The following is a 108,785-nucleotide window of genomic DNA, read 5'->3' as shown; positions in this document are numbered from 1 at the left end:
TACTTTACAAATTTGGCAAGGTTGATGCTCGCGAGGTTGCACGATTCGTATTCGTAAAGTGGTTCCTCTCCGCAGTTGTGGCTCAGGAAGCCGTTGCTTATGTAGCTGTGCTTCTCTGGAACGGTGAAGTCGTAAACGAGCTCTTCTCCAAGTACTTCGACACTCTCCACGGTAACGATAGGCTCGTCCCTCTTGGTCTTCTTGAGGCTGAGCTTCTCCATCTTGTAGCCTTCAAAGCCAATCTTCTCCGAGAAGAGCTTCCTGCTGTAGTTGGCTATGACGAGCTCGTGGTAACCCTCGCCTTTGTAAGTTCTCTCCTCGCCGTCTTTGGTGGTGTACCTGAACTCACTCGGGTACGGCCTTTCGTAGAGCTTGGACAGTATTCCGAAGAGCAACAGGAGGTCCTGGACTTCCCTGAGTAGCTCGCGGTCCTTAGAGGTTAGCCTTATCGCCTTGTCGTTATCAACGTAGCCATCGGCACTGAAGAGGCCACGGAGGAAAGCCGCTATCTCCCTCGGCTTTAGCCTGAAGACGATTTCGGGAACGCGCTTGTCGTTGGTTTTGACGATGCTCTCAATCCACTCGTAAGCTTTTCCTCTAACGCCGAGCTTAATCTGATTGCCGTAGCGGTGGGGCTCGGCTTTGATTCCGAAGTGTTTGACAAGTATTTCCCTGACTTTCCAGGCTGTTTCCTCTTCCTTTTCGGCATTGAAGTAGAACCATGCCCTCCTGTCGTTTGTGTTGAGGTATCCGTCTCCAATGAACCAGCCGAGAACGAAGGCTAAGTCCTCCCCTATGCTCTCGCTTCCGAAGTCATCTTCGACTTCAAAGCGCGGGAGGAGTATTTTGTCACCCGGAGTTATATCCTTAACTTCCTTCCAGCCCTCAGGGGTCATGAGTTTGTGGTCAAGTGTTGCGGTTATTTCGTATCCTTCTTTTGTCTTCACCCTCGCGACGGTCTTCCTGCCGACCTTCCAGACGTAGGCGGGAACCGCTACCGGGTCAGCAATCGTCAGCTCAGCTCCGTGAACCGTTTTGTACTCCACTCTCTCTTCTCCCGGAAGGAGAACCTCAACCGCGTAGGCGTAGGGTTCCCCTCCGTCGGTTATGCCCTCTACCGCAACAGCCTCCTTCTTTCCGCGCTCCTTCGCGAGCGTGAAGAGTTCTTCTGCTTTGATGTATCCTTCTGGGGTAAGAATCCTCGTCTCCCCGACCACACACGGGTTAGTAGCCCGTATCGGCCCTCCCTTCGCTTCCGCTAAAACGTTCCTCCTGTTGATGACGTCGAAGAATATAACTCCGGGGTCGGCCTTGCTCCAGGCCATGAACGCTAACTCCTCGAAGAGGCTCTTGGGGTCTATCTCCTTGACCTTCTCGCCGGTCCTCGGGTTCACGAGCGGGTAGCGCTTGCCCTCCTTCAGGGCTTCCCAGAAGTCCTCCCAGATGCCGACGCTGATGTTGAAGTTGCTGAGCACGTTGGTTCCAGTGTTTCTCTCCTTCGCGTGAATGAACTTCTCTATGTCGGGATGCCAGACCTCGAGGATTCCCATGTTTGCTCCGCGCCTTACGCCTCCCTGCTTGATGACGTCGCTGACTGCATCTATGAGGTGCATGAAGGAAACTGGCCCGCTGTTGGAGGTGTAAACTCCGTTTCCCGTGAGGAGGTGAACTTCCTCAACCTGGAGGTCATAGACATGGCGCTTTCCAAGGGGCTCTATCTTAGTTATCCTCGTTGGATACAGTTTTGAAAGCATTTCAAAGTACTTGACTTCCTCTTCATCGAGACCGAGTTCATCTTTAAGCTCAAGCACCTTCCTTATAAAGGCCCTGTGTGTTACCTTCGAGTTGTAAGCTAAGAGCTTGTAGTCCCTCTGTATCTTTGCCCTCATCTCCGGGTTCTTTATGCGGTATATCACGTTGAACGGGAAGGAATACTTCTTGTTCTTCCCGTTCTCTTCGAGGTTATTAATCGCTTCATTGGCTATTTCTGACAGTTTGACCGACTCTTTTAGGGTTTCAAATGCCTTGAGCTTCATGTCCCTCGTCTGAACTCTGAGTGTGTAGACGGTTCTGTGGCCGGGAGCGTTTGGGCTGTACTCCTGTATGCTTGTGACGATTCCAAGGGCCATGAAGAGGAGCTGGGCGTCCTTTATGAACTCCTTTGAAACGGACTTGAAGGCTATTCTGTAGTGCTGGTCGAGCGCGCCATCCCCATCAAAGAATCCCGCAAGGAAAGCGGCCATAACCGACGGCGGGCTCCTGAAGATGGCCTCCGGGACGCGTATGTTTTCAGATTTGTCTTTTGAAAGACTGTTTGCTTCGAGGAACCTGACTATCTTCGTTGAGGGAATGACGAGTGTTATCTTGTGGCTCTCTTCCCTCAGGAACTCCTTTGGCTCGATGCCAAAGAGCTCTTTAAAGTACCTTTTGACCTTCTCCTTTATCCCCGTTTCACTCTGGTTCAGGTAGATTTCTATCTTTGAGTTCTTCCTCTTCCCGTTCTCAAAATAGTGTCTCACGTGTCCGTCTGCGTGTATGATTCCGAGGAGATATGCGAGTTTCTCGTTGAGTATTGATGGCAGGTTCACTTCGTAGCCTTTACTCTTAAGCTCGATGTCCGTCTTCAGCTTGACGTATTCTCCACCTTTCCACTCTGGGGCAAGGATGTAGATGTAATCGCCGACGTTCAGCTCCCTCAGGGGCTTAAGGAGGGGTTTCCCGTTTTCATCAAAGACGAGGAACTTGTGGTCGTTCGTAACCTTGAGCTCGTAGCCATCCTCTGTGACGACCCTAAATACCTCCATTTCTCCGTTGTCATAGGCCTCTACAATGCTCCTAAGTCCCGCGTGGGTGATGATTTTTGGTTTCTCACCATGCACTATTTCCTCTATTGGGATGAAGCCCCTGTCTGTGAGAATCCTAGTGTCTCCCGTGAAACACGCCGCTCCAGCGGTGGAACCGACGAAATCCCCCTCCGGACGGAGTTTTGAGAAATTAACTCCGGTGCCTCCCCCTGCCTTTTGTATCATGGCCACGTCGTGCGCGGCCTTCATTATGCTCTCCATGTCGTCCTCTATCGGGACAACGAAGCACGCTGAAAGCATTCCCAACGGCCGGCCGGAGTTGATGAGGGCCGGAGTGTTGGGCATGAAAACCTGACCTGCCATCAGCCTGTAGTACTCCTCCACCTCGCTCTCGTAATCGTCGAAGGCCCCGTTCTCGAGCATGCTTAGGAACTCGTCTATCGAGACCTTCATCTTGCCCTTCTCCGCCAGCTCGCGGTAGAGGTTCACGAGCCTCTCGAAGTGGTACTTGTTAAGCTTGAAGCGCCCTATTGAGTACTTCCCGTCGAACTCCTCGAAGTGCTCTAAGTAGTACTTGACCCGGCTTAAATCCTGCTCGTGCTTTCCGTTCTTGTCGTAAACGCGCTCGTCGTAGAGTAAATCGGGGATGACCGCGAGGGTGGCGACCCTCTCAAAGAGCTCCTTCGGGCTCTCAACAATCTCCCCCTTCTCGTTCCTTATGAGGTATCTGCTCGCTAAAACGCGGAGGGCGTTGAGGGAGAAGCGCTTGTCTATTTCATCGAGCCTGTCCTTGTTGAGGATTTTCTTCTTCTCCTCGCGGATTTCTGCCTTCTTCTTGCGGTAGAGGATGTAGGCCTTGGCGACGTCGAAGAGGCCAGCTCTCATGAGCTCAAGCTCGACGATGTCTTGAATGTTCTCAATGTTTGGAATCTGCCCGTCGTAGAGCTCGTTCACCCTTCTGACGACTCTCCTGACGACCCTGTTGAGGAGCTTCTCATCGTGGATTCCAACCTCAAGCATTGCCCTCTGGATGGCCCACCTTATACGCTCCCTATCAAATGGCACGATTCTACCGTCTCTTTTCATCACTTTTTCAACAGCCATATAAACACCCCTGACATATCATTATACATAATTTTGTCAATTAGTAAAATCATCAGTGCCCCATTTTCGGCCTAGTCTCCTAATATACCTTACCCTGGTTAACGTTGCCACCATGACGAATTCTGGGTTATCACATTGGATGGTATGGAATGAAGTAGAAAAAGCGGTGGATGATTAGAGGGTCTCGTACAGGAGCTTCAGCCTGTACGCGTGGGTAAGCTCTTCCCTCGCGAGGTGGAGAAAGAGGTCGTTGAAGGGCTCTCCGAGGAGCTTTGAGAGTCTCATGTACATCTCGTAGGCGTGTCGCTCCCTCACCACCGCTTCAACCACTAGCTCTTCGAGGCTCTGGGGTTCTGCCCTCTCGTCGCTGAGGACTGGCTCTATCGAGAGCTCCTCGGTGTAGTCCACTATCAGATTTTCGAGTGTTCCCTCGCCCAGGAGCCCCTTCAGGGTCTCCCTGTGCCTCAGCTCCTCCTCCGCTATGAGCATGAATGTGTCCCTCATCTCGGGCCTCTCGAAGAGGGCAAAGGTCTCCCCGAGCTTGTAGAGGTTGTAGAGCTCGTTCTCCTGCCATATGAGCCTCTCGATGAGCTCCCTGGCCTTCATTCTACCACCGCTTTGAGGTAGTCGAGGAGCCCCTTTATGCTCGGCAGGACGAGGTCGGGCTTGACTTCACTCTTCTCGACGTCATTCAGGGTGCTGACGCCCGTGAGAACCATCAATGCCTTCATGCCGAAGCGCTTTGCAAATGCTATGTCCGTGTCAAGCCTGTCGCCGACCATCCAGATTTCGTCAACGTTGCCGAGCTTTGTTTTTACAACCTCACAGGCCGGCTCGTTCGGCTTTCCGATTATGAGGGGTTCCCTGTCAGTTGATGCCTTCAGCGACGCTATTATTGCCCCGGCGCCGGGGTAGAGGCCCTCCTCTGCCGGGTAAGTGGTGTCGGGGTTCGTCCCTATGAAGCTCGCCCCGTTCCTGATGGCGAGCGTCCCGTACTTGAGCTTCTCGTAGGTCAGCTCCGGGTCGAGGCCGACGACTACGTGCCTGATTTCCTTCCACTTTCCTTCCCTGCACTCTTCAAGGCTCACCGTCCCCCAGCCGAGGTTTTCCATCTCCTCGTGGAGCCCCTTGCCGCCTATGACAAAGACCTTCCCGGGCTCCATGTGTTCCTTTATGTAGAGCCTCGCCGCCAGTCCGGAGGTGACTATTCTCTCCTCTGGGACGTCTATGCCCATGGAGAGGAGCTTTTCTCGATACATTTTGGGTGTTCTGGTGGAGTTGTTGGTGAGGAAGACAAAGGGGATTCCCTTCTCCTTGAGGTACTCGATTGCCTCCTTTGCCCCCTCGATGCGCTGGTTACCCCTGTAAACGACACCGTCCATATCGAATATTATTCCAATCATGCTTCCACCGGGAAAAATTGGAGGGAGGTATTAAAAGTTCACTGGCCGGCGTCCACTCTTATTGTCAGCTTTACTCCATCAGTCTGGCACTCGTTGCCGGCTTCTTTAGGCAGTTCGAAGGTCATCTCGACCTGTGCGCTCTCATCTGGCTTGAGCATCTGTGGGAGCGTTATTGCCTTTCCGCTGAGTGAGTTGAGGGTTTCGTTGACTTTAATTTTCCTTCCGTTGACTGTGATTGCCCTCAGTGTCAGCCACTTTCCGAGTTCACCCTCTTCGGGTGTTGAGTCTACCTCCTTCTCCGCCGGCGACATCTTAACTTCGTAGTTCCTGACGTTTAGAGTCAGCGTGAGCCTTCCCATATCAACAGTGCCCCTGTTCTTGACGTAGAACGTTACAGTCCTGTTTTCTCCAGGGAGCAGGTTTTCTACCTCAAAGAGCTTCAGCTCGTTGTAGAAGCGTTTTCCGTCTTTGCTGATGGCAACGTCGAGCTCTCCGGTGGTTATGGTGTTGCCTTCGGAGAGCGCCGTGTCCGTGAAGTAAGACCTGGCCACGCCCGATAACGCCAGCATGGCCAGGATTGCGGACACGATGGCCAGGTGTTTCATATTAACTGCACTCATTAGTAACACCGTAGACTATTGAAGAGATCGTTTATATACTTTTCGATATTTTGAGGTAACTCCTGACTTTGATGCTGTTATAATTAAATTAAGGCTTTTAAATGGTCATGTCGTTGGTTCTGACGGGCTTCAGCGTGTTTGTTATCGCGGCACCAACACGATGACTGTGGCGATTAAGCTATCTGCAAAAGCCGGGAATGGAGCTGTCCTGTGATGATGGTCAAACAACGAAGTGGTGTATCTTGCCGCGCAGCCCTCTGATGAGGACATGCATTTGAGTTTGCACTTTGCTGTCCTGTATTTTCACATTCCCAACTTTTTCATTTTTGTGGGCTTTTGCTTTGCATTTCCCTAATGTTTTGCGTTTTCCGTATGATCTGTGAGTTATTGACACAGCGGATATAAAATTGCAAACTGAAGAGGCAAATAAAAAAGAAAATACAAAACATTTTGCAAAGGAGTGGCTGGTAAGTTTATCCTTGTGTGGAAGTGCAAAGTGAAAAGCAATATAAAGCTTAAACTAATCTGGGGGTTCATTATGATTTTCACTCAAGTCCCTTTGTTTCGCCAACTTTTGCATAGCGTGTTCAACACTCATGACTCACTGGAGCATAAGGTCTATGAAGGCATCAACTTCCCAGAGCTCAAGAGGGATTACATCTTCATCTCTTACTCTCAGGACGTACACTTTGTCTTTCTCCCTCTATGCGAACCAGATTTTCAGCTCTGAGAATGTGATGTCCGTAATTTCTTCTTCTATTCATGGGTATAAAGCCCGGCGATATACTGGAGGTACTCCTGCCTGCTCACTACAAGGCTAATGAAAAGTAAGTTTAAACTTTAAGCACCTTTTTGCATTTTTTATGTCTGTGGGACACTTCCGGTTTGAGCCTCAAACCTGTGTCTGGTTTTGACACAGATGCTTCGAACATCTTCTGCATTACATAATGGGCTTCTCAGGAGGAGGAAGGTTAAGCGGGAGTGCTGGAACAAGCGAGGAAAGCGCTACAACTGCTGCTACAAATACATGTACTAGATAAACAACCAGGGCTGGAAGTATATTGAGTTCCCGAAGGCGAGCATGAAAGCGAAAAAGAACGACGATATCTTAATCTTAAGGGAGTTGATTAAAGAACTCCCCAATGAAGCCAAGATTGCACGACTCGGGTTTGAGAAGCTCCAGGCCGTTAGACTGGCCGACAATGATCGGGATTTAGCGGCCAAGGCGGTTTTAAGAGAAGTACAATAGGAAATAGACAAACAGTTTCGTAGTAAGGGCTACCGTAGGTCCAGGTTGAGTCGCATAATATTTGAGGAACGTGTGAATTGCTGGGTGACAATAACTGAGCTCCTGTACAAAATTAAGAATCTAGAAAATGAGCTCGAAGCCAAGGAGATGCTCCTAATGGCACTGAGAAGGGAGTTAGAAGAGTGCCAACAGTGCCGAACTAGCCGTTAAATCTACTTGCTCATATTTTCCTAAAGGAAAACCCATTTGAAGGATTACACCAAAAGCTGTTACAGATAAAAGTGTAATGAAACAGCGATTTATATGGTCGAAGAGTTGGGGGAGAAGACTTATACGGACCCAAATGGGGCGTAATGGGGACAAAGGCGCCTATCTCCAAATCAAAACATTCTATCAGCGAGTATCAAAGCTCCAATAACTAGAATCACGATGTTGATGACCTTTTTTAGCACATCTCTGTTGGCCCTTGAGTTGGCATTGGTCCCCAAGTAGACTCAGGGGAGGGTTCCAAGAATAAGGGCCCCAGCGAGGTGGTAGTCCACAACTCCAATTCCCGCGTAGTTGGCGAAGCTAAGCGAGGCCAGAGCAAGGCCATAGGCTATCCTGACCTCCTCCCCGCCCTGAAGGGCGAGGATTCCAACGGGTTAACCCCTCGCCAGTGACGGGGAGGTTTGAGGGGCTTCATTCAAGCCCAATTCAAACCGGACTTTCAGCCCCTCGGGGAGGGTCTTCCCCCCGTTACCCCTCCTCTGAGCATAAAGCCCGCCCAGATTCGGGGTTATGGTTTTCACAACCTTTTTTAAAATATTAAACGCTCCAACCAAGTCTGCATTAAAAACAAGCCCCGTTGCGGGACACTTAAACAAACCTCTGACAAAGCGAGCCCCCTCGTGGGGCCTCCCGCAAACGGGGCAAACCTTAGAAGTGAAAGCCTCATCAACAACCAAAACCTCAATACCATACTCCTCAGCAACTTCCCTAAGACGCTTAATAACCGTATTGAACCGCCAAACGTGAGAAAGGAGAAAATTCTGCCTTTTGCCCCTATCAGAGTTCCGAGCTATGCCCTTAGGATAACCCACCACAATCTTGGAAACGCCAAGCTCATAAAGCTTCCTGACAGTTCCTCTTACGGTAGTGTTTATGTAGTGCTTGGCTTGAAGTTTCGCTTTATCGTGCATTCTTTTAAGCCTTCTACTCGTTTTAACTCCGCTCTTGTTGAGTTTTGACTGGTAGTCAGCAATTTTTCTCCTCCAGTAAAAAGCAATGCGCTTCAGCGGCCTTCCATTCACGAGGAAGCTTTCCCCGTTTTCCACATAAACAGCCATTAGATTGTTTACTCCAAGGTCAATTCCCGCCGAGAGGCTTCCTCTTGGCGTTCTTGGAACGCTTACCCATTCCCCACCCTCAAGTTTTTCCTCGACAGTAAGGCTAACGTGAGCATACCATTTCCGCTTAACGGGGTCGTAGGTTATCTCTAACCGCCCCTGCTTGCCCTTCAGGTGAATTCTTCCCTTAAACTGGACTTCAAGGCGTTTAAACTTGCCAAGGCCTTTGAAGATTAGTTTGTTCCCTTCAACCTTGTACTGGTCATTTCTCAGGACGATTAAGGGTTTCCTCCTCCCATCTTCTTTGAGGTAGAGTGGAGGTTTTGGTTTAAGCCAGTTGGGGAGTTCACCATTCCGCTTTTTCCTTAATAGGGAGAAGAATGAGCGCCAGGCTTCGGCGTTCTTTCTCGCTATTTGCTGGACTGTGGCGGAGCCGATTTCTCGTTTAAACTCTTCATAAACGGTTTTTTCAGTTGAATTGAAGTCCACGATTTTGTGTTGGAAGAATTCTTGTCGCCTCAAGTAGTTTACTCGGTTCCAGGCTTTGGCTCCTGAATCGGCTAACTGGTGGAGGATTTTTGCTTGTTCTTTAGAGGGCTGGAGTTTTACTGTTACTGAGCGCTTCATATCAAGGCATGGTATAAATTTTAGGCTTTAAAATAGTTTTGCCTTCCTGTTTAAAGGCCGGTTGGGTGGTTTACTGCATCCCCGCCGTGAACGGCAAGACTTGAGAAAGAAAAATGTAAAGCCGGTGCCCTCTATCCTCTTCTTTATCTTGTCGTAGAGGGGCTTTGGAATAGAAACAGTTGTGTATTTCCTCTCTTCATCCATCACGAGCACCTCCGATTTTTAATGATATTTAATTGCATTTAATTAAGCTTAATTAAGGCTTATACAAGTTTGCATTTTCCTTTTGAAAGCCTCGTCCTTTAGGACGGGAGGAGGTCAGAAAGAATTGGGTATAATTTCAAACTAAAACCGGATTTAATTAAACATTATCAAACAATAACCTTTATATACCTCAAAGTCTATTATATGTTGAGGGGCACTGTGCGGGAAGGGACCGAAGCGAAAGCTTCACCCTGATCCAGAGTCCATGCCTAACCATAGGTCTCACGGCTTACCCAGAGTCGTGAGGTTTGTGGGTGGAGGTATGGGCCCTGCCTCAGAGCGAAACTTCACTGAGGCCTCTGATCACGCGGTGCCCCTCACTCTCGTTATACGGCCTTAAAAGTTTGTGTTCAGTTAGTGAATTATTAAAACGGAACTTTTTGCACTCTCTAAGGCACTTATCGCGACCTTAAGCGCATGCAACCCCTCTTCCCCAGGGGCAAGGGGCTTGTCATAAAGACTGTAACGGGGAAAAGGGCCTCCGCAGTCACTTTTTCTTTTGAAAGCCTCACCCTTCAGGGCGGGGATGCGGTAAAATCATCCAAAAGCCTTTGTTCTGAATTGGGAAGCAACCTCTTTGGCTCGCTCAAAATTGACATCGGCCACTCCAACGAGCTCAACCTTCTTCTTTCGCTAATTCCGAATAAATCCTCGCATGGTGGAAGCCCATGTTCCAACGCCAACAACGCCAACGCGAAGCATCTTGACCACCTTTCATATCCCACTGAATGTCCTTTTTTGAGAAGTTGGAGTATATAAGGATTTGAGCTTTTTAAATGATTAGGGCTCAGCAAAACTTTTTTATGTAATTTCGACTCAAGATTATATTATGAAGATTCGAAAATTTGTAAACCGGAAAGAAGAACTCAAAACCCTTGAGAAACTTTACAATAGGAAAGGCTTCACTCTTGTGCTTGTTACCGGTAGAAGGAGGATAGGTAAAAGCAGGCTCGTGAGGGAGTTCTTAACAAACAAGAACGCAATAGCAGTCCAATTTGAGAAGAGGGTCTGGGAATATAACCTTACAAAGCTCAACAGGGCGATAGGAAGGTACTTTGGCATCCCTGTGCCAAACTTTTCAACCTTTTCAGATGCTTTTCGCTTTATAAGTTCGCAGGCAAGAGAGAGGCTTATAGTCTTCCTCGACGAATTTTCCTACCTGCTCCGGTATTCTGAAGTCGAGGCCGAATTCCAGAGTATAGTGGATGAAATTTTGGCCGACAGTAATATAATGCTCGTCCTATCAGCTTCATCCGTTGGCCTTCTGAAGAGGAGCTTCTTCGATTACTCAAGTCCACTCTATGGGAGAAGTGATGCGACACTTAACCTCCAGCCCTTAAAGTTTAAACACCTCTTTGAGTGGTTTGAGGGTATAAATCCAGAGGAAGCCGTGAAGATTTATGCAGTAACTTCTGGCGTTCCAAGATACCTTGAGCTCTTTGAAGGTAAAAGTGCTGAAAAGGAAATTGAAAAGAACTTCTTTGATCCAAATGCATTTCTATTCAGAGAGGCCAAAGAGCTCTTAGAGGAGGAGTTCAGGGAGCCGGAGACGTACTACACAATACTTGAGGCGGTAGCTGAAGGGAAAACACGCGTCAATGAGATAGCCCAGCACTCTTTTCTCGAGCCTAAAAACACAGCCCGCTATCTGAGGATACTAGAGGATCTGGGAATACTGAAGAGGGAACTCCCTGTGGCAAGAAAGGCAAAGAGAGGGATTTACCGCTTCAGAGACCTCTACTTTGCTTTCTGGTTCCGTTTTGTGGCACCCTATTTCGAGGAAATCGAGAGTGGTTTTCCAGATGGGGCCATTGAGGAGTTCAGGCGGGACTTCAACCAGTATGTAGGCTTTGCTTTCGAAGAAATAGCAAAGCAGTTTTTAATAGGGCTCAATCGCGAAGGGAGGTTACCGTTCAATTTCACAAAGATCGGCCGCTGGTGGCACAAGGGGGAGGAGATCGACATTGTTGCACTGAGCAAGAGAGAAAAGAAGGCCCTTTTTGTTGAAGCCAAGTGGAAGGAACTGAGTGAGAAAAAAGCCCTAGAAATCTTGGAAAACTTGGAGGGCAAGGCTGAAGCTGTGGGGCTAGATGGGTGGGAGAAAAACTATGGATTGGTGGCAAAAAGAGTCGAGAATAAAGAAGAATTAGAAGAGAAGGGTTTTTTGGTGTGGGATTTGAAGGACTTTGAAATATCTAACTTAACAGAAGGAATGAACTCTAAAAGGAGCTCCCAAAATCAACCTAGAGAAAAACATATCTTGCTTTTTTCCTTTAAGGTTTTATAAAACAAAGAAAAGGTGTCACAGAACCTCCAGTTCCCTGAGAGCATTAATTATATAAGCTATGTCCTCATCGCTAACAGCCGGGTGCACCGGTAAGCTCAGCACTTTCTTTGAGGCTTCGATTGCGTTTGGACAGATGTCCTTTGGATAGCCGAGCTTCTGGTAGAGAGGTTGCCAATGAACGGGCATCGGGTAATGCACCGCAGTTCCGATTCCTTTCTCCCTCAATTTTACCATAAGCTCATCTCTGCCTAGCGGAAACTCATCTTCAACTCTAATCACGTACTGGTGGAAGACGTGTTTTACGCGAGGATCAACATAGGGTGGGGTTAATCCCTTGATTTTCTCTATGCCCTCGCTTAGCAGTTTGGCATTCTCAATTCTCTTTTCGTTCCAAGCATCGAGCTTTTTGAGCTGGGCCCTGCTGATTGCAGCAGCAATGTTGGTCATCCTTAGATTGTAACCGAGCTCCACATGCAGGTACTTCTCAACTTGGCCATGGTTTCTAATTAAATCTGCCCTCCTGGCTAACTCGTCATTATTGGTTACGACCATACCCCCTCGCCAGTGGTCATGTTCTTTGTGGGATAGAAGCTGAAGGCTGCAATATCTCCAAAGGTTCCAACTTTCTGCCCTTCAAACTCTGCACCGTGGGCTTGGGCGCAGTCCTCAATTAGATAAAGCCTGTAGTCCTCGGCAATCTCTTTGAAGGCCTTCATATCGGCCGGCTGGCCGTAGAGGTGAACGACAACTATGGCTTTGTTTTATCCGTTATTTTCTCAAGAACGTCGTTTGGGTCAAGGTTGAACGTCTTTGGATCTATGTCTGCAAAAACGGGCTTTGCTCCTTGGAAGAGGATTGCGTTTGCAGATGCTATGAATGTGAGGGGCGTTGTGATGACCTCACCGCCGGGGCCGATTTTGAGGGCTTTTAAGGCCAACATCCAAAGCCGCGGTACCGTTGGTCACTGCAATAGCATGTTTTGCCCCCAAGTATTGGGCGAACTCTTTTTCAAAAGCCTCAACTTCCTTTCCGCTTGCAAGCATTCCGCTCTTCAAAACCTCAATAACAGCGTTTATTTCTTCATCTCCAATCAAAGGTCTGGCAATTGGGATCATTTTTCTTCCTCCTTAATTGCTTTAAATATCATTGAGAGTCCTTTTCATTTCGGGGTCTTTAACTTTCCTGTAACATTCCCCATACTTTTCATCTGGAATTTCCTCTATTTCTTAAACTCGTCTCCAAGTAGATTTAATAGCTCCTCACTAGAAATCTCCAACTTTTCACCTCTATCCATTGTTCAGCATTCCCACAAATCTTTCTCCCTGAGATATCTTTCATAATCCTCCTTTCTGATTTTCACTTCTCTCCCACAGTGAGAGCATTTGAATGTTATCCCTTCTTCATCCTCACTCACCTTTTCCTTGAGGGGCCTCCCGCAGTAGCAGACGAAGCCCTTCAAACGGGCAGGGTTTCCAAATACCAGCCCGAATGGTGGAACATCCTTTGTAACCACTGCTCCAGCGCCGACCATTGCGTACTCGCCTATTGTAACGCCGCAGACTATTGTCGCGTGGGCCCCTATGCTCGCCCCCTTCTTTACAAGCGTGGGCACAACTTCCCAGTCTTCGTTGAACGCCCTAGGATAGAGGTCGTTTGTGAAGGTCATGCGCGGGCCGAGGAAAACGTCATCCTCAACCTTGACGCCATGATAAACACTTACCCCATTCTGGATTTTAACGTTGTTTCCTATCTCAACTCCAACGTCAATGTAAACGTCCTTCCCGATGTTGCAGTTCTTCCCGATTTTAGCCCCCTTTCTTATGTGAGCGAAGTGCCATATTCTGGTTCCTTCGCCAATTTCAACGTCCTCTTCAACAACGGCAAGGGGATGAACGAAATACTTTTGAGCCATTTCAAACACCACAGACTATTGAAGCCCCAAATTATAAAAGCATTGTTGAGATAAGCGATGTGGGGTATGCCCTGGATACAACCACGGATCTCATAATATTTTCTCAAGCATTTCCACCGGAAAAGGGAGGTAATGCATTTAGAATGGGGGGACTTGTACAATTGAGTTTAAGAAGACCATTTCTATATCTCATAGCCGACCAATGAATTTGAGGATGTATATCTTAGTCCTTACGTCGAGGAGGGACCTTATGATGTCAAGAATGTTTCCTCTCATTGTCGGATTGAGGCGAAACGCCCTCAAGATATCCACTGCACCGCTTCTGTCGCCCCTAAAGAGCTTGAGAATCCCTATCTGGAGAAGGTGATAACTCAGAACCTGTGGATCATGCCTTATATCCCCGTGCTCCTCTATCATTCTGTATCTTCCAGCAAGGTACTTGGCGAAGGAGAACTGGCCGGAGTGAATTGAGTAATCCACAAGTGGTTCATCTATCGCACCAAAGTAGCATATCTTTGACATTCTCAGCCACATGTCCCAGTCCTCGCAGGTCGGAAAGCTCTCCCTGAACGGCCCCACCCTCTTGAAGCACTCCCGTCTCACCATTATCGTGGACGTCCCAGTTATGTTGTCCTTGAGCATGTGCCTGTAAACGTCTCCGCTCGCCAGGGGATGCTTTATTCCGAGAACCTTCTCCTTTTCCAGATAATAGTAAGTGAAGGCTGTGTAAATCAGCCCATAATTCTTTGGAAGTTCTCTGAAGGCCTCCACCTGAAGTTCGAGCTTGTCCTTCCGCCAGCAGTCATCATCATCCAAAAACGCAATGAATTCTCCCCTGGCCTTCAGAACCCCGAGGTTCCGGGCGTTGGCTATCCCTTTTCCCCGCTGAGGGATGTATCTCAGGCGTCCATCTCTGTGGGATTTCACGATGTCTTTTGTTTCTTCACTTCGAGTACCATCAATTATCAGTATTTCAAAGTCATCGAAAGTTTGATTGAGGACACTTTCGAGGGCTCTTCTAAGCATGTTGGGACGGTTGTAAGTAGGGATAATTACTGAAACCCTTGGCTTCAAATCCCTTCCTCCAATATTTTTATCAACGCTTTCGCTATTTTTATATCTTCTCTGAATGTGATTTTGAGGTTGAAGCAATTGCAGTAAAGTATGTCAACTTCGAAACCAGCCTTCATTGCGAGGAGTATGTCATGAGGTATTTTATTTAAATAATTCTTCTTAACGGCTTTTTCGAGAGTTTCTTTGAGAGCACTATATTGATAACCTGTTGGGGCTTCTCCCATAGCGTATTTTGAGCGATCATGAATTTTTAGTGCTTTTCCCTCCTGCACTTCAATCAAGTTCCCGGTTATGGGGTTCACGGTTGTTACTACACCCTTCTCATCGAGCATTTCAACGATTTTTTCAAACACCCACCGTGGGGTAAACGGTCTCACGGCGTCATGGACAAGAACTTTTGTCTCATTCTCCGGAACTTTAAGGAAGCCGTTGTATATGGATTCGTTTCTTGTTTTTCCTCCTTCGGCAATACTTGAAATCTTAGAAAAGCTTTCCATGAGCTCTTCTCCTGTTTTCATAAATTCGGGGTTAGAAACTAAGATAATTTTGTCTATAGCTTTGACATTAGATACGTTCTCAAGTGTATACTCGATTATCATCTTTTCTTCTATCTTAAAGTACTGCTTCGGAAGTCCAAGGTTAGCTCTCTTCCCTATGCCTCCTGCAAGGAGTATAAGCGTCGTCATGAGTCTTTCACCTTAATCAGGGCATTATACACTCTTTCCGATGACTTTGAGTCATCTCCCACTTCGTAAAGAAGACTTTTAACAGTTTCTCTCCACTCCCTGTCTTTATGTGGGTTCTCTATGTATGTCCTTAGCGAGTCCATGAGTTCGTTCACGGTTTCAGGTTTGTCCCCAGGAGCAAAGAACTTATAAGGTAATAAAAACCCGCTTTTTTCTTCGAGATCTTTTCTGTCCGGCAAGTAAAACACCATGGGCCTATTGAGGAGAATGTAGTCCTCGAAAATGCTGGAGTAGTCGGTTATCAGAATGTCAAACGCTCCCATTACGTCGTTTATTGTTAGCAACCTTGTCTGAAGAGGCTCGTCAGTTAAAATGACTATGTTGCTCTTGCTTTTGATTGATCCTTGTATTGCATCGGCCACAAGCTTGTGAGGTTTTATCACGAGAAGAGCGTTAACTTTTTTCAAGAAATCCTGGAACTCCTTTCTGAGTAAGCTTTTAACGACTTTCACACTAGCCTCAAAGTCTTTTAGATAGCTCGTGTACCTATACGTTGGAGCGTAGAGAATGATATGTTCGTATTTGTCTAAATCACGACCTAAGATTTCAGAAAGCATATACCTCGAATTTTTAAGGTTCTTTAGCATGCCATCATTTCGGGGTTGGCCGAGTAACCTGAACTTTCGCGGATTAATCATGAACTGCCTCACAAAAGCCCCTACAACGAGCTCTGAGGTTGTTACAAAGTCCGTCGTCCACCTGTTCATGTAAAGGTAGAGATCCTTCACTCCCAGGGGATGCTCGTAGCCGGTCTTTTTCCCGGGCAATCCATGCCAGAGCTGAATAATCCCCTGCCCGAAGTGAGGGGTTAAAGGCAAGACATCCGTTGTCACTACAAACTTTGAGCGGAGGAGCTCTTTGATGCCATTTGATGAATACAAATAAGCCGTCTTGACGTCTGGACATTCTTTTTTTAGGATCTCCAGTGCAGGAGGTTCTTTTTTGTTTAAAACCCATACGAGGTCGTAGCCCTCGTCAAGAGAATACACATATTTGAAGAATGCCAGCGCGTTATCGCTTATGTCTGGGGTGGAATAGAAGGCTATCCTGTTTTCGTCCTTTGGAACTCTGTTGACCAGTGAGAGGAGCCTTGAAAGGAGGAGCTGTTTTTGAAGGCGGTTCATCTTATTATCCCCCATGTCGTCTCAGGAAAATCTTTTATAAGTGATTTGTCAGCTATTGTTGTGGGGGAAATATGGTTAAGGTCTCCATAATAATGCCCAACAAGAATAATGCAAAATGGTTGCCAAAGTCAATCGATAGTATACTTGACCAGACATATAAGAACTGGGAGTTGATAATCGTTGATGACCATTCAACTGATGATAGTGTTAAAGTAATTAAAGAGTTTATGGACAAGGATTCGAGGATTGACTGTATTTGTGATCCAGACGTATCTTATCCGTTAACTAAGAATCTTGGTTTTGAGAATTCAAGTGGAAAGTATGTTGTCTTTTTGGATAGTGATGACTGGTTAGGAAAAGAGTTTCTTGAGAGGGGCATAAAGAATATTAAGAATGTTGATGGGTATGCTAGTAGTTTTGCTGTTTGGTTTGGGGGTGATAAATATAGAAAGTTTATATTTGAGAATGGGGTTTTTAGTAATATTGATGCGTTAAAATTGAAGTTTAGGTTTAGGAATGGTAACACTCTGCTCAAAAGGTCAATTATCGAGGAATATGTAATTAGGTTTCCTAAGGAACAAAGGAGTGAGGATATATACTTTTACTCATTGTACCTTGCGTTTAGTAGAGAAATCTTTGTCGATGATTATGTTGGTTTCATTGTGAATAGGGTTGGAAGTTCGGTCTCCCTTTCCGGTATTTCTGGACTCTTAGAGACGTTTAAGGTTTATGAAAAACTTTTCAAAGTATTAGAGGAGAATGGGAAAAAGGAACTTGTAAATGTACTTGGGAACAATGACTTCGTTTTTAGTATGTTAACATATCTCGATAGTGCACCGAGAAAGTATAAGGTCCGATATGGTATTAAGTACTTCCCGAACATTGTGCGGTTTTTATTAAATAGTGACTTTTATATGAAAGATTGGGCGTTCGCAACTTTTGTAGACTTATTTGTTCCGGTTAAGTGGTTGTTAAGGAAAATTAGATAATAATTGGGGGTGACAACTTTGGAAAAACCAATTTTAATCGGTTCATATGATCCTGGTAGTTTCGGTGGCGTTGTTAGGCATATTTCTCAAATTCTGAAATATTCTTCTCATAATTTTGTGACATTTAGTTTCGAAACAATGCCCGAATACCTTAAAAAACTATTCTACTTATCTATATACGCAGGGATCAAGGATAACCCGCCTTCAATTTTGTATTCCAAACGATATAAAGACGTTTCATGTATTCATGCACATGGATTGTTTCCTCTGACTCTAGGAAGACGCTTAAAATCTACATACCATAATCCTGTTATCTTAACTCTCCATGGAACCATATTTCAAAAGTATACCTTAGAACACTTCAGAAACTCGGGAAAGTCCAAGTTTTATGAGAGGTATTACCGTCTCTTCGAAGATCTCCTTGATGATGTTGATGTTATATTAACCGTCGCAAGATGGATATCATCACAATTAAAGTCATCGTTTGGGGTTGATTCCATAACAATCCCAAACATGATCGATACTCAAGAAGTCTTGAAGAGTATAGATCATAATCTTTTTTCTACATTTAACCTTACTCCTTCTGGCTATATTCTGTGGTTAGGTGCTCGTGTTGATGCTCCAGGATGCAAACGCCCCGAAGATTTTATCAGGGTCGCTAGAGAATTCCCAGATGAGATTTTTGTTATGGCAGGGAAGGGTATCTCCCGAGAATCTATAAAGAAGGTGGTAGGATATGATTTACCGAGTAATATTCTATTTTATGACTTAGTTGGTATGTTCGGTCCATCTAAGTCATATAGCGCATTTTTGACCTTAGTTAAGAATGCAAAGTTCTCAATTTTAACGAGTTATTATGAAGCATTTGGTTATGTTATTCTTGAGAGCTTAACCCTTAATACACCTGTCATTGTACCTGACATTGGCGGTCCAGCTGAAATCGTCAATAAGCAAGTTGGAATGAAGTACCGATTTTTTAATACTGATAGTCTTCTTAGGAAAGTGGAGAAAATGCTTAAGATCTGGGATAAATACAAGCGCAGAAATTTAAGAGATTATGTTGAAGCGAGGTATTCCTCAAAAATAGTAGTTAAGAAATTGGATAAAATTTATGACATGTATTGTTAATAATCACAGTACGTTAATGTGAGCTCTTTAAGTTCTTCCAGTCTGAGACCGTGTATGAGGGTCTTCAGCTTATAATACCAATATTGGAGAACAGACAAGTATCCTCCTGCTTTTAAGTACCACAACTCGGTAAGGGATATTGTCTTTGGATCTAGCTTATTCCACCATTTTTCTGCAAATTTGATGTATCCACATGCATATTGAGAGTATCGTACCCTATCGGGTTTTCTATAAATGTATAATGGTTCATTTATTCCATATATTTTATACTTCTCTGAAATCCTTAACCATAAATCGTAGTCCTCGCCGATTGTTAGAGAAGTATCAAACATTCCCACATCTTCTAAGACTTTTTTCCTCACGAGAACAGAGCTGGTTGATATGAAATTGGATTTTTTTAAATGTTCAAACGTATTTTTTCCACATACTATTTTTACTCCTTTTCGTTTAACTTTTCCATCTGGATATTTTATGAAGTAATCTGTATAGATTAGATCATATCTCTTAATTAATTTTAGCTGTTTTTCAAGTTTATCCTTTAACCATATGTCATCATCGTCAAGAAACGCGATGTATTCCCCGTTGGCATGTAGAATTCCAATATTTCTTTGAAGAGAAACCCCCTTTTTATTAAGAACAATTTTTTTAATTCGCGAGTCCTTGACACCAAGGTCTATGTCACCATATGATACGATTATAATCTCAAAATCTTGGTATGTTTGCTCAAAGATACTGGTTAGAGCTTCTTTTAGATAATTTTCTCTCCCTCTAACTGTGGGAATTATGACTGAAACTTTTGGGGGCATGTCATTCCCTCCGACTTTGATTAGACTCAAAACTTAAAACACTTGCTATCCCCTGACTCACCACCGTCGCCACCGCCGCCCCCTCGGCACCATAGTTCAGTATCAGAACGTAGTTTAGAACCACGTTCAGCAACGCCGTAAACCCCGTGATCTTTGTAAAGGTCAGCTCCCTTCCGGTCGCGTTCATGTAGCTCCCAAAGAGGGAGTTGAGGAACATGAAGGGAACTGCAAACGCTAAAATCCTCAGAACGGGAACGCTCGGCAGGAACTTCTCCCCAAAGACTATCAAAATCCCAAGCCTGGCAAAGATATAGTAGCCAGCCAAGCCACCAATTCCTATAAGGGCAAGCATCTGAAAGCTCTTCTTGAAGAGCGTCTCAAGTGTCTTCCTGTCCTCCTTCCACAGTCTAGCCATAGAAGGCATCGTCGTTGAGACGACTATCCCTGGGATGAACAGGGAAACCTCAATCAGCGTGAAGGCCGCCCTGTAAATTCCCGTCTCATAATCCCCCCTAAGGAGGCTGAGCATCACCATGTCCGTGCGGTAGTAGATGAGCGTGAAGAGCCCTATGAACCAGAATGGATAGGATTTCATCAGGAGGTTCTTCCAGACTTCCGGCCTAAAGCGAACCCTGAGTTCATCAATAAACCTAAGCCCCCACTTTATCCTCAGGAGCTCCCTTAGGGTGTAGCCTGCTAAGAGCGCAATGATAAACGGTGAGAGCGATTTGAAAGTATACAAAACTACTCCGCCAACAAAGAAAGCCCAGAACCTCTCTACGGTTTTTGCTATCGCCTCGTACTTGGTAACCTCGTGGGCGTACATTATGTTTACAAAAATTCCTGCAATCCACGTCAGCATGGCCTCGGCTCCAGCCAGAACGATGAGAACCTTCATCCACTCCGGCTTCGGGAGGAAAAGTGTGATTCCAACGATTATGCTAAAGTTGATAACGGCAAGCACAATCTTGAAGCCCAAAACATCTGGAAGAAGATCTCTTAGCCTGCTTTTATCCCTCGCCACTTCCCTCATAAAGTAATAACCAACGCCCATATCCGAGAATATTCCGAGTAATCCGACGTAATAGAATATGAAAGAATACTGTCCCAGCCCTTCCGGGCCGAGGGTTCTGCTCAAAATCACTATCACACCGTAGGCCAATAGCTTCGAAATAATCTCTGCCCCAAAAAGCCAACCTGCGTTTTTGATAAGCCTTAGTTTTAAGCTCTCCGCCATGGGCCTCGAAACTGATAAAAAGGAGCAGTATAAAAACCTAATCCCCCCTCTGTATCTTCGCGTGGCCTCCGACAAGGCTCTTCCTGAGCTCAAGGTTCCTTATTTCACACTTCTCGTCTATTATGGAGCGCCATATCGTCGAGTTCCTGATTATCGTCTTCCTGAAGATTATCGAGTCGCTAACATCGGAGTTCTCAATGATGCAGTCCTCGCCGATGTAGGCGAAGGGCCCGATTATTGAGCGGCCGAGTACCATGGCGCCCCGCTTTATGACCACTGGTGGGATTATCTTTGAGTAGGGGCTTATCTGAATCTCCTCGATGTGACTTTCCCTCAAAAGCGTCCTCAAAGCCTCAAGGTAGCTGTCGGCTGAGCCTATGTCGAACCAGTACTCCGAGAAGCGGTAGGCCTTGATTGGCTCGCCCCTTGAGAGGAGCCACTGAACGAAGTAACCCGGCGAGTCTCTGTGCCCGTTCTTCAGGTACTCGTCGAGGAGTCCCATTACCCTCTCCGGGAAGACGTAGACGCCTGTGCTGATTAGAGTCGACCTCGGCACTGCCGGCTTCTCCTCAAAGGCCGCAACCCTGTCGTCCTCAAGGACAACGACGCCGTAGCGCTTCGCGAGCTCAAGGTCGCCAACGTCGTAAACTGCTATGAGGGTCTCGCCGGAGTAGCGGGCAAGGAAGTCCTCAAGCGAGAACGAGAAGAGGTTGTCGCCCGCTATGACGAGGTAGTCGTCCAGGCCGAGCTCCTCAACGGCCTTCTTCATAGCCCCAATCGTCCCGAGCTTCTCCTCCTCGTGGAACGTATCCTCGACGATGAGCCCAACGCCGTATTTTTCAGCGATCGGCCTGAAGTGAGACTCGAAGAAGCGGTTCGTGGAGATGTAAACGGGCAGGTCTAGCTTGAGGGCTTTTTCAAGGATGTAGTCGATTATCCTCTTCTCTCCAACAGGAAGCAGCGCCTTTGGATTGTCCTTGGTTATGGGCCAAAGGCGAGTTGCGTAGCCGCCCGCCATAATCAGGACTTTCATGGTTCTTCCCTCCCCGATATCTCAACATAACAAAGCTATAAACTTTTCATCGTATTCCAAGGGCCTCCCTCCGGTACATCCTTAGATAGTAGGAATAATCGTGGTACTCCCTCATGGTCATCTCCTCAAAATCACACCTGGCCCTCTCGTCCCTGCTGAAGAGGAGCAGGCCCCCAATGGCCCGGAACCTGAAGGTCACCGGTGCGTTGTTGAGAAGCCTGACATCGACGGAAGCCCTATCAGCCTTGAGAGCTCCTCTTCAAGCTCTTCCTCGTAGAATGGAGGGGCATTGCCCTTTACATAAACGGCAATATCAACGTCCCTGAAGGGCCTATCTTCAGTAAATGAGCCGTGCAGGTAAGCAAAAACTACCTCCTTCATTTTCAGGAGGTGCTCTCTGAGTAACTCAATGATTTTTTCCTTCTCTTCCTTGCTCAGCGTGTAAACCTGCATGGTAAAAGATTGGGGATTGAATACAAAAAACTTTCCCAAAGCTTAATAACCGTCCCTCGAACTTTTGGTGGTGATAAAAATGAAGGCCCTTGTGACCGGGGGAGCCGGGGTTCATAGGCTCCCATCTGGTGGACAGGCTGATGGAGCAGGGGCACGAGGTACGGGTTCTCGACGACCTGAGCGCTGGAACCTTGGAAAACATAAAGCGGTGGCTCAACCGCGAGCGCTTTGAGTTCATAAAAGGTGACATGAGAGATGCTGAACTCGTTAAGAAAGCAGTGGAGGGCGTTGACGTCGTCTTCCACCTCGCCGCCAATCCAGAGGTCAGAATAGGCTCCCAGAGCCCGGAGCTCCTCTACGAGACGAACGTGCTCATAACCTACAACCTGCTCAACGCCATGAGGGACTCAAACGTAGAGTACCTCGTCTTCACGAGCTCTTCCACAGTCTACGGCGACGCTGAGGTCGTACCCACGCCCGGGGACTACGGCCCGCTCGAACCGATAAGCGTCTACGGCGGGGCAAAGCTAGCCGCCGGGGCCCTGATAAGCGGCTACGCCCACACCTTCGACTTTAAAGCCCTGATCTTCCGCCTGGCGAACATAATCGGCGAGCGCTCGAACCACGGCGTAATCTACGACTTCATAAATAAGCTGAGGAAGAACCCCAAGGAGCTTGAGATACTCGGCGACGGGACGCAGAGGAAGAGCTACCTCCACGTGAGCGACACGGTTGAGGGCATGCTTCACATCTTCGAGCACTTCAAGAGGTCCGAAAAGACCGTCGATTTTTACAACCTGGGCAACGACGACTGGATAACCGTGAAGGAGATAGCGGAGATAGTGAGCGAGGAAATGAGGCTGAGGCCGAGGTTCGTTTTCACCGGGGGAGTTGACGGAGGCCGCGGATGGAAGGGCGACGTCAAGTTCATGCGCCTGAGCATAGAGAAGGCAAAAGCAACCGGATGGAGGCCGAAGCTCAACAGCTACGAGGCGGTTCGGAGGACGGTTCGGGAGCTCCTCTGACCGAAAACTTTTTAAACCCTCCCTCTTCCTTAATGTCGGACACGCCCCGGTGGTGTAGCCCGGTCAATCATGCGGGACTCTCGATCCCGCGACCCGGGTTCAAATCCCGGCCGGGGCACCATAATTCTCCTGGGCCCGTGGCTCAGCCTGGTCAGAGCGCCCGCCTGATAAGCGGGAGGTCCGGGGTTCGAAGCCCCGCGGGCCCACCATCGAAACTTTGCCCAGCAAAGTTTCATCAAAGTTCGTAGCTCCTTCTTGAAATGCGAGTTTTGATGGGGCTTTCTAACTAAATAGTGAATTATCCTGAGTGAGAACTCCTTTAGAGGCTTTGTAAAGGGGTTTAACCTAAAAAGACGCCCTTCGGGCGTCAATGGAGAGTAAACCCCCTTAATAAGCCCGGATTTTGTTCATTGTTCTCATTAAAAATAGGTTCTCAAAAGAAAGAAAACCAAACTTCCAAACACCACAATGCAAAGAGCTACGAACTTTTGGTGAAGCTTTTTCCAAAAGCTTCAGCGCTGGCGGAAAAGATGTGCCTTTCTGAAAATTGCCAGTTTTAGAAGGGGATTTCTACTAGATTTGCTTCATCTGTGAGTGTTTCACTTGGAAAAGGCGCCTGAATGGCGCGTTTTTGAATTAAACCCCTTTCAATTGGCCATTTAACGTCAAACCCGCTTTAGGCCACGGCCCCTTGAAAGGCATGTCCTCCTCACAACCCTTTAGGACAGTTGGAACCCTTTGGTCAAGCTTTGCGCAAGCAAAGCTTGCGGGGAGTAAAATTTATAAATCCCCCATTGAACCTATCAACGGGCACAGCCCCGTGGTGTAGCGGCCAAGCATGCGGGACTCTGGATCCCGCGACCGGGGTTCGAATCCCCGCGGGGCTACCATCGTTCAAGGGCTCCAGAACCCCGAACCCCCTCTCTTAAACCCTTCTCGAACCTCATGTTATACATCAAGATGTACCTTTTCCCTTTGCGGTTTATCCAATCCTAAGCCCGTTTTTGGCTACAATCTCTTTAATGCTTTCAGTAACCGGGTTACGTGTTCTTGTTTCGAGTCTTCTCTGGATAATATCCAAATGAAGTTTTGGTCGAGTATCTGCCTCACCCGTTCCTCACAGAGAAAAGAGCTGTTTGATGGTCGGCCGGGGAAATACGGGCTTGTTATTCCTTTATTTTCCTTAAACTTCTATATTCGAACTTTTTAGGTAGGTTTAAATACTACCCCCCCGTATTTTTGTTGAGGCTGGCCTTACTCCAGCCGGGAGGTCCTAGTCATGAGAGATAACTTCGAGAGTGAGATTGTCGACATGCTCCGCGAGGGGGAGCTGAGCGTTGCGTTCATTACCCGTTTCCTCACGGAGCGGGGGTTCGACGTAACCAGGCAGAGGGTCGAGCGCACACTTAGGCGGCTGGTTGGGGAGGGAAAGGTGGAGTTCAGGGTCGGCAATAACGGAAGAAAGCAGTATCGGTTGGCACGGTGATTGCCATGGGAACTTCCTCGGTCATACTCGGAAACAGCAGGAGGATGCTCATGATAGAGTACCTCAAGAAGTCCGATGGCCGGGCAGAGCTGAGGGAAATGGTGGAATACATCGCGGAGAACGAGGGGAACACCGACAGGAAGCACAGAAAGAGCGTGTACGTCAGCCTCGTTCAGACACATATCCCAAAACTTGAGCGTGAGGGCGTCATAACGTTCCGACACGGTGTCGTGACCCTTGTAAAGGTTCCTGACGACGTTACGGTCTATATGGAGACGGTCAAAAAGAACGACATAAGCTGGAGCTCTTTTTACGTGGGGCTCTCGCTGATATTCCTCATACTTGCCGTTTCACTCAACGACCTTTATCTTGCCATGGCCTCGCTGGTTTACGCTGGTGTTGGCGTTATCCACCACAGGAAAATGAAGCGCATTTAGGCCTTCTTTTCTTGGGTAACCTACCATTACCTGCAGTTAACCCGACATTTCATATATACCCCAACGGCTCAAGGGATTAGTGAGCAACCCGCAAGGGGTTGCAGAGGCACTGCGTTGAGTTCACCGTTGCAGTGGTTGTTGAGTGTCCGAGGTCAGGGATGAACCTTCACTCTCACCGCTGGCTTCTCTGCCACAGTGCCTCCAATTCGGAGGCGAAAAAAATGAGAAAGAATCTTGCCTTAGGAATTTTTGGCCTGTTGGTGGCCTTTGGTCTCGTGTTAGGGGCTGGAGCCAACTTCAGGGACTACAACGCTGACAGGAGTGTCCACTGGGACATCGTCAGCGATGATACTGAACTCATTGACCTGACGCCCATTCAGCCCTACGCGTACATAAACGATGGTGGCGTGCTGGTTGTTGACATAAGCCCGAACAACCCGAACTACCCAGGCTACGGCCAGGGCCTGAGCCCGAACTCAGAGTACAACTTCGACGAGGTCTTTGAGGTAAGCAACGACCTTTGGGAGGACAACATGACCATCGTTGTCAGGATTACCAACGCCAACACCGCGATACAGTTCTACGGCGCGGACCACGACATTCACTATGTTGATAACGGACAGGTAGTCTACGCCAGCGATATGGCCAAGAACGACGTCTGCTTTGTCCTTGATCCTGGAGAGGCCGTTAAGGTCGGTATGGACTTCACCGTTGGGAACTCACTCCCAGGAGACACCGAGAGCAGCAGCATACACATCCAGGCCTACAGGCTCGGAACCGAGCCGGCGGAACTAGTTGGCAAGTGCGGTCAGTGAAGGAGGCGTGAAAAATGAACAAGCTATTTGGATTGGCTTTATTGATGGTTGGAATGCTCCTGGCTGTTGGAGCCGGAGCAAACTTCAGGTATTACTCTGCCGATAGGCAGACGAGCTTTGATGTTGTCACAGACGACAATGAGCTGATTGACCTTACTGCCCTCCAGCCCTACGTGACCTATGATGCCGGTAAGCTTTACGTCGACATCAGCCAGTACAACCCGAACCACCCAACTGGTGGGGGAACGGGTATGAGCCCGAACACCACCTATGTCTTCGAAGAGATGTTCCAGGTAAGCAACGAGCTCTGGGAGAACAACGAAACCACCTATCCGATATGCGTCACCATAAAGACCGAGCACGATGATGTGATGATCTTCGCGGGCGACTACGACAGCCCGATAGCCGGACCCGCCAGCAACATCCAGTTCACCGTCGAGCATGGGAACCCGATTCCGATTGGAATGATATTCGACAACACAAACTCAACAATTGGGCAGTACCAGTTCCAGATGAGCATTGAGGCAGTTGCCGGAGCTTGCAACCAGTGATTTCTTTTCGGGGGCCTTTGCCCCACCCCTTTGAGGGGGAGTTGTCATGAAAAAAATACTAGAGTTAACCTTTGCTCTCACTGTAATTGTATTTCTCGTCGGCTCGTTAGCGGGCTTTTTCCTGGACAGGCCCGTGTTTCTGTCGTACGCTTACTCCGACAGCATGACGCCCACGATCAACAGGGGCGACCTGTTCTTGATTAACCCCTTCGCGGGAAACTTTGACGTTGGTGATATCATAGTCTTCCATCGGCGCGACGGCTGGACTGTCCACAGGGTCTTCGCGGTTACGGAGGAAGGCTTCATAACCAAGGGCGATAACAACGTCGCTACCGACCAGCAGGACGGCCTCTACCCGCCTGTAAACCGGTCTGACGTCGTCGGAAAGGTTGTCGTCCTCTTTGGCAGGCCTCTCGTCATTAGGGGGGGAGGGGACTTGATCCAGTCCTTGAGGGCGAGGCTGAGCAATGTCTACGCGGTGGCGGTTCTGCTAATCGTTGGGGCGTTCCTGACGTTTTCAGGGGGCTCTAAACGGAAAAAGAGGGTTAAGTATTACAGGGTGAGCGTCAAGACCCTCTACGCCGTTGTGTCGGTCTTTATAATTGCGGGCTTCCTGTCTGTAACGGTGGCTTCATGGGGGACTCTGGCGTTTACGTACTCCTCAACGCTCGCAGGGGGGCAAAGGGAGGGCTGGTACCTGCCCGGCTCGACGTTTGAGAGGAACCTGAGCGTCGAGAACAAGGCCTTGTACCCGTTCTACTACTTCCTGAGTGGCGGAAGCGAGAGGGCCCAGATTCTGGGGCCGACGTTTTTCCGCATTGGGGGCGGTTCAAGCGTCGAAGTTCCAGTCCACGTCACCGTTCCGGAGGACACGAGGATTTACCGCGAGGAGTTCCAGGTGAGGTCTTACCCTGCCGTGCTTCCCGCATCACTCGTGGCTTTCCTCTACTCATTCAGCCCTTATCTTCCGCTGGTCGCCTACGTCATTGTCCTCTCGGGGGCGCTCCTGGTATTTTACCGCCTTGCGGGGATTTCAGAGGGAGACGTCTTTAGAATAAGAAAACGGAGGGGAAGTATTCTCTCCAAGGTACTCGGAGATGGTTAGCATGAGGAAATTTATGCTCCTTACGGCCTTCCTCCTCGGACTGGTTCTGATAGTGGGTTCGAGCGGGAATTTTCGGGCTTATACCGCTAAAAGAAATGCTGAGTTTGATATCGTAAGTGGGAACGACTCTTACATAGGCTGTCGCTGTTTGCAGTGGCCAATTTCCGTTAACGCGGGCTCCAGCGTGGAGTTTACTGCCCTAACAGTTGAAAACCGGATGGACAGGCCAATAACGTTCCACGTTGAGGGCGACTACTCGGCGCTTCCAGAGGGCATCAGCGGAAGCATTGACGGTTCCGTTTACACCCTTGAGCCTGGAGACTCGGCCCCCATCATGGGTACATTCTCCGCTGACGGTTACGTTGGAGACGGCGCCTACGAGGTGCCCCTCACGGTCTACGCGGACTGGGACGGGGGGAGTGCAAAGATTGAGACTTGCTCCATGAACGTAACGTCCATCGGGGGCCCCACGATAAAGAAAGAGCTCCTCTCTGGGAACACTGAAGTGCCCCTCTACACGTACCAGCAGTGGGTGTTCAGGATAACGGTCACGAACCATGGTGCCGCAAGAAACCTAACGATAAAGGACGTTGTAGGGGGAGAGTTTGAGATAGACTCAATATCCCCGAGCGCTGGAAATTACACGGTAAACCAGCACGGAGCTTCTACCCACATTCTATGGGACGTTGAGCTGAGCGCCGGTGGGAGCGCTTACCTGAACGTGACGGTGCACACCAAGATTAACCCCGCGGGAAAACAGGAGTTCACCTCGTGCGGAACCTACAGCCTGAACGATGGGGCTGAAATCCTCGGCTATGGCATCGTCAGCGACGGCATTCTCATTAGAGCGGTCTGGGGGGAAGACGATGACTCAGACGAAAACTGTAGCTCAGGGGGTTGTTGATTATGAAAAAATCCGATAAAAAGCGTGCAATCTTGGCTGGCCTCGCCCTTTCGGTTTCCCTTGCCGTAATCTTTGCCCTGTATTCGGGCGTTGCCTACTCCAGGGAGCCCGTAACGGTGGATGCGACCTACTCCGAGGCCTACCTGCAGGAAGGGCACTTCACTGCTTACGGCCTGTTCTCCAACGAGACCATCTACAAGAACGGGACTTCCCTGGAGTACTACCCCTCCAAAATAACCGACGCGATAGTGGGAAGCTACAAGTTTTCGTCGGACGGCGCCAGCGGGAGCTACGAGGCCACGCTCCACGTCAACTACTACGTAACCTCCGGCAAGAAGAAAGTCTACCTCGTTAACGACACAGAACTCCTCGCCAGGGACACCTTCACGGGGTCCTTTGAGGTTCCCGTTGAACTGAACTTCACTGAGATGGACTCGAGACTCAAGATGGTTCGGGAGGGAACCGGCCTGTACCGCGCCGAGAGGGAGGTTTACGTCCTCGTGAAAGTCATGCCCTCCGGACAGGAGCCGTTCACCCAGGACATAAGGCTGAATCAGGACTCATCGGGGATGCTGTACTTCAGCGGGGCTGACAAGGAGTATAAGAAGGTAGTGAGGAGTGTTGAGACTACAACCAACTCACTGTCTTTCCTCGGTGCTGACGTCGGCGTTTCAACTGCCAGAACTGTATTCCCTGCAGTGGCGCTCCTCTTCGCGATTCCTCCAGCAGGTTTCGTCTACGCCAAACGTGAGAAGAAGCCGAAGTCCAGGGAGCTTACCGCCCTGAAAAAGTATACCGTTGAGGGGACTCCCCCAGAAGGAAAGCGCGTTGAGCTGTCCTCACCTGCTGACCTTAAGAGGGTTTTCGAGCTGGTTGACAGGCCCGTGGTTCACTACCGCAACGGCGATGCCGATGTCTACGCGATAGCGGACGGCGGAACCGTTTACGAGTACCGGGCGAATTAGCCCGGACACCAACAACTTTAAAAGCTTAAGCTAAAAGCCACCTTAGGAGTTCTAAAAGGGTTAGAGGTGGTTAGAGATGAACCCGTTCCACGAGCTTGAGCCCGGACCGGAGGTTCCAGAGGTCGTTTACGCTCTCATAGAGATTCCGAAGGGAAGCAGGAACAAGTACGAGCTTGACAAGAAGACCGGCCTGCTTAAGCTTGACCGCGTCCTCTACAGCCCGTTCTTCTACCCTGTCGACTACGGAATAATCCCCCAGACCTGGTACGACGACGGCGACCCGTTCGACATAATGGTCATAATGCGCGAGCCCGTTTACCCGCTCACCATCATCGAGGCCAGGCCGATAGGCATCATGAAGATGGAGGACTCCGGAGATAAGGACTGGAAGGTTCTCGCCGTTCCGGTCGAGGACCCGTACTTCAAGGACTGGAAGGACATCGACGACGTTCCCAAGGCCTTCCTCGACGAGATTGCCCACTTCTTCCAGCGCTACAAGGAGCTCCAGGGCAAGGTCACCAAGATTGAGGGCTGGGGCAACGCCGAGGAGGCCAAGAAGGAAATCCTCCGCGCCATCGAGCTCTACAAGGAGAAGTTCGGTAAGAAGGAGTGATTTTCCCTTCAATTCTTTTTGGAGGTCTGGCCATGTACAAGCTTTTGACCGTTAAGGACGTTGTCAGAATCCCGCCCGTGATGTTCACGATGGACCCCAAGGAGGCCGCAAAGCTCGTCCTCAAGGAGACCTACGAGGGCATCTACGACAGGGACGAGGGAGTCGTCCTCGCCATCCTCGATGTCCACGAGGTCAGCCAGGGAGTCGTTGTGCCCGGCGACGGAGCCACCTACCACGAGGTCACCTTCGACGTCCTCGTCTGGAAGCCCGAGAACGGGGAGGTCGTTGAGGGAGAGGTCGTCGAGATGATGCCCTACGGTGCGTTCATAAGGATCGGCCCGATGGACGGCCTCGTCCACATAAGCCAGCTCATGGACGACTACGTCGTCTTCGACGAGAAGAACAGGCAGTTCATAGGCAAGGAAACCAACCGCGTCCTCAAGCTCGGCGACTATGTCAGGGCCAGGATAATCGGCATCAGCGTCAAGAGCAAGGTCATCAGGGAGAACAAGATCAACATGACGATGCGCCAGCCCGGCCTTGGAAAGTTTGAGTGGATTGAGCAGGAAAAGAAGAAGGCCCACGGGGAGGCTGAGTGAAGATGGCCAAGGAGAGGGCCTGCAGGCACTGCCACTACATAACGACCGAGGACAGGTGCCCTGTCTGCGGTAGCAGGGACCTTAGCGACGAGTGGTTCGACCTCGTCATAATCCTCGACACCGAGAGCAGGATTGCAAAGAAGCTCCGCGAGAGCATACCCGAGGCGGCTAAAGTTCCGGGCAAATACGCCATAAGGGTCAGGTGAGATGCTGTTCCGCTTAACTGAGGAGCTCCGCCGGGAGCTCAAAAAACCGCTGGGTGAGCTCATAAGGGGCCCCATTCCGGAGCCCTACCTCCGTATTAAGGACGAGCTTAGGGGAAAGACCGTCATCACCGTTGGGGACGTCGTCACCGAGAACGTCGTCAAGCTCGGTATTTCCCCCTCTTTGGCCATCTACGACCTCAAGACCAAGAGGGCCGACTATTCTCCGGATATAAACCAAAAGGCCGTCTTCATGACTGTTACAAACCCTCCTGGGGCGATAACGAAAGCTTTATTAGACACGATCAGAAAGGCCTTCGGCCTCGTTGAGAGGGGCAGGCCGGTTCACATACTCGTCAGCGGGGAAGAGGACTTGGGGGCAATCCCAGCCGTGCTGTACGCCCCCTACGGGAGCCTAGTCCTCTACGGCCAGCCCGACGAGGGGGTAGTGCTTATAAAGGTAACCCCCGAATGCAAGCGCAGATGTGCCCGCATCTTATCCAACATGGAGGTGGTTCGTGATGGAGATTAAGGTGACCGAGATAAGGGAGAACAAGCTCCTCGGAAGGAAGGAAATATACTTCGACATCATACACGAGGGCGAGCCTACCCCGAGCAGGGAAGCGGTGAAGGGTAAGCTCGTCGCCATGCTTGACCTCGACCCGAACACCACCGTGCTCCAGTACATCAGGAGCTACTTCGGAAGCAACATCTCCAAGGGCTACGCCAAGGCCTACGAGACCAGGGAGAGGATGCTCTACATCGAGCCCGAGTACATCCTCCTCCGCGACGGCCTCATCCAGAAGGAGGAAGAGTGAGGTGGTGTAAATGGCGAAGAAGAAAAAGACCAGCCAGAAGTGGAAGCTCTATGAGGTTAAGGACGGAAAGGTCATCAGGAAGAACAAGTTCTGCCCGCGCTGCGGCCCCGGCGTCTTCATGGCCGACCACGGCGACCGCTGGGCCTGCGGAAGGTGCGGCTACACCGAGTGGAAGAAGTGATTTCCTCTTTTCTCTTCCTTAATACCTGAACCTGAAGAAAGCTAAAAAAGAGTGAATTCTTTGGAAGTACCATGCCGACATACTACGGCCTCAAGATTAGGCTCCACCCCGACGTTTATGAGCCGGCAGAGGACACGTTCCTCCTCGCCGAGAACCTTGCCGTCAAAGAGGGAGACATAGCCCTCGACGTTGGGGCTGGAACGGGCCTCATAGCGCTCCTGATGGCCAGAAAAGCCCGCTACGTGCTTGGGGTGGACATCAACCCCATAGCCGTCGAGCTGGCAAGGGAAAACGCGAGGATAAACAACATCAAAAACGTCGAGTTCCGCGTGAGCGACCTGTTTGAGAACGTTTCTGGAAAGTTCGACGTGATAACGTTCAACGCCCCCTACCTGCCCGGCGAGCCCGAGGAGCTGATAGACCTGGCTCTGGTTGGAGGTGAAGGGGGGAGAGAAGTCCTTGACAGGTTCATCCAGGAAGTTCCGCGGTACCTCAAGCCCCGCGGGACTGTTCAGATAGTCCAGAGCTCCATAACCGGGGTGGAGGAGACCCTCAGGAAGCTAAGGGAAGTCGGCCTGAAGGGAAAAGTAGTGGCTAAGGTTCACGTCTTTTTTGAGGATATAGTGCTAATAAACGCGGCTATGCGAGGCGGTGGCGCTTGACCTCGTAGAGAAGCTTCACGCTCGGCTTCTCAGGGAACTCAACGTCTTCCTCGAAGAAGTTTATTTGAATTTCCCTTGCCTTAATCTCGGGGCGTGGTTTTACGTTTCCAAACATGGGTGTAGGGTCGAGGGGTTGCTTTTAAAGTTTTCGGAAATTGCCGAAGTACTTTTCGACAGAGGTATTTCGGCCCCGGCATGTCGTACACACACCTGACCAATCACCTTTTTAAGAGGCTAATATAAAGCCAGCCCAGAGAAGGGAATTAGGTGAGACTAATGGCGATAGTTGTGAAGTCCGACCCGAACATGCCCGATGAAATCGCGCTCCTCTTTAGGAAACAGCACTACGAGCTCGTTGGCAGGCACAGCGGGGTTAAGCTCTGCCACTGGCTCAAGGAGAGCCTCACAAAGGGCAGGTTCTGCTACAAGCAGAAGTTCTACGGCATAGCGAGTCACAGATGCCTCCAGATGACGCCGGTCCTTGCATGGTGTACGCATAACTGCATATTCTGCTGGCGTCCGATGGAGGGCTTCCTCGGCACAGAATTGCCACAGCCATGGGACGACCCAGCATTCGTCGTGGAAGAGAGCATAAAGGCCCAGAGAAAGCTCCTCGTCGGCTACAAGGGCAACCCGAAGGTTCCGAAAGAGAAGTTCGAGGAGGCCTGGAACCCCAAGCATGCTGCAATAAGCCTCTCGGGCGAGCCGATGCTCTACCCCTACATGGGCGACCTCGTCGAGGAGTTCCACAAGCGCGGGTTCACGACCTTCATCGTTACCAACGGAACAGTTCCGGAGAGACTTGAGGAGATGATAAAGGAGGACAAGCTCCCGACCCAGCTCTACGTCTCGCTCACGGCCCCGGACATTGAGACCTACAACCGCGTCAACGTCCCGATGATTCCGGACGGCTGGGACAGGATTAAGGAGACGCTCAGGCTCATGCGCGACGCTCAGACGAGGACTGTGATAAGGCTCACCCTCGTCAAGGGCGAGAACATGCACAACCCGGAGGGCTACGCCGAGCTGATAAAGCTCGCGAACCCGATGTTCGTCGAGGCTAAAGCTTACATGTTCGTGGGTTTCTCACGCAACAGGCTCACGATAAACAACATGCCGCGCCACGAGGAAATCAAGGCGTTTGCGGAGGAGCTGGTTAAGCATCTCCCTGGCTACCACATTGAAGACGAGTACGAGCCGAGCAGGGTCGTGCTGATAATGCGCGACGACGTCGACCCCAGCGGAAGGGGGCTGAATGGAAGGTTCATCGGGGACTGAAATTTTCGCCGGTTTTCGTGTTTCGAGGAAAACTTTATTTATTCTCCTTCGTTTTTTAATTAAGGGGTGTTGGCATATGAGGAGAACGCTTGCCATAATTCTGCTCATGATGTTTTTAACGGTTCCGTACTCCACCGCGAGTAGCGTCCTTGACAGTGCATCTTGGGTTTTTGTTGGGATGGATTCCTACACTGACTCAGTTCCGCTGAAAGCCTACTCTTTGCTTGCACTTAGCTCTATGGTTGGGAAAGTCCACAACGAATCTATGGTTCGGGGGGCAATTAGGGCACTTACCAATGACCTTCTTTTACTCCAGAATCATGATGGTGGCTGGGGCCATGGTGCCTGTCAGATTAGTACCCCCCACGACACTGCCCTTGCAATAATTGCACTTAATAATGCTCTGGCCGTTTCTGAGGAGTTTGGGATTTTAACTAAAGCTAAGGAGGGTGCCATTTTAGATTCCATCCGGGCCGGGAGGAAGTACCTTTTTGATTCATTCTCTTCCCCTGGCTGGGGATACGCCCTAGACTCGGCTCCAAGATTTTACCCGACTGCCCTGGCCCTGTGGGCACTCGGTACTCTCGGTTTTGACTACTCAAACAGCCTCATGGTTAAAACGGCCGCTGATTTCATAGCGGAGCAGTCCAATCTCTCCCCTGACGACCGTGCTCTTAGACTCATTGCCTTCCATGCTATTGATTACCCAAATGTTACCCCCTATCTTTCGGAGTGCCGTCAGTTGCTCTCAAGCGGCAACCTCAACGAATACCAGAGGGCAATACTCACTTATGCGGTCATGCTGTACGACCCCTTGGACTTTGAGGTCGGAAAGTCACTTGCGATACTTGAGAATCTCGGAATGAGAGGTAGTATCTACCTTCTTGTGAATAGGGGTCCGCCCTTTATGACGGAAAGCAACATTATATCTACTGCTTACGCGGTTTTGGCATTTTCCATGGTTTCTGACGTTATTTCTCAGGTAGGTAAAGACACCCCCACGGATTATCGTTATATCCTCTACAATGAACTCGTATCCCGCCAGAACTCTAATGGTGGCTGGCCGCTCTTTGAGGGTGAGCAATCTTCGGCGAAGGCCACTTACTACGCTCTCGTTGGAATTCTGTCCTCTGAGAACCCTTCCGAAGGTATTGTGAAGAAGGCGCTCGTGTGGGCTGAGAGGCACCTTCCAACTGCCATGAGACAAGCAGAGCTGCGCGGCACAATAACCGAGGACTACTACTACACTGCCATGATACTTGCCGAGTTTGGGGATCTATCCCCCGAAGAAAGGGAGGAGCTGATAAACTTCACCCGCTCTCTGGAGTTTTCACCCGGTCTCTGGAGGGGTTTGTTCAATGTTCCTCAGCCCTATGAAACTGCCCTCGGTCTTAACCTGCTCATCTCCCTCGGTTATAGCGGCGAGGATATCGAGCGCGGGGCAAAGTGGCTTCTCTCGGTGAGCAATGCCGGCTGGGGTTTCCGTGTTAGCTACCCCTATCTCCTACCTAGGAGTTTCATGACAAACGTTCCAACTACCGTTGCAGTCCTTGACGCGCTCTCAAAGGTCGTGCCTCCTGAGGAATTAGAACCTCACGTCGAATGGCTGGTTGAGCAGAGGCTTCCAAACGGGGCTTGGGGCTACTTTGGAAGAAGAGTTAGTGTGCTTGGTGAGGTCTACTACGCTACCCCGTCAATGGAGTACACAATACGGGCCGTTGAGGTTCTGAAGACGCTGGGATACGACTACTCCGAGGAAGTGCTTCCGTGGGTCCTGGAGAACGCTCTCAGTGCCAGTGTGACCACAGCGGACATTGGTCTGGCTCTCAGTTTCTTGAGCGACCTAGACATTATTCCGTCCACCACTCTCTATGAAGTCGTGATGGCCCTCAGAGAGGGAATATGGTACGTCAACTACTGGGGGGACTACGGTGAGGTTGCCCAGGACATCGCTTCCTCGCTCTCCGAAGAGGTTAAGGTTGTGCTTGTTGGGGGCAACCTGATGCCTGATGAAGGGAACCACATAATCGTTGCCCCAATTGGCCACGTGGACGTTTCCCGCTACAATCCCCTTGTCCAAGTAGAAGTCAACGGAACAACCGTAGTTGTTAACGGTAACAAGTATCCACTCTCTACGAGCATCGTTATAGTGCCTGGAAGAACCCACGATGGCTACGTGCTTATAATCCTTGCAAATGAAGATGCCATCAAAGGAGTTTTCCTGCTCTTCACAAGCGGCATGTACCACTACCTCCATGGAAACTACATGGTTCTCACTGCTTCCGATTCAAACGGCGATGGCGAGATTGGGCCGGAGGAGATAACACTCTTGGCTGTGGGGTGAAGGTCTTTGCGGGCCCTGATAATAGGAATCGGCCAGTGCGGGACGAAGATAGCTGACCTGTTCGCTCTCGTTGACTTCGAGACACTGGCTGTGAACACCTCTCGCGGCGACCTGGAATATCTCAAGCACGTCCCACAGGACAGAAGACTCCTTATAGGAGAAAGCATCACGGGGGGCAAGGGCGTCAACGCCAACCCGCTCCTTGGCAGGGAAGCAATGAAGCGGGACCTGCCCATGGTGATGAAGAAGATAAACTCCATCGTAGGCTACGAGGACGTTGACATCTTCTTCCTCACCTTTGGCTTTGGCGGCGGAACCGGTGCTGGGGGAACTCCAGTCCTAGCGGAGGCGCTCAAGGAGGAGTACCCGGACTCGCTTGTGGTTGCAATCGGTGCGCTTCCGCTTAGAGAGGAAGGCATAAGGCCCACAATCAACGCGGCCATAACCATAGACAAGCTCTCCAAGATAGCGGACTCCATAATCGCCATAGACAACAACAAGCTGAAGGAGGGCAACGACGATATAAGCAGGGCCTACGAGAGGATTAACTACACGATAGTCGAGAGGATAGCCTCGCTCCTCGCCCTCGTGGACGTCCCCGGTGAGCAGACGCTCGACGCGAGCGACCTCAAGTTCGTCCTCAAGGCCTTTGGAAGTTTTGCCACTGTTGGCTATGCGAAGGCCGAGGCGAGCAAGGTAAAGAGCCTGTCGAGGCTCATAATCAAGTCCTTCGAGAGCGAAGGATTATACCTTGACGCGAACATCGAGTCCGCCCTCTACGGCCTCGTTGCGGTTCACGGTCCGCCTGAGGTTCTTAAGGCAGGGGACATCTTTGAGGCCCTCGACTACCTCACGAACAAAATCAGGGGCAAGCAGATTTTCCGCGGCTTTTACCCAGACCCCCGCGAGAGGGAAGTTGAGGTTGTAACCCTCCTGAGCGGCATCTACGACAGCAAGAGCATCGAGGAGATAGTCAGGACTGCCAAGGAGTACGCAAAGTCGTTCATGCAGGCAAAGAAGGAGGCCGAGACTAAGAAGAGCGAGCTCCTCAGCGGTCTGCCCGACTTCGATGACCTTTATCCGGGAGGGGAGGTCTACGATGTATCCTCGCCCAGGCTGGAGGAGGTCGCGAAGAGGCTGAGGAGGGGAGCCCATGACTGACCCAGTGAAGGACTCGGTCGAGGCCGCCCTCGAACTCGACGAGAAGTCCGTTTATTCCCACATCGCCCACGAGAGCGCCGAGGACATAGTCAGGATTATCTCGTCCCTTGATGCCGAGAGGGCAAAGCTCAAGGGGGAGGTCATCTACTACACCGACGACTGGGACGCCCTGATACGCGAGAGGATAGCGAAGGGAAAGAGGCACACCGCCTTCGACTTTTACAACCCCGCCCTGCTCGACATCTGGGAGGAGAAGGTAAAGCACGGGAAGAAGCTCCGGATGTTTGAGAGGGTGTCTTACGCGGTTCTTGGAGCGTTTGTTGCCTTGACGGGTATTGCCACCGTTATCACGGGCTCCCCGCTTATCCTGCTCGCAGTTTCTGCACTGCCCCTTGCCCTGGTTGTAAGGGACAGGGTAAGGGACTCACTTGACCTGATTTACTACGAGCTGACCCAGTTCTTCATAGACGAGCTCAGGGAGATTGTTTCAAAACACGGGCTCAACCCTGAGAGGTACAAGTTTAAGCTCTTCACCGGCGGCTACTTTGGAGTAAAGACCCGGAAAACACCCTCCGGCATATTTGCCGTCGTTGAAAACAAATCCGGGTAGTAACAGTTAAATATAGTTCCGTTATACCTGTTAGTAGGTGGGAGAGTATGGGGCTAGTCCCTAAAAGGCGCGGTCAGATATCTCTTGAATTTATGCTGGTGTTTTCGATAATGCTGATAATGCTACTCTACTCCATAAAAAACGTCGGTTTTGATGAATCTTCACCTTCATCTGAGACCCTGGCCGTTCAAATTGCACTGGAGGAGAAAAACCTCGCAGACGCAATATCTGGCACGATAAGTCAGGTCTACGCTCAGGGGCCGGGCTCAAAAGCAACGGCCTACGCCAGGCTTGTTTATCTCAGAAATCCCAAGTACTTGGAAAAGGGGCTGAATGTAGTCAATCCGAGGATATTCATAACTTATGGGCCGTATCTCTCTGAAGGTAACGGAACCTATGTGGTAGTCGTCAATGGTACCGGGACGTCAGAACTGATTCGCTCAGGCGAGAACAGGAACGCTTTCTGGAGCAGGGCCATGTATCAAGAGGATTTGTCCATGAATTCATCTGTGTGGAGTTCGGGTGTTACACTCACATGGGCGGACGACGGGACGACCGCCCACGGGCTGAATCTCGACCCCTCAACACTGCCGCCTGAACTGAGAATCGTCGTCGAGTGGAATCCGGATCGCGGGGACTCCTGGCTCTACAACGCAACGGCCGGCGAGCTCAGGATAAACATCAACCCGGGTGAGTGAGATGAAGAGGGCCCAGCTGAGCCTTGACCTCATGTTTGCAGTGACGCTCGTCGCCCTCACCGTTTTAAGCCTGATAAGCCTCGCGACCCACGAAGTTGAAGGTGCCCACACGTTTGACGCATCGGCCAAAGTGAAAGTCTTCGCAATTGACCTACGGGACACCGTTACCAAAGTCTACGCCGTCGGCGATGGGTTTGCGGTCATGAAGGAAGTTCCATTCGAGCTGGAGAGTGGAGACTACGTGAAGGTCACCCTAGATGGGCCCTCCAGCGAGCTGAAAGTTGAGGCAGAGCTTGGGGGCACGAAATATACTACCGTCCAGAAAATCCCTGTCCCAATTGCTTCGAACACCACGGTAACTTTGACACCCTCAAATAATGAGTTTTGGGTAATCTGTGAATACAACGAGACGGCCGGTGGGATTGATGTCAGGCTCAGCGAGAGCCCGTAGGGGTCAAACGGCAATTGAGATGCTCTTCATACTCGGGATAATTCTCACTGGGATAGTTGTTATTGTCCCCCTGTACACACAGGAGAGCGGAGAATCCCTCTTGGTGGCCGCTGTGAGGGACGCCGCGTCGCAGGCTGCGGTTTACATTGAGGCCGGGGTGATAAGCGACACGCCAGGATACGAGGACCTAAATGACATCATACAGGGCTACACTGAATACCGGAGCGTGGGGTTCCGGCTGGTCGGTGTCAGCCTCGTCTCTGAAAGTAGCGAGAGAGTCACGATAGCCGTGAAGTTCACCCATAACTTCTCCCCGGAACCCTCAAGGGACTCAGGGATTGCCAGGAAGATAGGGGAGTTCCTCAAGAACCACCTCAAGGACGTGAATGGGTTCTACCTGAAAGACGGCCACCTCTACTACGGGGGACGTCTTGTGGAGTTTAAAATTGCCGTTGGTGAGACCTTGGAGGTGATATCATGAGACGAGGTCAGCTCTTTTCCATGGACGCTCTCATATCGCTGGTTCTTGTAATCATGGTGCTTGGCACAGTCTCGGCTACATCTGAAAACCTCCGGGACGAGATAGCCTCGATGATTGGGTGGTATGAGAGGGCCAACATAGCGGACAGTATGCTGGACGTTCTGACGAAGAGCCCTGGCGAGCCCGAAGACTGGGAGAGCAATCCCTCATCTGTGATGATAGTAGGCTTAAGAAGCCCGAAGTACCCCCACGCCTTAGACTATAACAAAGTTAAGGCTCTTGTGGACTACTTCTCCACATCAACGGCTATCCAGAATGCTCTCTATGACCTCGGCCATATGAAGGACTTCCAGATGGAGCTGTACCTCACTCAGATGGATGTTTCAATAAACGGCTCCTTTGCGGCAGAGATATATGCTGACCTAACGGGGGATTTTGAGAACATCAAAATAGCTTTGGCCGCTGACAACAGCGGAAACCGAGCGTTTAGGGTTAAATGTGACAGTGTGAAGGTAAACGGTGCACCATCTCCGTATGGAATGCACCTTACCCTTTTCCCTGGAGATGTCCTTGAGTTTATAACCATTGATCCAGCTCAGGTTCTAATAGGAGGGAACGATAGGGTTGACGTTATACCAGACAATGATAACCCTGAAGATCCTATCCCTCGTGGGTCTTATGTTCAAATATTGGTCTTTGATGCGAGGAGTAATTATCACTATTCCTTAATAGAGAACAATGGTGTGTGTGAACTTCATATTGGGGGTCATGGACAGGTTAAGTTGCTTATACAAGGTAATTCAGGGGCTGACTTCGGTGTTATCTATAATGTCACATTCCCGCGTTTTAGTAGTCTTCCTACTTCATCTATTATCCTAATCAACGGTACTGTTGCCAATGAGACTATTGCCAGAGCCTCGAGGCTTCGTTCCCCGTGGATTGAGTATGTTGAAAGAGGTCTTGTAGTGACCATCAAGTTTTATAACTCAACTTTGACTGTTCCCGACAGAAAAGAAAGGATTATAGCCGGTAAACTTACTCAAAACGTTCCTGCTCTGGGGTTCTTGGAGTTCACAACTACTGGAAATGGCAACGCTACCTTTGTGATAATTGATGGGAACGTAAGCAAAGGCCTAATAGTGTGGCGTGGTAGATCGAGTGGTATCCTAAAAGCTTCAATTACATGGCACAAAGGGGATGAAGTTCGTGCCTTCTTCTATAAAGGTAATACGACTTCAGTCACGATACCCCTTAATGTGATGTTCAACACGTTCGATCCTGGAAAAGGCCCAAAAGTCGTCGAAGTGTGGTCAGTAAAAAATAACTTTGATGCCCCCCTCGTAATGACTGATGGGGGTACCCTTGGCCCTATACTCGCCCCCAAGTTTGAACCCCTCCTAATAAAACTCTGGGTGTGGGATGACTCATGAGGAAGAGAGGCTTTGTGTTCACCCTCGATGCACTGTTATCGCTCCTACTAGTCACGATATTTGTCACTAGCATTCTTGTCGTTGATAACAGCAGTGCCGTCTACTCTACTTACACGAGAAATCAGGAAAAATACATCGCAGAAGACACCCTTAAGACACTAAGGACGGTCTCCCTCAACGAACTCGTTCCGCAGTCCGTTTTGAATGAATGGGGAGAGAAGGGAGTCCTTGTAGATGAGCTGGTAACAGAGACCATGCCTCCCCTAGAAATAGCGGCAACATACTGGGCAACTGATCCTCTGTATCCAGAGGATTTGAAACACAATGCTGAGATTATACTTGGATACATCCTTAACAATACTCTAAAAGAGTACAACTATGAGCTCCTGATAAACAATTACACGAGTCCTTACCTGCGGAAAGTTAGGTCAAACTACACAAAAGCCCGTGATGTTTCTGTTTCGACACTTATGTTGAGCGGCTACGCCTACAACCAGACGCCTAGAGGGTATATGGCGAGGGCTTATCTTACCAAAGCCATCTTCAAAAGGTCGGATATATTTGGAATCCAAAGAGTGCTGGCTAGGTGTCACTATTCTTACGGCGGATATGTGTATTCTAACACCCTCAAGGTGGAGTCTCACTTTAGACTTCCAACTGATGCCAGTATTGAGAATGCTGATATCCGGTTGGTCGAGAGGACTGAGAGACAGACGTCTACTTTTGACCTAAACGGGCACTCTCTTGGTGCCGGTTATCACTCGGACGTTTCTGGATATCTTGAGCCAGGAGACAATGTCCTGACAGCGACCTTCACGACAGAATACTCCCCTTACTACTGCTATGAGCTTGGATACGGTAGTGGCTCCATGATGTACGTCAAGTATACGACCAGAAGTACCGACACAGCCTTCTTTGACCCTGCAAGGCGTTATGGGGAGCTCTACGATGTCCAGAGCTATACTGGAATCTATTACCTAAATGCTCTCTTTGTTCCGGGCAACGTTACGTCAATATCATTGCATCTAGTCACGAAAGGGGTCTTGGATATCCGCATTTATTACGCCTACGGGGCCAATTACTATGAGCTCGTCCACAAGAGAGTGAGCCCCAGTGGTGTTGTTGAGACTGACATAACTGGACAAGAGATAGAGGCTGGTCTCTCCTCCCACGGTTTCACTCTTGAAGACCTTTCACAGAGGTACTTTAACCTTGTCATAGCACTCGACTCATGGTGGGACAGTGACAGCAGGCATTTTATATATGACACAGAATACAGACTCAGAAGGCTTTACGGCAGTGGACAGTCTTATATTGATATAGATTACATTCCCACAACGGTTACAACGAGATATTCAATTCCGCTCTCGATATTCAAGGACTATGACGATATTCAGTATGGTGGTGACTCCGAGGGGAACAGGTATCAGAAGATGAGCTTCAGTTATTACCTCCCTCCAAACGCTGACCCTTGGTACGTTGACGTGTGGACGGCGATTCAGTTCACAACATTCACCCCGACATCTTACACCACAATCTCGGACAACGGCCAGAAGATATATGACTACTACTCTGATATTTATATGATAAGGGTTGCGTATTCAAGACAGAACGAGCGTATGATGGTACCCGGCCAAACCAACAAATACGTAGCAAAAAGCTCTGATGTCTCTCAGTACGGGTTTAGGTACGGTGAAAGCAGAGCAATCATAAACTACTTTATCCAGGCTTACGCTGGCTACGGCGACGTCTTCCCCAAGCTCATCCGTGATGGGTGTGGTGGATACAACGTGACCTACTACTGGATAGGGGATAGCTCTCCCCACAACATTCTCGCCGGGGACGATCCCTACTGCAGTGTCACAGCACAGGATCTCCTGAATGGAAGGAACACCTACGCCGTTGACGATGCCATAATGCGGCTCTTTAACAAGCTCGGCGGCGATGGGACTGCCCACAATCCGATACTGGTTAAACTACCCTCAACGGTGAACATAGAGGTAGCCTCGATGGGTAACATCCCCGGACTCTTTGAGCCCATCCAGATAACACTTCGCGTTTGGAGGGGGGATTGATGAGGCGTAGGGGGTTTTTGCTTAACTCATCAGTCCTCGTTCTTTTGATTCCCCTATTACTTCTCCTCGCAACCTACGAGGACATATCTTCCGCCATAATCACAGCTCAGAGTGAGAGAACTCAAGTCGAGAGAACATATAACGTAGTTTCGTTCCTTGACTTGGAATTCCAGAAGGCACTGGAGCTCTCTGGTAAGAGGGCCGTTGTGGGAGTTGTAGACTATGTTGCCGTTACAGGGAGGTTTGTGAGCCCCAGTTATATGGTTAATAACACCATAGCAGATCTTATAATAAGGGGTACTTCCTCTTCGATAACCGGATACGACCTTAGCAGGATAATCCAGGGACAAACACTTGAATCGTGGCTAACAAATGTAATAGAAGTCCTTCAAAAGCAGGGATATGCAGTTTCACCTTCGGTAGCTGATATCGTTTCCTCTGTTGATCTTAAGGTAGCACCCCTTGATGCTTTTACCATTGTAATAAGAGCGAAGATTCCAGAAATAACGATTAAGGACGTCTCGGGAAAGGTCGTCTATAAGGGTCCCCTCCCATCTTCGGGGGACTACATATATTCTACCGTGGACATCAGGGGACTTGAAGACCCAGTGTTCTCTGCGATGACTGGGGGCAGGTACCAGCGTTCCATAAGGGCATGTCTCTACGCCTATCCTGAGCTCGTATCCAGACCACTTGCAGTGGCGAATGGCACTGGGCTTGGTACTGATTCGAGGGTTGTGGGTTACTTTGGTACGGACTTTCAGTACAATTTGACGGATATTTGGGACTCTTCTGGAAACCATGTATCAAACCTAAGTATTAATGGAATTCTCGTAACTACAAAAGAAGTTATTCTCAACAACAGAGATATGGGAGTTCTCAAATTTGATAGTGTTTCATCTTCAGGAGACGGAACGGAGCTTCCTAGTGGATGGTGTTCACCTCTCGGATACCGTATGAATCTGACAATCCAAAACAACGTAGGGATTGACCTTAACGACTACCAAGTCCCCCTTCTCATTAGCACGGCGAAGGGATTTACATATCAGATGCTTGACTTTATCTTTCAGAACACGAATAACACCTATTCTAGTGATCCATATCAGACAAGAGCCTCCATTGCATTCTATGATGCAGACTGCAATCCAATCCCATTCTGGATAGAGTACTGGAATCCGACAACTAAGACTGCCCTAGTGTGGCTCAGGCTGTCGATTCCAAATAGTGAACATGTGACGGTTAGTATGTACTTTGGCAATGAGACAACTCCTACTAGAGGAGATGGACGTGCGGTGTTTGAGTTCTTTACTGGTTCACTTACAATTAATGGCGGGGACGAAGTCGAAATCAAGTTGAACCAAAATTCTCTAAACCTTAATGGTGGATTTGCTGTCAGGTTTAGAATGAGAGCAAAGGGGAACTACAAGGACTGGGACTCCGGCGTTGGGATTGAGGATGTGACTGGACGTATGGTTCTCTTTACTGATGATAACAGTGAGGGTCTTGCAATTCACAGGCCCTGGTGGAAGTATTACTCTTATATGAGTGGAAGGTATCCAATAGATACTTTTCACGTTTATGAGGCTTTGATGAAGCCATATTATCCTGACAATTCAAAGAAGGATTCCAAGTTTAAGGATATAACCGATAATGGTAGAGTTAATGATGATACATATTATAGAAAATGGACTGAACCTTTGACATATGTCTATGTGGTCACGGATAGTGAAAATAAAAACAGGAAAACAGAATACCAGTGGATAGCAGTTCGCAAGTACAATACCCCTACTGACCTCCTTGAAGATCCATATTTCAACGGAATAACCCTCCACTGGAAGACAACAACACTCAGCGAGGTCATAGAGGCTAAGTCCACGCCGGGGGCGTCAACTACCACCTCTTTATCAGGAAAGTCCTCCGTTTACGACCTTCAGCCGCTCATAGACTGTCTCCTCGACCAGCGCTACTTTGGAATATACGAAGGCTGGTCGTTCTTTGAGCGCCTGGAGGGGAGCAATGCAAACCACAATAAGTATGTAAACTTAGCACACCAGATGCAGGATGAGCTGGGCTACAAGTATGGTACCAGGTACTATCCAATTGGCCTCGTGAGCTTCATGATACCCCACGCAAACTATGACGCCAAGCTTCTAAGCCTTATGTTAACACTGGGACTCTCTACCACGGACGTGAGCAGTGCTGACTATTGTTTCATTAAGTTTTACTTTGGGAGCGGGAACAAGGTTCAAGGTTACCCCGTTTGGGGAATATCCTATGGAGTATTCTCTGGTGGTGACCTTTCTAAGATACCGTTTTACTTGGATGATACTACTGCTCGTGCAATACTCGGTGATCAGGGTGCAAATGACCTGCTGAAGAGGTGAAATCATGTCGGTGGAGGACTTTCTTTACAAAATCGGGGAGTTAGTTGACCTGAATATTAGAAAGCTCGTTGCTTTCATCAACCCCTCTCCTTCAGAGGGGAACCCGCTCAGCTTTAAATACCTCAGGAGGCTTGTAAAGAGAGAGCTTACGCCCCACGAATTCATAAGTCTCAAGCTTCAGCTTGCTTTTCTCATTTACCTCGTTATCAACCTGGTTCTACTGTTTCTTTGGGTTAGCCCCTACTGGATTGTGGGAGTTGCTGTGATGTACTTCCTCTATCTTCGCTACACCTTGGTTACGAACAGGGAGTTTCTGGTGGAGTATGAGCCGTACCGGTTCTTCTACTACGGGATATCTGTGATTTCTTTTGCAATTTTCCTCGGGTACCTCTTGGTCCGCAAAATAGCTGCAAACATCTACTATTACTACTCATACCTTCTTGTGGCCTTTGTGGTGGTTATGCTGTTCCGCTGGTACTTCAAGAGAACCTTCGGCAGGGACTACACCTACGGCGTCGTCGAGGAAGTTAAGAATGATGTTATCAAAGTCTTTGTCCACGACGACATAGCTGCAAACGTCAAGCCTGGGCACTACTGGCTCCCCGCGGTTCCGGACGCTGAGCCCGGAAGGGTCGTTAAAGTCCTCGTGGAAGACCGAACCTTCCACAGTGCAAGGCCGGTGCGGATAATCGAGGTCTATCTCCCTCAGTCCTCCCAGAGCTCCACCGAGCCGAAGAACGCCACCGAGTGAAGGACGAGCAGGTAGATTGAGTGGTGGGGCTCTATCAGGTTGGTCTTTGCGAATCCGAACCCTTTCTTTTCTATGATTAAGGGCTCGACCCGGGGATTGTCTGGTTCCAGAGTTGCCGACGTTTTCGTGACTGTTAATGTGTATCCCAGTCCGTTGGATATCCTCTCAAGGAAGCCGCTGAACTGCTCCCACATCCTTACATCGGTTTTATAGTAGATGGTGTGCCCCAAAGTATCACCATAAAAAGTAACGCTGGAAACTTTAAAAAGTTTTTCGATGTGCAATGCTCTATCGTAATGGCCCCATTAGCTTTTTAAAGACAAGCTATCGTCCCCGGTTGGTGGTGTCATGGGGGATATCGTTGCCGTTCTCAAGTATCTTATAATACTGTACGGCGGTCTGTTCGCGATAACGAACCCTATTGGAGCCGTGCCAGTGTTTCTCGGCATTACCCACGACCTCAGCGTACGCGAGAGGAGAGAGATAGCCACAAAAACCGCCATAACAGTTATTGTGACCCTGGTGGTTTTTGCCCTCATAGGCCAGTGGATTTTCCGGTTCTTCGGTTCGAGCGTTGATGCCTTCGCCATAGCAGGGGGAATCCTGCTCTTCAGAATGGCAATGGATATGCTATCGGGCAAGCTATCCTCGGTTAAGATAAGCACCGAGGAGACCGAGGAGTTTGACGAGGAAGTCGTTACACTTGAGGAGGTCGCGATAATTCCCCTTGCAATCCCTCTAATCTCGGGCCCGGGTGCGATAACGACGGTGATGCTTTACATGGCGAAGGCAGGCGGCGTCATGGAAAGGGCCGTTGTCCTGTTGGGTATAATCCTGATCGGCATTACAGTATGGCTCGTCCTCTGCTCCGCCAACGTGATAAAGGCGCGCCTCGGCAGGGTGGGCATAAAGGTAATGACGAGGATGATGGGTCTGATACTGACCTCCATGGCCGTCCAGATGATTATAAACGGCATTAAGGGGGCTTTTGGCCTTTGATTTCCAAAACCCTTAAATCTTTTCTGTTGAACTATGTCCGGTGTCGAAAATGCGCGGAGACCTGATACGTGTTCTGAGCTCTGTTGAGGAGACGGCAAACGAGCTGAAGCTTGACGGGTACGAGCCCGACGTTGTGCTCGTTGGGAAAAAGGCCTACGAGTTCATAAGAGAACAGGTGAACGAGGAGTTCGGTGGTGAGGAGGAAGTCCTTGAGCTTTCCGGGCTGAAGGTTCGGGTTCTTGAGGAGCTCGAAGGGGACGCCGTTGTTATAGACAGCAAAGCTCTTGGACTCGGCCTCGGCGGGGCGAAGCGCTTCAAGGTCGTCCTATAATCCTTCCGTCTCTCAGTTCTATCCTCAGTCCCCTCAGGACGAGCAGGCTGAGCGAGACCGCCATGATGTCGGCCAGGCTTCCGGGGTTCCTCAGGTCGCCCTTCTCCCGCATAAATTCATCGAACTCCTCCAGGCTCAGCTCTCCGTCGAGGACTTTCCTCGCGTTTTCCTGGACAAGCTTTGCCTCCTCTACGCCCGCTTTTCTTACGATGAGCGTGTCGAGGTTGTTTGCGAGCATCTCAACGAAAGCCCTTACGACGGCGTCTTCCAGGGGGAGCTTCCCTATCAGCTCATAGAGCCTGCCGAAGGTCGAGTAGCTCAGCTCGTATTCGTTGAGCCACTCGCAGAATATCATCTCCCTCTCACAGCTCATCTCGGCGAGCCTCGCCAGGTTTATCCCGTCCTGGAAAAGCTCCCTGAAGGAGTCGTCGGAATATACGTCGTACTTGACGCCGCTCGGAATTCCCTTGGGGTTGGCTATCCTTATAGCCCTGTAGAACTCCATCGTGTCCCTGACGGTTGACTCCTCTATCAAGAGCCTCGCCTTTTCCCTAGCGTCGAGCATGTTTTTCCCAATGGCCATTCCCATGATGAGCGGAATTGAGAGTGCGATAATGCCGAAGTTGGGGTTTGCATCTTGGGCTTCGCGCGAGGCTTTGACAGCCCGTTTTATAAGCTCCCCAAGCCCTGCCTCACGGGGCTCAAGTATGCCCTTTCTCAGGAGTTCCGCGGTCTTCACAGCCTCGTAATAGACCCCCGTGACGGCGGTCTCGGCGAAGAGGAAGTGGTAAAAGGTCAAATCCTCGAAGTCCCTGAAGCGGCTTACGTTGCCGGGCTTTGGTATGGCCGCCTCAAGGAGGGGGCCGAGGGTGAAGGCCCTGACGATTTTCCACCGCTCCATTCACACCACCAGGTACAGGAGCAGGTAGATGAGGTAGAGGGCCAGCACGACTTTTCTGGCGGTTTTCTTCGTCAGCGTGTAGAGTCCGAGGGCCATCAGCGTAACGCCCCAGAAGGCGTCCTTTATCGCCCCCGCGTAGGGCTGGAGCCAGGCTATAGGCTCTGGGTTGAACTGCTTCAGCAGGAGAAGGAGCCCGAGGAAAACGAAGATTAGCCCAAGCGTCCTCACTTCAATCACCCTCCGCGAGCAGTATTATACCTATGATGAGGAGCACAACAGCGAGAAGCGTTGTTCCCCCTATGGGGCCAACTATTATGGGGAACAGGGGCTTTGCCACGAGGGCCGCGCCGAGCACTATAAGTATTATCGCGAGGGTCTTGGTGTCTCCGTTCGAAATTATCTCGTTGGCCCGCTTTTCGGTTTCCTCCGCCAGCTCGCTGAGCCTCTCTTCGAGAGGAGTCCCCTCGCACTCTTCTTCCGGCATTATGATGGCGAGCAGGAAGTAGAGCAGTGTCATGGCGACGGGGTTGAACACCAGCAGGACGGCGAATATGACCCTGAGCAGCGTTGGGTCTACGTCGAGGTACTCCGCTATGCCTCCTATAACCCCAAGAAAGACCCTGTTCCGACGGGATCTCACAAGTCTTTTTTCCCTCATTTTTCTTTCCCAAAAAATAGGGGGGGTGTGAGGGCTTAAAAGTCATTCCCTACTACAATGTCACCGATTATGTCGTTCACTCTGATTAGGACGGTGCCTTTGTCGCCTCTGGCCCTGTTGGTCACGTCCCCAATGATGTCCCCGTCCTCGACTGCGATGACCGCCTCAAACCCCGTGGGGACCGTTATGGTGATATCTCCAATCACGTCGTTTATGGTCGTCCTCTTCGCGACCCTGAGGGAGATGTCACCCACGACGTCGGAGATGCGGTAGCCGTTCCATGAAGTCCCTGCGACGTTTCCGACGATGTCCGTGAGCTCGACACTGCCGGCTTCAGCGGCCACCCTGACTTCTCCAACGACATCATAGACGTCAATGCCCAGCAGCCCCTCCGGGACTTCCACTATAACGGTGCCGTTCGTGTAGTCGGAGCACAGGTTTTTGGTAGATGTCCCTATAATGTTAGATACCGTTCTGTGAGGGCAGTAAACGGTGAGGACTCCCTTTTCGACCGTGAAGCTCAGCGGGAGGTTGCTTTTGAGAACAATCTTGGAGGTGTTGGCTGAAACGATGACTACCTCTCCGACCACTTCCTTAACGGTTAGTGCAGAGGCGTTGAACTCGCCGACTTCCACAACCGCCCCCGCAACCTTTTTTGTAGTCACCCAGCCTACGTGGACGTCCCCTTTGAGGGCCAAGGCTGTGAGCGTTGCTCCGAGGAGAAATGCCGTAATCACCACACCCAGAGCTACCCCAACGAGGCCTCCCCTTAGCTTCATGCACATCACCTGTGAAACGGTCTTCACTTTTCCGTATAAAGTTTACGCTTGTCGAGGGTTGCACTTTTCAACGAAGACAAAAGTTCCACACTTCAGAGCAAAAGTCATAAAGAAAAGCCTGGGTCAGCGGAGGAGCTTGACGAACTCCCTCATCCAGGCGTAGAGGTCGCCGGGGTGCCTTGAGCTTACCCAGTTGCCGTCAACGACGACGGGCTCGTCCACCCACTCGACACCGGCGTTCCTCATGTCGTCCCGTATCCCCGCGTAGCTCGTTCCCTTCCTGCCCTTGAGCACGCCGGCTGAGATGAGTATCTGGGGCCCGTGGCAGATGGTGGCGACTGGTTTTCCGTCCTCGAACATCTTTTTGGCTATTGAGACTGCTTTCTCGTTTAGTCTCACGCGCTCTGGGGCCCTCCCGCCCGGTAGAACAAGGGCGTCGAATTCATCGGGGTCAACCTCGTCGAAGGCCAGCTGGACTTCAACGGTGTAGCCGTGTTTTCCTGTGATCTTCCCGCGCTCAAAGCTTGCTATGTACACCTCGTGGCCCTCTTCTTTTATCCTGTGAAGCGGGTAAATCAGCTCAACGTCCTCAAACTCGTTGGCACTGAGAAACAGAACCTTCACTTCAATCACCCCCTAACGTTCGGAGAGAAATAGAAACAGGTGCTTAATAACACTTTCTGGACAAAAATGGTTAAAGTGGAAGCTCTGTGGTCTCCTTGTGGGCCTTGAGGACGACCATAGTGTGCGTTGAGTCCACGCCCTCTATCTCCCCAATTCTGTCCAGGAACTCGTTGAGCTCCTCACTGCTCTTCGTCCTGATTTTGACGAGCATGTCGTAGTCTCCCGTTGTCTCGTAAACCTCGCATATCTGAGGGTACTTTTTGAGCTCATCGGCAACGTGGCTGTACATTCCAGCCTTCGCCTTTATCAGAATGAAGGCAAGGATTTTGAAGCTCAGGGCCTCTGGATCGAGAATGACGGTGAACTTCTTTATTATTCCCCTGTCTTTTAACTTCTTTATGCGCTCGTAGATGGTTGATTCGGCGAGCCCAACCTCCTTAGAAATCTCACGGAGGGGCGTTCTGCTGTTCTTCTGGAGTATCATGAGAATTTTCCTGTCGACTTCATCAAGGCCGCTCCTCGTCATTTTCACCACCATCACGGAAAATTTTCGGAAATATTTATAAATTTGCCGATTCTCGGCAACCATATGTTTATAAAATGCCGTCAGTCTTTTAACTTTGGCAGGGGGTGAGCAGGAATGCCAACGAACGTGACAGCGGAATACCTGGCCGCGGAAGAGGAGTACAGGAACGCCAAGACTATTCCGGAGAAGATTCGCGCCCTTGAGAAAATGTATGCAACCGTCCCAAAGCACAAGGGGACGGAGAAGCTTCGCCTTCAGATAAAGAGAAAGCTGGCCGAGCTGAGAAAAGAGCTTGAGAAGCAGAGGCAGGTTCGCAAGGGCGGCGGCGGGCCGTCAATAGCGGTGAGGAAGGAAGGTGCCGCCCAGATAGTTTTAGCTGGTCTTCCAAACGTCGGTAAGAGCTCCCTGCTGAAGGCCCTCACCAACGTTGATGCCGAGGTCGCGGATTACGCTTTCACTACTGTTAAGCCAATCCCCGGAATGATGCACCACAAGGACGTCCAGATACAGCTGGTTGAGGTTCCGGGCCTCGTTGAGGGTGCCGCCCTCGGAAAGGGCATGGGGCCCCAGCTCCTCAGCGTCATCAGGAACGCCGACGCGATAGCTATAGTCGTTGACCTGTCCAAAGACCCTATTAAACAGATGGAAATCCTTCTCCGGGAGTTCGAGAGGGCAGGAATAAAGGTCAACAAGAAGAAGCCTAAGGTTGAAATAAAGAGGACGGCCATGGGTGGAATCGTCATCAACGGCCAGGAGAACATCAAGGGTGACATCCAGGAAGTCATGAAGATGCTCAGGGAGGAGAGGATACACTCCGCTGAAATCACCGTTAAGGAGCCCGTGACGCTTGAGGAGTTCTCTGATGCGATTGATGAGAGCCTCGTGTGGAGGAGGGCGATAATCATAGCCAACAAGGGCGACGCCCCAGGTAGCAAGGAGAACTACGAGCGCTTAGTGAAAGCCTACGGCGACCGCTTCAAGATAATCCCAATATCTGCAAAGAAGGGCATAAACCTCGACAGGCTCAAGGACGAGCTCTACGATTTGGCCGGAATCATCCGCGTCTTTACCAAGAGCCCGGGCGAGGAGCCTGCCTATCCGCCGGTGGCGCTCAAGAGGGGCTCGACCGTTATGGACTTAGCCGAGAGGATTCACAAGGACTTCGCCAAGAACTTCCGCTACGCCCGTGTCTGGGGCAAGAGCGTTAAGTTCCCGGGCCAGAGGGTCGGAGCAGACCACGTGCTCGAAGATGGGGACATAGTGGAAATCCACGCCCGCTAACGGCAGAGCGGCCCCTTGCAGGTTCGCTTCCCTTTTCCTGCTAGGACGTCGAGGCTGTACTCACTTCCGTCGAGGCTGTCGAGAATTATCTTAGTCCCATCTCTCTCAAAAATCCAGAAGACCTTGTAGGCGAGCTCGTCCCGGACGACTTCAATCCTCGGGAGCCACCACGAAATCACGCGCGAGTTTCCCCAGGTTATGGCGCTCTCAAAGGCCTTCATTCTGGCTTCCTCGTCGTCAACGAGGGGTTCCATCACGTTCTTTTCATCGACTTCCCACTTCTGGAGTTCAATGAAGCCCTCTCCCCGCTCTGCTCCGAGGCGGTATAGGTCAACGTAGGCGAAGTAATCAAAAACCCTGTCGCTCATTCCGAGCCTTCTGTAGTAAAGCCTGAGGTGGTATACCCTGTAGGGATACAAAACGAAGTTTGATTCCGTCTCGGGGCGGAATATGGGTTTCATGACTTTTACGGTCTTCATGCACAACACCGCACCAGTCTTGTGCTAACTCGGCATTTTGGGCTCTTCACAAAACATCAACTCATAGTTTCTAACGATAGGTTTATAACTTTTTGGCAACAATATACAACGCTGGTCATTAGCCAGCATATGTATTCAGGGGGGTCCAATATGGGACTAAGTGCCGGTGGATGGGCATTGCTAGTGGTTCCGACCCTTTTGGGAATAGCAACGATGTTCCTCTACGGTTTCTGGGACAGAATAACAGGGAAGGAGTACTACGTGGACGAAGAGATTCTTGCCTACGACGAAGACCTCGTTGAAGAACTTAAGAAGGAGGGTAAGGCATGAACAGCGGTATCCTCTTTGGTTTTCTGGTCTACCTGGCTCTGCTCGCTTATATCGGTTGGTGGGCCAACCGTTACACCAAAACAGAAGACCAGTATTTCGTCGGTGGGAGAAAAGTCCATGTTCTGGCTGCAACCCTCTCCGACAAGGCCAGCGACTTCTCGGGCTGGCTGATGCTTGGCTACCCTGGAAGCGCCTTCAAGGCAGGCCTCGGTGCCTTCTGGGCAGGTATCGGATGCCTTTTTGGCACCCTTGCGGACTACGTCCTCATAGGGCCCAGGCTGAGAATCTACGCCGGTAAGTTCAGGGCAATAACGGTTCCAGACTACCTGGAAGCCAGGCTGAAAGACAACACCAAGCTGATCAGGCTTCTAAGCGCACTGATAATCATAATCTTCATGACCGCATACGTTGCCGCGCAGTTTACTGCCGGCGGAAAGACCTTTGCGGAGGGCTTCGGAATCAGCGACAACACTGGAATCATCATCACGGTGATAATCCTCACCGCCTACGTTATAACCGGTGGCTTCTTCGCGGTGGTCTGGACGGACGTAGTCCAGGCAATGTTCATGCTCCTGACTCTGATAATTGTCCCCTTCCTGGCGCTCTCCAAGATAGGAGGTTTCGACAAGGCGACCGCGCTAATAGCCCAGGCCGATCCGGCAAAGCTCGACCCGTTTGGAGGGGCCACCGGCTGGGCGGCGATAATCTTTGCAATCGGCTATGCGTCCTGGATAGTTGGCTACCTCGGCCAGCCCCACATAGTCACGCGCTACATGAGCGTTGAAGACCCGAGAAAGCTCAGAAGGCCGGGTATCTTCATTAGTGGAACCTGGACCATAATTGTCCTCTGGGGAGCTTTCTTCGCCGGGTTCCTCGGCTTCGCGATGTACCAAGCGGGCATGCTTAACGTCAGCGACCCGGAGAAGGTAATCCCTGCTATGGCCGTTGAGCTGATGCCCAGCTGGCTGGCCGGCTTCGTCATAGCGGGGATCATATCGGCCGTCATGAGCACTGCTGATTCCCAGTTGCTCGTGGCATCTTCTGCCATAGCAAGGGACTTCTACCACAAGGTCCTCGGCAAGGAGGTCGGCAAGAAACAGATGGTTAACATCTCCAGGCTTGTCGTCGCCGGCGTCGCCATCGTTGGCCTCTGGTTCGCGCTGACCGGGCCTAAGGTTATCTACCAGATGGTCGCTACCGCGTGGGGTGGCCTTGCCGTCGGCTTTGGCCCGATACTCACACTGAGCCTGTGGTGGAAGCGCGTCACCAAGGAGGGCGGAATAGTCGGCATGGCCTACGGCCTCATCAGCGAGGTCATCTTTGAGGCGAAGATTTACGGATGGGCCTTCAACCCCGATGCCCCCGGAATCTTCGGCACGATAGGCTCATGGTTCAACGGTGTCCCGGTGTTCTTCATCAACTTCTTCATAACGCTCTTCATTATCATAGTCGTCAGCCTCATTACCAAGCCCCCAGAAGACGTCGTTAAGCTCCACGAGGAGCTCTTCAGGAAGGTTCCCATAGAGGGAACCAACAAGAAGAGCATCACCGAAACCAGGGCCAAGAGCCAGGTTGAAAACGTAGCCGAGTTCGTCCTGGCAAAGGGTATGGTTTGATTCTACGTTTTTCCTTATTCCCTCTTCTGGGGCAGTGTGGCCTGGGTTCATCTCAGTGTTAAACCAAACCAATGGTTCTAAACCATTTTTGGGCAACCTAACGTTTATAAACATTGATGCATAATTTCGAACGCTGACCTAAAATTCTTCGAGGTGGGAGCATGAGACCGCTCGACCTGACGGAAAAGGACCCTTCTAAGAAGGTTACAATCTACCTGAACGGAAAACCGTACGAGGCCTACGAGGGGGAAAAGTTCCCCGTCGCAATGCTCGCAAACGGCGTTTACTGGCTCACGACGAGCAGTGAAGGGAGGCACAGGGGTGCGTTCACATTTGGGCCCGTCCCGGTCACTGTTAACGGCGTAAAGAACATCAATGGAAGGAAGCTCAAGGTAACGGACGGAATGAGGATAGAGAGGCAGACCTACACCGATTTCCAGGAGCAGGTTGAAATAGATGAAGGAAAGCCCGTCCTCCAGTACGTCGTTGATGTCGCAGTTATCGGCGCCGGCCCCGCCGGTTTGGGCGTCATCAAGGAAATCGGCGGCAGGCTTACCACGGCACTGATCGAGGAAAAGGGCTGGCTCGGCGGTGACCTGAAGCTCAAGGGCGTCAAGCAGGAGGGCTTTGGCGACCCGAAAGAGGCCCTGGAGGAGCTTACTGAGCTCCCGGAGAACACCCGTGTTTTCCTTGGAACGGCCGCACTCGGCGTTTTTGATAAGGGCGAATACTTCCTCGTCCCTGCAGTTAGGGACGACCAGCTCATCGAGATAATGGCCAAGCGCGTCGTTCTGGCAACTGGAGCCGTTGACTCGATAATGCTCTTCGAGAACAACGACTACCCCGGCGTCTTCAGGAGAGCAGATGCCCTTGAGGTCATCAACGTCTGGGGAGTCGCCCCCGGGAAAAAGGTCGCCGTCGTCGGCGCGTTTCCGGAGGAGATAACGGCCGAGCTCGACCGCTGGGGAATCGAGTACGTTGTGGTGCCGAACCCCAAGCGCGTGGAAGGAGACGACAGGGTGGAGCGCCTCATCGACTGGAACGGCAACAGCTACGAAGTAGATGCGGTTATAATGGCCGATGGAAGGATTCCGGACATCAACCCCGTGACCCAGGCCGGCGGGAAGCTGAGGTTCAAGCGCGGCTACTACATGCCGGTTCTCAACTCCCAGCACAGGATACGCGATGGAATATACGTCGCCGGAAGCGCCGTTTCAATAAAGCCCCACTACGCCAACTACCTCGAAGGAAGGCTCGTTGGGGCGTATCTCCTCCAGGAGTTCGGCTTTGAGGCGGAGCCGTGCGTCTACGAGGAGAAGCTGAAGGAATACGAGCCGATTGCAAGGCCCCTTCCGCGCCTTCCGCTCGATGAGCTGAGCGGAGAGGACGTGCAGATATGCGGCTGTGGGGTCACGCTGAAGAAGGTTGACGACGTCGTGAAGAGCGGCATAACCGACCTCCAGATAATCAAAAGGCTGACCCATCTCGCCATGGGCTTCTGCCAAGGAAGGTACTGCCTCTTCAACGGCGCTCTTCTAACTTCACAGAGGAGCGGGACGCCAATGGACAGGCTCGACATTCCCGTTGCGAGGCCGCCGATTAAGAACGTGAAGATGAAGGTTGTCGCAGGGAGGGATTGAAGATGCCGACGAGGGAGCTTCCGGAAAAGAGCGAAATAACTATCATCGGTGGGGGAATCGTTGGGGTCACGATAGCACACGAGCTCGCCAAGCGCGGTGAGGAAGTCACTGTCATAGAGAAGCGCTTCATCGGTTCAGGTTCTACCTTCCGCTGTGGGACGGGCATAAGGCAGCAGTTCAACGACGAGGCGAACGTCCAGGTCATGAAGCGCTCGGTTGAGCTGTGGAAGCGCTATAGTGAAGAGTACGGCTTCCCCTTCGAGCAGACGGGCTACCTCTTCCTGCTCTACGACGACGAAGAGGTGGAGACCTTCAAGCGCAACATCGCAATACAGAACAGGTTCGGCGTCCCCACGAGGCTCATAACGCCAGAGGAGGCCAAGGAGATAGTTCCCCTCCTGGACATAAGCGAGGTTATAGCCGCTTCCTGGAACCCGACCGACGGAAAGGCCGACCCGTTCCACTCGACGACCAAGTTCGCCCTCCACGCCGAGGAGTTCGGGGCGAGGCTGGTGGAGTACACTGAGGTCAAAGACTTCATAATCAAGAACGGCGAGATTAAGGGCCTGAAAACCACCAGGGGCACGATCAAAACCGGCATCGTCATCAACGCCACCAACGCCTGGGCCAAGCTCATCAACGCCATGGCGGGAATAGGCGTGAAGATTCCGATAGAGCCCTACAAGCACCAGGCGGTCATAACCCAGCCCATAAAGAAGGGCTCCATAAAGCCGATGGTCATCTCCTTCAAGTACGGTCACGCTTACTTAACTCAGACGGCCCACGGCGGTGTCGTCGGCGGTGTCGGTTACGAGCTCGGCCCGACCTACGACCTGAACCCCACCTACGAGTTTCTGCGCGAGGTGAGCTACTACTTCACCAAGATAATCCCCGCCCTGAGGGAGCTCCTCATACTTAGAACCTGGGCGGGATACTACGCCAAGACCCCTGACAGCAACCCTGCCATCGGAAAAATCGAGGAGCTGAGCGACTACTACATTGCTGCCGGCTTCAGTGGACACGGCTTCATGATGGCACCCGCTGTTGCGGAGATGGTCGCAGATATCATCACGAAGGGCAAGACCGACCTGCCCGTCGAGTGGTACGACCCTTACCGCTTCGAGCGCGGGGAGCTGCGCGGACAGGCCCTCCAGATGGGCTGACGCCATGCTCTAAACTTTTTCTTACCATTTCGACGGAAATTTTATAAATCTCCCACCTCTTCTCCCTGAGATGAGCAGGCGAGAGCTGGTTGTTACCCAGGGAAAGCGTGAAAAGACCCTTAAACTCAAAAAGCTCCGGGTTAAACGGAAGAATATTGTCGTTCTAGCGGTAGCTATGTTCCTCGCCAACATGTCATTCGGAATGGCCTTCCCTTACCTTGGCGTCTACATGCGCCTTCTTGGTGCGAGCATGTTCATGGTGGGCCTTCTGAGCGTTGCTTTCAACCTGACATCTACGGTCTTTCAGTACCCCTTCGGCTGGCTCTCCGATTCTACAGGTGACAGGAAGAGCTTCATAGCCTTTGGCCTGGCCTCGACGGGCCTCTTTTACACGGCCATGGCCTTCGTTGGCTCCGCGACCGGCGTCCTAATCCTCAGGACGCTCCAGGGGACGTTTGGGTCAGCGATGACGCCGGCCCACTCGGCCCTCATCTCGGAGCTCTCGACGAGGGCAGGCTCGATATTTGGCCTCTTCAACTCCATCGAGAACGCCGGCTACATGGTTGGTAACTTCCTCGGCTCGGCGATAGTGGAATACGCCGGCATCAGGAAACTCTTCATAATCTCGGGCGTCATACTGTTCGTTTCGGCCGGGATAGTGCTCATGATCCGCGAGCGCCCGGCCGGCAGGCGCTCCCTCCTCGGAATGATCCTAGTCCAGGAGGGCAGGGAGAGCTGGAGGGCGACCGTCAAGGGTTCTGCCTTCAGGAAGCTCATGCGCGGGCACCTGGGGCCCTTCTACGTGACGGTGTTCCTCGTGATGGTGGCGAGCGGGCAGTTCTACAGCGTCTCCTCGGTCTACTTCGAGGAGGTCTTCGGCGGGTGGAGCGTGGGTGTGATTTTCGGTATCGAGAGCCTCGCCGCCGCCCTTACCGGCTACTTCCTTGGAAAGCTTATAGACCGGCACGGGGCCAAGAGGTTCTACCTCATTGCCATAGCCGGCTACGGCCTGGCGTTCCTGCTCTACGCGCTCGTTAGAAACGTCTGGCTCGTGTTCGGAGTGGCTTTTCTCTCCGGCGTCAAGTGGATACTCACCATAAACTCAACGTCCACATACGTCGCCCAGAACGTCAAGGTCAGCGAGAGGGCCCAGGGAATGGGCCTCCTCAACGCTATGATGAGCCTTGGCTGGGTGGTTGGGCCGCTCCTTGGAGGCTACCTCTCGGGAATAAGCTTCACGCTGAACTTCCTCAGCACGCTGATACCTCTGGGGTTGGCCTTCGTCCTGGCGCTTAGACTGCCGGGGTGATGCACTCTGGAGGAACTCTCTCAACTATCCTCACGTTCTTTCCAGCCTTGTAGATTTTCAGTCCCTTCTTCCTCAGGCAGTCTGCGTCAATAATCAGGAGCACAACGTCCCGCCCGTGCCGTCTGCCGGTCTCTATAGCCTCGCTCCTGCTCGTGCTCAGGTGGACGAACTGCCTCCTCATCGGCTTCAACCCCTCGTGCATGATGCTCTCAAGATTTCTCCTTGGCGTGCCGTGGTAAAGAACCCTCGACTCCCTGTCCGCCTCGTGGTTCAATGAGACCGGAAAGCTGTGGCCGTAGCGGGCGCGGATTTTGTCGCCTCTAATCTCGTAGCGACCCTTTGTGTCCCGGGCAACTATCTCACGCACGAATTTCTCTGTAACGTCTGGATAAACCGTCTGAAGGGCCTTTACGAGTTCATCGAGCGGGACAAAGCCCTCAGCGTCCGGTTTAAGCCCGAACTCCTCTGGAGAATGGCGGAGTATGTAGGCCATGAGCTTGCTGACCTTTGTCCTCGACGGCATGTAGAAAAGTGGAAAGGGGAGATAAAAACCTCACGGCAGCTCAATGAGTGCCCATACAGGCCTGTGGTCGGACACCTCAACGTCGCAGAGGCAGCCGTAGTCTTTGACCTCCGCTGGCCAGTCTTTCTTGAGCAGGATGTAATCGATGTTCTCCCTGTCCACTACATCACCGCGCTTCCAGAGGAAGGTATAAGGCGGTCTCTCTGAGAATGCGTCCCTGTACTCGCGGGTGAGTATTTTTATGGCCTCCTCGTCGGGCTCTGCGTTGGTGTCGCCGGCGATGATGTGTGCTACCGGCGGTTCCCTGGCGAACTTCAGGAGCTCCTCCGCCTGCATGGCCCTCTCTTCTTCGCTGAGCCCCATGTGGACGTTGATGACCGTCAGACCGAGCTCTTCAATCGTCACCTTCTGGGCCGGCCTCGCCTGGCCGACGCTCTTAAGGTTCAGCTCCCCCTCGGTCTTCATGTGCCAGTGGGAGAAGACCGCCACACCGTAAGTGCCTTCAACTGTCGGCTTGTACTCGTAGGCGTAGCCTAGGTATGCTGAGACAAAGAGCGGGACGTCCTGGTAGCCGTTGCCTATCATTCCCCCCACAACTTCCTGCCCCGCCCAGATGTCCGGCTTCTGCTCCCTCAGGAGGTTCACAAGCTCATAGCCGTTGAAAGCCCCGTCGTAGGGCCCGAAGCCCTGGTGGACGTTGTACGTCCAGATTACGACTTCCTTCTTGGCCTCGGCGTAGCTCGGTCCTGGGTGGAAGAGCGCCAGAACTATGAGCGAAGCGACTGCAAGGCCGCCGAGCGTGCCCGCTGTCTCCCTCGTGGTTGGAAGGCTCACCTCGCTGTGCTTTCTATATGTAGAAAGCGCGTAGACGAGAGACGCGGCAAAAATCAGGGCCTCAAGCCTGTCCTCCATGAAGGGCAGGCCGATGTCCCTGCCGACGTATGTACCCAGTGCGAGGGTCGAGACGATGAACAGGTAAACCGCCCCAATGACCCCCCATTTGCTGCCCTTGGCGTTCTCGACGAGGGCGATAGCCGATGCCAGGGCAAGGGGGAGGCCCACCAGCGAGAGTGGCTTCAGGAAGAGCGTGGCAGAGCCGAGGACGAGCAGTGCCGTTGCAACGCCCTGCCTCTTGGAGAGGTAGGGACCCAGCAGCAGCGCGAGGGCTATCACGAAGGAGAAGCCCACGAACGTTGGGAGGTAATAGACTTTGATTCCGGAGTAGCGGAGCACAGCGTTTGGGTATATCAGGCCAAGCTCAAGGAGCGCCGCGAAGGTATAGAGTTCGAATCCTGGCTTCTTAAGCGTCCCTGGCTCTTTTGAGAGGGTATACGCACCCAGGAGCATGAAAACAGCGAGTATAATCCTTGTATGGGGGGTGTCGGCGGGTTCTGCCCCAACGGCCAGCACGCGGAGGCCGAGGTCGGCCACGAGGCCCATGGCCAGGTATTTCACTTCAATCTCCTTCACGAGGGCCAGAGCAACGGGGAGTGCAAACGCCGCGAGGAGGTGGGTGTATTCCGTCGCGTCGGTGGCGAGGAGCGCGAGGGCATACGCCGCGATTATGGCCGCTCCCGATTTTCTGCTCAGCCTCCCCACAACCAGTGCGGCGATTATGAACAGCGCCACTCCGAGTGCGGAGGGGAATTTCATGCCGTAAAAGAACGTCTTCTCGAGGCTGGAGTAGGCGCCGGCAACGAACACCCTGAGGGATGAGGCCAGCAGTACCCCTGTTCCAATACCCAGCAGGATTTTACCCTTAACCTCTACGTTCATGGCAACCACCTAAAGCCAAAATTGTCAAAAACGGCACTTAAACTTTGTTGGGCCTGATGATAGAAATGTAAGAATTTGAAAATATGCGGGAAGTCCTCAGACTTCGTTTGTCTTAATCTCCTGTATCTCTGTCCTCTCGGTGCCTGTGATAATGGTGGTAATTTCCACTCCTCCCTGCTCGGAGACCGTTGTGAGGGTGTATCTGAATACAACCTCGACCGGGAACCCGCCCCTGAACCTCAGAACGGCGGTTCCTTTTATTGTGGCATTGCCGTCCCTACCTGCTTCCGGCATCTCCGATAATGCCAGGGTGTTCGTCAGGTTGTAATAGAACTCCTGCGTGCCGTTTATGAAGTCAGTTTTGATGGGTTCGAGCTCAACGAGGGCTCTTTTCACGATGCTGACCGGGTTTATGGACTCAAAAAGACCTTCAATGACCTCAGGGTCAGTCAGGTTTTCCTTTCTGCCCATTGCTTCGATGTAGGCGCTCTCGTTGGTTACGACAATCCTTGATTTGAGCGTTGACGGGCCCATAGCGGCCGTTGAGTTTACCTCTGCCCTCCTGTTTGTGATATCAACGTAGCCCACCTTTACGTTCTTTATGCTCACCGTCTGGTTTGCTTCCCCTATTATGGTCGTTGCGATGCCTGTCGTTTCGGTCCGGAATCTGACGAACGTTATCGTTTCGAGGTTCTGGAGGAGCTCCTCTTTGCTGTAGTTCCTCAGCTCTTTCAGTGGCATGAGCGTGGTGGTCGCGGTCTTGGAATTGTTCGTCGCTGTGTCGCTTTCCCCTGAGATGCACCCTGAGGCTAGAACCACTATTAGGAGGAGAACGACGAGGTGACGTTTCATTCAATCACCCGGTCAAGTTGAAAATGCAGACTTTAAAAAAGTTGTTGAGAAGAGGCTCATCTGAACCTTCTGAGGGCCATCTCGGCGGCCACGCTTATCGGGTCTATCGTCGGGCTCACAGGCGGAGCGTAGGCGGTCTCAAGGTAGACGACGTCCTCAACGGTAGCTCCTTTCTGGGCGAGCGCCGACAGCGTCATTATCCTGCCCCAGACGCGTTCTCCACCGACTATCTGGGCACCGATGAGCCTCCTGTCGGACTTCCTGAAGATGACCTTGACTGTTATCGGCTTTCCGCCGGGGTAGTACTCCGGCTTGGTGGAGCCTTTGAACTTGCCGACCGCAACATCGATTCCCTCTTTCTTTGCCCTCTCCTCTGTTATGCCGAACGTGCCTATTTCAAGGCCGAACAGCTCGGTTATGGCGGTGTTGAAGACGGGCCTGAAGGAGACGTCCTTTCCGGCTATATGTTCGGCAGCAACCTTCGCCATTCTTACCGCCGTCGTTCCGAGCTGACTGAGCGTCCTCTCGCCGGTCACCGCGTCAATCACCTCCGCACAGTCGCCTATCGCGTATATGTCCGGGTCGCTCGTCTGCAGGTGCTCGTTCACCACTATGCCGCGGTTAACTTCGAGGCCAGCTTCCCTGGCGAGGTCAACGTTCGCCCTCACGCCCGTCGCGACAAGTACAAGGTCGGCCTCAACCTCTTCGTCGCCTATCCTAACCGCCTCAACGGGACTGCCGAGTATCTCGCTAACCCCAACGCCGAAGCGGAAGGAGACGCCGTGCTTCTCCATCTCCTCCTGGACGAGCTTGGCGGTGTCCCTGTCGAGCATCGTCGGCATGAGTCTGTCCATGAGTTCAACGACAAGGACTTCCATGCCGAGTTTGGCAAAGGCCTCGGCTCCCTCAAGGCCTATAAGCCCGGCACCTATAACGACGGCCTTCTTCGGCTTCCTCTCGGCTATGTAGGCCTTAATCCTCCTCACGTCGTCGAGGCTCTTGAGGGTGAAGACGCCCTCATTCTCAACACCCTTTATCGGCGGAATGAAGGCCTTTGAGCCGACGGCAAGGACGAGCTTGTCGTAGGGGACTTCGCCCTTGTCGGTGACCACGACCTTCCTCTCGCGGTCTATGGCTTTAGCTTCGGTGTTTAGCATGAGGTTAATCTTCTGCCTCTCGTAGAACTCGTTCGGGAAGACGATAACATCTTCGGGCTTCTCGATCGTGCCGCTGATGACGTGCGGCAGGGCGCAGGGTGAGTACTGCATGGTCGGCTCCTTACCGATAACGGTTATCTCGGCCTTCCTGTCGAGCTTGCGCATGAACAGCGCGAAGTTGCTTCCGGCTGTGCCAGAACCGACGACCACGATTTTCATGAGCACCACCGGAGGGAGAAAGGCGCGGAGGTATAAAAAGTTGGCTTTTGGTTAGTTCAACGATAGGCCCTTTCGCGGGGTTCAACCTTCAGGATAACAACGGTGTTCTCGTCCCAGCGGATCGTATAAAGAACCCTGTAATTGCCAAGTCTAACTCGGTAAGCCCTCTCAGAACCACGCATCTTTTTGACGTCAAAACTTTCCACTGGAACTGGATTGATTTTCAGGGTCTCAACGAGCTCGGCAAAACGCTTTATATGAGCTGGAGGGAGACTTCTTATCCCTTTCTCGGCTCTCTTGCCGATGATGACCTTGAAGCTCATAGTCCAAGCTCCCTCTTCAGCTCTTCCCACTCCTTCCCGCTCTCAAGGGCCTCCCTTTCGAGGGCTTCTATTTCCTCGGGGCTTTCACCTTCTTCCTCCTCAACGAGCCTCGCCTTGAGCATCAGGAGGGCCTTTTCCATCTCGTCCAGTCTTTTCCTCATCTCGCGAATATCGTAGAGGAGAACGTTTATCGGGTCGGCTTCCATGTTCTCACCGCCTTTGGATAGGCAGGAGAATATAAAAGGGTTAAGCTTAAGGCTCAACAACAGTCCCGTTGTGCCTGCCCTTGACCACGTCGAAAAGATGGTATGCATCGCTCTTGCCCACGATGTAGGTCTTTATCTTGCCGCGCTGGATGAACTTCGCGGCTAAAGCATCAACAACGCCGCTTCCCCCAGCTTTACTCTCGGCCTCCATTGCAATCTCGACGAGCCCTTCCGGTGTTATCCTGTCGAGCTTCCTCGCGTTCGGGTTCTTCTTCGGATCCGAGTCGTAGACGCCGTCAACGTTGGTGACGACGACGAGAAGGTCGGCCTGAAGGTACTCAGCGAGAAGTGCCGCTACCGCGTCCGTCGTGTGACCTGGATGCGTTCCGCCCATTATCGGTATCTTCTTGAGCTGGATGACCTCCCACGCCTTACGGAAGTCCTGGATAACGAAGGGATATGCCTTTTCGCCGAGGGCAGCTATCAGGAGCATCGCGTTGGCCCTTGTGATGTGGATTCCAATGTAGTCCTTGAAGGTCTCGTTGGGCGTGAATGTCTTCGCGGCTTGGATGTACTTGCGCGCGACCTTTCCACCGCCGACTACAACCGCTACCTCGTGGTCTTCGCTTATCTTGATGAGCTCGTACGCTATCGCCTTAATGAAGTCCACGTCCGGGTCGTCGGGAACGAGAACTGAACCGCCTATGTCAAAGACTATTCTCATGATGACCCTCACGGTGCTAATCGGGGCCCCTTTATAACCTTTTTCTCGACGCTGGGGTGTTAAAAAGAAGGGGCGCGAGAAAGCGCTCATCCAATCTGGAAGGCACTCGTACGGAGCTCTCCGCGCTCGAAGCGGTACGGGTCGTACCACTCCCAGTCGAGCGGTACCCTGCTCCTTCCTTTGGTCATGAACTCCGCCATCGCCTCTCCAACGGCAGGCGCCATCATGAAGCCGTGCCCGCTGAAGCCCGCCGCTATGTAGAAGTTGTCGAGGAGCTTTCCGATGGCGGGGTTCTTGTCGGGAGTTTTTGCATAGAAACCTGCCCACTGGCGGACTATGTGGGCGTAGCGGAGCGGAGGGGCTATCTTTACTGCATACTTCAGAACACCGCGCAGGAAGTCGTAGGTCGGCTCGTAGTCGTTGAGGCTCCTTGCTTTGTGTTCTATCCCAGCACCGCAGATTATTCCGCCGTCCTCGCCGTCCTGGATTATGTAGGCGTCGTCCCAGGCCGGCGGGCAGACCAGTGGTTCGGCCTGTCCCCTCTCCAGTGGTTCGGTCTTGACGAGCTGGTGCTTGTACGCCGTTATGGGAACGAGGTCCCGCTTTAAGCCGGCCATCTCGTTGATAAGCGGTGCCCACGCATTGGCCGCGTTCAGGACGGCATCAACTTTAACTGTCTCGACCTTTCCGTTGCTCCTGAATTTGACTGCAGTTATCTCGTCCCCCTCCCGCTCGAAGCCAATCACCTCCGTGTGCTCCCTCGCGTCGACGCCGAGCTCCTTGGCCCTGAAGAGATATGCAAAAAGCGTCTTGAAGGGGTTCGCCTTGCCGTCCTTCGGGTTCCATGCCCCGGCCAAGAACGGCTCGGTGTTGAGGATTGGCACTATCTCCTTGGCCTCGTCCATGTCGATGAGCCTCGTGGGAACGCCAAATCTGTTCTGGAGCTTTATGTTGTTTTTAAAGGATTCAACCTCCTCTTCGCTCGTCGCCAGGAAGAGGTAACCGGAGTGCCTGAAGCCTATCTCGGCCTCGAGCTCCTCCTCGAGCTTCTCCCACCGCTCGATGGAGTACTTCATGAGCCTGATGTTCGCCTCGTCCGTGAACTGGGCGCGGATGCCCGTTGCACAGCGGAAGGTCGAGCCGGAGCCGAAGTAGTTCTTCTCGAAGATGACTACCTCCTCGCCGAGCTTCGCAAGCTCGTAGGCGGTGGCAACGCCCGTTATCCCGCCGCCGATGATGGCTATTTTACTCATCGGCACCACCCACTATGACCTCTACACGGACGGGCCTGATCGGAACCCTCGCCCGCGGGAGCGGTATCTCCTCTGGCCTCTTCCCGGTCTTTCTGGCCAGTATACTGAGAACTATCGGGATGCAAGTCCTTCCCTGGCAGGGCCCCATGCCTATGCGAGTTAGACGCTTTATCTCCTCGATGTCCGTGACGCCTGAATCAATGAGTCTCTCTACATCTTCAACGGTGACGTCGTTACAGCGGCAGACGATTTTCTTCCCCATATCACTCACCCCTCTCGACCTTCACAGCCCTTACCTCCCAGGCGAGCTCGATGGGCACTTCTACCGTGATAATCGGCGTGTCGCCCTTGGTTTTCTCCCTGGGGACTACCGTGATGACTTTGCCCCTCCCAACAGGCTCTCCGACGCGGTTGAGGAGAACAACCTCTTCGCCTCTCTCTGGAACGGGGAGAAGTTCGTGGGGCATCGTTATTCTCGCCTTGTCGCCGACGTAGTGCACCATGAAGAAGGCCAGGCCGGGGCATATCTGGACGCAGAGGGAGCAGCCAATGCACTTCTCGTAGTCAACCATCGGCAGGTCGTTGGGTGTCGGCATGCTTATGGCGCCGGTGGGGCATATCTCCCTGCACGGGGCGCAGGGTATCTCCTGCGGGCACTCGGGGACGGCGACGGGCTTCGCCCTCAGCCTCTCCTCGCTCGGTTTCGGGATTATCTTGAAGAGCTCCTCCGGCGTTATGTATCCGTTTCTGAGGTAGGCAGGGATTTCACTCACCGGAAACACCCCCTGCGAGAACCTTCTTTATGCCCTCAAGCACGTGCCTGCCAAACGGCCCGGAGCGGAACTCCTCAAGGTCGCGCTGGGCCTTCTCCATCTCCTTGAGCCAGCTCTCGTCCGCTATGCCGAGCCTGAGGGCGGCGGCTATGCCCGCTATCTTCCCTTCGAGCATGGCGGTTGTGGCTTCCTCTATCCCAGCAGAGTCGCCGGCAACGAATATTCCCCTCACAGTGGTCTCCATCCACTCGTCGCGAACGGCTACATGGCCTCCGAGCTCGCGGACGAACTTTATCTGACAGCCGGCCTGGTGGAGTAGCTCGATGCTCGGCCTCAAGCCTACGGCGAGGGCTATGACGTCAACATCGAAGACTTTCTCGGTTCCGGGTATCGGCCTCCAGTTCTCGTCCAGCCTGGCAACGACAGCCCTCTCAACCTTCTCCTTCCCCTCGGCGCGCAGGATGGTGTGCCTCGTTAGTATCGGAATGCCTAAGCGCCTGACCTTGGCGGCGTGGACGAAGTAGCCCCCAATCTTGGGCATGGCCTCCACTATTGCCTTGACCTCAACGCCGGCCTGGAGGAGCTGGTAGGCGAGGATAAGCCCAACGTTTCCGGCTCCGACTATGAGAACCCTGTCGCCAGGCTTGACCCCGTAGGTGTTCATGAGGGTCTGAATCGCTCCCGCGCCGTAGATTCCAGGCAGGTCGTTGTTCTCGAAGGGTATCATCTTCTCCATGGCACCGGTGGCAACTATGACTGCCCTTCCGCGGAACTCAATCAGCTCGCGGTTGTCCCTGACGGCAAGGACGAGCTTCTCGTCACCCTCCTGGAAGATGCCGACGGCGGAAGTTTTGAGGAATACCTCAATGTTTTCCCTCTTTCTGGCCTCGTTCTCAAGGATTTTCGCTATCTCTACGCCCCTGACCCCCGCAAACTGCTCCCTCTTCCCGAAGAACTTGTGCGTCTGCTTGACGAGCTGGCCGCCGAGCATGTGGTTCTCGTCGAGGAGAACGACCTTTGCCCCTGCGTCTGCCGCGTGGATGGCCGCCATCAAGCCAGCCGGGCCACCGCCGATTACCACGATGTCACCCTTTACTACCTTTGCATCCTTGAACTCCGGCGGTTTTGCGTCCCTGGGCAGTTTGGCCTTCCCGTGCTGGGGCTCTATGGTCATGCCGTCTTCCACGAGGGTTATGCAGGAGCGGACGTTTGGGATTCCGTTGACGACCATGAGGCAGGAGGAACACTTGCCTATTGCACAGAAGAGTCCTCTCGGGCGCTTTTCGTTGGGGGAGTAGTTGAGAACCCGAATCCCCGCGGCGTGCAGGGCCGTCGCGATTGTTTCTCCCTCGTACGCCTTGATTGGCTGGCCTTTGAAGTAGATTGTGACTTCCCTGCCACGTTCAAAGCGCAGAATAGGGTGTTCATTTAAGCGCACGGTGTATCACCCATGTACTTATTCGTTCGCAAATTTATGAAAATTTTTCAACCCAATGGTGAACAACCTTTGGTTGCTGAGAATGCGCAAGCTACCAAAGCTTTATATATCGGGCCGTGGATAAGGTAGCTGGCGGCGGGCTAGGCCGGGGGGTTCGGCGTCCCCTGTAACCGGAAACCGCCGATATGCCGGGGCCGAAGCCCGGGGGGCGGTTCCCAAAACCGCGCCCCGAAGCCGGGGTATAACGATGAGCCCTCGTCCCGGGGGGCCGGCGGTGGGCGAGGTCCGGCTGGAGGGCCGGGCTAACGCCCTTTGCCCGCCGAACCCCGCCAGGCCCGGAAGGGAGCAGCGGTAGGCGGGACGTCCGGCGCTCCCGGGGTAGCGGGGGTGAGGGAGCCCCGGTGGAGGGGCGCGGCGGAGGGTTCCCACCCCCGGGCGCGCCCGCCGCCACTAAACTTTTGAACGGTTCTATGTAAATCTTAACGGTGGTTCCTATGCACCCTAAGGTAGGTTCCCTTCTCTCGAAGTTCCCAAGGGTTGAGCTTGTAAGGTGGGAGACGCCGATTCAGTACCTCCCGCGCGTCAGCAGGAAGCTCGGCGTCGATGTCTACGTCAAGCGTGACGATTTGACCGGCTTTGGAATCGGCGGAAACAAGGTGAGAAAGCTTGAGTTTTTGCTGGGCGATGCCGTGGCCAAAGGGTGCGACACGGTCATAACCACCGGCGCCGTTCACTCAAACCATGCCTTCGTCACGGCCCTCGCCGCGAAAAGCCTCGGTCTTGACGCTGTCCTCGTCCTCTACGGAAAGGAGCAGCTTAAAGGCAACTACCTCCTCGACAAGCTTATGGGGATAGAGACGAGGGTCTACGACGTTGAGAGGACAAGCGAACTCTGGCCGATAGCTCAGAAGGTTGCAGAAGAATTGAGGAATGCGGGTAAGAAGCCGTATCTGATTCCTGCTGGAGGTGCTTCCCCAGTGGGAACGCTCGGCTACGTAAGGGCCGCCGGCGAAATATACTCTCAGATTAGACAGCTTGGCGTCGAGTTTGACTCCGTTGTTGACGCCGTTGGGAGCGGCGGGACGCTGGCAGGTCTGCTTCTCGGTTCAACGATAATTGACGCTCCGTGGCAGGTCGTCGGTATAGACGTCGGGGGCTTCGTCGAGGGGCTTAACGAGCGGGTGAAGAACCTCGCGCTTGAGGCGGCTGAGCTTATGGGCCTCAGCGTTGATGTCCCCGAGTCAAAAATCTACGACTACGGCTTCGGCGCCTACGGAAAGATAGTGAGGGAAGTCGCGGAGCTCATAAGGTTCGTCGGAACGAGCGAGGGAATAATCCTCGACCCCGTCTACACGGGAAAGGCCTTCTACGGCCTCATGGAGCTGGCTGAGAAGGGCGAGCTCGGCGAAAGCGTGCTCTTCATACACACCGGAGGCTTTCCGGGGGTCTTCCACTACGGCGAGGAGATGCTTGAAACTATCAAAAAGCCTTAAATTCCCTTTCACTTTTTGCCTTTGAGGTGTCAAGATGGTGAGCCTTGAGGTCGAGCTCTTCGGGATACGCTTCGAGAATCCGCTGATTCTCGCGTCTGGAATCAACGACAAGGTTCCCGAGCAGTGGATACGCGCCCACGAGGAAGGGGCCGGTGGAGTCGTTACGAAATCAATAGGAATCGAGCCGAGGAAGGGCTACGACAACCCTACCATAGTTGAACTTCCCTGCGGACTGATAAACGCAATGGGTCTTCCCAACCCTGGCTGGAAGGGCTTCCTTGGGATGGTAGAGGGCTACACCTTTGACTTTCCGCTGATAGTCTCAATCTTCGGCGGAACGCCTGAGGAGTTCGCCTTTCTCGCCGAGAAGCTGAGCGACGTCGCTAATGCCTTCGAGCTCAACCTCAGCTGTCCCCACGCGAAGGGCTACGGCATGGAAATCGGTCAGAACCCGGAGAACGTTTACGAGGTTGTGAAAGCCGTCAAGGACGCCACCGATAAGCCGGTTATCGCGAAGCTGACGCCGAACATAGACGACATTACGAAGCTTGGCTTAGCCGCTGAAAAGGCTGGTGCAGATGCCGTCTCGGCCATAAACACGCTGAAGGCAATAGCCATTGACATCTACGCGAGGAGGCCAATCCTGAGCAACCGGGTTGGGGGCTACTCCGGGCCCGGCGTTAAGCCCGTCGCGCTCAGAGCGGTTTACGACCTCGCGAAGGTTCTTGACATTCCAGTGATAGGCATCGGTGGAATAACAACGTGGCAGGACGCGGTCGAGTTCCTTTTGGCCGGGGCCTCGGCGCTCCAGATTGGGACGGCGGTCTCGCTCAGGGGCTGGAAGGTCTTCAGGGAAATCAACGAGGGCATCGAAGCCTACCTCGAAAGCGAGGGCTTTTCGAGCGTGGAGGAGATAGTCGGCCTCGCTCTTGGCTGAGGTTTTATCCTGTTTTCCCGTGCCCTTTCTGGCCAAAAGAGCTTTATAGGGGAAAGTCTACTATACTATGGTGGGCTACTATGCCGATAACGAAGGTGACCCGGAACTACCAGATAACGATTCCGGCCGAGATTAGGAAGGCCCTTGGCATAAAGCAGGGCGAATACCTCACAGTTGAGCTGAGGGGAGATGAGATCGTCATAAGGAAGGCCGAGGTAGAGTGGCCAAGCCTTGATCTTGGCAGGGACTTTACACCGGAAGAAATTGAGAAGAACACTGAAAAGATTCTCAGGGAGGCTTCCAAATGGAAAGAGTAGCCGTCGTGGACACGAACGTGCTCATTTACTCAATCAACAGAAGCTCTGAGAAGTACGTAGAAGCAAGGGACCTCATACATTCCCTCGACAGAATCGTCCTGCCGACGATTGTGGTATACGAGTTCATATGGAATCTCGCAGTAGTGGGCGTTGTCCCTCAAGAAGCCGAAAAAACACTATCACAAATCCTCCTAAACGAAAGAGTAGTGCTCGCAGACGACAGAAAATACTTGCTTTCGGCATTTGAACTCTTTGAGAACTTCAGCCTCAAGCACTACAACGACTCCGTAATCCTCGCGATAGCTAAAGAGAAGGGAACCCTTGCGACCTACGACAAAAAGCTTAGAAAGCGTGCGGAAAAACTGGGGATTAAACTGCTTCCGGAGGTGGTCTAATGAAGCGCGCCGTAGTTTTGTTCTCCGGCGGGCTCGACAGCACGGCCTGCCTATACTGGGCGAAGAAGAACTACGACGAGGTCATAATGCTCACTGCTAACTACGGGAGCAACGAAGAGAAGGTTATGAACAGGGTCGCGGAGTTCTTCTCGAAGGAGCTGAACGTCCCGCTTAAGATTGTGAGGCTGGACTTCCTTGAGGAGTTCTCGAAGCTGAGGGGGACTACCCTCGTTGGCGGGGAGACCCCGAGGGTGAGCGCCGAGGAGCTTGAGGACGAGAACGTTGCCCAGGAAACCGCAAAGAGCGTGTGGGTTCCAGCAAGGAACCTCGTTCTCATAAGCGTTGCCGCCTCGCTCCTCGACGCCCTCGGTGGTGGAGACATAGTGGTGGGCTTTAACGCAGAGGAAGGGGCCACCTTCCCTGACAACACCCCCGAGTTCGTTGAAAAAATGAACGAGGCCCTGAAATACGGGACTATGGCCGAGGTCAGAGTGGTCGCTCCCCTGATAGGCCTCGACAAGAGAGGCATTGCGAGGCTCCTGAAGGAGCTGGGCGCAAAGTACGAGTACTCGAACTCCTGCTACATGCCAAAGGGCTTCACCGAGGACGGTAAACCTATACACTGCGGCGAGTGCGAGAGCTGCCTCAGGAGGCACCGCGGTCTGGTTGAAGCAATTGGGGAAGACAAAACGGTTTACGCGGTTGAGCCGAAGATTTAAACAGCATTTGTTCTTTCCAAACGTTTTTAATCGGATGTAAGGTATATTCTTAGGAGGTGAAAAAATGAACATTGTGAAGGCACGGGCCATTCTCTCGACGGTTCTGCTTGTGGTGTTCATTGGCGTTCTGTTCGTTACGGTGGGAGTGTTATACACAACCAAGACCGGCCATCCATTCCTTGGCATGGATAAGAATCAGCTCTTTAACATCAGAAACGTCTTAGGGCCGCTGATGAACGCGCTGATAATAGTCCACCTCGGGCTGAACTGGGGCATGTATAAAAATGAGTTGAAAGTTCTTTTCAGAAAGTAAGGCCTGAAACTGAATCTCCCAACGGGAGGTAGCGTCGTCTTTCCACCGCCCGGAGAGGATAGGGCAGTTTGCCTAGTTGGGCCAGAAGATAGGGCTAATTTATGTTTTGGACTGTCAGTGAGGTTGTTGTGGTTCCGGCCCCACCACCGCAAGATTTATAAATCTCCCCCTTCCCCTTATCATTGGGCGTGGGGCGGTAGCTCAGCCTGGGAGAGCGCCGGACTGAAGATCCGGGTGTCGGGGGTTCAAATCCCCCTCGCCCCACCACTTCTCGCATGCGGTGGTAGTCTAGCCTGGTCCAGGACACCGGCCTTCCAAGCCGGTGACCCGGGTTCAAATCCCGGCCACCGCACCAGAAATTTTCTCCATTCCCTAAAGACTTTAAAGAGGAGTCTCGTTGAATTTTCACAAAGCTTCAGCGCCGGCATGTGGAGCGGGCTTCTGATGATTACCTAGTTCAGAAGAGCCTACTGAGAAGCTCGTAATCATTCCAAATTCTGTAGGCTCTCTTGATTGTGTCTTGTTTTTTAAGAAGTTCGGCTAAAACTGATGATTTGTTTAGATGCTTAATTAGAAGCAATGAGTACGTCAAAAAAGCACTTTTGGTGCAATGCTTATGTCAGAAAGTGTTTTGGCGCCCGGGCCGGGATTTGAACCCGGGTCACGGGAGTGACAGTCCCGTATGATGGGCCGGGCTACACCACCCGGGCGCGTGATAGTGGCCGGCGGCGTTCCCGGTTTCCCGCCCCCTCTCGGAGGGCAGTACACCCGGGAACGCTGGCGGGCTTAACTTCCGGGGTCGAAACGAGACCGGGTGTAACCCCGCCGCTATGGCCGCCGTGCCGATTCATACCTGTCGTGATGGGTTTATAAATTTTGCGGTCGAGAAGCTTTAATAAGCCCGCATGCCTTAACGTCTCCAGGTGTGGACTATGGGACTGCTGGAAGACAAGGCCCTCGTTGAAGCCGCCCTGTTTGTTTCAGGGAGACCCCTCAGTGTCAGGGAGCTCTCAAAGGCCCTTGGGATAAAATCCCTAGATTACCTTGAGAAGCTCATTGAACTCATAGCGGCCGAGTACGCCGAGAGGAAGAGCGCAATAGAGGTCGTGAAGGTTCTTGGGGACAAGTACGTCATGCAGGTGAAGCAGGAGTACAGCCAGAGGGTAATCCACCTCATGCCGAGGCCCGACCTGAGGACGGGAGAGCTGAAGACCCTCGCCCTAATAGCATATCTCCAGCCCATAGAGCAGAGCAAGATCATAAAGCTTCGCGGGAGCCAGGCCTACGAGCACATCAGGAAGCTCACCGAGATGGGCCTGATATACGCTGAGCCCTACGAGAGAACAAAGCTCCTTGGAACCACCCAGAAGTTCGCCGAGCTGTACGGATTCCCTGATAACGACCCCGCTATAATCAAGGAGGCCTTTAAGAAGGTCGTCCACGCCGAATACAGCGACCTTATAGCCAAGCTTGAGGGCGGTTCTGGTGATAATTCTGAGGAATCAAACGGGGAAAGCTCTGAAACTGGTAAGACTTCTTGAGCTCCTAGTTATCCTTTTTCCCCAATAACGCAGAAATGAAGCCATTTCTTGGCCAAAGAAGTTAGGAGGAAAAGTTTAAATACTCCGCTTATCAATTACCATTAAGGTGAGTGCTATGGTAGGCCTTACAAAGGAGCAGATAGTTAATCGAATAATCCGGCATAGGGGCCTTTCAAAAGATGAAATTGAGGAGAGGATTGCCGAGCTGGCAATGACTCACGGTATTTCCGAGCACGCTGCAGCCGTCATGCTGGCCGAAGAACTCGGCGTCAAGCTCGATGAGGGGGAGGAGCTCCTCCACATTGCTGACCTGGTTCCGGGGATGAGCAACGTCAACATCGTCGCGAGGGTTCTGAGGAAGTTCCCGCCGAGGGAGTACCAGAAGAGGGACGGCACGACCGGAAAAGTCGCGAACATCATAATCTACGACTCCACCGGCCAGGCGAGGCTCGTCCTCTGGGATAACTTCGTCAACAGGTACTACGACGAGCTCAGTCCGGGTGACGTTATCAAGGTCATTGACCCCCTCGTCAAGGAGGGAATGAGGGGGATTGAGCTACACGCCAACTTCAGGACGAGAATTATCAAAGACCCCGACGACCCGCGCGTCAGCGAGATACCCCCGCTCGAAGAGGTCAGAACCTACAGCTACAGGAGAATGAAGATTAAGGACCTCGAAGGAAACGAGCGCTTCGTGGAGCTCAGAGGAACCATCTCCAAGCTCTACAGGGTGATAACCTATGATTCTTGCCCCGAGTGCAGGAGGAAGGTGGACTACGACCCAGCGAGCAACGAGTGGATATGCCCCGAGCACGGTTCCGTCAAGCCCCTCAAGATGGTCGTTCTCGACTTCGGACTGGACGATTCAACCGGCTACATCCGCGTTACGCTCTTCGGAGACGACGCCAGCGAACTGCTCGGCGAGAGCCCGGAGGGGATAGATGAGAAGCTCAGGAAGCTCATCGAGGAAGGTCTGACCATGAGGGAGGCAGGCAGGAAGCTCGCGGAGGAAGTCTACTACCCGCTCCTCGGCAGGGAGATAATCGTCAGGGGCAGTGTTACCGAAGACAAGTTCCTCGGAACCCTGCTGAAGGCGAGAACCTGGGAAGAAATCAACGAGAGGCGTGAAATTGAGCTTGTGAGAAGGGAGCTTAGGGAAGTTTTGAAGGCCTTCGGTGGTGAGTGAAATGGAGGAGGTAAAGTTCAGGCGTAGAAAGCCCGCTGTCGAGAGGAAGATTGCCGAAATAAGGGAAGATGACACCCGCGTCTCCATTATCGGCAAGGCTTTCAAGGTCGACAAGCTCGACTACACCTTCTGGCTCGACGACGGTACTGGAGTCATACTCGTTGAGAGCGAGGAGAACGTCCTGCCCGAAAACGGCCAGATAGTTAGGGTCATCGGCAGGGTCATACGGAGCGATGAAGATGTTCACATTTTTGGCGAAGTGATACAGGACTTCAGCAACGCCGACCTGGAGGCTCTTGAAGAGATAAGGGAGCTCGAAAGGAAAGTCCTGCCGAAGATTGAAAACGTCATTGACTTCTTTGGGGGTGAGGAGCTATGAAGAAGCGCCTCCCAGCGAGCAGGGTTTACATCAAGGACATCCTTGACGGCTACTACGTGCGGAGCGAGGGCGACTTTGAGCCCAACTACCTCATAACAAGGGACGCGAGGAAGGTCTACCGCGTAAAGGTCGTCGCCACCGTAGTCAGGGAGCCCGTGATAAGCGACGACGAGACCTACGGCAAGTTCCAGATTGACGACGGAACCGGGACAGTATGGGTTCTCGGATTCAGAGACGACACGCGCTTCATAAGGCTAGTCAGGAAAGGGGACCTCGTGCAGATAATCGGAAAAGTCGCTGAATGGCGCGACGACAAGCAGATACTCGTCGAGGGAGTTGCGAAGGTAAGCCCGAACTTCTGGATACTCCACCGCTTTGAGACACTCAAGGAGAAGGTCGAGCACGCCGAGAAGGCGAGAATGGCCTTTGATATCTACGACAGGTACGGTGTGACCGCCAAGGCAAAGGTCATAGCCAAGAACAAGGGCATTGATGAGGAGCTTCTTCAGACGATAGACGAACTTTATGCTATGATGCTCGAACAGAGGGCCCTTGAGGAGGAGCTGATAGAGGAGGAAGTAACCGAAGAGACCGAGGAGACACCTGTTAACCCTGAACTTGAGAAGGCCAAGGAGGCCATCATGAACCTCCTCAGGGAGAAGGGCAAGGCACTGTCCCACAAGTTTATCGTGAAGAAGCTGTCCAAGGAGTTTGACGAGGAAATAATAGAAGAAGCCATTAGCCAGCTCCTCGCCGACGGCGAAATCTACGAGCCGGAGATAGGCTTCTACGAGCCCCTCTGAGCTCTTTTCTTCTCTCTTCTATTGCCCAAAATAGTAGAAGGTATTCAGTACTGCTCGCGCATCGTCCTGATTACTGGGTCGTGTATCAGCGTAGATGTTATGCTGTCCACCATGCGGAAGAACTCCTCTTTTCCTTCCTCAAGGCCAAGGCTCTCAATCCGAACCAGCTCGCAGTCCTTTCCTAGTATCCATCTGCCGAGGAGGATTTTCTCCCTGCCATCTTTCTGGAGGTCGAGCCTTATGAGGCCGTAGGGTATGTCAGCCGTCCACCAGTTGGCCTTGAAGGTCACCCTCCAGCCTGCCGCCTCAACGACCTTGGCGAGCTTTTCTAGAGTCTTCGTGGGGCCGTGGGGAGTCTTGAACGTGAGTACGGTCCATAACTCTTCGTTTTCCAGCTCTCTAACTATCTCGTCTCCAAACTCCATATCCATCACCTCACGAGTGAAGCTATCATGAACGCCACGACGGCGAGGAATATGCTTATTTTAAGTAACTTCTGCGAGAGATGGGCGGCCTCCCTGTCCTGCGAGCGCAGGATGAGGTAGGCCGAATAGAGGATTAATGCATCTACGGGCACCATCGCAATGTAGCTTACACCTACCCCTGCTTTGACGGGAAGGAACGACGCAATGACCGTGAGGAACGCGAAGAGCGCTCCTATGTAGGCCGACTTTTTCTTCCCTATCACTATCGGGAGGGTCTTTGCCCCCTTTGCGAGGTCTCCTTCAACGTCCTCTATATCCTTTATGACCTCCCTGGCGACGTTCACGAGGAACGCACAGAGGGCCAGGTGGCCCGCGAGACCTATCTTCCCTACCGCTATGGCGCCATAGAGCGGCGTTGCGGCCGTCAATCCGGCGACGACAACGTTGCCTACAAAGGGCAGAGGCTTGAGCTTCCAGGCGTAGAGGAACATCATGAGGTACGCCACTGCCGCGAATATGAGGGCGTAGATGCTTATGAGAGAGGCAAAGGCCAGGCCCAACGCAAACAGCACCATCGAGTACCAGAATGCTGCCCTCCTGCTCATCGCGCCCCTGGGCAGGGGCCTGTCCGGGCGGTTTATTCTGTCTATCTCGTAGTCGAAGTAGTCGTTTATCGTGTTGCCCGCCGCACACCCCAGCGTGACCACCAGGAAGACCAGCAGGGCCTTTGTGGGGTCTGGAAAGTGGCCCGCCGCCACTATTGCTCCGAGGAGGCCCACTACCCCCGCCAAGATGCAGTTGTGGGGTCTGGTTATTTCTACGAGGGCCTTTGCCTCCAAGTTACCACCGTCCAACTATTATGGTTAGCATTTAAAACCTTGTAGGTTCAGAGTTCGTCTCTCCTCAGGAGGGCCAGCTCCTCACCCGTCTCCAGGACTCTCATTCTGCCGAAGCGGATTTCCCTTACCTCGCTGAGGGCTTCTTCGCTGAGCGGGGTCAGCAGCTGGAGGGTCCCGTTGCTGAAGTTCACCCATTTGAGTATTCCAAGGCCAAGGCAGAGGCCGTCTCCGTCTATGAGGCCGACGAGCAGGTTGCTCAACTTTTCGAAGTCAACGGCGTGAATCGAGCGGTAGCCCCTCTGGAAGTTCTCCTCGTCCGCCTTCACCACCGTGTAGTGTCCGTCCCTCTCCCAGCCCGCCAGGACAAGCCACCTGAGGGCCCTTGAGAGGAGCGTTTTCTCGCTCTCTTCCAGTGGGCGGCCGTTAAAGAGTGAAGTCCCTGTTACGGCAACGTCTGAGAGGCTGAACTCGACAAGCCTGGAGCCGGAAAAGTACGCCTTCCACTTCTCGAAGCGTATCTCCCGCCTTTCGTCCCTTTCGACCTTCCGTGCGTTTTCGCTGACTCCAAGCCTGACGATTTCCCCGTAGGGAGAAAGCGCACGGGCCAAAGGCTCAAGCTCTCCCTCCTTCTGAAGGATTACGATTATGTCTGGCCTTATGAGTTCTGCCTTGAGGCGCTTCATCTCAAAGCCTGCCCCCGTCACGAAGCCGGTCGTGTCCACGATGACAACGTCTGCGCTCCTTTCTGCGATGTCCGTGAGCCTCTTTACTCCAACCGCCATCTCGCCTATGAACTGGGCCGGTGAGACCGTGCCTATGAAGTAGTGAGCCACCCCTTCCAGCTCTGAAGTCGTCAGGAACGGCTCCTCTGGAAACGCGAGGCTTACCGTGGCTGGTGGCAGGATTCCCTTCTGGCCCACGTCCGAGTCCACTATGGCAACGCTCTTTCCGAGCCCGATGAGCTCGTTGGCCAGGAACGTCACCAGTGTGCTCTTTCCGGTGTCCGGGCTGCCTATGGCCATGATTTTAACCGTGTCGCGTGATGACAGCTCTGCCAGGAGTTCTAACCTGTCGGGTGGGACATCGCGGGTGTACTTGGCCTTGTTCATGGTCTATGATTTTCGGGGGCAGTTAAAAAACCTTAGGTCTGGAACGCTTAGAAAAACTTATAAATCCTCCCGTTTCCAGTGCAAAAGCGAAAAATTTGATTTGACGTTTATCGCACTTGAATTGGAAAAATTGCAAGGTGGTGGAAAATGAGTGAAAAAAACGCCCTGACCTCACGACAACTCAAGCTCCTCAAGAAGCTCTATGAAGACGGGAGGAGGATTGAGGTTCACACAGTCGAGAAGACCCAGGACGAGCTTGCCAATGAACTTGGGATAACTAGGCAGGCCCTCAGCAACCACCTCAAGGTTCTCAAGGAGCTTGGGTACATAAGGACTGGCAGGGGCTTCATTGACCTCACAGACAAGGCCCTTGAACTGCTAGGCGAGAAGAAGGGGGACGTCTTCGTCTTCGTGAAGATAGAACCCACAAAGAGGAGGCAGGTCTACAACGCAATAAGGAAGCTCAAAATAAAGAAAATCTACCGCGTCACCGGTGACGTGGACTTAATCATAGAGGCAGACAAGACGAGGCTCGACGAGATTCTTGAGGAGATAGCCTCCCTCGACGGCGTCAAGGAGACCAACACCCACCTCGTCCTTGAGACCCTATGACTTTGACCTCATTTTCTTTTCCATGAGTTTTTTGAGCTCCTCAAGGTTCTTGCCGAACTTCGCCGAGATTGGAACGAAGGTCTCTGGAATCTCCGAGTAGGGCACCCCAAACTTTTCGGCGAGGAAGTGTATAGTCCTCTCGACGTTCCTGACCTTGTCAATCTTGTTGACCGCAACCACCGTCGGTATCTCAAGCTCCCTCAGGAACTGGTAGAACTCCACGTCTATCGGAATCTCACCACGCTTCTCCCAGCGCTCTATTATCTCAGGGGAGGCTTTTCCGTCGACGACGAGGACTGCGAGCTCTATCTTGTCCGCGTTGTCCTCGATGAAGTGGACTATCTCGTCCTTAATTCGCTCCTGGACGTGCTCTGGAAGCCCGCTCATGAACCCGAATCCCGGGAGGTCTACGACCTTTTTTCCCCTCCACTCGATTTCAACGGGCTTCCTCGTCACGCCGGGCCTCTTTCCCCGCTTTACCTTCTTTCCAGTTAGCTTGAAGATGAGGGTGCTCTTACCAACGTTTGACCGCCCGGCAAATATTATCATCTTTCCCACCGGGCTGAAGTTCATTCGGGGCTTTTAAAAGGTTTGGCGGAAAGGTTAAGTATAGTTAGAGACAAACCTCTGCGGTGGTAGGCATGCCTGAGGATGCACGGGCTAACCAACTTGTAAACAAGTTCGTCATTTCCCTTACCGAGGGCAAGATACTTGGTTACGTCACCGACATAAACGTTGAGGTTGAGGGTGACCAGTTCTACTTCATCCTCAAGATGAAGGAAATCGAGAACCTCGGAAAAGGCCAGAGCATATTCACCAGCGAGAAAAAGCTCAAGATATCTCCCGACGACATAGTTAACGTCGGGCCAGACGTCATAATCCTCGGCGACGGCAAGGTACCCCCTCTCAGGGAGATTGAGAGGCTCCACCAGATAGCCGAGGAGTACAACAACCTCATGAGCGAGCTTGAGGCCAGAGAAAAGCTCATCGAACAGCTCAAGGAGGAGAATTACCACTTTAAGCGGGAGCTTGATGAACTTCAGCGTGAACTCAGGAAGTTCCAGATTATGAAGGACGACTTTGACCACCTCAAAGAACAGCTCGTGAGACAGGAGGGGCAGCTTGAGATGGCCAAGGAGTACATAAGGCTCCTTGAGGGACTCAGGGGAGACATTGACAAGATTAAGAGCGACGTTGAATCGCTGATCCAGAGGCAGCTTGAAGAGGTCGTTAGAGGGATAATAGACGAGGAGCTAAACGCAAGGGGATTGAAGAAAACGAGCTTTATTTAGCCGAATATGCTCGAACCGAAGGCGTGTAGCAGGATCTCCACCGCAACCAGTATGAGAGTCATTGCTATGACGCCCTTCGGGCTCACCTTTACTGCCCTCGTGTCCTCGTCGAAGAACCTCATGAGTCCTGCCCCGGTTGGGGGTAGTGTCGTCTTTTCCTTTGCCATACTATCACCTGCCTTGAGTTTTCCCCATGATATTTAAGCTTCACGGTGTTCACGGTAAGGTTTTTAAACGCTCCGTTCAAGACCGCTCGGGAAAGGGCTCTGCCCAATGAATCCCGCTGATGAATGGAGGTGGGAGGAATGGCCACTTTCAAGCTCGTTATATCGAACCCCAAGACCGGTATCGCGAAGCAGGTTGAGATAAGCGGTGGCGAGGCAGAAATACTCGTTGGAAAGCGCATTGGAGACGAGGTCTCGGCTAAGGAGCTTGGTCTCAACCTCAGGGAGATATTCGGCGACGAGAGCATTCCCGAGGATGCCAAGCTCAGGATAACCGGTGGAACCGACAAGGACGGCTTCCCCATGAGGCCGGACGTCCACGGCCCGAGGAGGGTCAAGATACTCCTCTCCAAGGGGCCCGGGTTCAGGCCCAGGGAGAAGGGTGAGAGGAGGAAGAAGACCGTCCACGGCAACACCATAAGCCCGAACATCGTCCAGGTCAACCTGAAGATAGTTCTCTGAGCCCCTTTGATTTTCTCTTCTCTTTGCGGTAACCTTAATAAACGTCTTCGTTTTCTAAGCTTAGGGGTGAGAGAAGATGGCAAAGAAGAAGGAGTTTAGACAGGCTGAAGTTAACATAGGTATGGTAGGTCACGTTGACCACGGTAAGACGACGCTCACAAGGGCCCTCACAGGAATCTGGACCGACACTCACAGTGAGGAGCTCAGGAGGGGTATTACAATAAAGATAGGCTTCGCCGACGCGGAGATAAGGAAGTGCCCGAAGTGCGGCAAGTATTCAACTTCTCCGATATGTCCCTACTGTGGCGCTGAGACCGAGTTTGAGAGGCGTGTCTCCTTCATAGACGCCCCCGGCCACGAGGCGCTGATGACCACCATGCTCGCCGGTGCCTCGCTCATGGACGGTGCTGTTCTCGTCGTCGCTGCCAACGAGGGAGTCATGCCCCAGACGAGGGAGCACCTGATGGCTTTGCAGATAGTCGGCAACAGGAACATAGTTATAGCGCTCAACAAGATTGAGCTCGTCGATAGGGAGACCGTTATGAAGCGCTACCAGGAGATTAAGGAGTTCGTGAAGGGAACCGTTGCCGAGAACGCTCCGATAATCCCGATTTCAGCTCTCCACGGTGCGAACGTTGACGTCCTCCTCGCGGCGATAGAGAAGTTCATACCGACGCCTGAGCGCGACCCGAACAAGCCGCCCAAGATGCTCGTCCTGAGGAGCTTCGACGTGAACAAACCGGGTACTCCACCGGAAAAGCTCATCGGCGGTGTTATTGGAGGCTCTATAGTCCAGGGCAAGCTCAAAGTTGGCGACGAGATAGAGATAAGGCCCGGCGTTCCCTACGAGGAGCACGGCAGGATAAAGTACGAGCCGATAACCACCGAGATAGTCTCCCTCCAGGCCGGCGGACGCTTTGTTGAAGAGGCTTACCCTGGTGGACTCGTTGGTGTTGGGACAAAGCTCGACCCGTACCTCACCAAGGGCGACCTCATGGCCGGAAACGTCGTAGGAAAGCCCGGCCAGCTCCCGCCGGTATGGGACGAGCTCAGGCTTGAAGTCCACCTGCTTGAGCGCGTCGTTGGAACCGAGGAAGAGCTCAAGGTCGAGCCTATCAAGAGGAGAGAGGTGCTCCTCCTCAACGTCGGAACCGCCAGGACGATGGGTCTAGTCACTGGCCTCGGCAAGGACGAGGTCGAGCTTAAGCTCCAGATTCCGGTCTGTGCCGAGGTCGGCGATAGAGTCGCCATTAGCAGGCAGGTCGGGAGCAGGTGGCGCCTCATCGGATACGGCTTCATTAAGGAGTGACCCCTCTTCTTTTCCTTTCCGGTGGTCGGCATGAAAAAGAGGGAGTGGCTTGTTGTCCCGGACACTAACTTCCTCCTCATCCCCGGCCAGTTTGGGGTCGACATAGTTTCCGAGCTCAACAGAATCCTCGACGTGAAGTTTAAAATCGTCGTCCCAAACGTGGTTCTCGAAGAGCTCGACGTCATCGAGAAAAAGACGCGAGGAAAGGATTTGCTCGCGGTCAGGATGGCGAAGAAATTAGTGGAGAGGTTTGAGAAGGTTGAAATTGGAAAGTTCGGCGAGAGGCCGATAGACGACCAGATTTACGACTTCGCGGTCAAAAACGAGCGCGTTATTGTCTGCACCAACGACAAGGGGCTGAAGAAGCGCCTCCGCGAGAAGGGCATCCCCGTCGTCTACCTCCGCTCGAAGAAGATACTTGAGCTTGAAGGAATGCTGGAGTAGTTAGGGCTTTTATCGGCTCAATGTTGCGGTGCTTTATCTCGAGCATTGTTCATTTAGTTTCAACTCCTCCGCAACTTTAAGGTAAAGCTCTATAGTCTTTTTAATGTTCCTTAGAACTTCTTTTTTAGCCCCCTGACTCACGCATCCCGGCAGGTTGGGACGTAGGCAATATAACTGCTCCCCGGCTGGTTCAAAGATAACCCAAAATTTCACCATTGTCCCCCAATACTCAACTTGTGGGCTATAAATTTAAGCCGATTCCATAGTTGTGCATAAACTATAATCCCTGTCCAAGGTAACCATCGGATCTTAATTATAAATTTAAACTTATTGTTGGAAACTTATTGTTTAAAAAAGCTTAAATTATAATCAAATTCAAAGCACTGATGGAAAAATCTATAGGAGGGAGCACCATGGAATATCTACCACCTGTAGGGGGAGATATTGGGGTTCCAGCAGATACGTTTGTTGGAGTTAATGATGTGTTTGGAGTTAACTATGGGTTATATTAAATGCCGTTGGATACGCGTATGCTGCGGTAGTCTGGGTAGCGGTGGGCGCTATATTAGTGGCCGTTGAGGTAGTTAAGGAAATCTTTGAGCTTTATGACCCCAGAAAGCTCGGTGTGAAGGAGGTTTAAAACCTATGGAAACATTACCCTACCTTAATGATCTTTACGTGGCCAGTGATGGATTACTTCAGATATTTCTAAAAAATTTAAAAGAGCCTCTTAGGACTGCTCAACTTCCAGGTTTCCTTGAAAAATGGGACAAGTATGTAAAAGCGAGAAGAGCACTTAAATCTTGGCTTGATGGGATAAAAGGTCCCGTATTCGCTGCAATCGACCTAACATACAAGTGTAATCTTAAATGTCCATACTGCTATGTAGCTGCTCCGTTGAGAAAATCTGCTCCAGAACTGCCAACTGAAATTGTCCTGAGAGCGATTGATGAACTTGCAAAATTGGAAACTCTCGGGATATGTTTGTGCGGTGGGGAACCTGTCTTACACAGAGAATTCTTTAGAATCATAGAATATGCAAATGATGCAGGTATTCCAGTTAATTTTGTGACTAATGGTACCTTAATCACTGAAGAATTTGCTAAAAAGCTCTCTGAGTTAAATATTGGAAGTGTGCAGGTTTCGTTGGATGGATCAAAACCGGAAATCATGGACAGACTAAGGGGAAATGGAATATTTCACAGAGCAGTTGATTCAATAAAAAGACTCATAGACTATGGGATAAATACATCTGTTGCATTTTGTGCAACTCGTATTAACATCCAGGACTTTCCCAATGTAGTTGAGTTGGCATCAAAATTGGGAGTGTTTGAAGTTAGATCTATGTACTTTGTTCCTGAGACTGAGGCACATATCAAACTAGCTCCTTCAGAAAGCCAATACAAAGAGTTATTGCAGTGGATCTACGATAACAGAGAGGACTTCACAATAAAAGTTGACTTCGGTGACCCAACAGAGCATATAATCCTTGGGCCATATATTAATTCTGTCGTTATAACAATAAGCGCTGAAGGATACATTCTCCCTACCCCCTACCTGAACTTTGCATATGGGCATGTAACTGATGGGATTGAAGCTCTCTGGCCCGAACTTAGGGAGGCTTGGAAACAGAATCCAGTCCTATTAACAGTATCCTCATATTTAAAGACGGAGAAAGACTTTGTGAAATTGAATAATGTTGGATTGACTCGAAAAAATGGGAGGGGATATATAGATTTGAGTAGAATTTCCACAGATCAACAGTTAGAGCTTTCTAGAAAAATAAGGAGCGTGTTAATATGAAAGAGGAAGAGATCTATGTGGATCCACAAATTGTGAAAAATATAGCAGAGACGCTAAAAAACATCCAAAAAATGAAAGTAAAACAAGACAAAAGAGTAAAATGGAGGAGAGAAAATGACGGACGGATTATAACATTCAATCCAATTACTGGGAAAATATGTGTAATGAATCCAACTCTCGCCGAAATATACGTTATGACCAAAAATCCCAAGGGGTGTACCTTCGAGACTTTAATAAGGGCCCTCAAGCAGAGATTCCCCACTATCGATGAAAAACAGCTGAGGAGTGATGCCCTAAGGGCAGTGACATGGCTTTTCATAAATGGATTTGTTTACCTTGAAGATACCAGCAAGAAGATACATATAGTGGATGTTATTATAGAGGTCTCCAATCAGAAGAGGGGGCTGCGCCAATGAAGGCTTCAAGACTCGTGACGATGATAGTTCTAGGTACCTGTCTTTTCTTCATTGTAGGAATTCTCATAATTTTGAATGGGGGCCTTTCGGCTTTGGATCTTCCGCTTTTTGTAGCGTTAATAGTACTGGTGCTTTGGATGTTAAAAGTTGTTGTTTCGTGTCCCCTATCTGTTAATGTCTTAGACGAGCATAATATTGTAATTAAGACCTTGCTCGGAAACAAGAAGGTAAGGGCCTCTAAAATGGACGTTGTCGATGTAAATGCATTCCTCATCGGAAGGACATACGGAGTTGGTATAGACACTAAGGACATCAAAGTTGGAACCTTCAGGACAGTAAGGGGAGATAACGTCTGGGCATGTTGTGTTGGTACAAAGGGGGTGCTTATTGAAACAAACAACGGCAAAAAGATACTGGTGGGGCTTGATGAGGTGAGAGGTACAATAAGCCTTCGGGGGCATGTGTATGACAAAGGTTAAAACAGTAATATCAAAAGAGTTCTGGACATATTTTGGAAGCAGAGAGACCCTTTACTCTATTATTCTTCCCGCGGTTTCAATGGTATTTGTGCTGAGCTTTGTAATTGTTACTAGATCACAGTATATCACGCCTCAATCAAGGGCCCTTGCATACAAACAGATAACTTCCAATCCCCAGCTGTTTGGAATAACAGAAAGCCTGCTTCAAGTTCTGGGGGACGACGCTATAACAATTGCCACCCTCATAGTCCAGATACCAATGGTTATCCAGATATTTTCGTTTATTTCGACATATAACGCTATAGTGGCATCCTTTGCTTTCGAAAGGATAAATAAGACAATGGAAGTACTTTTCGCTTCTCCCTTAAGTGAGAGTGAGATAATCCTAGGAAAGATCATCGCAAGTATCATTGCTGGAACCCTCACAATGCTATCAGGGATTTTAATTAATGTTGCCGCAATCCAGTATGTTTTCATACAACATGTGGGAAGGTTATGGACGCCTACACTGGGCTATATGTTTTTGACGGTCGCTATGTCAATATCAATGCTTCTTTTTGCTATACCTATTGGCCTCACCCTTAGTGTGAGGGCTAAAAACGCAACTCAGATTAAGCTGGGGGGATTAGTCGGTATTATGCCATTATTGCTCTTTTTATTGGCAAGCAAGGTTCCACCGCAGACGTTTTTTTCCATTGTGCAGATAATTGGGCTAACCAGCCTGGTAGTTTCAATAATCCTGGTGTGCTTGTCTAGAAGGCTCATAAATCGCTTTTCATTCATAATAAACTAAAGGTGGTTCCTATGCTCGAAGTTGAAAATATCTCTGCAGGCTATGGGAAGGAGAATGTAATAAACGACATAAGCTTTACTATAAAAAAAGGAGAACTCTATGTGCTACTTGGCCCTAATGGTTCAGGAAAAACCACCACTTTTAGAGCTATCTCAGGGATCATCCCGCTTTCCAAAGGGAGAGTCATTATAGAGGGCATTGACCTGGAGAGAGAGCCAGAACTGGCAAAAAGGAAGCTGGGTTATTTGCCAGAGGGTGAGAGGGTATATCCCAATATTAGTGTGTATAAAAACCTTCTATTCTTTGCGGAGATCTACGATGTGGACAGGGGGAAGATTGATGTGGTCTTAAAAGAATTTGGACTTGAAAAATACAAAAACAGCCCAGCAGGTTACCTAAGCAGAGGAATGAGAAAGAAACTTGCGCTTGCCAGGGCACTTCTCCATGACCCGGAAGTTATCATTCTTGATGAGCCCTTCAGCAACTTGGACATGTCCACAGTCTTGAGATTGAGGGACGAAATAAAGAAAATGATTGAGAACGATAGAATTATCCTTTTTTCTACCCATATCTTAAGTGAACTTCAGTACTTCGAGGATGTAAACTGTAAGGTTGCATTTATCAACGAAGGAAGGATTATACTGGAAAGAGAACTTGAAGAACTCGCTGGAAGCGTCAATAACATCCTTGTGGTGTTTAGAGTAAATGACAAGACGAAAGCAATGGAAGTGCTCACCAATCTGGGGTATGATGTCAGCATTGAACAGTCTGGGGTAGTAGTTAGAGTTTCCAACTACCACAAAGAGGTTCCTGCAATCCTAAAGGTTCTACTTACGCATGATATTACCGTGTACGAGGCAAGGCCAAAGGAGTCCCCCGTAGAAAGGTTCTATAGAGATTTTGTTGATATTTGATATTAGCTCCCCAAATATTTAAAACCCCCTCTTCTCCACCCGGTGGGGTGGTGGGAATGTACACGGAAGAAGAACTCCTGAGAGAGATTAGGGAACTCCTTGACGATGACAAGCTCTTCGAGGCCTACGAGAAGGCCTTTAGGGAATACCACTACTACTTCGACACGGCCAACTACATAGTGCTCAACGTCTACCAGTTCAACGACCACGGGCCAGTGCACGTGCTCCTGACAACGAGGAGGGCTCTGGAACTGCTGAGGATTATCAAGAAGTTCGGAATCCAGACGACGGCGGAGACGCTCGGCAAGCCCCTTTGGTGGAGCAAGTTCATAGTCGCTTTCGGCGCGCTCTTCCATGACATCGGCAACATGATACACAGGATTAACCACTACGAGTTCAGCGTTTTCCTGGCCGAGCCCATAATTGAAAAGCTCGTCAATGAGTTCGAGAAGCGCGACCCCCTGCTGCTGAAGGCCCTTACGCTCAACGCTATTTACACCCATGACGAGCACGTGCCGTGCACCACCATAGAGGGCTCCCTCATCACGATAGCCGACGGTTGCGACATGGAGGCCGGCAGGAGCAGGCTCGTCCACAAAAAGGACAAGGTTGACATCCACGCGGTCTCGGCGATGGCCATAGACAGGGTGGAAATCCGCGAGGGCGACGAGAACCAGCCAATACTAATCGAGATATGGATGAAGCACCCGGCAGGGATATTTCAGGTGGACGAAATCCTGACGAAGAAGGTCAGGAGCTCCCTGCTCACTGGAAATATTCGGCTGAGGATTCACACGGGCAAGGACGGCGAAGTCCTCGAAAAGGTTATTTGAGCCTTTTTCTATTTTTCAACATGCTCATCGAGGCCTACCGCGACATTAAATACCTCCTGAACAGGGGCTACCGGAAGAGCGTCGCCCTTAACTTCGTGGCAAATCACTACAGGCTGGGGAAAGAGGAGAGACACCTCCTCGCGAGGTGCGTATTCTCTGACTCGTGGATTGAGGAAGTTAGGCGGAAGCTCCTTTCTCCGGAGGAGGTTATGGGTAAAGTTCTCGGAATAGACGGCTTCAACGTCCTCATAACCCTTGAGTCCCTTCTTGAAGGGAGGGCCATTCTCTGCGAGGACGGGCTCGTGCGGGACTTAAAGTACCAGGGAAAGTATCGGGTAAGCGGAAGAACCCCAGAACTTCTAGCCGAAATTGCAACGGCCCTGGGAGAACTGGGTGTGGAAAAGGCCGTCGTTTTTTACGGCAAGAGCACGCCAAGAAGCGGGGAAGTCAAAAGGCTCACGGAAGAGAAATTGAAAGAAGCAGGTGTTTTTGGGGAGGTTAGGCTTGTGAAGAGCCCCGACTTTGAGCTTAAAACGTTCGAGATAGTGGCCACTGCAGACACTGGCGTAATCGCAAAGACGATTGGAGTGTTTGACCTGCCCGCGTACATTGGAAAGAAACTTGGGAAGACCCCTCCGACGTTTGTGGAAGTGCTGAGACGGTGGGAGCCGAGCTAATGGCTGGCTAAACATTTAGATATTTTTGAATTAATGCAAATTGTTGGGGGTATTTTGGAACTTTAGAAAGCCTTTAATATACTTGTGTCCATAATATTACCATAGATTTAACTACCCGCTTTTTCTGTTCTTGGCGGGCTTTGGAGGGATTAACATGAAAGGTGGTCTCTTGGCATTGTTTTTGGTTCTTGTTATTCTGATGGGGGTAGTGGCCAGCGGCTGTCTCGGTGGTGATGAGACAACATCACCCATCGAAACGTATCAGGAGAACACCAACGAGGGTAGTGGTTCACCGAGTTCCTCACCTTCCAGTGGAGAAGAGACCCAAGCCGCAACCTGGCAGACTCCCTGGGACGCCTACAATCCCGTCCAGATTGGGGGTCGGGATTACTATATAACTTACACAAAGTACACCTTCACTGTCAAGAGCTCCGGTGAAGGAGAACGCTCCTATGAAGTCATCAAGCAGAGAGGCTACGTGAAAGCGCACATATACTCCGACGACAACGGGAAGAAAGATTTGGGGGAGTACAACCTCTTCGCCTACTACGGAAAGATAATCCCGGTAAACGACCCCGAAATGAATGGGCCTCTCGAGTACCTCATACTGATAAAGGATAGAACTAAAGACACCGACTCTTACTTCCTCACACCTTTCCCGGACTTTGGGGCTATGATGTCCGGGACGACTGCCGTTATCGAGATGTCGTACGGGGGCAACTACTTCTACTGGAGCAACCCTGCGGCGGTGGGAGAGTACTCGGAGCTTCCGTACCAGGAGGGAGATTTCGAGGCCGTAATGGAGGGAATACCCTCCGCAACCATTCAGGCATGGGGGGTGATGGTCACATCGGGTGTCTGGAGCGGACTCGAGGAGCACGACCTCTCAAAACCGGACGAGTACAGCTTCTCATTTATGGGCCTCGGATACAACTACAAAATTGACCCTGATGGAACCGTGAGCTTCGGAGGGAAGAGCTTCAAGGCGAGCAAAGTTGAGTGGAGCTGGACCTTTGGAAACGTTAAAGGGCAGGGAAAGGCAACGATAGCTCCGGAGCTGCCGATACCGGTGGAGACCGAGGGAACCTTCAGCCAGATGGGAGAAGGGAGCTACTACTCAAAGCTGAAGCTGGAAGACCTGAAATTATCAAAGGAGTTTGAGGGAATAGACGTCCAGATAAAACAGGGCACTTCACAGGGAGAAAGCGAAACCCCCACGGAAACCCAAACCGAAACCTCTACCCCAACGGAAATCCCGAGTGGGGGCTTATCGGACAACTGGCAGCGGGGATGGGACGCCAGCGAGCCGATAACCATTGATGGCGAGGATTACGTTGTTAAAGAGGTAACCTTCGAGGCCGACTACCGCGTCTCCGGCGGCTCAACTGTCCACATGACCATCAGAAAGGGCTACTACGAAACCCGGCTCAACGGGGAGGACGTTTATGCACTCTACGCCATCCTCGACATCGGCGGGGAGACCTACAACTACACGGTCTACGTTGAGTACCCCAACGAATACATCTCGGGGATTCTCTGGGTGCCCCAGGTCTATGACATGGTCAACGGCCCAAGCTTCGTCAAAATTGAGATTACGGGGTCGAGCTGTCACTACGTGATGGACGAAGCAGGAAACATGGAGGGTGACTACACCTGCGGCTACGTAAGTGACGAATTCCAGCAGTACAACATGATATGGAGCTATCCAACGGGCTTTTACGGAGGTATCTACGGGGATGTGCTCAGCTATGTGGCTCTGACGGAGAATGGGGATGGTTACACGGTTGAGCCGGGAGACGATGTATCCTTAGCGGGCATGGACTTCAAGACGTACAAAGTAACCTGGAGTGGCCTCGTCCAGGATGGGCTGGCCCAGGCCAACGGGGAAACGGTTGTAGTTCCGGAGCTCCCGTTCCCGGTTGAAGTGACCGCATCGCTCGCAATGCCCGGAAGCGGGAGTATTTACGTCCACACGAAGCTCGTTGATGTAAAGCTTGAGGAGACTGGCCAGTAGGCAAACTTTAAATCTTTTTTACCTATTTTTAACCATGTTCGGCGAGCACGAGCTGAAAACCCAGTTCATCAGGGTCGGCGACAAAAAAATCCACCTTCTCGAGGAGAGCGAGGGCCTGGTTAGATACCGGCGAGACAATGTTGAGAGGATACTCAAGAACAACGGGGAAAAGCTCAGGGTTCTCCCCGCCCCGGCAACAGGTTACGGCGTAAAGCTCCTAATGGTGCGCTTCAAGGAGTCCCTTGTTGTTCCTCCCCACGACTCTATAACTGGCTTCATTGAGGCCCCGGTAGAGGTGGACGTCAAGGTAGGCGGGCTTGTTGTGGACCACTTCATTCTGGGCAGGGAGAAATATGCCCTCTACGGCACTCTGGAAGCCGGTGTAATCTGCCGTTACCACGTCGGTTCCTTCTACCCCGAAGAACCAGAGTCTATAGGGATTGCAAAGCTCATAGTCTCAAACCCAACCCCTGAGTGGAAGGCCCTTGAGAGGGTGGTGATCCCGATATGGAAGACCCCAATGTACTATGAAAGTTCAAGGGCTTACTACCCCCTCCTCATAGTCACGATAAGAGACAACGTTCCCTACGTGAGCAACACCGGAAAGCCTCCCAAAGACGGACTGAATGCGGTTGGAGAAGGCCTGTCCCTTCCAAACTTCCTGATGAGGTGGTGAGCATGAACACGACAGCTTCATTCTGGGAGCAGGGGCTCCTCGGGGAGGAGCTTTTCCTCACGCTGACCCTTGGGGCGGTAGTGAAGGCCCTCCTGATTCTCGTGTTGGGCGCCATCGTGGCTAGGCTCGTCAGGAGGTACCTCCTCGACCTTTCGAGGAGCACGAGATACGTGTGGATAATCAACGAGGACACCGCTTCGACGCTCTACAACCTGATAGTCGTTATAGCGGTCGTCTACAGCTTCCACGCGCTTGGTGTCCTGTCCTACGAAATCGCCGGGACGAGCATAAGCAACTTGCTGACAGCTGTCCTGGTCTTTTACTTCTCCTACGTCCTTGCCAAGAAGACGAAGGACTACATGATAATGAGCTCTCCCCAGCAGAGGCTCCCCGAGGTGCAGCTCAAGGCCAAGCTCTTCTACTACCTTGTAGTCACGCTGGCGTTCTTCATAGCGCTCAACATAGCGGGCTTCACGGGCAGGCTGAGCACGCTCATCGCCGCCGCGGGGATAACGGGCATCGTCCTCGGTTTTGCCTCCCAGACGGTCGTTTCAAACTTCATCTCGGGCATATTCATGTACTTTGACAAGCCCCTCAAGATAGGCGACCCCGTGGAGGTTGCCGGCTACTCTGGAATCGTCCACGACATCAGAATCCTCTCCACGAGGATAAGGACATGGGACGGCCTCCTCGTCAGGATTCCAAATGAAAAGCTCTTCAACAGCGAGATAAAGAACCTCCAGAAGTATCCGGCTAGGAGGGTTGACATAACAGTGGGCATAGCATACAAGGAAGACGCCGGGAGGGCCATCGAGGTCATAAAAAAGACCCTCGACGAGATGCCCTATGTCCTTGCAGAGCCCGAGCCGGCCGTCTTTGTGAGCAACCTCGGAGACAACAGCGTCAACATAGCCATCAGGGCGTGGGCGCCGAGCGAGAAGTGGTTTGACGTCAGGACTCAGATAGTCAAGAGGGTAAAAGAAGCCCTTGACGAGGCCGGGATTGAGATACCGTTCCCGCAGAGGGTCAACTGGTTCGCGGAGGAGCTGAGGGTGAGGGTAGAGAAAGAGGGATGAGTCCATTACCTTTTCTTTTCTATCAGCGCGTAGAAGAAGCCGATCGTCCCCTGCCTGTGGGGCCAGGCCCTCATTGTCCCCTCCAGAAAGCCGGGGTCGTAGGGGCCGTTGAGGGGAACGAGCTTCGCGTCATTGTGCCTCTCAAGGAACCATTTCACAACTTCCTCGTTTTCCTCGGGGAGCATCGAACAGGTAGAGTAAAGAAGCCTTCCGCCGGGCTTCAGGAGCTTCCAGGCGCTTTCTATCAGCTCCTTCTGGAGGGTCACGACCTTCATGATGTTCTTTTCCTGGAGGCGCCACCTCAGCTCTGGATTCTTTGCTATCGTCCCGTCGCTCGTGCAGGGCGCGTCGAGGAGGACTCTGTCCGCTATTTCCTCGCCGAGGACTTCTGGAGCTTTTCTGCCGTCCCGCTTTCTGATTTCTGCAATCTCGACTCCGGCCCACCTGAGGACGTCTTTCATGCGCTTAATCCTCGCGGGGTCAACGTCAAAGGCGTAGATTTTGCCCTTGTTTTTCATCAGCTCGGCCATGTGGGCAGTCTTACCACCCGGAGCGGCGGCAAGGTCAACAACTGTCTCGCCGGGTTTCGGGTCAAGGACGAGGGACGCGACGGCGGAGGCCTCCTCCTGAGGCAGGGCGAGGCCCTGCTCCATGAGCTTTCCAGGGTTGAATGGGTCTAATACCCGGATAACGGTCTCAACTTTTTCGCTCCTCTCGAAGCGCAGGTTCTTGGAGCGGAGGCATGCTTCTACTTCCTCAACGCTCGTCTTGAGGCGGTTGACGCGGAGACTGACGGGGAGCGTCTCGTTGAGGGTCTTAAGGAGCTCCTCGGCTTCACTGCCAATGAGTGCCCTCATCCTTGCTATGAACCACTCCGGAAAGAGGTACTCCCACTTCAGCCTTTTTTCCTCCGAATCGAGCCTGGGCACGTAGTTAATAATCCTCGGTAGGAGTTCGTAGTAATAATAGCCGACGTAGGGGTGGGTTCTGCCTGAGAGGAACTTGGCGAGCCCCTTGAGGTGCTGGAGCGTTTTTTCATTTGGGTCTCTGAAAACGGCGACCTCAACGGCCACCCTAAGCGCGGCCCTCAGCCAGGGGTCGAGGATTAGAGGAGAGACTCCAACGAGCTCGGTAATTATTTCATCTATCAGGCCAAGCCTGCGCTGGATGGAGTAGAAAATGCCCGTAAGCTTGGAGTTTTCCCAGCCCTCGATTTTATACTTTGAGAACGCCTTCCTCTTGGCCTGCTGGCTGGGCTTGACTACCTCGCCCAGTTTAACTGCCTCGATGAGCGCGTAGAGCTGCCTGTCGGATAGTTTTAGCTTTGCCATCAGAGCCTACCCCTGCCCCTGTACGTTGCCCAGGAAGACGCTAGGGTTGTCCCGGCCGCTGAGGATATCAGGAGTGCCTCGTCCACAAGGCCGAGACTCATGAGTTCTTCAGCGGCCCTCTGGGCCTCCCTGGGTCTGACCCTGTAGTAGCGGACGAGTGTCTCCCTAAGCCTGTCAAAGGCCTCAATGGTCCTAGCCTTCCTTATCTGGTCGTTGCAGTCGGCGATCAGCTTTCTAAGCGCTGGGAAGAGCTCCTTTATCAGGATATTCATGGGGTAAACCGGTGGAAGCTTTGAAATTTTTACGGATGCAACCAGGCCGGCATCTACCAGAACCGGCTCCCCGCTGAGCAGGGCTTCGGCCACGTTTTCCACGATGACTGTCCAGTGGTTCTTGTCTATTGCCCCCGTTTCGAGGAGTATTTCCGCGACTATTATCGCTTCTCTGCGCGTTCCTCTCTGCAGGATATTTCTTAAGTCCTCTGCCGTCTCGTTGTCTATGTACGGGGCCATTACATTGTCCACGACCTTGAGAATTCCGTCCCAGATGAGGACGTTCTCCGTTTCTGAGAGTGGCATCAGGGCCCTCACGAGCTTTAGGAGCCTGGCACCGCTGAGGGGGTTGTTCTTGAGGAGTGTGGCGAGTATCTCAAGGGTTCTCCAGATGACGCCCGGGTCGTCGGTCGAGAGGGCATCAACGAGGACATCGAAGCCGAGTTCAAGAATTCTCTTCCTCTCGCGCCAGTTGGCCCCTCGGACGACATCCAGGAGTGCCGAGAGCGATGCGAGTCTGAGGTTGGGGTCATCTGAGGTGGCTGCCCGGAGAATTTCTCTTAGAGCATCGTCTCTATCCTTTGCGAGCTTAATTAGATTCATTATTTCCCATTTTTTGAGCACTGAGTCAATTCTGCTCTTGGACATATACGCCACCGGTGGTGATTATATCTGCATTGGGTTTTACTCAGTGCCCAATATATTTTTTTCGGCCGGGCTTCCCCGCAAAACGGCTACCCTTTCAAAGCGGTATATGTCAACGAGGATTCTCTCCAGCCTTTTTCTGTGGAAGGAGAACTGGGCGGGAATCTCAAAGGGAACGGTCTTCAGTTTTGTTGCCCTGAACCCCCAGTCTGCTGAGAATTTTTCAATAAAGTTCCTGACTTCCGGCTTCGCGAGGTGGATTGAGTAGACCACGTCGGCAACCTCGAAGGCCTTCATCAAAAAAGGCCTGTCTGCATGCTTCTTCTGGCTCCCGAAGGGCGGGTTCATTACAACGGTATCAACGCGCCCGCTAAACTCGGAGACGTCGGCGTTTATGAACTCGATTTTCTCTTCTATCCCGAGCGAGGTTGCGTTTCTCTTCGCCGCTTCGAGGGCTTTTTTATCGGCTTCAACCGCGTAGACTTTTTCTGCCCCGAGTAAAGCTGCCCCAATGCTCAGAACACCCGTTCCTGCCCCAAGGTCGGCCACGGTTTTTCCAGCCATGTCGCCGAAGGAATGAGCCAACCAGAGCAGTTCCGCCGCTACATCTCCAGGAGTTCTGTACTGTTCGAGCTCGGGCTTCGGCTGGGGGAAGCCTTCGAGCCTTGATAGGAGCATCGCAAGGTGCTTCTTTCTCATGTGGCTCACCGGGACAACTGTCTAACACTATCCCGTGGAGGTATTAAGCATTGTGGGGCCTTGGAAAATCCTACGAAATGTATTTATATTTTGGGGTGGTCTGCAAATAAGGGGGTAGTGCATGGAACTGATACCTACGGGCATACCCGGCCTCGACAAGGCTTTGTCGGGAGGCTTCTCGAGGGGGACAAGCGTTTTAATAGCTGGAAACCCTGGAACCGGAAAAACCCATCTGGCCATTCACATTCTTGACAACAACATGAAAAGGGGCCTTAAAGGGGCGTACGTATCTTTCGCTGAGACAAAGAGGCAGTTCTATGAGAACGCACGGGAGAGTGGAGTTGATTTTGATGAGCTGGAAGCCAAAGGCCTGTTTAGGTTCTACGATATGCTCACGATGCCTGAGAACGAGATGAAGGACTTCCTTGATTTTTTAATTCAGGAGCTTGTGGAGTGGAAGCCTGATATAATTGTGTTTGACTCCGTGACGGTTCTGGGCCAAATCTTTGGGACGGCAATGCTGAGGTCTTTCCTCCACTCAATTATCGGGCGTATAGTAAACACGCTTAACGCTCTGGCCATACTGATTGATGAGATACCCTACGGGGAGAAGCGGGTAGGTTTTGGGGTTGAAGAGTTCGTTGTTGACGGCGTCATCGTGCTGGAGATGGAAAGGCAGAGAGAGGTAATCAAGCGGTATTTGACGATACCCAAGATGCGTGGGAGGAAGATAACCAAAAGCACCTATGAGTACGTCATAACGGAATACGGTATAGACGTTATAACCACTCCGGAGCTAAAGTTCACTGGAAGGGAGATAAACACAAGAGAGCGGATTAAAACTGGTATCCCTGAGTTTGACGAGCTCATAGGGGGAGGCTTCTACAGGGGGAGTATCAACCTAATAGCAGGGCCGACGGGGAGCGGCAAGACAATATTCGCCTTGACGATGGCGTCAAATATGGCGAAACAGGGATTAAACGTACTCTATGTGACCTTTGAAGAAGTGCCGGGGGCCCTCTCCGAGACCATGGAGAGGCTGGGATTGGCGGATCACTTTAGAGTGGTCTCGTTGGTTCCGGAGGCCATGACGCCTCTGCAGTATTATGCCCTCATAAAGAACCTTATGAATGAAAACCTCTCAGACGTTCTGTTTATAGACTCCATCTCGGCAATGAAGAGCCATATGGACGAGAGGGACTTTATAAGGGCCCTGAGGTACCTGCAGCTTCTCGCCAAGGAGAAAGACATAACGTTCATAATGACATACATTCCCCAAGACCCGAATGCACTGCCCTCAGCAGGTTTCAGCACACTAATGGATAGCATAACGATTCTTGACTACGAACTCCCCAAAAAATCCGGTGATAGCATCAGACGCTACCTGTTAGTCCTTAAGTCCCGGCACTCCGAGCACAAGGCGGTTCTAAGGGAGTTCAAAATAACCCGTGGGGGGATTGAGATTGTTTGAACCCCGTGTTGGGCCTGCTATGATCAGCGCCACTGCCAGAGAAATCCTCCGGAGGCTTGGGCGCCCGTTTGAGGCAACCATAACGGCCTATCTCAACTCGAAGTACGGCAAAGGCATTGAGATAATTGAAGAAGACCCGAGAAAGTTCTACAACGCTCTCAAAGAGCTCTTCGGGGAGTTCGCAGCAAAGATCTTCATTTATGACCTAGTGGCGGAGCTACACCTCTCCGTGGAATCAACGGGTGTTGAAGACCTGTTGAAGGCCCTGGAGGAGTACCTCGGTGGTTGATATGGCCGGGGAGCTCATGGATATGTTAAAACGGAAATATAACTTTTTGAGCATAATGCTTGAAAGTGTTGATCGGGCCATGGAGGAGCTTGAAAATGGTGAAAACCCCGAGGAGATTTACAACACGCTGGTCACGTTCCTGGGGGAATTCCCTACAAGGCGAATGCTTCAGGGTATAGCAGATGAGAAAAACATGAATATTCGAGTTAGGACGAGGGAAGACGCCATCAGGGTCATTAAGGCTCTTATGTAGTCTCATCTCAGCTTTACCTTCGAAGCTATCCCCTCCAGAATCCGTATGGCAAGCTTTTGGTCCTGGTAGGGGGCGGATTTCTTCACCTCTTTGAGCACGCTGACAAACGGCAACAGGAGTCCAGCTTTCTCCGGCGGGGCCATTCTCACGAGCCCTTCAAGCGTGAGGAGCGCATCAAAGCGGGTTTCCTCCCTTCTAAGGTAGTCTGAAAGGCGGGAGAGGACTGCCTTGGCAATGTTTTCGTCCCAGTTTCTCTCGAAATAATAGCTGAAGAACTCCAATGCCGGGACTACCCGTTTCAGGTCCCCTGAAAGGTAGTCATCGAGAAATTCCCTGACTATCCTGGCACCGTTTTTGCTCTTTGAGGCCAGGAGTGCGAGTGTCTTTGAGGCCCTCTGCCTCATCCACCTGTTTTTAGTTGAGTGGGCCACCCTTAGAAGGTCGTCCACTGCCGGCTCCAGGATAAAAACTGCCTCCGGTTCGATTTTTTCGGCGAGCTTTGAGAACGCCCACAGGGCGTCCATCTTTTCGAACTTGTCTCCGTTTTCAAGTTTGCGGAGGAGTTCGAACACGACCTCGATTCGTTTCTTGGACAGCTCTATGAGCGTCTTTTCGTCCCCCGCCCTCAGTGCCCGTTCCAGTGTATCTTTCTCCTCTTTGGTCAGCCCCCCTCCTGACGCCAGTTCTCTGCTCAGCGTTTCTATAACGCTTTTCTTTCTCTCGATGAATTTGGATATAGTGGGGGGCCTGAGATGTCTCTGGGCTTTCTTCTCTGGAGGCACTGAAACGTACTTCGGGCCCGGTAAAATCCTTTGGTTGACTATCAGTGTCTCCTTGCCGAGTTCTTCAAGAACGTCTGCGAGCCATTTCAGGATGTAGCCGTCTCCAACGGCCAGGGCGAGGTCAATGGCCTCATAAAAGCGCTCGTTTATTAAGAGTTCGTGTATTTTTTCCTTGGCTTTCTCAGGGTTTTGGGAGTAGTACCTGCAAATGGCCAGCTCAAGTTCTTCCGCAACGGTTTTGGCTTTCTCCGCCAGCTCTGAGTTTTTCCGGAGGGCAATTTCTTTAACCGCGGTCAGCACGTGGGCAACCTCGTCCATGAACTCGTCTCTCAGCGGGTAGTGCACAACTTCAAGTATTAGGTCAAGGCAGAAATCAACCAGGGGGGCGTCTTCCCGTTCCAGGAGTGCATAATAAACCTCCGAGAAGAATGTTTTCATCACAGAGGGGTTTCCGGTGAACGAACCTGCGTTGAGGAGCAGTCTCAGCCCCATGGCCTTAAGGCGGAGATTGCTTGACTTCAGGAGCCTTGAGATGGCGTCCATGAGTTGGGGTGTGTAAGAAGTCGGCCTCATGACCTTGAGGACGGAGGGTATCTCAAGCAGAACCGCCTCGTTTTTCCTGGATTTGACAAGGTTTTTGAAGGCGTGGGCAAGTTCTACAAACTTCCCGGGCTGCAGGGGGACGCCTTCTATTAACCTACCAATGGCCCTGATTGTGTGGATTAAGACGTTGTCGTTGTCGCTCTCCAGCAGTTTTATCAGGTCGTCGAGAAACCTTTCCACGAAGATGAGCCGCTTAACGTCGGGGAGTGCTTTAAACACGTCTTCAAGCGCCGTGAGGGCGCGGATTTTGAGTTCGTCGTCTTCCTCGCGGAGGAGCCTGAAGAGCGTCAGGAGGACCTCCTCGTCCTTTAGAGCTAGTTCGACAACTTTTCCAATCTTCCATGAACTCAGGTACTCCTTCACGAGTTCGGCACTTTTATTTTTGTCAGACGACATGACGTTGGGATATGGGGTTTTAAATCTTATATTGTTTTTGTTAAACGATGCCCGGTTGGCATATCACTTAACGTCAACTTCTCCCTTTCAAAACTGTGCGTCTATGCCAAAGATAAGCAAAAAATCGGAGTGCGAAAGCAGGGTCAGCGCTTCACTGAAATACCTAAAGGCTCATCTTCCCTCCGCTCTGCCCCCCTTATCTCGTCGAACTCGTAATCCTCGCGCAGGCCCAGGAGAATTTCGACTTCAGGCGGGGTCAGCACCGGTTTCCTCCAGTTCTCGTAGTCGTCTATCGGGACGCGCGGGCAGGCAACGACAACGTAAGCGTCGAAGTCGAAGCCCTCAAGAGCGGGATAGTTTATGTGATTCATGGCTATGAGCTTTGCATACTTCCCGTGCTCGCGGAGGAGCTTCACTATACGCTTCGCTTCCGCCAGGCGGAGCTGGCCCTTCTTCGTGCTCGTTATCACACCGAACTTTTTGGCGTCCATAGCCTTTGCTATCTGGGCCCAGCGCCTCCTTATCATGCGTTCCGCTTCATTATCCATCCATATCGCATCGCCGGAGTATGGGTTTACCGCGAGGGTCGGCTTTCTGGTCGCGAGCGCAACGCCGAGCGGGTGGAAGTAGCCGGCCCCTATGAAAAGGATTCCCTCGGCGTCAACCTTAGCGGCAGAGAAGTTGCACCCGAGAACCTGCCCCGGCCAGCTCACCCTTGAGTCCCCCCTACCAACGACTACTTCAAAGCCCGCTTTTTCCAGAAACTCCTTCGCCCGCTCAAGCTGGTGAATGTGCTGGGCCGTCGTGACGAGGGCTATCCTCCTTCCGAGCTTCCTAATCTCCCCGATGTTCTTCTCAAGCACCGGCACGACATCAACCTTAGCAAAAGCCGGAACGAATATCGTGGGAACTTCCAGCTTGAGCCTCATGTAACTGTGGCCGAGGTGTATGAGAGCGTCGCAACCGAGCATCTTTGCCTCCCTGTCGGCGGGGTCGCAGGCGCCGTAGTTGATGTCGCCGCTTATTACCGCCTCCATTCCGTTCTCCTCAAGGAAGTCCGCCAGCGCCTGGGCCTCTCGCTTGAGGCCTTCGGGCGTCTGGATGAGCACCCTTCTGGCGTTGAGCTCTCGCAGTGTTCTCAATATCTCGCCGTTCGAAATCTCGTGCATTGGATCACCGCAATGTGTAGCTGGAAAGGTTTTAAATGTGCATCGGCATTAGTACCACCAAAAAAAGTTAAAAACTGGAAACCACGATATAAAACGGTGGACAACATGGTGAGGTTCATTGAGCTTCTCGGCGAGGCATGGGGAAAGTTCGAAGAAACCAAATGGCTTCTGCCCGTTCCGATAATATTGAGCCTGATGGACTACAGCAATCTGACCAAAGTCCTCAGTTTTGAGGGCTTCCATATTGGAGTCAGGTTTCCGCTCCCGGAACCCGTGCCCGGCCTGTGGAGCTTTGTCTCCGTGCCCGCGGGTTCCCCTGGCGTGGCGTTTTCGGCCGGCTCTCTTGTCATTATGGCCCTTGCCATCGTCCTTGGAAGCTATCTTGAGGCTGGTTACCACCCAACCGGCCTTTAGGCAGGAAGGCAAAACTATTTTAAAGCCTAAAATTTATACCATGCCTTGATATGAAGCGCTCAGTAACGGTAAAACTCCAGCCCTCTAAAGAACAAGCAAAAATCCTCCACCAGTTAGCCGATTCAGGAGCCAAAGCCTGGAACCGAGTAAACTACTTGAGGCGACAAGAATTCTTCCAACACAAAATCGTGGACTTCAACAGCACAGAAAAAAACCGTTTACGAAGAGTTTAAACGAGAAATCGGCTCCGCCACAGTCCAACAAATTTCTCGCAAAAACGCTGAAGCGTGGCGTTCGTTCTTCTCACTCCTGAGGAAGAAGAGGAATGGAGAACTCCCCAACTGGCTCAAACCAAAACCACCAAACTACTTGAAAGAAGAGGGAAGGAGAAAACCCTTAATCGTCCTGAGAAACGACCAATATAAGATTGAGGGCAATAAACTAATCTTAAAAGGCCTCGGCAAGTTTAAACGCCTCGAAGTCCAGTTCAAGGGTAGAGTTCACCTTAAGGGCAAGCAGGGGCGGTTAGAGATAACCTACGACCCCGTTAAGCGGAAGTGGTATGCTCACGTCAGCCTTACTGTCGGGGAAAAACTTGAGGGTGGGGAATGGATAAGCATTCCAAGAACGCCAAAAGGCAACCTCTCGGCGGGCATTGACCTGGGAGTGAACAATTTGATGGCAATCTACGTTGAGAATGGAGAAAGCTTCCTCGTGAATGGAAGGCCGCTTAAAAGCATTGACTTCTACTGGCGAAGAAAAATTGCTGACTACCAATCAAAACTCAACAAGAGTGGAGCCAAGACGAGTAGAAGGCTTAAAAGAATGCACGGGAAGGCTAAGCTTCAAGCCAAGCACTACATCAACACGGCGGTAAGACAAACAGTTAGGAAGCTCTACGAGTTGGGAGTTTCCAAAATTGTCGTTGGCTATCCGAAGGGGATAGCTCGGAACTCTGATAAGGGCAGTAAGCAGAATTTTATTCTCTCCCACGTGTGGCGGTTTAATTACGTTATCAAACGCTTGACGGAAGTTGCGGAAGAGTATGGTATTAAAGTTGTGCTCGTTGGTGAGGCTTTCACTTCTAAGGTTTGCCCTGTTTGCGGGAAGCCTCACGAGGGGGCGAGGTTTGTCCGTGGTTTGTTTAAGTGTCCCGCGACGGGGCTTGTTTTTAACGCGGATTTAGTTGGAGCTTTCAACATTTTAAAGAAGGTTGTCAAAACCATAACCCCGAATCTGGGTGGTCTTTACGCTCAGAGGAGGGGTAACTGGCCGGAGACCCGGCCAGAGGGGCTGAAAGCCCGTTTCGAATTGGGTTTTAATGAAGCCCCTCAAACCTCCCCGTCCGTGGCGAGGGATTAAACCGTTGGAACCCTCGCCCTTCAGGGCGGGGAGGAGGTCAGTTTCATTGTGGTGAACGGAAAGGCCTTTGGTATCCTGGTTGGTCTGCTGGCATCAGCCCCCCTCTCCCTGACCCTAAGTATCGCCACGGTTCTCTTTTTCATGCGGATTAGAGGTGCGTCAACGGCCATCTCCGAAAACAGGATAACGTAGCGTTGTTTTTGTTTCTTGGCTTATTCCTTTCCCTTTTTGTCCCCCTGCAAACAAAAAACCTTTTATACTTCCTGCACCAACAATACCTCGAAGTCCGATGCATCGAGGTGATAGGTATGGAGACGATTGAGGGTGTTGTGGTTGTGACTACCGAGACGGTTCCGGGCTACCGGATTGTTGAGGTCAAGGGCCTGGCCAGGGGTGGCACCGTAAAGGCTACCCACATAGGCAGGGACATAATGGCCGTCCTCAGGAACATCAAGGGTGGTGAGGTGAAGGAGTACACCCAGATGATGGCCGAGGCGAGGGAGGAGGCCTTAAGGAGAATGGCCCTCAGCGCCAAGGAGCTGGGAGCAAACGCTGTTGTGAACGTGCGCTTTGCCACCTCAAACGTCGGCTCAAGCGTGGCCGAAGTCTACGCCTATGGCACTGCCGTGGTGATTGAGAAGGAGGAGTGAGCATGTACCTCCTTCCGTTCCCCATACTCGGGGGACTGCTCGCGTGGACGACGCTCTACTTCCTCGGCTTCAAAAGGCAAAAGTGGGGAGAGCTTATCCTAGGTCTGGTGGCGTTCTTCATAGCAATCGTCGTCCAGAGTCCGATTCAGCAGCTTCCTCTCCTTGGGATTGGCATAAGGTCAAACGCCGACGTCCTGGCGAGAGGGACTGCGTTCGTCGTTGCTGTCTCAGTGTGGCTTGGTCTCATCGCTGGTGCAGTCCAGGAGGGTGTTAAGTACTTCCTCGTCAAGGACAAAAGCCCAAATGCGGGCCTCTTCATAGGACTTGGCTTCGGGATAACTGAGGTCTTTTTTATAGTCGGAACCGCTCTGGCCACGGCCCTTGCGACCGGTGAGCCTCTCGACGTCCCCGCAAGCGCGGCGGTTCTCTCAATGGTTGAGCGCTACTTCGTCGTCCTCTTCCACGTTGGGACTGGAGTTTACCTAGCCTATGCCGCTCAGAACGGGTTTGGAAAGAAGGGCCTTATTGCGATGATAGGGCTCCACGCGCTCATTGACTCCCTTGCGGCCTACTACCAGATCATGGAAAGCGAGCCGGTTCTGTATGGGGCAGAGCTTATAACCGCTCTCGCCGCACTTGGACTGCTGTATTATACACTTCCAAAGGCAAAGAGCGAGCCCGCAGAGGAAGAGAAGGTCATCTGGTGAAGCACGGTGCTCTCAGGGGACAGGAAGGAGAAGGCGCTGAAGAAGCTCAGGAAAGACTTCCGCTCTGGCCTTTATTCCTATTTGGTTCTTTCCCTCCTGGAGAAGGAAGGCGAACTGCACGGCTATGCGATAAGGAAGAGGCTCGGAGAGCTCAGCGGGGGAAGGCTCGTCCCGAGCGAAGGTGCCTTATACGACATACTGAAGAGCCTGAAGAAGCTCGGCCTCGTGAGAGACAGCTGGGCCGAAATCGGAGGAAGGCCGAGGAAGTACTACTCCCTGACGGAGCTGGGTGAGGAGGTTCTGAATGAGCTGAGACAAGAATTGCAGGTAATAGTTGAGACCCTTAAAAGGCTGGAGGGGTTGAAATGAGTGAGACAGCTTTTGAGATGTTTGTTTCTCTGGTCCTGCTTTTAGGGGGTCTTCTAGCCCTGGCGTTTCGGAAGAGGAGAAACCCTCTCATAGGCTTCCGCGTGGGCTACACCTATCACTCCGAGAGGGCCTGGGAGAAGGTGAACACGTTCGCGGGAGTGTTCTCCGTGGTATATTCGCTCTTCCTGCTCGCCTTGGCCTTTTACGGTGTTTCTAGGAACATCTTTACCCTTGGAGTGGTTGGGTTTGTCATAATTCAGCTCTTCATCGGTCTGTGGATGGCAAAGCGTGAGTACGAGCTTGATGAGCTATCGGAGGAAGCCCCTGAGAAGCCCCCCGCAACGGGCAAAACTGAGGGAGCGAGCATAAAGCCCTACCTCCTCACCCAGCTCGGCTTTTTAGCGTTTTACCTCCTGCTGGTTGCCCTCCTGTGGGACAGGCTCCCCGAGAGAATTGCGACCCACTTCAACGCGAGCAGTGAGCCTGACGGCTATTCGGGCAGGTTATGGGGTGTTCTCGGCGTTCCGGTTTTAGCCTGGTTCCTCCCGTTGGTTCTCACTTTCCCTGCCAGAGAACCTGCATTCTTCGCAAAAGTGAACTTCTACCCGAGGAACCTGGGGGCGTGGTGCCTGTTTACAACGGTTCTGAGCTGTGGTCTGGTTTCTGTCTTTACACTAACCCTCCTCTACAATGTGGGCATCGTTCCGAGCAACGTGATAAGTTACGGGGTCTACCTGTTCCTCGCCCTCCTCGTATTCGCAATATACAGGCTCCTCACGGTGGGGAGAGATGAACGGGTATGAGCTCCTGAGAATCCTCTATGGTCTGTTCCTCGGGGTTTTCCTCATAATTATGGGAGTCCTGACGTTCACGTCTAAGGGGGAGCCAGGGATAGGCTTCAGGATAGGCTACACCTACATCTCGGAGAGGGCGAGGAGAAGGGCCAACCGCGTTTCGGGGGCCGGAATTATGCTGACCGGGGTCCTCCTGATCCTCCTCTCCTTCTTCCTGCCAATGCCTTGGCTGATGGCGGTTCTTCTCTCCTGCTTTGGAGTGATTATTCCGGTGACTTACTTGGTTGCAAAGCGCGAGTACGAGCTTGAGGAGCTATCCGAGGAGGCCCCCGAGAAGCCCGAAAGGAGAATAAGGCCGCCGCGGGTTGGGAAGTATTTGGCGCTCCAGACGGTCTTTGTAGGGCTCTCCCTGGTCCTCCTAATCAATGGGAAGCTTCCAGACCGGGAAATTTCCATACTCATCTTTGTCCAGCTCTTCATCCTGGGCCTCACGCTCCTCGCTTCAAGGCCAATAGTCTTCCAGCTGGCGCCCAAATTTAGGGGAAAAATGGCACTCGGCTTTGCAAAGGCGATGGCGGTCGTTTCGGGAATGATAAGCCTGCTCCTGGCGGTGTCTGCTTTGAAGGGTAATACGAACCCTCTGTTTGTGGTGCTCCTCCTGCTTATCTCTCTCGGCGCGGTCTTCTACGCCGCCTTCGTCGCCCTAACGAGCGCCTACGAGGAGGGTTACTATTAAAAGGAACACGCACTAACCAGTGCTGGTGAGACGATGGAGGAGCTCTATCGCTACCTGAGGACGTATATGGACCCGAAGAGCGAGGTGGCCCAGAGGAGGTTCATGGGACTGCGCTCCTTCTTCAACTGGGCCGTCAAGGAGGGCCTCCTTCCGGAGGGGCGGAAGCTCCGCATCCTTTGCTACTCGTCGAGGAGTGGGTGAGCGGTGAGGTTTACGGAGCCGTTATGGACCGCCTCGACGATCTGAGCAGGCTCGGCAAGTTCGACGTTGCCCTAATCTTCGGCCACACGATGCCCCACTTTGACCCGTTCCAGGCGGCAGAGCTCTTCAGGAACGTCGCGGGGGTTCTCGAAGGCGACGGCGTCTTCCTGCTTGAAGAGACCGACCGCTTTGGGGCGTTCTTCTACAGGAGAGCCTACCGCGAGATTGTGCCTGAAGTTCGGGGCGAGGACTACACGGTAATCTCGCTCGATGAGGGCTACGACCCGCTCAGAGGTGTCATCAGGAGGGGCTACTACAGACTGCCCGGCTGGGAGAAAATTGGGGAAATGGAGACGCGCTACTGGGACCTGGCGGGGCTGGCGGGCCTTGGAAAGGCCCTCTTCGAGGAGGCGAGGATAATAAGGAATGGCGAGCACGGCATCGTAAACGTCGGCGACATCATCTACCTCAGAGGGCCTCACAGGACGTAGTACTGTGGTCGTCTGTCCTTGAAGACGTCGTTGAGCTCGTTCAGCCTTTTGTCTCTCGCAAGGGAGGGGTCTATCTCCACGACCGCGACCTCTTCATTTTCCTCACTTCCCATTGCCAGAACCTCTGCCTTTGGCGAAGCTATCGTGCTCTTGCCGATGAACCTGAGCCCGCGCTCCTCGCCGACTCTGTTAGCCGTTATCGTGTAAACGCGGTTCTCCAAAGCCCTAATCGGCATCGCCCTCGGGGCGTAGGGCATGACGAGGTTGCTTGGGTGGGCTATTATCTCCGCCCCCTTCAGGGCCAAAGTCCTCGCGCTCTCCGGGAAGAACCAGTCGAAGCATATCATCACTCCGACTTTGGCCATGCCGATGTTGAAGACGTGGAAGCCGAGGTTCCCGGGCCTGAAGAAGAGCTTCTCACGGTTGAAGAGGTGCACCTTGCGGTACTTTCCTATGTATCCCCACCCCACGGGGCCAACGATAACGGCGGAGTTGTAGAGGTTCCCGCGCTCGTCCTTCTCTGCCGTTCCCGCGACTATGAAGACTTCCTTCTCCCTGGCGAGCTCGACGAGGAACTCCGTCGTCGGGCCGTCCGGTATCTGGCCGGCCACCTCCCCTACCTCGTCCCGGCTCTCGAAGTTGTAGCCGGTGTCAAAGAGCTCCGGGAGAACCACGAGCTTGGCGCCTTCCTTGACGGCCTCGCCTATGAGCTTCTCGGCCTTGGAGTAGTTCCTCTCGGGGTCAAGGAAGGCCGGCTCCATCTGGACGTACGCTACCTTCATGGTACCACCCAACTAAATTCGACTGCAAAGTAGATAAGATTAGTGGGGAGCGAATACGCAGTTAATTATCCTTTTACGAGGATTTGGCGCATCTAGTCAGTACATTGACAGAATGCGATAGCTTTGACAACGCAATGCTGTATTAACTGTTAAAAACTTTTAAAAATCGCAAATAGGGCTGTTTAAGTTGTGTAAGAAATCCCACATGAGAAAAGATTGTTCGACCGTCCTTTTGGGGATTCACGGTAGGAGAGGGCCCTGTGCTCTTATGAGAAAAGCTTAAAAATGGGCTTGCCGAGCTGACCCCGGAGAGAAATTCAGAGGTGATGCTCATGAAGAGGCGCCCAAGGAAGTGGAAGAAGAAGGGAAGGATGAGGTGGAAGTGGATCAAGAAGAGGATAAGGAGGCTCAAGAGGCAGCGCAGGAAGGAGCGCGGGCTTATCTGAAGCCCGGTGGTTCTATGTTCCTTTTTTCGGATTTTGAGCGTTTATCCCTTTTGATTGATACTTCCCTCGGAAAGACCCTTCTGCTAGCCGACCCCCACATAGGTTTTGAGCTGTCGAGGGGCCTGAGAATCAGGACGGGCTTTGAAGAGCACCTGGCCGAGTTCGTTCTTGAAACAGGTGCCGATGCTCTTGTAATCCTTGGGGACGTGAAAGAGCCCCTCGGCCTGAGCTTCCGCCTTAAGGAGATGCTCCTCCGATTCTTTTCGGCGGTAAAAGACCTCAGAGTTCTCATCGCCAAGGGCAACCACGATGGGAGGATTGAGGAGGTCGCTGAGAAGTTTCCGAACGTCGAGGTCGCTGACCACTTCGTTATCGACGGCCACCTTTTCCTGCACGGCCACACGAGACTTCCGGAAGTCGAGTTTGAAGAGGCCTTCCTCGGCCACGCTCACCCCGCCTACACGCTGAAGTACGGCGGGACGGCGCGTAAGGTCAAGGTTTTCGTTAGAACCGGGAAGTTCCTTGTTCTCCCCACAATCAACCCCTACATAGAGGGCTTTGACATCAGAGAGGGCATAAGGCTGATTCCTTTTCTGCGGGGTGTAGAGGAAGTTGAGCTGTTCCTGCCAGAAGGGCTGTACCTCGGAAGGATTATGGTCTAAGGAAAAACCCTTATTAAGGTGTATGCATAAATAACTTCATAGGTGAGAAGTGCAGCGGTGAGAAAAAATGAGTGAGGTTTACGAGAGGCTTGAGGCACTGCTCCGCTCCCTGGGTGTGAAGAAGACCGAGCTGAGGATATACCGCCTGCTCCTGGAGAAAAAAAGGCCGATGAGGATTACTGAGATAGTCAAGGAAGTCGGCATCAGCGAGCGTTCCGTCAGAGAGCACGTCCTCAGCCTGTACAGAAAAGGCATGCTCCGGAGGGAGCTAATCCAGCAGGGCTGGCTCGGCTACACATACACGGCAGTTTCGCCGGCGGAGCTCCTCGAAAACATCAAGCGGAATATACTTGAAAAAATAAGCGAACTGGAGAAGGAGTTCACGAGGGCGAAATATTGACGACCCCCGTCTCCAGGAGCATCTTCACGAGCGCCTCAAGCTTTTCTTTATCCACGGCTCCATATTCCTCTTCGAGCGCCCTGAAGGCCCGTTCCTTTGGTAGCATCTCGGAGAGCATCAGGAGTTCGTGGAGCTGGTTGTAGGTCTTCCTGTCTTCTGTTAGTTTTCTGAACTCCTCTGCGTTTCCACCTTTCTTTCTGACCAGCCTCTCGTTGAGGATTCCCCTATCTTTCCACTTGAGCCAGGGTTTGCTCTCGAAGTCGTGGCCGAGCTCGAAGCCGATGAA

The 108,785-nt window shown here is 51.8% G+C and carries 124 protein-coding genes, 6 tRNA genes, 1 rRNA gene, 1 other RNA gene and 4 pseudogenes (2 of these 136 cut by a window edge); 84 read left to right on the top strand and 52 right to left on the bottom strand.

Translation table 11 applies throughout. The features are described 5' to 3' along the window. The 4 genes from ACZ5ER_RS00965 to ACZ5ER_RS00950 all read right to left on the bottom strand — a co-directional run. Positions 1–3,908 carry the 5' portion of an adenosylcobalamin-dependent ribonucleoside-diphosphate reductase gene (locus ACZ5ER_RS00965; RefSeq protein ID WP_464934607.1) on the bottom strand. Its footprint begins 1,276 nt before the window's first position, so the window shows 3,908 of its 5,184 coding nt (coding positions 1–3,908); the start codon lies at positions 3,906–3,908; its stop codon lies off the left edge, out of view. A 174-nt stretch (positions 3,909–4,082) separates the two neighbouring features. Further along, on the bottom strand, positions 4,083–4,514 hold the full coding sequence (locus ACZ5ER_RS00960; protein ID WP_050002506.1) for a ferritin family protein: 432 nt from the start codon (positions 4,512–4,514) through the stop codon (positions 4,083–4,085). Continuing rightward, positions 4,511–5,311, bottom strand: a complete 801-nt coding sequence (locus ACZ5ER_RS00955) for an HAD-IIA family hydrolase (RefSeq protein WP_464934606.1) — start codon at positions 5,309–5,311, stop codon at positions 4,511–4,513. Before ACZ5ER_RS00955 ends, ACZ5ER_RS00960 begins: the two co-directional genes overlap by 4 nt. A 38-nt stretch (positions 5,312–5,349) precedes the next feature. Continuing rightward, the gene (locus tag ACZ5ER_RS00950) at positions 5,350–5,931 is read right to left on the bottom strand and encodes a TasA family protein (RefSeq protein WP_050002508.1); all 582 of its coding nucleotides are present in this window, start codon (positions 5,929–5,931) and stop codon (positions 5,350–5,352) included. Between the two features lie 1,081 nt (positions 5,932–7,012). Between ACZ5ER_RS00950 and ACZ5ER_RS00945 the strand changes: the two genes are divergently transcribed. Further along, on the top strand, positions 7,013–7,180 hold the full coding sequence (locus ACZ5ER_RS00945; RefSeq protein ID WP_464934605.1) for a hypothetical protein: 168 nt from the start codon (positions 7,013–7,015) through the stop codon (positions 7,178–7,180). Between the two features lie 644 nt (positions 7,181–7,824). Here the strand turns inward: ACZ5ER_RS00945 and ACZ5ER_RS00940 are convergent. The 3 genes and pseudogenes from ACZ5ER_RS00940 to ACZ5ER_RS00930 all read right to left on the bottom strand — a co-directional run. Next, complete coding sequence (locus ACZ5ER_RS00940; protein WP_464934604.1) at positions 7,825–9,135, bottom strand: RNA-guided endonuclease InsQ/TnpB family protein; 1,311 nt, start codon at positions 9,133–9,135, stop codon at positions 7,825–7,827. Between the two features lie 27 nt (positions 9,136–9,162). Further along, on the bottom strand, positions 9,163–9,339 hold the full coding sequence (locus ACZ5ER_RS00935; RefSeq protein ID WP_464934603.1) for a hypothetical protein: 177 nt from the start codon (positions 9,337–9,339) through the stop codon (positions 9,163–9,165). Between the two features lie 603 nt (positions 9,340–9,942). After that, positions 9,943–10,101, bottom strand: a pseudogene (locus ACZ5ER_RS00930) (Gfo/Idh/MocA family oxidoreductase); the annotation flags it as partial. A 127-nt stretch (positions 10,102–10,228) separates the two neighbouring features. Between ACZ5ER_RS00930 and ACZ5ER_RS00925 the strand changes: the two are divergent. Then, entirely contained in the window at positions 10,229–11,686 is a 1,458-nt protein-coding gene (locus ACZ5ER_RS00925) for an ATP-binding protein (protein WP_464934602.1), read from the top strand. 15 nt (positions 11,687–11,701) lie between these two features. On the opposite strand, the pseudogene ACZ5ER_RS00920 reads toward ACZ5ER_RS00925, so the two are convergent. From ACZ5ER_RS00920 to ACZ5ER_RS00900, 5 genes and pseudogenes are all read right to left on the bottom strand, one after another. After that, positions 11,702–12,801 (bottom strand): annotated as a pseudogene (locus ACZ5ER_RS00920) (DegT/DnrJ/EryC1/StrS family aminotransferase). A 182-nt stretch (positions 12,802–12,983) separates the two neighbouring features. After that, on the bottom strand, positions 12,984–13,598 hold the full coding sequence (locus tag ACZ5ER_RS00915; RefSeq protein ID WP_464935039.1) for an acyltransferase: 615 nt from the start codon (positions 13,596–13,598) through the stop codon (positions 12,984–12,986). A gap of 189 nt (positions 13,599–13,787) precedes the next feature. Beyond that, positions 13,788–14,624: a glycosyltransferase gene (locus ACZ5ER_RS00910; RefSeq protein ID WP_464934601.1), complete on the bottom strand. Its 837-nt coding sequence runs from the start codon at positions 14,622–14,624 to the stop codon at positions 13,788–13,790. A gap of 44 nt (positions 14,625–14,668) precedes the next feature. Beyond that, on the bottom strand, positions 14,669–15,358 hold the full coding sequence (locus tag ACZ5ER_RS00905; protein ID WP_464934600.1) for an IspD/TarI family cytidylyltransferase: 690 nt from the start codon (positions 15,356–15,358) through the stop codon (positions 14,669–14,671). Next, positions 15,355–16,557, bottom strand: a complete 1,203-nt coding sequence (locus ACZ5ER_RS00900; RefSeq protein WP_464934599.1) for a CDP-glycerol glycerophosphotransferase family protein — start codon at positions 16,555–16,557, stop codon at positions 15,355–15,357. The genes ACZ5ER_RS00905 and ACZ5ER_RS00900 overlap by 4 nt, the downstream gene beginning before the upstream one ends. Positions 16,558–16,613: 56 nt before the next feature. On the opposite strand from ACZ5ER_RS00900, the gene ACZ5ER_RS00895 reads away from it, so the two are divergent. Both ACZ5ER_RS00895 and ACZ5ER_RS00890 read left to right on the top strand, forming a co-directional pair. Continuing rightward, the gene (locus ACZ5ER_RS00895) at positions 16,614–17,531 is read left to right on the top strand and encodes a glycosyltransferase family 2 protein (protein ID WP_464934598.1); all 918 of its coding nucleotides are present in this window, start codon (positions 16,614–16,616) and stop codon (positions 17,529–17,531) included. Positions 17,532–17,549: 18 nt separating this feature from the next. Next, entirely contained in the window at positions 17,550–18,659 is a 1,110-nt protein-coding gene (locus ACZ5ER_RS00890; RefSeq protein ID WP_464934597.1) for a glycosyltransferase family 4 protein, read from the top strand. Here ACZ5ER_RS00890 and ACZ5ER_RS00885 read toward each other — a convergent pair. From ACZ5ER_RS00885 to ACZ5ER_RS00865, 5 genes are read right to left on the bottom strand one after another with little or no spacing between them, the layout of a single operon-like run. Further along, positions 18,656–19,465 carry a glycosyltransferase family 2 protein gene (locus ACZ5ER_RS00885; protein ID WP_464934596.1) on the bottom strand — a complete coding sequence of 270 codons (810 nt, stop codon included), beginning with the start codon at positions 19,463–19,465 and terminating at the stop codon, positions 18,656–18,658. The genes ACZ5ER_RS00890 and ACZ5ER_RS00885 overlap by 4 nt on opposite strands. A 1-nt stretch (position 19,466) precedes the next feature. Next, complete coding sequence (locus ACZ5ER_RS00880; RefSeq protein WP_464934595.1) at positions 19,467–20,702, bottom strand: flippase; 1,236 nt, start codon at positions 20,700–20,702, stop codon at positions 19,467–19,469. A 37-nt stretch (positions 20,703–20,739) separates the two neighbouring features. Continuing rightward, positions 20,740–21,735, bottom strand: coding sequence for a sugar phosphate nucleotidyltransferase (locus ACZ5ER_RS00875; RefSeq protein ID WP_464934594.1), 996 nt, complete (start codon positions 21,733–21,735; stop codon positions 20,740–20,742). A gap of 46 nt (positions 21,736–21,781) precedes the next feature. Continuing rightward, the gene (locus ACZ5ER_RS00870; protein ID WP_464934593.1) at positions 21,782–21,934 is read right to left on the bottom strand and encodes a hypothetical protein; all 153 of its coding nucleotides are present in this window, start codon (positions 21,932–21,934) and stop codon (positions 21,782–21,784) included. Next, entirely contained in the window at positions 21,931–22,188 is a 258-nt protein-coding gene (locus ACZ5ER_RS00865) for a nucleotidyltransferase domain-containing protein (RefSeq protein ID WP_464934592.1), read from the bottom strand. Before ACZ5ER_RS00865 ends, ACZ5ER_RS00870 begins: the two co-directional genes overlap by 4 nt. Positions 22,189–22,267: 79 nt before the next feature. On the opposite strand from ACZ5ER_RS00865, the pseudogene ACZ5ER_RS00860 reads away from it, so the two are divergent. The 18 genes and pseudogenes from ACZ5ER_RS00860 to ACZ5ER_RS00775 all read left to right on the top strand — a co-directional run bounded on the left by ACZ5ER_RS00860 (position 22,268) and on the right by ACZ5ER_RS00775 (position 32,552). Then, positions 22,268–23,213 (top strand): annotated as a pseudogene (locus tag ACZ5ER_RS00860) (NAD-dependent epimerase/dehydratase family protein). Between the two features lie 43 nt (positions 23,214–23,256). Then, positions 23,257–23,334: transfer RNA gene (locus ACZ5ER_RS00855), tRNA-Glu, on the top strand. A 10-nt stretch (positions 23,335–23,344) separates the two neighbouring features. Next, positions 23,345–23,422: transfer RNA gene (locus ACZ5ER_RS00850), tRNA-Ile, on the top strand. 605 nt (positions 23,423–24,027) lie between these two features. Beyond that, positions 24,028–24,103 (top strand) — tRNA-Gln (locus ACZ5ER_RS00845). 389 nt (positions 24,104–24,492) lie between these two features. Then, a complete protein-coding gene (locus tag ACZ5ER_RS00840) occupies positions 24,493–24,699 on the top strand; it encodes a hypothetical protein (protein WP_050002536.1) in 207 nt (68 codons plus the stop codon). Between the two features lie 5 nt (positions 24,700–24,704). Continuing rightward, entirely contained in the window at positions 24,705–25,136 is a 432-nt protein-coding gene (locus tag ACZ5ER_RS00835; RefSeq protein ID WP_050002537.1) for a DUF7344 domain-containing protein, read from the top strand. 221 nt (positions 25,137–25,357) lie between these two features. Beyond that, entirely contained in the window at positions 25,358–25,951 is a 594-nt protein-coding gene (locus ACZ5ER_RS00830; RefSeq protein WP_464934591.1) for a DUF1102 domain-containing protein, read from the top strand. A 14-nt stretch (positions 25,952–25,965) separates the two neighbouring features. Further along, entirely contained in the window at positions 25,966–26,502 is a 537-nt protein-coding gene (locus ACZ5ER_RS00825; RefSeq protein WP_050002539.1) for a DUF1102 domain-containing protein, read from the top strand. Between the two features lie 46 nt (positions 26,503–26,548). Next, entirely contained in the window at positions 26,549–27,607 is a 1,059-nt protein-coding gene (locus tag ACZ5ER_RS00820) for a signal peptidase I (RefSeq protein ID WP_050002540.1), read from the top strand. A 1-nt stretch (position 27,608) separates the two neighbouring features. Next, positions 27,609–28,511, top strand: a complete 903-nt coding sequence (locus ACZ5ER_RS00815; RefSeq protein ID WP_050002541.1) for a COG1470 family protein — start codon at positions 27,609–27,611, stop codon at positions 28,509–28,511. 2 nt (positions 28,512–28,513) lie between these two features. After that, complete coding sequence (locus tag ACZ5ER_RS00810; RefSeq protein WP_464934590.1) at positions 28,514–29,476, top strand: hypothetical protein; 963 nt, start codon at positions 28,514–28,516, stop codon at positions 29,474–29,476. A gap of 76 nt (positions 29,477–29,552) precedes the next feature. After that, positions 29,553–30,089 carry an inorganic diphosphatase gene (locus tag ACZ5ER_RS00805; protein WP_050002543.1) on the top strand — a complete coding sequence of 179 codons (537 nt, stop codon included), beginning with the start codon at positions 29,553–29,555 and terminating at the stop codon, positions 30,087–30,089. A gap of 32 nt (positions 30,090–30,121) precedes the next feature. Then, on the top strand, positions 30,122–30,688 hold the full coding sequence (locus ACZ5ER_RS00800; protein ID WP_050002544.1) for a DNA-directed RNA polymerase: 567 nt from the start codon (positions 30,122–30,124) through the stop codon (positions 30,686–30,688). 2 nt (positions 30,689–30,690) lie between these two features. Next, positions 30,691–30,894 carry a transcription elongation factor subunit Spt4 gene (spt4, locus tag ACZ5ER_RS00795; RefSeq protein WP_050003929.1) on the top strand — a complete coding sequence of 68 codons (204 nt, stop codon included), beginning with the start codon at positions 30,691–30,693 and terminating at the stop codon, positions 30,892–30,894. Position 30,895: 1 nt separating this feature from the next. Continuing rightward, positions 30,896–31,423: a GTP-dependent dephospho-CoA kinase gene (locus ACZ5ER_RS00790; protein WP_464934588.1), complete on the top strand. Its 528-nt coding sequence runs from the start codon at positions 30,896–30,898 to the stop codon at positions 31,421–31,423. Then, on the top strand, positions 31,413–31,709 hold the full coding sequence (locus tag ACZ5ER_RS00785) for a 30S ribosomal protein S24e (RefSeq protein ID WP_050002546.1): 297 nt from the start codon (positions 31,413–31,415) through the stop codon (positions 31,707–31,709). The genes ACZ5ER_RS00790 and ACZ5ER_RS00785 overlap by 11 nt, the downstream gene beginning before the upstream one ends. Before the next feature lie 10 nt (positions 31,710–31,719). Then, the gene (locus ACZ5ER_RS00780; RefSeq protein ID WP_050002547.1) at positions 31,720–31,890 is read left to right on the top strand and encodes a 30S ribosomal protein S27ae; all 171 of its coding nucleotides are present in this window, start codon (positions 31,720–31,722) and stop codon (positions 31,888–31,890) included. 71 nt (positions 31,891–31,961) lie between these two features. After that, a complete protein-coding gene (locus tag ACZ5ER_RS00775) occupies positions 31,962–32,552 on the top strand; it encodes a HemK2/MTQ2 family protein methyltransferase (RefSeq protein WP_464934587.1) in 591 nt (196 codons plus the stop codon). On the opposite strand, the gene ACZ5ER_RS00770 is transcribed toward ACZ5ER_RS00775, so the two are convergent. Further along, complete coding sequence (locus tag ACZ5ER_RS00770) at positions 32,530–32,667, bottom strand: hypothetical protein (protein WP_169741388.1); 138 nt, start codon at positions 32,665–32,667, stop codon at positions 32,530–32,532. The genes ACZ5ER_RS00775 and ACZ5ER_RS00770 overlap by 23 nt on opposite strands. Before the next feature lie 161 nt (positions 32,668–32,828). On the opposite strand from ACZ5ER_RS00770, the gene twy1 reads away from it, so the two are divergent. From twy1 to ACZ5ER_RS00715, 11 genes are all read left to right on the top strand, one after another. Then, the gene (twy1, locus tag ACZ5ER_RS00765) at positions 32,829–33,830 is read left to right on the top strand and encodes a 4-demethylwyosine synthase TYW1 (RefSeq protein ID WP_464934586.1); all 1,002 of its coding nucleotides are present in this window, start codon (positions 32,829–32,831) and stop codon (positions 33,828–33,830) included. Positions 33,831–33,906: 76 nt separating this feature from the next. Then, entirely contained in the window at positions 33,907–36,174 is a 2,268-nt protein-coding gene (locus ACZ5ER_RS00760; protein ID WP_464934585.1) for a hypothetical protein, read from the top strand. 6 nt (positions 36,175–36,180) lie between these two features. Next, positions 36,181–37,335 (top strand): FtsZ/tubulin family protein, encoded by a 1,155-nt coding sequence (locus tag ACZ5ER_RS00755; RefSeq protein WP_050002551.1) that lies wholly within the window; start codon positions 36,181–36,183, stop codon positions 37,333–37,335. Beyond that, positions 37,328–37,945 carry a hypothetical protein gene (locus ACZ5ER_RS00750; protein WP_050002552.1) on the top strand — a complete coding sequence of 206 codons (618 nt, stop codon included), beginning with the start codon at positions 37,328–37,330 and terminating at the stop codon, positions 37,943–37,945. The genes ACZ5ER_RS00755 and ACZ5ER_RS00750 overlap by 8 nt, the downstream gene beginning before the upstream one ends. A gap of 47 nt (positions 37,946–37,992) precedes the next feature. After that, positions 37,993–38,643: a class III signal peptide-containing protein gene (locus tag ACZ5ER_RS00745; RefSeq protein WP_464934584.1), complete on the top strand. Its 651-nt coding sequence runs from the start codon at positions 37,993–37,995 to the stop codon at positions 38,641–38,643. A gap of 1 nt (position 38,644) precedes the next feature. Continuing rightward, complete coding sequence (locus tag ACZ5ER_RS00740) at positions 38,645–39,094, top strand: hypothetical protein (RefSeq protein ID WP_464934583.1); 450 nt, start codon at positions 38,645–38,647, stop codon at positions 39,092–39,094. Then, positions 39,069–39,575, top strand: a complete 507-nt coding sequence (locus ACZ5ER_RS00735; RefSeq protein WP_464934582.1) for a hypothetical protein — start codon at positions 39,069–39,071, stop codon at positions 39,573–39,575. The genes ACZ5ER_RS00740 and ACZ5ER_RS00735 overlap by 26 nt, the downstream gene beginning before the upstream one ends. Before the next feature lie 20 nt (positions 39,576–39,595). Continuing rightward, positions 39,596–41,005 carry a hypothetical protein gene (locus ACZ5ER_RS00730; RefSeq protein WP_464934581.1) on the top strand — a complete coding sequence of 470 codons (1,410 nt, stop codon included), beginning with the start codon at positions 39,596–39,598 and terminating at the stop codon, positions 41,003–41,005. Further along, a complete protein-coding gene (locus ACZ5ER_RS00725) occupies positions 41,002–43,080 on the top strand; it encodes a TPM domain-containing protein (RefSeq protein WP_464934580.1) in 2,079 nt (692 codons plus the stop codon). The genes ACZ5ER_RS00730 and ACZ5ER_RS00725 overlap by 4 nt, the downstream gene beginning before the upstream one ends. Next, a complete protein-coding gene (locus tag ACZ5ER_RS00720) occupies positions 43,080–45,464 on the top strand; it encodes a DUF2341 domain-containing protein (RefSeq protein ID WP_464934579.1) in 2,385 nt (794 codons plus the stop codon). Before ACZ5ER_RS00725 ends, ACZ5ER_RS00720 begins: the two co-directional genes overlap by 1 nt. 4 nt (positions 45,465–45,468) lie before the next feature. Next, the gene (locus ACZ5ER_RS00715) at positions 45,469–46,215 is read left to right on the top strand and encodes a DUF2101 family protein (protein WP_464934578.1); all 747 of its coding nucleotides are present in this window, start codon (positions 45,469–45,471) and stop codon (positions 46,213–46,215) included. Here ACZ5ER_RS00715 and ACZ5ER_RS00710 read toward each other — a convergent pair. Next, a complete protein-coding gene (locus tag ACZ5ER_RS00710) occupies positions 46,170–46,445 on the bottom strand; it encodes a hypothetical protein (protein ID WP_050002560.1) in 276 nt (91 codons plus the stop codon). The two genes, ACZ5ER_RS00715 and ACZ5ER_RS00710, sit on opposite strands and share 46 nt — an antisense overlap. Before the next feature lie 118 nt (positions 46,446–46,563). On the opposite strand from ACZ5ER_RS00710, the gene snatA reads away from it, so the two are divergent. After that, positions 46,564–47,214 (top strand): neutral amino acid NAAT transporter SnatA, encoded by a 651-nt coding sequence (gene snatA / locus ACZ5ER_RS00705; protein ID WP_174412693.1) that lies wholly within the window; start codon positions 46,564–46,566, stop codon positions 47,212–47,214. Between the two features lie 49 nt (positions 47,215–47,263). After that, positions 47,264–47,545 carry a family 4A encapsulin nanocompartment shell protein gene (locus ACZ5ER_RS00700; RefSeq protein WP_464935038.1) on the top strand — a complete coding sequence of 94 codons (282 nt, stop codon included), beginning with the start codon at positions 47,264–47,266 and terminating at the stop codon, positions 47,543–47,545. On the opposite strand, the gene ACZ5ER_RS00695 is transcribed toward ACZ5ER_RS00700, so the two are convergent. From ACZ5ER_RS00695 to ACZ5ER_RS00670, 6 genes are all read right to left on the bottom strand, one after another. Then, complete coding sequence (locus tag ACZ5ER_RS00695; RefSeq protein WP_464934577.1) at positions 47,529–48,446, bottom strand: triphosphoribosyl-dephospho-CoA synthase; 918 nt, start codon at positions 48,444–48,446, stop codon at positions 47,529–47,531. The two genes, ACZ5ER_RS00700 and ACZ5ER_RS00695, sit on opposite strands and share 17 nt — an antisense overlap. Then, positions 48,447–48,674: a hypothetical protein gene (locus ACZ5ER_RS00690; RefSeq protein ID WP_050002563.1), complete on the bottom strand. Its 228-nt coding sequence runs from the start codon at positions 48,672–48,674 to the stop codon at positions 48,447–48,449. A 1-nt stretch (position 48,675) separates the two neighbouring features. Then, entirely contained in the window at positions 48,676–49,104 is a 429-nt protein-coding gene (locus tag ACZ5ER_RS00685; protein ID WP_050002564.1) for a PspC domain-containing protein, read from the bottom strand. A gap of 35 nt (positions 49,105–49,139) precedes the next feature. Beyond that, positions 49,140–49,883 carry a hypothetical protein gene (locus tag ACZ5ER_RS00680; RefSeq protein ID WP_464934576.1) on the bottom strand — a complete coding sequence of 248 codons (744 nt, stop codon included), beginning with the start codon at positions 49,881–49,883 and terminating at the stop codon, positions 49,140–49,142. A 123-nt stretch (positions 49,884–50,006) separates the two neighbouring features. Then, positions 50,007–50,507 carry a deglycase PfpI gene (gene pfpI, locus ACZ5ER_RS00675; protein WP_464934575.1) on the bottom strand — a complete coding sequence of 167 codons (501 nt, stop codon included), beginning with the start codon at positions 50,505–50,507 and terminating at the stop codon, positions 50,007–50,009. A gap of 70 nt (positions 50,508–50,577) precedes the next feature. Then, positions 50,578–51,033: an Lrp/AsnC family transcriptional regulator gene (locus ACZ5ER_RS00670; protein WP_050002567.1), complete on the bottom strand. Its 456-nt coding sequence runs from the start codon at positions 51,031–51,033 to the stop codon at positions 50,578–50,580. A 114-nt stretch (positions 51,034–51,147) separates the two neighbouring features. Here ACZ5ER_RS00670 and ACZ5ER_RS00665 point away from each other — a divergent pair, with 114 nt between their 5' ends. Beyond that, complete coding sequence (locus ACZ5ER_RS00665; RefSeq protein WP_464934574.1) at positions 51,148–52,314, top strand: OBG GTPase family GTP-binding protein; 1,167 nt, start codon at positions 51,148–51,150, stop codon at positions 52,312–52,314. On the opposite strand, the gene ACZ5ER_RS00660 is transcribed toward ACZ5ER_RS00665, so the two are convergent. Continuing rightward, complete coding sequence (locus ACZ5ER_RS00660) at positions 52,311–52,793, bottom strand: hypothetical protein (protein WP_050002569.1); 483 nt, start codon at positions 52,791–52,793, stop codon at positions 52,311–52,313. The two genes, ACZ5ER_RS00665 and ACZ5ER_RS00660, sit on opposite strands and share 4 nt — an antisense overlap. A gap of 150 nt (positions 52,794–52,943) precedes the next feature. Here ACZ5ER_RS00660 and ACZ5ER_RS00655 point away from each other — a divergent pair, with 150 nt between their 5' ends. The 5 genes from ACZ5ER_RS00655 (at position 52,944) to ACZ5ER_RS00635 (ending at position 58,851) form a co-directional block, all read left to right on the top strand. Beyond that, on the top strand, positions 52,944–53,123 hold the full coding sequence (locus tag ACZ5ER_RS00655) for a hypothetical protein (protein WP_464934573.1): 180 nt from the start codon (positions 52,944–52,946) through the stop codon (positions 53,121–53,123). Beyond that, on the top strand, positions 53,120–54,739 hold the full coding sequence (locus ACZ5ER_RS00650) for a sodium/proline symporter (RefSeq protein WP_050002571.1): 1,620 nt from the start codon (positions 53,120–53,122) through the stop codon (positions 54,737–54,739). The genes ACZ5ER_RS00655 and ACZ5ER_RS00650 overlap by 4 nt, the downstream gene beginning before the upstream one ends. 161 nt (positions 54,740–54,900) lie before the next feature. Continuing rightward, the gene (locus ACZ5ER_RS00645) at positions 54,901–56,379 is read left to right on the top strand and encodes an FAD-dependent oxidoreductase (RefSeq protein ID WP_464934572.1); all 1,479 of its coding nucleotides are present in this window, start codon (positions 54,901–54,903) and stop codon (positions 56,377–56,379) included. A 2-nt stretch (positions 56,380–56,381) separates the two neighbouring features. Then, on the top strand, positions 56,382–57,542 hold the full coding sequence (locus ACZ5ER_RS00640) for an NAD(P)/FAD-dependent oxidoreductase (RefSeq protein ID WP_050002573.1): 1,161 nt from the start codon (positions 56,382–56,384) through the stop codon (positions 57,540–57,542). 70 nt (positions 57,543–57,612) lie between these two features. Continuing rightward, positions 57,613–58,851, top strand: a complete 1,239-nt coding sequence (locus tag ACZ5ER_RS00635; RefSeq protein ID WP_050002574.1) for an MFS transporter — start codon at positions 57,613–57,615, stop codon at positions 58,849–58,851. On the opposite strand, the gene ACZ5ER_RS00630 is transcribed toward ACZ5ER_RS00635, so the two are convergent. The 11 genes from ACZ5ER_RS00630 to ACZ5ER_RS00580 form a co-directional block, all read right to left on the bottom strand. After that, on the bottom strand, positions 58,835–59,374 hold the full coding sequence (locus ACZ5ER_RS00630) for an RNA 2'-phosphotransferase (RefSeq protein WP_050002575.1): 540 nt from the start codon (positions 59,372–59,374) through the stop codon (positions 58,835–58,837). The two genes, ACZ5ER_RS00635 and ACZ5ER_RS00630, sit on opposite strands and share 17 nt — an antisense overlap. 30 nt (positions 59,375–59,404) lie before the next feature. After that, positions 59,405–61,150, bottom strand: a complete 1,746-nt coding sequence (locus tag ACZ5ER_RS00625) for an endonuclease/exonuclease/phosphatase family protein (RefSeq protein ID WP_464934571.1) — start codon at positions 61,148–61,150, stop codon at positions 59,405–59,407. A gap of 96 nt (positions 61,151–61,246) precedes the next feature. Next, positions 61,247–62,002: a hypothetical protein gene (locus tag ACZ5ER_RS00620; RefSeq protein ID WP_050002577.1), complete on the bottom strand. Its 756-nt coding sequence runs from the start codon at positions 62,000–62,002 to the stop codon at positions 61,247–61,249. Between the two features lie 56 nt (positions 62,003–62,058). Continuing rightward, on the bottom strand, positions 62,059–63,378 hold the full coding sequence (locus tag ACZ5ER_RS00615) for an NAD(P)/FAD-dependent oxidoreductase (protein ID WP_050002578.1): 1,320 nt from the start codon (positions 63,376–63,378) through the stop codon (positions 62,059–62,061). Between the two features lie 56 nt (positions 63,379–63,434). After that, the gene (locus tag ACZ5ER_RS00610) at positions 63,435–63,731 is read right to left on the bottom strand and encodes a type II toxin-antitoxin system RelE family toxin (RefSeq protein ID WP_158506634.1); all 297 of its coding nucleotides are present in this window, start codon (positions 63,729–63,731) and stop codon (positions 63,435–63,437) included. After that, positions 63,698–63,907, bottom strand: coding sequence for a hypothetical protein (locus tag ACZ5ER_RS00605; protein WP_050002580.1), 210 nt, complete (start codon positions 63,905–63,907; stop codon positions 63,698–63,700). Before ACZ5ER_RS00605 ends, ACZ5ER_RS00610 begins: the two co-directional genes overlap by 34 nt. 46 nt (positions 63,908–63,953) lie before the next feature. Then, positions 63,954–64,631 carry a UMP kinase gene (gene pyrH, locus ACZ5ER_RS00600; protein ID WP_464935037.1) on the bottom strand — a complete coding sequence of 226 codons (678 nt, stop codon included), beginning with the start codon at positions 64,629–64,631 and terminating at the stop codon, positions 63,954–63,956. A gap of 86 nt (positions 64,632–64,717) precedes the next feature. Further along, positions 64,718–65,884 carry an NAD(P)/FAD-dependent oxidoreductase gene (locus tag ACZ5ER_RS00595; protein ID WP_464935036.1) on the bottom strand — a complete coding sequence of 389 codons (1,167 nt, stop codon included), beginning with the start codon at positions 65,882–65,884 and terminating at the stop codon, positions 64,718–64,720. Further along, entirely contained in the window at positions 65,877–66,146 is a 270-nt protein-coding gene (locus ACZ5ER_RS00590) for a (2Fe-2S)-binding protein (protein WP_464934570.1), read from the bottom strand. Before ACZ5ER_RS00590 ends, ACZ5ER_RS00595 begins: the two co-directional genes overlap by 8 nt. A gap of 1 nt (position 66,147) precedes the next feature. Further along, positions 66,148–66,657, bottom strand: coding sequence for a 4Fe-4S dicluster domain-containing protein (locus ACZ5ER_RS00585; protein WP_464934569.1), 510 nt, complete (start codon positions 66,655–66,657; stop codon positions 66,148–66,150). Beyond that, positions 66,650–68,095 carry an FAD-dependent oxidoreductase gene (locus ACZ5ER_RS00580; protein ID WP_464934568.1) on the bottom strand — a complete coding sequence of 482 codons (1,446 nt, stop codon included), beginning with the start codon at positions 68,093–68,095 and terminating at the stop codon, positions 66,650–66,652. Before ACZ5ER_RS00580 ends, ACZ5ER_RS00585 begins: the two co-directional genes overlap by 8 nt. 133 nt (positions 68,096–68,228) lie before the next feature. On the opposite strand from ACZ5ER_RS00580, the gene ffs reads away from it, so the two are divergent. From ffs to ACZ5ER_RS00535, 9 genes are all read left to right on the top strand, one after another. Continuing rightward, positions 68,229–68,542, top strand: an RNA gene (gene ffs, locus ACZ5ER_RS00575) — signal recognition particle sRNA. A 47-nt stretch (positions 68,543–68,589) separates the two neighbouring features. After that, on the top strand, positions 68,590–69,588 hold the full coding sequence (locus tag ACZ5ER_RS00570; protein ID WP_464935034.1) for a pyridoxal-phosphate dependent enzyme: 999 nt from the start codon (positions 68,590–68,592) through the stop codon (positions 69,586–69,588). Between the two features lie 37 nt (positions 69,589–69,625). Next, the gene (locus tag ACZ5ER_RS00565; RefSeq protein WP_464935033.1) at positions 69,626–70,525 is read left to right on the top strand and encodes a dihydroorotate dehydrogenase; all 900 of its coding nucleotides are present in this window, start codon (positions 69,626–69,628) and stop codon (positions 70,523–70,525) included. Positions 70,526–70,605: 80 nt separating this feature from the next. Then, the gene (locus tag ACZ5ER_RS00560; protein WP_050002588.1) at positions 70,606–70,842 is read left to right on the top strand and encodes an AbrB/MazE/SpoVT family DNA-binding domain-containing protein; all 237 of its coding nucleotides are present in this window, start codon (positions 70,606–70,608) and stop codon (positions 70,840–70,842) included. Then, positions 70,830–71,237, top strand: coding sequence for a PIN domain-containing protein (locus ACZ5ER_RS00555; protein WP_464934567.1), 408 nt, complete (start codon positions 70,830–70,832; stop codon positions 71,235–71,237). The genes ACZ5ER_RS00560 and ACZ5ER_RS00555 overlap by 13 nt, the downstream gene beginning before the upstream one ends. Beyond that, entirely contained in the window at positions 71,237–71,956 is a 720-nt protein-coding gene (gene queC, locus ACZ5ER_RS00550; RefSeq protein WP_050002590.1) for a 7-cyano-7-deazaguanine synthase QueC, read from the top strand. The genes ACZ5ER_RS00555 and queC overlap by 1 nt, the downstream gene beginning before the upstream one ends. Positions 71,957–72,020: 64 nt before the next feature. Then, positions 72,021–72,269: a DUF4405 domain-containing protein gene (locus tag ACZ5ER_RS00545; RefSeq protein ID WP_464934566.1), complete on the top strand. Its 249-nt coding sequence runs from the start codon at positions 72,021–72,023 to the stop codon at positions 72,267–72,269. A 190-nt stretch (positions 72,270–72,459) separates the two neighbouring features. After that, a tRNA-Phe gene (locus tag ACZ5ER_RS00540) sits at positions 72,460–72,536 on the top strand. 10 nt (positions 72,537–72,546) lie between these two features. Next, positions 72,547–72,624: transfer RNA gene (locus ACZ5ER_RS00535), tRNA-Gly, on the top strand. Positions 72,625–72,901: 277 nt separating this feature from the next. On the opposite strand, the gene ACZ5ER_RS00530 is transcribed toward ACZ5ER_RS00535, so the two are convergent. Then, a tRNA-Asp gene (locus ACZ5ER_RS00530) sits at positions 72,902–72,979 on the bottom strand. A 10-nt stretch (positions 72,980–72,989) separates the two neighbouring features. Continuing rightward, a 5S ribosomal RNA gene (gene rrf / locus ACZ5ER_RS00525) occupies positions 72,990–73,111 on the bottom strand. 90 nt (positions 73,112–73,201) lie between these two features. Between rrf and scpB the strand changes: the two genes are divergently transcribed. The 4 genes from scpB to ACZ5ER_RS00505 all read left to right on the top strand — a co-directional run bounded on the left by scpB (position 73,202) and on the right by ACZ5ER_RS00505 (position 76,178). Then, the gene (scpB, locus tag ACZ5ER_RS00520; protein WP_050002591.1) at positions 73,202–73,810 is read left to right on the top strand and encodes an SMC-Scp complex subunit ScpB; all 609 of its coding nucleotides are present in this window, start codon (positions 73,202–73,204) and stop codon (positions 73,808–73,810) included. Positions 73,811–73,925: 115 nt separating this feature from the next. Then, a complete protein-coding gene (locus tag ACZ5ER_RS00515) occupies positions 73,926–74,996 on the top strand; it encodes an OB-fold nucleic acid binding domain-containing protein (RefSeq protein ID WP_464935237.1) in 1,071 nt (356 codons plus the stop codon). A gap of 1 nt (position 74,997) precedes the next feature. Then, complete coding sequence (locus tag ACZ5ER_RS00510) at positions 74,998–75,375, top strand: replication protein RepA (protein WP_050002593.1); 378 nt, start codon at positions 74,998–75,000, stop codon at positions 75,373–75,375. After that, positions 75,372–76,178, top strand: a complete 807-nt coding sequence (locus tag ACZ5ER_RS00505; RefSeq protein ID WP_464934565.1) for an OB-fold nucleic acid binding domain-containing protein — start codon at positions 75,372–75,374, stop codon at positions 76,176–76,178. Before ACZ5ER_RS00510 ends, ACZ5ER_RS00505 begins: the two co-directional genes overlap by 4 nt. A gap of 44 nt (positions 76,179–76,222) precedes the next feature. On the opposite strand, the gene ACZ5ER_RS00500 is transcribed toward ACZ5ER_RS00505, so the two are convergent. From ACZ5ER_RS00500 to ACZ5ER_RS00490, 3 genes are read right to left on the bottom strand one after another with little or no spacing between them, the layout of a single operon-like run. After that, the gene (locus ACZ5ER_RS00500) at positions 76,223–76,603 is read right to left on the bottom strand and encodes a ribonucleoside-triphosphate reductase (protein ID WP_464935236.1); all 381 of its coding nucleotides are present in this window, start codon (positions 76,601–76,603) and stop codon (positions 76,223–76,225) included. A 5-nt stretch (positions 76,604–76,608) separates the two neighbouring features. After that, positions 76,609–77,442, bottom strand: a complete 834-nt coding sequence (locus ACZ5ER_RS00495; protein ID WP_050002596.1) for a geranylgeranylglycerol-phosphate geranylgeranyltransferase — start codon at positions 77,440–77,442, stop codon at positions 76,609–76,611. Between the two features lie 47 nt (positions 77,443–77,489). Beyond that, positions 77,490–78,551, bottom strand: coding sequence for a Clp1/GlmU family protein (locus ACZ5ER_RS00490; protein ID WP_464934564.1), 1,062 nt, complete (start codon positions 78,549–78,551; stop codon positions 77,490–77,492). Between the two features lie 147 nt (positions 78,552–78,698). On the opposite strand from ACZ5ER_RS00490, the gene ACZ5ER_RS00485 reads away from it, so the two are divergent. Then, positions 78,699–79,163: an Lrp/AsnC family transcriptional regulator gene (locus ACZ5ER_RS00485; protein ID WP_050002598.1), complete on the top strand. Its 465-nt coding sequence runs from the start codon at positions 78,699–78,701 to the stop codon at positions 79,161–79,163. Here ACZ5ER_RS00485 and engB read toward each other — a convergent pair. Continuing rightward, on the bottom strand, positions 79,158–79,712 hold the full coding sequence (engB, locus tag ACZ5ER_RS00480; RefSeq protein ID WP_464935235.1) for a GTP-binding protein EngB: 555 nt from the start codon (positions 79,710–79,712) through the stop codon (positions 79,158–79,160). The two genes, ACZ5ER_RS00485 and engB, sit on opposite strands and share 6 nt — an antisense overlap. 92 nt (positions 79,713–79,804) lie before the next feature. On the opposite strand from engB, the gene ACZ5ER_RS00475 reads away from it, so the two are divergent. After that, positions 79,805–80,455 carry a hypothetical protein gene (locus ACZ5ER_RS00475; RefSeq protein WP_464934562.1) on the top strand — a complete coding sequence of 217 codons (651 nt, stop codon included), beginning with the start codon at positions 79,805–79,807 and terminating at the stop codon, positions 80,453–80,455. Here the strand turns inward: ACZ5ER_RS00475 and ACZ5ER_RS00470 are convergent. Beyond that, the gene (locus tag ACZ5ER_RS00470) at positions 80,452–80,622 is read right to left on the bottom strand and encodes a preprotein translocase subunit Sec61beta (RefSeq protein WP_050002601.1); all 171 of its coding nucleotides are present in this window, start codon (positions 80,620–80,622) and stop codon (positions 80,452–80,454) included. The genes ACZ5ER_RS00475 and ACZ5ER_RS00470 overlap by 4 nt on opposite strands. Before the next feature lie 138 nt (positions 80,623–80,760). On the opposite strand from ACZ5ER_RS00470, the gene ACZ5ER_RS00465 reads away from it, so the two are divergent. From ACZ5ER_RS00465 to ACZ5ER_RS00400, 14 genes are all read left to right on the top strand, one after another. Then, the gene (locus ACZ5ER_RS00465) at positions 80,761–81,141 is read left to right on the top strand and encodes a 30S ribosomal protein S6e (RefSeq protein WP_050002602.1); all 381 of its coding nucleotides are present in this window, start codon (positions 80,761–80,763) and stop codon (positions 81,139–81,141) included. A 76-nt stretch (positions 81,142–81,217) separates the two neighbouring features. Continuing rightward, complete coding sequence (gene eif2g / locus ACZ5ER_RS00460) at positions 81,218–82,450, top strand: translation initiation factor IF-2 subunit gamma (protein WP_464934560.1); 1,233 nt, start codon at positions 81,218–81,220, stop codon at positions 82,448–82,450. A 30-nt stretch (positions 82,451–82,480) separates the two neighbouring features. Further along, complete coding sequence (locus ACZ5ER_RS00455; protein WP_050002604.1) at positions 82,481–82,894, top strand: PIN domain-containing protein; 414 nt, start codon at positions 82,481–82,483, stop codon at positions 82,892–82,894. 386 nt (positions 82,895–83,280) lie between these two features. Continuing rightward, complete coding sequence (locus ACZ5ER_RS00450; protein WP_265100833.1) at positions 83,281–83,406, top strand: hypothetical protein; 126 nt, start codon at positions 83,281–83,283, stop codon at positions 83,404–83,406. 133 nt (positions 83,407–83,539) lie between these two features. Beyond that, the gene (locus tag ACZ5ER_RS00445) at positions 83,540–84,697 is read left to right on the top strand and encodes a radical SAM protein (protein ID WP_081947197.1); all 1,158 of its coding nucleotides are present in this window, start codon (positions 83,540–83,542) and stop codon (positions 84,695–84,697) included. After that, positions 84,694–85,113: a hypothetical protein gene (locus ACZ5ER_RS00440; RefSeq protein WP_464934559.1), complete on the top strand. Its 420-nt coding sequence runs from the start codon at positions 84,694–84,696 to the stop codon at positions 85,111–85,113. Before ACZ5ER_RS00445 ends, ACZ5ER_RS00440 begins: the two co-directional genes overlap by 4 nt. Further along, the gene (locus ACZ5ER_RS00435) at positions 85,110–85,592 is read left to right on the top strand and encodes a hypothetical protein (protein ID WP_464934558.1); all 483 of its coding nucleotides are present in this window, start codon (positions 85,110–85,112) and stop codon (positions 85,590–85,592) included. Before ACZ5ER_RS00440 ends, ACZ5ER_RS00435 begins: the two co-directional genes overlap by 4 nt. After that, positions 85,579–86,385, top strand: a complete 807-nt coding sequence (locus ACZ5ER_RS00430) for an ABC transporter permease (protein ID WP_050002607.1) — start codon at positions 85,579–85,581, stop codon at positions 86,383–86,385. Before ACZ5ER_RS00435 ends, ACZ5ER_RS00430 begins: the two co-directional genes overlap by 14 nt. 11 nt (positions 86,386–86,396) lie before the next feature. Next, a complete protein-coding gene (locus tag ACZ5ER_RS00425; RefSeq protein WP_464934557.1) occupies positions 86,397–87,299 on the top strand; it encodes an ABC transporter ATP-binding protein in 903 nt (300 codons plus the stop codon). 56 nt (positions 87,300–87,355) lie between these two features. Then, positions 87,356–88,132 (top strand): HD domain-containing protein, encoded by a 777-nt coding sequence (locus ACZ5ER_RS00420; protein WP_464935234.1) that lies wholly within the window; start codon positions 87,356–87,358, stop codon positions 88,130–88,132. A gap of 20 nt (positions 88,133–88,152) precedes the next feature. Further along, the gene (locus tag ACZ5ER_RS00415) at positions 88,153–88,809 is read left to right on the top strand and encodes a DUF434 domain-containing protein (protein WP_050002610.1); all 657 of its coding nucleotides are present in this window, start codon (positions 88,153–88,155) and stop codon (positions 88,807–88,809) included. Positions 88,810–88,963: 154 nt separating this feature from the next. Further along, on the top strand, positions 88,964–90,823 hold the full coding sequence (locus ACZ5ER_RS00410) for a hypothetical protein (protein WP_464934556.1): 1,860 nt from the start codon (positions 88,964–88,966) through the stop codon (positions 90,821–90,823). A gap of 34 nt (positions 90,824–90,857) precedes the next feature. Then, positions 90,858–91,499, top strand: a complete 642-nt coding sequence (locus ACZ5ER_RS00405; protein ID WP_464934555.1) for a DUF432 domain-containing protein — start codon at positions 90,858–90,860, stop codon at positions 91,497–91,499. 2 nt (positions 91,500–91,501) lie between these two features. Then, positions 91,502–92,575 (top strand): mechanosensitive ion channel family protein, encoded by a 1,074-nt coding sequence (locus tag ACZ5ER_RS00400; protein ID WP_464934554.1) that lies wholly within the window; start codon positions 91,502–91,504, stop codon positions 92,573–92,575. Positions 92,576–92,580: 5 nt separating this feature from the next. Here the strand turns inward: ACZ5ER_RS00400 and ACZ5ER_RS00395 are convergent, their stop codons facing one another. The 3 genes from ACZ5ER_RS00395 to ACZ5ER_RS00385 are packed head-to-tail and all read right to left on the bottom strand — an operon-like array spanning position 92,581 to position 95,522. After that, positions 92,581–93,906: an RsmB/NOP family class I SAM-dependent RNA methyltransferase gene (locus ACZ5ER_RS00395; RefSeq protein WP_464934553.1), complete on the bottom strand. Its 1,326-nt coding sequence runs from the start codon at positions 93,904–93,906 to the stop codon at positions 92,581–92,583. Further along, positions 93,906–94,826: a hypothetical protein gene (locus ACZ5ER_RS00390; protein ID WP_464934552.1), complete on the bottom strand. Its 921-nt coding sequence runs from the start codon at positions 94,824–94,826 to the stop codon at positions 93,906–93,908. Before ACZ5ER_RS00390 ends, ACZ5ER_RS00395 begins: the two co-directional genes overlap by 1 nt. A gap of 36 nt (positions 94,827–94,862) precedes the next feature. After that, positions 94,863–95,522: an METTL5 family protein gene (locus ACZ5ER_RS00385; RefSeq protein ID WP_050002615.1), complete on the bottom strand. Its 660-nt coding sequence runs from the start codon at positions 95,520–95,522 to the stop codon at positions 94,863–94,865. Between the two features lie 121 nt (positions 95,523–95,643). Between ACZ5ER_RS00385 and ACZ5ER_RS00380 the strand changes: the two genes are divergently transcribed. The 3 genes from ACZ5ER_RS00380 to ACZ5ER_RS00370 are packed head-to-tail and all read left to right on the top strand — an operon-like array spanning position 95,644 to position 97,535. Then, positions 95,644–96,993, top strand: a complete 1,350-nt coding sequence (locus ACZ5ER_RS00380; RefSeq protein WP_050002616.1) for a DUF7125 family protein — start codon at positions 95,644–95,646, stop codon at positions 96,991–96,993. Beyond that, positions 96,986–97,282 (top strand): NitrOD5 domain-containing protein, encoded by a 297-nt coding sequence (locus ACZ5ER_RS00375; RefSeq protein ID WP_144244819.1) that lies wholly within the window; start codon positions 96,986–96,988, stop codon positions 97,280–97,282. Before ACZ5ER_RS00380 ends, ACZ5ER_RS00375 begins: the two co-directional genes overlap by 8 nt. Position 97,283: 1 nt before the next feature. After that, on the top strand, positions 97,284–97,535 hold the full coding sequence (locus ACZ5ER_RS00370; RefSeq protein ID WP_050002618.1) for a hypothetical protein: 252 nt from the start codon (positions 97,284–97,286) through the stop codon (positions 97,533–97,535). A 2-nt stretch (positions 97,536–97,537) separates the two neighbouring features. Here ACZ5ER_RS00370 and ACZ5ER_RS00365 read toward each other — a convergent pair whose 3' ends face one another. Then, positions 97,538–99,316, bottom strand: a complete 1,779-nt coding sequence (locus tag ACZ5ER_RS00365) for a hypothetical protein (RefSeq protein WP_464934551.1) — start codon at positions 99,314–99,316, stop codon at positions 97,538–97,540. Between the two features lie 143 nt (positions 99,317–99,459). Next, positions 99,460–100,485 carry a diphthamide biosynthesis enzyme Dph2 gene (dph2, locus tag ACZ5ER_RS00360; RefSeq protein ID WP_464934550.1) on the bottom strand — a complete coding sequence of 342 codons (1,026 nt, stop codon included), beginning with the start codon at positions 100,483–100,485 and terminating at the stop codon, positions 99,460–99,462. 96 nt (positions 100,486–100,581) lie between these two features. Here dph2 and ACZ5ER_RS00355 point away from each other — a divergent pair, with 96 nt between their 5' ends. After that, positions 100,582–100,899, top strand: coding sequence for a hypothetical protein (locus ACZ5ER_RS00355; RefSeq protein WP_144244820.1), 318 nt, complete (start codon positions 100,582–100,584; stop codon positions 100,897–100,899). A gap of 50 nt (positions 100,900–100,949) precedes the next feature. Further along, a pseudogene (locus tag ACZ5ER_RS00350) lies at positions 100,950–102,261 on the top strand (RNA-guided endonuclease InsQ/TnpB family protein). Between the two features lie 20 nt (positions 102,262–102,281). Here ACZ5ER_RS00350 and ACZ5ER_RS00345 read toward each other — a convergent pair. Further along, entirely contained in the window at positions 102,282–102,431 is a 150-nt protein-coding gene (locus ACZ5ER_RS00345; RefSeq protein WP_158506635.1) for a hypothetical protein, read from the bottom strand. A gap of 138 nt (positions 102,432–102,569) precedes the next feature. On the opposite strand from ACZ5ER_RS00345, the gene ACZ5ER_RS00340 reads away from it, so the two are divergent. The 7 genes from ACZ5ER_RS00340 to ACZ5ER_RS00310 are packed head-to-tail and all read left to right on the top strand — an operon-like array spanning position 102,570 to position 106,209. Continuing rightward, the gene (locus tag ACZ5ER_RS00340; protein ID WP_050002623.1) at positions 102,570–102,911 is read left to right on the top strand and encodes a heavy metal-binding domain-containing protein; all 342 of its coding nucleotides are present in this window, start codon (positions 102,570–102,572) and stop codon (positions 102,909–102,911) included. 2 nt (positions 102,912–102,913) lie between these two features. Next, a complete protein-coding gene (locus ACZ5ER_RS00335; protein ID WP_464935233.1) occupies positions 102,914–103,618 on the top strand; it encodes a YhfC family glutamic-type intramembrane protease in 705 nt (234 codons plus the stop codon). A 6-nt stretch (positions 103,619–103,624) separates the two neighbouring features. Then, positions 103,625–103,987, top strand: a complete 363-nt coding sequence (locus ACZ5ER_RS00330; RefSeq protein WP_050002625.1) for a PadR family transcriptional regulator — start codon at positions 103,625–103,627, stop codon at positions 103,985–103,987. After that, positions 103,984–104,790 carry an SdpI family protein gene (locus ACZ5ER_RS00325; protein WP_464934549.1) on the top strand — a complete coding sequence of 269 codons (807 nt, stop codon included), beginning with the start codon at positions 103,984–103,986 and terminating at the stop codon, positions 104,788–104,790. The genes ACZ5ER_RS00330 and ACZ5ER_RS00325 overlap by 4 nt, the downstream gene beginning before the upstream one ends. Then, positions 104,777–105,517, top strand: coding sequence for an SdpI family protein (locus ACZ5ER_RS00320; RefSeq protein ID WP_227738766.1), 741 nt, complete (start codon positions 104,777–104,779; stop codon positions 105,515–105,517). The genes ACZ5ER_RS00325 and ACZ5ER_RS00320 overlap by 14 nt, the downstream gene beginning before the upstream one ends. Positions 105,518–105,550: 33 nt before the next feature. Then, positions 105,551–105,718 carry a hypothetical protein gene (locus tag ACZ5ER_RS00315; RefSeq protein WP_464934548.1) on the top strand — a complete coding sequence of 56 codons (168 nt, stop codon included), beginning with the start codon at positions 105,551–105,553 and terminating at the stop codon, positions 105,716–105,718. Then, positions 105,694–106,209 carry a hypothetical protein gene (locus tag ACZ5ER_RS00310; protein WP_464934547.1) on the top strand — a complete coding sequence of 172 codons (516 nt, stop codon included), beginning with the start codon at positions 105,694–105,696 and terminating at the stop codon, positions 106,207–106,209. Before ACZ5ER_RS00315 ends, ACZ5ER_RS00310 begins: the two co-directional genes overlap by 25 nt. On the opposite strand, the gene ACZ5ER_RS00305 is transcribed toward ACZ5ER_RS00310, so the two are convergent. After that, positions 106,197–106,991 (bottom strand): nitrilase, encoded by a 795-nt coding sequence (locus tag ACZ5ER_RS00305; RefSeq protein WP_050002628.1) that lies wholly within the window; start codon positions 106,989–106,991, stop codon positions 106,197–106,199. The genes ACZ5ER_RS00310 and ACZ5ER_RS00305 overlap by 13 nt on opposite strands. A 460-nt stretch (positions 106,992–107,451) precedes the next feature. Here ACZ5ER_RS00305 and ACZ5ER_RS00300 point away from each other — a divergent pair, with 460 nt between their 5' ends. Together ACZ5ER_RS00300 and ACZ5ER_RS00295 are read left to right on the top strand one after the other, a co-directional pair. Continuing rightward, positions 107,452–108,099: a metallophosphoesterase gene (locus tag ACZ5ER_RS00300; protein WP_464934546.1), complete on the top strand. Its 648-nt coding sequence runs from the start codon at positions 107,452–107,454 to the stop codon at positions 108,097–108,099. A gap of 67 nt (positions 108,100–108,166) precedes the next feature. Beyond that, complete coding sequence (locus ACZ5ER_RS00295) at positions 108,167–108,499, top strand: transcriptional regulator (protein ID WP_050002630.1); 333 nt, start codon at positions 108,167–108,169, stop codon at positions 108,497–108,499. Here ACZ5ER_RS00295 and ACZ5ER_RS00290 read toward each other — a convergent pair. After that, on the bottom strand, positions 108,480–108,785 hold the 3' end of the coding sequence (locus tag ACZ5ER_RS00290) for a DUF4910 domain-containing protein (protein ID WP_464934545.1). The gene runs 1,383 nt beyond the window's last position; only the last 306 of its 1,689 coding nucleotides appear in the window; its start codon lies beyond the right edge, outside the window — the gene reads right to left on this strand; the stop codon is at positions 108,480–108,482. The two genes, ACZ5ER_RS00295 and ACZ5ER_RS00290, sit on opposite strands and share 20 nt — an antisense overlap.

The organism is Thermococcus marinus, from assembly GCF_055389025.1.
This window is presented reverse-complemented; position numbering and strand designations above follow the sequence as displayed.

Coding starts and splice junctions, on each gene's coding strand:
- ACZ5ER_RS00960 (WP_050002506.1), bottom strand. CDS start 4,514: ATGAAGGCCAGGGAGCTCATCGAGAGGCTCATATGGCAGGAGAACGAG.
- ACZ5ER_RS00955 (WP_464934606.1), bottom strand. CDS start 5,311: ATGATTGGAATAATATTCGATATGGACGGTGTCGTTTACAGGGGTAAC.
- ACZ5ER_RS00950 (WP_050002508.1), bottom strand. CDS start 5,931: ATGAGTGCAGTTAATATGAAACACCTGGCCATCGTGTCCGCAATCCTG.
- ACZ5ER_RS00945 (WP_464934605.1), top strand. CDS start 7,013: ATGAAAGCGAAAAAGAACGACGATATCTTAATCTTAAGGGAGTTGATT.
- ACZ5ER_RS00940 (WP_464934604.1), bottom strand. CDS start 9,135: ATGAAGCGCTCAGTAACAGTAAAACTCCAGCCCTCTAAAGAACAAGCA.
- ACZ5ER_RS00935 (WP_464934603.1), bottom strand. CDS start 9,339: ATGGATGAAGAGAGGAAATACACAACTGTTTCTATTCCAAAGCCCCTC.
- ACZ5ER_RS00925 (WP_464934602.1), top strand. CDS start 10,229: ATGAAGATTCGAAAATTTGTAAACCGGAAAGAAGAACTCAAAACCCTT.
- ACZ5ER_RS00915 (WP_464935039.1), bottom strand. CDS start 13,598: ATGGCTCAAAAGTATTTCGTTCATCCCCTTGCCGTTGTTGAAGAGGAC.
- ACZ5ER_RS00910 (WP_464934601.1), bottom strand. CDS start 14,624: ATGCTTAGAAGAGCCCTCGAAAGTGTCCTCAATCAAACTTTCGATGAC.
- ACZ5ER_RS00905 (WP_464934600.1), bottom strand. CDS start 15,358: ATGACGACGCTTATACTCCTTGCAGGAGGCATAGGGAAGAGAGCTAAC.
- ACZ5ER_RS00900 (WP_464934599.1), bottom strand. CDS start 16,557: ATGGGGGATAATAAGATGAACCGCCTTCAAAAACAGCTCCTCCTTTCA.
- ACZ5ER_RS00895 (WP_464934598.1), top strand. CDS start 16,614: ATGGTTAAGGTCTCCATAATAATGCCCAACAAGAATAATGCAAAATGG.
- ACZ5ER_RS00885 (WP_464934596.1), bottom strand. CDS start 19,465: ATGCCCCCAAAAGTTTCAGTCATAATTCCCACAGTTAGAGGGAGAGAA.
- ACZ5ER_RS00880 (WP_464934595.1), bottom strand. CDS start 20,702: ATGGCGGAGAGCTTAAAACTAAGGCTTATCAAAAACGCAGGTTGGCTT.
- ACZ5ER_RS00875 (WP_464934594.1), bottom strand. CDS start 21,735: ATGAAAGTCCTGATTATGGCGGGCGGCTACGCAACTCGCCTTTGGCCC.
- ACZ5ER_RS00865 (WP_464934592.1), bottom strand. CDS start 22,188: ATGCAGGTTTACACGCTGAGCAAGGAAGAGAAGGAAAAAATCATTGAG.
- ACZ5ER_RS00840 (WP_050002536.1), top strand. CDS start 24,493: ATGAGAGATAACTTCGAGAGTGAGATTGTCGACATGCTCCGCGAGGGG.
- ACZ5ER_RS00835 (WP_050002537.1), top strand. CDS start 24,705: ATGGGAACTTCCTCGGTCATACTCGGAAACAGCAGGAGGATGCTCATG.
- ACZ5ER_RS00830 (WP_464934591.1), top strand. CDS start 25,358: ATGAGAAAGAATCTTGCCTTAGGAATTTTTGGCCTGTTGGTGGCCTTT.
- ACZ5ER_RS00825 (WP_050002539.1), top strand. CDS start 25,966: ATGAACAAGCTATTTGGATTGGCTTTATTGATGGTTGGAATGCTCCTG.
- ACZ5ER_RS00820 (WP_050002540.1), top strand. CDS start 26,549: ATGAAAAAAATACTAGAGTTAACCTTTGCTCTCACTGTAATTGTATTT.
- ACZ5ER_RS00815 (WP_050002541.1), top strand. CDS start 27,609: ATGAGGAAATTTATGCTCCTTACGGCCTTCCTCCTCGGACTGGTTCTG.
- ACZ5ER_RS00810 (WP_464934590.1), top strand. CDS start 28,514: ATGAAAAAATCCGATAAAAAGCGTGCAATCTTGGCTGGCCTCGCCCTT.
- ACZ5ER_RS00805 (WP_050002543.1), top strand. CDS start 29,553: ATGAACCCGTTCCACGAGCTTGAGCCCGGACCGGAGGTTCCAGAGGTC.
- ACZ5ER_RS00800 (WP_050002544.1), top strand. CDS start 30,122: ATGTACAAGCTTTTGACCGTTAAGGACGTTGTCAGAATCCCGCCCGTG.
- spt4 (WP_050003929.1), top strand. CDS start 30,691: ATGGCCAAGGAGAGGGCCTGCAGGCACTGCCACTACATAACGACCGAG.
- ACZ5ER_RS00790 (WP_464934588.1), top strand. CDS start 30,896: ATGCTGTTCCGCTTAACTGAGGAGCTCCGCCGGGAGCTCAAAAAACCG.
- ACZ5ER_RS00785 (WP_050002546.1), top strand. CDS start 31,413: ATGGAGATTAAGGTGACCGAGATAAGGGAGAACAAGCTCCTCGGAAGG.
- ACZ5ER_RS00780 (WP_050002547.1), top strand. CDS start 31,720: ATGGCGAAGAAGAAAAAGACCAGCCAGAAGTGGAAGCTCTATGAGGTT.
- ACZ5ER_RS00775 (WP_464934587.1), top strand. CDS start 31,962: ATGCCGACATACTACGGCCTCAAGATTAGGCTCCACCCCGACGTTTAT.
- ACZ5ER_RS00770 (WP_169741388.1), bottom strand. CDS start 32,667: ATGTTTGGAAACGTAAAACCACGCCCCGAGATTAAGGCAAGGGAAATT.
- twy1 (WP_464934586.1), top strand. CDS start 32,829: ATGGCGATAGTTGTGAAGTCCGACCCGAACATGCCCGATGAAATCGCG.
- ACZ5ER_RS00760 (WP_464934585.1), top strand. CDS start 33,907: ATGAGGAGAACGCTTGCCATAATTCTGCTCATGATGTTTTTAACGGTT.
- ACZ5ER_RS00750 (WP_050002552.1), top strand. CDS start 37,328: ATGACTGACCCAGTGAAGGACTCGGTCGAGGCCGCCCTCGAACTCGAC.
- ACZ5ER_RS00745 (WP_464934584.1), top strand. CDS start 37,993: ATGGGGCTAGTCCCTAAAAGGCGCGGTCAGATATCTCTTGAATTTATG.
- ACZ5ER_RS00740 (WP_464934583.1), top strand. CDS start 38,645: ATGAAGAGGGCCCAGCTGAGCCTTGACCTCATGTTTGCAGTGACGCTC.
- ACZ5ER_RS00735 (WP_464934582.1), top strand. CDS start 39,069: ATGTCAGGCTCAGCGAGAGCCCGTAGGGGTCAAACGGCAATTGAGATG.
- ACZ5ER_RS00730 (WP_464934581.1), top strand. CDS start 39,596: ATGGACGCTCTCATATCGCTGGTTCTTGTAATCATGGTGCTTGGCACA.
- ACZ5ER_RS00725 (WP_464934580.1), top strand. CDS start 41,002: ATGAGGAAGAGAGGCTTTGTGTTCACCCTCGATGCACTGTTATCGCTC.
- ACZ5ER_RS00720 (WP_464934579.1), top strand. CDS start 43,080: ATGAGGCGTAGGGGGTTTTTGCTTAACTCATCAGTCCTCGTTCTTTTG.
- ACZ5ER_RS00715 (WP_464934578.1), top strand. CDS start 45,469: ATGTCGGTGGAGGACTTTCTTTACAAAATCGGGGAGTTAGTTGACCTG.
- snatA (WP_174412693.1), top strand. CDS start 46,564: ATGGGGGATATCGTTGCCGTTCTCAAGTATCTTATAATACTGTACGGC.
- ACZ5ER_RS00700 (WP_464935038.1), top strand. CDS start 47,264: ATGCGCGGAGACCTGATACGTGTTCTGAGCTCTGTTGAGGAGACGGCA.
- ACZ5ER_RS00695 (WP_464934577.1), bottom strand. CDS start 48,446: ATGGAGCGGTGGAAAATCGTCAGGGCCTTCACCCTCGGCCCCCTCCTT.
- ACZ5ER_RS00685 (WP_050002564.1), bottom strand. CDS start 49,104: ATGAGGGAAAAAAGACTTGTGAGATCCCGTCGGAACAGGGTCTTTCTT.
- ACZ5ER_RS00680 (WP_464934576.1), bottom strand. CDS start 49,883: ATGAAGCTAAGGGGAGGCCTCGTTGGGGTAGCTCTGGGTGTGGTGATT.
- ACZ5ER_RS00670 (WP_050002567.1), bottom strand. CDS start 51,033: ATGACGAGGAGCGGCCTTGATGAAGTCGACAGGAAAATTCTCATGATA.
- ACZ5ER_RS00665 (WP_464934574.1), top strand. CDS start 51,148: ATGCCAACGAACGTGACAGCGGAATACCTGGCCGCGGAAGAGGAGTAC.
- ACZ5ER_RS00660 (WP_050002569.1), bottom strand. CDS start 52,793: ATGAAGACCGTAAAAGTCATGAAACCCATATTCCGCCCCGAGACGGAA.
- ACZ5ER_RS00655 (WP_464934573.1), top strand. CDS start 52,944: ATGGGACTAAGTGCCGGTGGATGGGCATTGCTAGTGGTTCCGACCCTT.
- ACZ5ER_RS00650 (WP_050002571.1), top strand. CDS start 53,120: ATGAACAGCGGTATCCTCTTTGGTTTTCTGGTCTACCTGGCTCTGCTC.
- ACZ5ER_RS00645 (WP_464934572.1), top strand. CDS start 54,901: ATGAGACCGCTCGACCTGACGGAAAAGGACCCTTCTAAGAAGGTTACA.
- ACZ5ER_RS00640 (WP_050002573.1), top strand. CDS start 56,382: ATGCCGACGAGGGAGCTTCCGGAAAAGAGCGAAATAACTATCATCGGT.
- ACZ5ER_RS00635 (WP_050002574.1), top strand. CDS start 57,613: ATGAGCAGGCGAGAGCTGGTTGTTACCCAGGGAAAGCGTGAAAAGACC.
- ACZ5ER_RS00630 (WP_050002575.1), bottom strand. CDS start 59,374: ATGCCGTCGAGGACAAAGGTCAGCAAGCTCATGGCCTACATACTCCGC.
- ACZ5ER_RS00625 (WP_464934571.1), bottom strand. CDS start 61,150: ATGAACGTAGAGGTTAAGGGTAAAATCCTGCTGGGTATTGGAACAGGG.
- ACZ5ER_RS00620 (WP_050002577.1), bottom strand. CDS start 62,002: ATGAAACGTCACCTCGTCGTTCTCCTCCTAATAGTGGTTCTAGCCTCA.
- ACZ5ER_RS00615 (WP_050002578.1), bottom strand. CDS start 63,378: ATGAAAATCGTGGTCGTCGGTTCTGGCACAGCCGGAAGCAACTTCGCG.
- ACZ5ER_RS00605 (WP_050002580.1), bottom strand. CDS start 63,907: ATGGAAGCCGACCCGATAAACGTTCTCCTCTACGATATTCGCGAGATG.
- pyrH (WP_464935037.1), bottom strand. CDS start 64,631: ATGAGAATAGTCTTTGACATAGGCGGTTCAGTTCTCGTTCCCGACGAC.
- ACZ5ER_RS00595 (WP_464935036.1), bottom strand. CDS start 65,884: ATGAGTAAAATAGCCATCATCGGCGGCGGGATAACGGGCGTTGCCACC.
- ACZ5ER_RS00590 (WP_464934570.1), bottom strand. CDS start 66,146: ATGGGGAAGAAAATCGTCTGCCGCTGTAACGACGTCACCGTTGAAGAT.
- ACZ5ER_RS00570 (WP_464935034.1), top strand. CDS start 68,590: ATGCACCCTAAGGTAGGTTCCCTTCTCTCGAAGTTCCCAAGGGTTGAG.
- ACZ5ER_RS00560 (WP_050002588.1), top strand. CDS start 70,606: ATGCCGATAACGAAGGTGACCCGGAACTACCAGATAACGATTCCGGCC.
- ACZ5ER_RS00555 (WP_464934567.1), top strand. CDS start 70,830: ATGGAAAGAGTAGCCGTCGTGGACACGAACGTGCTCATTTACTCAATC.
- queC (WP_050002590.1), top strand. CDS start 71,237: ATGAAGCGCGCCGTAGTTTTGTTCTCCGGCGGGCTCGACAGCACGGCC.
- ACZ5ER_RS00545 (WP_464934566.1), top strand. CDS start 72,021: ATGAACATTGTGAAGGCACGGGCCATTCTCTCGACGGTTCTGCTTGTG.
- scpB (WP_050002591.1), top strand. CDS start 73,202: ATGGGACTGCTGGAAGACAAGGCCCTCGTTGAAGCCGCCCTGTTTGTT.
- ACZ5ER_RS00515 (WP_464935237.1), top strand. CDS start 73,926: ATGGTAGGCCTTACAAAGGAGCAGATAGTTAATCGAATAATCCGGCAT.
- ACZ5ER_RS00510 (WP_050002593.1), top strand. CDS start 74,998: ATGGAGGAGGTAAAGTTCAGGCGTAGAAAGCCCGCTGTCGAGAGGAAG.
- ACZ5ER_RS00505 (WP_464934565.1), top strand. CDS start 75,372: ATGAAGAAGCGCCTCCCAGCGAGCAGGGTTTACATCAAGGACATCCTT.
- ACZ5ER_RS00500 (WP_464935236.1), bottom strand. CDS start 76,603: ATGGAGTTTGGAGACGAGATAGTTAGAGAGCTGGAAAACGAAGAGTTA.
- ACZ5ER_RS00490 (WP_464934564.1), bottom strand. CDS start 78,551: ATGAACAAGGCCAAGTACACCCGCGATGTCCCACCCGACAGGTTAGAA.
- ACZ5ER_RS00485 (WP_050002598.1), top strand. CDS start 78,699: ATGAGTGAAAAAAACGCCCTGACCTCACGACAACTCAAGCTCCTCAAG.
- engB (WP_464935235.1), bottom strand. CDS start 79,712: ATGATAATATTTGCCGGGCGGTCAAACGTTGGTAAGAGCACCCTCATC.
- ACZ5ER_RS00475 (WP_464934562.1), top strand. CDS start 79,805: ATGCCTGAGGATGCACGGGCTAACCAACTTGTAAACAAGTTCGTCATT.
- ACZ5ER_RS00470 (WP_050002601.1), bottom strand. CDS start 80,622: ATGGCAAAGGAAAAGACGACACTACCCCCAACCGGGGCAGGACTCATG.
- ACZ5ER_RS00465 (WP_050002602.1), top strand. CDS start 80,761: ATGGCCACTTTCAAGCTCGTTATATCGAACCCCAAGACCGGTATCGCG.
- eif2g (WP_464934560.1), top strand. CDS start 81,218: ATGGCAAAGAAGAAGGAGTTTAGACAGGCTGAAGTTAACATAGGTATG.
- ACZ5ER_RS00455 (WP_050002604.1), top strand. CDS start 82,481: ATGAAAAAGAGGGAGTGGCTTGTTGTCCCGGACACTAACTTCCTCCTC.
- ACZ5ER_RS00450 (WP_265100833.1), top strand. CDS start 83,281: ATGGAAAAATCTATAGGAGGGAGCACCATGGAATATCTACCACCTGTA.
- ACZ5ER_RS00445 (WP_081947197.1), top strand. CDS start 83,540: ATGGAAACATTACCCTACCTTAATGATCTTTACGTGGCCAGTGATGGA.
- ACZ5ER_RS00440 (WP_464934559.1), top strand. CDS start 84,694: ATGAAAGAGGAAGAGATCTATGTGGATCCACAAATTGTGAAAAATATA.
- ACZ5ER_RS00435 (WP_464934558.1), top strand. CDS start 85,110: ATGAAGGCTTCAAGACTCGTGACGATGATAGTTCTAGGTACCTGTCTT.
- ACZ5ER_RS00430 (WP_050002607.1), top strand. CDS start 85,579: ATGACAAAGGTTAAAACAGTAATATCAAAAGAGTTCTGGACATATTTT.
- ACZ5ER_RS00425 (WP_464934557.1), top strand. CDS start 86,397: ATGCTCGAAGTTGAAAATATCTCTGCAGGCTATGGGAAGGAGAATGTA.
- ACZ5ER_RS00420 (WP_464935234.1), top strand. CDS start 87,356: ATGTACACGGAAGAAGAACTCCTGAGAGAGATTAGGGAACTCCTTGAC.
- ACZ5ER_RS00415 (WP_050002610.1), top strand. CDS start 88,153: ATGCTCATCGAGGCCTACCGCGACATTAAATACCTCCTGAACAGGGGC.
- ACZ5ER_RS00410 (WP_464934556.1), top strand. CDS start 88,964: ATGAAAGGTGGTCTCTTGGCATTGTTTTTGGTTCTTGTTATTCTGATG.
- ACZ5ER_RS00405 (WP_464934555.1), top strand. CDS start 90,858: ATGTTCGGCGAGCACGAGCTGAAAACCCAGTTCATCAGGGTCGGCGAC.
- ACZ5ER_RS00400 (WP_464934554.1), top strand. CDS start 91,502: ATGAACACGACAGCTTCATTCTGGGAGCAGGGGCTCCTCGGGGAGGAG.
- ACZ5ER_RS00395 (WP_464934553.1), bottom strand. CDS start 93,906: ATGGCAAAGCTAAAACTATCCGACAGGCAGCTCTACGCGCTCATCGAG.
- ACZ5ER_RS00390 (WP_464934552.1), bottom strand. CDS start 94,826: ATGTCCAAGAGCAGAATTGACTCAGTGCTCAAAAAATGGGAAATAATG.
- ACZ5ER_RS00385 (WP_050002615.1), bottom strand. CDS start 95,522: ATGAGAAAGAAGCACCTTGCGATGCTCCTATCAAGGCTCGAAGGCTTC.
- ACZ5ER_RS00380 (WP_050002616.1), top strand. CDS start 95,644: ATGGAACTGATACCTACGGGCATACCCGGCCTCGACAAGGCTTTGTCG.
- ACZ5ER_RS00370 (WP_050002618.1), top strand. CDS start 97,284: ATGGCCGGGGAGCTCATGGATATGTTAAAACGGAAATATAACTTTTTG.
- ACZ5ER_RS00365 (WP_464934551.1), bottom strand. CDS start 99,316: ATGTCGTCTGACAAAAATAAAAGTGCCGAACTCGTGAAGGAGTACCTG.
- dph2 (WP_464934550.1), bottom strand. CDS start 100,485: ATGCACGAGATTTCGAACGGCGAGATATTGAGAACACTGCGAGAGCTC.
- ACZ5ER_RS00345 (WP_158506635.1), bottom strand. CDS start 102,431: ATGGCCGTTGACGCACCTCTAATCCGCATGAAAAAGAGAACCGTGGCG.
- ACZ5ER_RS00340 (WP_050002623.1), top strand. CDS start 102,570: ATGGAGACGATTGAGGGTGTTGTGGTTGTGACTACCGAGACGGTTCCG.
- ACZ5ER_RS00335 (WP_464935233.1), top strand. CDS start 102,914: ATGTACCTCCTTCCGTTCCCCATACTCGGGGGACTGCTCGCGTGGACG.
- ACZ5ER_RS00325 (WP_464934549.1), top strand. CDS start 103,984: ATGAGTGAGACAGCTTTTGAGATGTTTGTTTCTCTGGTCCTGCTTTTA.
- ACZ5ER_RS00320 (WP_227738766.1), top strand. CDS start 104,777: ATGAACGGGTATGAGCTCCTGAGAATCCTCTATGGTCTGTTCCTCGGG.
- ACZ5ER_RS00315 (WP_464934548.1), top strand. CDS start 105,551: ATGGAGGAGCTCTATCGCTACCTGAGGACGTATATGGACCCGAAGAGC.
- ACZ5ER_RS00305 (WP_050002628.1), bottom strand. CDS start 106,991: ATGAAGGTAGCGTACGTCCAGATGGAGCCGGCCTTCCTTGACCCCGAG.
- ACZ5ER_RS00300 (WP_464934546.1), top strand. CDS start 107,452: ATGTTCCTTTTTTCGGATTTTGAGCGTTTATCCCTTTTGATTGATACT.
- ACZ5ER_RS00295 (WP_050002630.1), top strand. CDS start 108,167: ATGAGTGAGGTTTACGAGAGGCTTGAGGCACTGCTCCGCTCCCTGGGT.